98 protein-coding genes (2 of these 98 only partly in view) are annotated in these 115,343 nt (G+C 71.9%); 64 read left to right on the forward strand and 34 right to left on the reverse strand.

Going from position 1 to position 115,343, the window contains the following annotated elements:
* Positions 1-66 carry the 3' end of a helix-turn-helix domain-containing protein gene (locus O7623_RS02245; RefSeq protein ID WP_282226900.1) on the forward strand. Its footprint begins 1,110 nt before the window's first position, so the window shows 66 of its 1,176 coding nt (coding positions 1,111-1,176); its start codon lies beyond the left edge, outside the window; the stop codon is at positions 64-66.
* A 27-nt stretch (positions 67-93) separates the two neighbouring features.
* Here O7623_RS02245 and O7623_RS02250 read toward each other — a convergent pair whose 3' ends face one another.
* From O7623_RS02250 to O7623_RS02260, 3 genes are all read right to left on the reverse strand, one after another.
* Positions 94-1,398, reverse strand: a complete 1,305-nt coding sequence (locus O7623_RS02250; protein ID WP_282226901.1) for a low temperature requirement protein A — start codon at positions 1,396-1,398, stop codon at positions 94-96.
* Positions 1,399-1,524: 126 nt separating this feature from the next.
* Positions 1,525-2,358, reverse strand: coding sequence for a redoxin domain-containing protein (locus O7623_RS02255; protein ID WP_282226902.1), 834 nt, complete (start codon positions 2,356-2,358; stop codon positions 1,525-1,527).
* A 203-nt stretch (positions 2,359-2,561) separates the two neighbouring features.
* On the reverse strand, positions 2,562-3,152 hold the full coding sequence (locus tag O7623_RS02260; RefSeq protein ID WP_282226903.1) for a TetR/AcrR family transcriptional regulator: 591 nt from the start codon (positions 3,150-3,152) through the stop codon (positions 2,562-2,564).
* Between the two features lie 157 nt (positions 3,153-3,309).
* Here O7623_RS02260 and O7623_RS02265 point away from each other — a divergent pair, with 157 nt between their 5' ends.
* From O7623_RS02265 to O7623_RS02300, 8 genes are all read left to right on the forward strand, one after another.
* Positions 3,310-3,735: an SCP2 sterol-binding domain-containing protein gene (locus O7623_RS02265; protein ID WP_282226904.1), complete on the forward strand. Its 426-nt coding sequence runs from the start codon at positions 3,310-3,312 to the stop codon at positions 3,733-3,735.
* A 20-nt stretch (positions 3,736-3,755) separates the two neighbouring features.
* The gene (locus O7623_RS02270; RefSeq protein WP_282226905.1) at positions 3,756-5,810 is read left to right on the forward strand and encodes a glycogen debranching N-terminal domain-containing protein; all 2,055 of its coding nucleotides are present in this window, start codon (positions 3,756-3,758) and stop codon (positions 5,808-5,810) included.
* Positions 5,811-5,861: 51 nt separating this feature from the next.
* On the forward strand, positions 5,862-6,599 hold the full coding sequence (locus O7623_RS02275; protein WP_282226906.1) for a response regulator transcription factor: 738 nt from the start codon (positions 5,862-5,864) through the stop codon (positions 6,597-6,599).
* A gap of 118 nt (positions 6,600-6,717) precedes the next feature.
* A complete protein-coding gene (locus O7623_RS02280) occupies positions 6,718-8,184 on the forward strand; it encodes a HAMP domain-containing sensor histidine kinase (protein ID WP_282229291.1) in 1,467 nt (488 codons plus the stop codon).
* Positions 8,185-8,284: 100 nt separating this feature from the next.
* Positions 8,285-9,055, forward strand: a complete 771-nt coding sequence (locus O7623_RS02285; RefSeq protein ID WP_282226907.1) for a DJ-1/PfpI family protein — start codon at positions 8,285-8,287, stop codon at positions 9,053-9,055.
* 214 nt (positions 9,056-9,269) lie between these two features.
* On the forward strand, positions 9,270-10,622 hold the full coding sequence (locus O7623_RS02290) for a choice-of-anchor B family protein (RefSeq protein ID WP_282226908.1): 1,353 nt from the start codon (positions 9,270-9,272) through the stop codon (positions 10,620-10,622).
* Positions 10,622-11,614, forward strand: a complete 993-nt coding sequence (locus tag O7623_RS02295) for a hypothetical protein (protein WP_282226909.1) — start codon at positions 10,622-10,624, stop codon at positions 11,612-11,614. The genes O7623_RS02290 and O7623_RS02295 overlap by 1 nt, the downstream gene beginning before the upstream one ends.
* 68 nt (positions 11,615-11,682) lie before the next feature.
* The gene (locus O7623_RS02300) at positions 11,683-11,937 is read left to right on the forward strand and encodes a hypothetical protein (protein ID WP_282226910.1); all 255 of its coding nucleotides are present in this window, start codon (positions 11,683-11,685) and stop codon (positions 11,935-11,937) included.
* Positions 11,938-11,986: 49 nt separating this feature from the next.
* Here O7623_RS02300 and O7623_RS02305 read toward each other — a convergent pair whose 3' ends face one another.
* A complete protein-coding gene (locus O7623_RS02305) occupies positions 11,987-12,433 on the reverse strand; it encodes a MaoC family dehydratase (RefSeq protein WP_282226911.1) in 447 nt (148 codons plus the stop codon).
* A 113-nt stretch (positions 12,434-12,546) separates the two neighbouring features.
* Between O7623_RS02305 and pabB the strand changes: the two genes are divergently transcribed.
* The 3 genes from pabB to O7623_RS02320 all read left to right on the forward strand — a co-directional run bounded on the left by pabB (position 12,547) and on the right by O7623_RS02320 (position 16,231).
* Positions 12,547-14,664 carry an aminodeoxychorismate synthase component I gene (gene pabB / locus O7623_RS02310; RefSeq protein ID WP_282226912.1) on the forward strand — a complete coding sequence of 706 codons (2,118 nt, stop codon included), beginning with the start codon at positions 12,547-12,549 and terminating at the stop codon, positions 14,662-14,664.
* Complete coding sequence (locus O7623_RS02315; RefSeq protein ID WP_282226913.1) at positions 14,661-15,482, forward strand: aminotransferase class IV; 822 nt, start codon at positions 14,661-14,663, stop codon at positions 15,480-15,482. Before pabB ends, O7623_RS02315 begins: the two co-directional genes overlap by 4 nt.
* Positions 15,483-15,583: 101 nt before the next feature.
* Positions 15,584-16,231, forward strand: a complete 648-nt coding sequence (locus tag O7623_RS02320; RefSeq protein WP_282226914.1) for an alpha/beta family hydrolase — start codon at positions 15,584-15,586, stop codon at positions 16,229-16,231.
* A 36-nt stretch (positions 16,232-16,267) separates the two neighbouring features.
* Here the strand turns inward: O7623_RS02320 and O7623_RS02325 are convergent, their stop codons facing one another.
* Positions 16,268-17,170: a phosphotransferase gene (locus O7623_RS02325; RefSeq protein WP_282226915.1), complete on the reverse strand. Its 903-nt coding sequence runs from the start codon at positions 17,168-17,170 to the stop codon at positions 16,268-16,270.
* A 149-nt stretch (positions 17,171-17,319) separates the two neighbouring features.
* Between O7623_RS02325 and O7623_RS02330 the strand changes: the two genes are divergently transcribed.
* The 10 genes from O7623_RS02330 (at position 17,320) to O7623_RS02375 (ending at position 28,067) form a co-directional block, all read left to right on the forward strand.
* Positions 17,320-17,979, forward strand: a complete 660-nt coding sequence (locus O7623_RS02330) for a DUF4178 domain-containing protein (protein WP_282226916.1) — start codon at positions 17,320-17,322, stop codon at positions 17,977-17,979.
* 1 nt (position 17,980) lies between these two features.
* A complete protein-coding gene (locus tag O7623_RS02335) occupies positions 17,981-18,496 on the forward strand; it encodes a DUF2617 family protein (RefSeq protein WP_282226917.1) in 516 nt (171 codons plus the stop codon).
* The gene (locus tag O7623_RS02340) at positions 18,493-18,918 is read left to right on the forward strand and encodes a DUF4247 domain-containing protein (protein ID WP_282226918.1); all 426 of its coding nucleotides are present in this window, start codon (positions 18,493-18,495) and stop codon (positions 18,916-18,918) included. Before O7623_RS02335 ends, O7623_RS02340 begins: the two co-directional genes overlap by 4 nt.
* 26 nt (positions 18,919-18,944) lie before the next feature.
* Positions 18,945-19,370, forward strand: coding sequence for a DUF350 domain-containing protein (locus O7623_RS02345; protein WP_282226919.1), 426 nt, complete (start codon positions 18,945-18,947; stop codon positions 19,368-19,370).
* The gene (locus O7623_RS02350) at positions 19,370-21,037 is read left to right on the forward strand and encodes a polyamine aminopropyltransferase (protein ID WP_282226920.1); all 1,668 of its coding nucleotides are present in this window, start codon (positions 19,370-19,372) and stop codon (positions 21,035-21,037) included. The genes O7623_RS02345 and O7623_RS02350 overlap by 1 nt, the downstream gene beginning before the upstream one ends.
* Before the next feature lie 117 nt (positions 21,038-21,154).
* Complete coding sequence (locus O7623_RS02355; protein ID WP_282226921.1) at positions 21,155-22,180, forward strand: MBL fold metallo-hydrolase; 1,026 nt, start codon at positions 21,155-21,157, stop codon at positions 22,178-22,180.
* A 117-nt stretch (positions 22,181-22,297) separates the two neighbouring features.
* Positions 22,298-23,770: an aldehyde dehydrogenase family protein gene (locus O7623_RS02360; RefSeq protein ID WP_282226922.1), complete on the forward strand. Its 1,473-nt coding sequence runs from the start codon at positions 22,298-22,300 to the stop codon at positions 23,768-23,770.
* Between the two features lie 43 nt (positions 23,771-23,813).
* Entirely contained in the window at positions 23,814-24,581 is a 768-nt protein-coding gene (locus O7623_RS02365; RefSeq protein WP_282226923.1) for an SDR family oxidoreductase, read from the forward strand.
* A complete protein-coding gene (locus O7623_RS02370; RefSeq protein ID WP_282226924.1) occupies positions 24,578-26,668 on the forward strand; it encodes an FAD-dependent oxidoreductase in 2,091 nt (696 codons plus the stop codon). The genes O7623_RS02365 and O7623_RS02370 overlap by 4 nt, the downstream gene beginning before the upstream one ends.
* Positions 26,616-28,067: an FAD-dependent oxidoreductase gene (locus O7623_RS02375; RefSeq protein ID WP_282226925.1), complete on the forward strand. Its 1,452-nt coding sequence runs from the start codon at positions 26,616-26,618 to the stop codon at positions 28,065-28,067. Before O7623_RS02370 ends, O7623_RS02375 begins: the two co-directional genes overlap by 53 nt.
* Here O7623_RS02375 and O7623_RS02380 read toward each other — a convergent pair.
* The 3 genes from O7623_RS02380 to O7623_RS02390 are packed head-to-tail and all read right to left on the reverse strand — an operon-like array spanning position 28,057 to position 32,068.
* Positions 28,057-30,186 carry an ABC transporter ATP-binding protein gene (locus tag O7623_RS02380; protein ID WP_282226926.1) on the reverse strand — a complete coding sequence of 710 codons (2,130 nt, stop codon included), beginning with the start codon at positions 30,184-30,186 and terminating at the stop codon, positions 28,057-28,059. The genes O7623_RS02375 and O7623_RS02380 overlap by 11 nt on opposite strands.
* Entirely contained in the window at positions 30,183-31,127 is a 945-nt protein-coding gene (locus O7623_RS02385) for an ABC transporter permease (protein ID WP_282226927.1), read from the reverse strand. Before O7623_RS02385 ends, O7623_RS02380 begins: the two co-directional genes overlap by 4 nt.
* The gene (locus O7623_RS02390; RefSeq protein WP_282226928.1) at positions 31,124-32,068 is read right to left on the reverse strand and encodes an ABC transporter permease; all 945 of its coding nucleotides are present in this window, start codon (positions 32,066-32,068) and stop codon (positions 31,124-31,126) included. The genes O7623_RS02385 and O7623_RS02390 overlap by 4 nt, the downstream gene beginning before the upstream one ends.
* A 182-nt stretch (positions 32,069-32,250) precedes the next feature.
* Between O7623_RS02390 and O7623_RS02395 the strand changes: the two genes are divergently transcribed.
* The 3 genes from O7623_RS02395 to O7623_RS02405 are packed head-to-tail and all read left to right on the forward strand — an operon-like array spanning position 32,251 to position 35,611.
* Entirely contained in the window at positions 32,251-33,918 is a 1,668-nt protein-coding gene (locus O7623_RS02395) for an NAD(P)/FAD-dependent oxidoreductase (RefSeq protein WP_282226929.1), read from the forward strand.
* Positions 33,919-33,921: 3 nt separating this feature from the next.
* Positions 33,922-34,851 (forward strand): alpha/beta hydrolase, encoded by a 930-nt coding sequence (locus O7623_RS02400; RefSeq protein ID WP_282226930.1) that lies wholly within the window; start codon positions 33,922-33,924, stop codon positions 34,849-34,851.
* Positions 34,844-35,611, forward strand: a complete 768-nt coding sequence (locus tag O7623_RS02405) for an SDR family oxidoreductase (RefSeq protein ID WP_282226931.1) — start codon at positions 34,844-34,846, stop codon at positions 35,609-35,611. The genes O7623_RS02400 and O7623_RS02405 overlap by 8 nt, the downstream gene beginning before the upstream one ends.
* A 117-nt stretch (positions 35,612-35,728) precedes the next feature.
* Here the strand turns inward: O7623_RS02405 and O7623_RS02410 are convergent, their stop codons facing one another.
* Positions 35,729-37,369 (reverse strand): ABC transporter substrate-binding protein, encoded by a 1,641-nt coding sequence (locus O7623_RS02410; RefSeq protein ID WP_282226932.1) that lies wholly within the window; start codon positions 37,367-37,369, stop codon positions 35,729-35,731.
* 147 nt (positions 37,370-37,516) lie between these two features.
* Complete coding sequence (locus tag O7623_RS02415) at positions 37,517-38,281, reverse strand: IclR family transcriptional regulator (protein WP_282226933.1); 765 nt, start codon at positions 38,279-38,281, stop codon at positions 37,517-37,519.
* A gap of 57 nt (positions 38,282-38,338) precedes the next feature.
* On the opposite strand from O7623_RS02415, the gene O7623_RS02420 reads away from it, so the two are divergent.
* The 7 genes from O7623_RS02420 to O7623_RS02450 all read left to right on the forward strand — a co-directional run bounded on the left by O7623_RS02420 (position 38,339) and on the right by O7623_RS02450 (position 45,540).
* Positions 38,339-39,430, forward strand: a complete 1,092-nt coding sequence (locus O7623_RS02420) for a cupin domain-containing protein (protein ID WP_282226934.1) — start codon at positions 38,339-38,341, stop codon at positions 39,428-39,430.
* A complete protein-coding gene (locus tag O7623_RS02425) occupies positions 39,427-40,257 on the forward strand; it encodes a fumarylacetoacetate hydrolase family protein (RefSeq protein WP_282226935.1) in 831 nt (276 codons plus the stop codon). Before O7623_RS02420 ends, O7623_RS02425 begins: the two co-directional genes overlap by 4 nt.
* On the forward strand, positions 40,254-41,024 hold the full coding sequence (locus tag O7623_RS02430; RefSeq protein WP_282226936.1) for a maleylpyruvate isomerase family mycothiol-dependent enzyme: 771 nt from the start codon (positions 40,254-40,256) through the stop codon (positions 41,022-41,024). The genes O7623_RS02425 and O7623_RS02430 overlap by 4 nt, the downstream gene beginning before the upstream one ends.
* A 101-nt stretch (positions 41,025-41,125) precedes the next feature.
* On the forward strand, positions 41,126-42,889 hold the full coding sequence (locus O7623_RS02435; RefSeq protein ID WP_282226937.1) for an FAD-dependent oxidoreductase: 1,764 nt from the start codon (positions 41,126-41,128) through the stop codon (positions 42,887-42,889).
* A gap of 2 nt (positions 42,890-42,891) precedes the next feature.
* Positions 42,892-43,131: a 4Fe-4S binding protein gene (locus tag O7623_RS02440; protein WP_123602230.1), complete on the forward strand. Its 240-nt coding sequence runs from the start codon at positions 42,892-42,894 to the stop codon at positions 43,129-43,131.
* Positions 43,124-43,888 carry a hypothetical protein gene (locus O7623_RS02445; protein ID WP_282226938.1) on the forward strand — a complete coding sequence of 255 codons (765 nt, stop codon included), beginning with the start codon at positions 43,124-43,126 and terminating at the stop codon, positions 43,886-43,888. Before O7623_RS02440 ends, O7623_RS02445 begins: the two co-directional genes overlap by 8 nt.
* A 17-nt stretch (positions 43,889-43,905) precedes the next feature.
* Positions 43,906-45,540 (forward strand): FAD-dependent oxidoreductase, encoded by a 1,635-nt coding sequence (locus O7623_RS02450; RefSeq protein WP_282226939.1) that lies wholly within the window; start codon positions 43,906-43,908, stop codon positions 45,538-45,540.
* Here the strand turns inward: O7623_RS02450 and O7623_RS02455 are convergent.
* Positions 45,495-46,151, reverse strand: a complete 657-nt coding sequence (locus tag O7623_RS02455) for a TetR/AcrR family transcriptional regulator (protein WP_282226940.1) — start codon at positions 46,149-46,151, stop codon at positions 45,495-45,497. The two genes, O7623_RS02450 and O7623_RS02455, sit on opposite strands and share 46 nt — an antisense overlap.
* Before the next feature lie 210 nt (positions 46,152-46,361).
* Here O7623_RS02455 and O7623_RS02460 point away from each other — a divergent pair, with 210 nt between their 5' ends.
* The 6 genes from O7623_RS02460 (at position 46,362) to O7623_RS02485 (ending at position 52,775) form a co-directional block, all read left to right on the forward strand.
* Complete coding sequence (locus O7623_RS02460; protein WP_282226941.1) at positions 46,362-47,999, forward strand: ABC transporter substrate-binding protein; 1,638 nt, start codon at positions 46,362-46,364, stop codon at positions 47,997-47,999.
* Entirely contained in the window at positions 47,996-48,832 is an 837-nt protein-coding gene (locus O7623_RS02465; RefSeq protein ID WP_282226942.1) for an SDR family oxidoreductase, read from the forward strand. Before O7623_RS02460 ends, O7623_RS02465 begins: the two co-directional genes overlap by 4 nt.
* 25 nt (positions 48,833-48,857) lie before the next feature.
* Positions 48,858-49,814: an ABC transporter permease gene (locus O7623_RS02470; RefSeq protein WP_282226943.1), complete on the forward strand. Its 957-nt coding sequence runs from the start codon at positions 48,858-48,860 to the stop codon at positions 49,812-49,814.
* The gene (locus O7623_RS02475; RefSeq protein WP_282226944.1) at positions 49,807-50,682 is read left to right on the forward strand and encodes an ABC transporter permease; all 876 of its coding nucleotides are present in this window, start codon (positions 49,807-49,809) and stop codon (positions 50,680-50,682) included. Before O7623_RS02470 ends, O7623_RS02475 begins: the two co-directional genes overlap by 8 nt.
* 63 nt (positions 50,683-50,745) lie before the next feature.
* Entirely contained in the window at positions 50,746-51,549 is an 804-nt protein-coding gene (locus tag O7623_RS02480; RefSeq protein ID WP_282226945.1) for an SDR family oxidoreductase, read from the forward strand.
* Positions 51,549-52,775: a PLP-dependent aminotransferase family protein gene (locus O7623_RS02485; protein ID WP_282226946.1), complete on the forward strand. Its 1,227-nt coding sequence runs from the start codon at positions 51,549-51,551 to the stop codon at positions 52,773-52,775. The genes O7623_RS02480 and O7623_RS02485 overlap by 1 nt, the downstream gene beginning before the upstream one ends.
* A gap of 56 nt (positions 52,776-52,831) precedes the next feature.
* Here O7623_RS02485 and O7623_RS02490 read toward each other — a convergent pair whose 3' ends face one another.
* On the reverse strand, positions 52,832-53,317 hold the full coding sequence (locus tag O7623_RS02490; RefSeq protein ID WP_282226947.1) for a nuclear transport factor 2 family protein: 486 nt from the start codon (positions 53,315-53,317) through the stop codon (positions 52,832-52,834).
* 66 nt (positions 53,318-53,383) lie between these two features.
* On the opposite strand from O7623_RS02490, the gene O7623_RS02495 reads away from it, so the two are divergent.
* Positions 53,384-53,851 (forward strand): nuclear transport factor 2 family protein, encoded by a 468-nt coding sequence (locus tag O7623_RS02495; RefSeq protein WP_282226948.1) that lies wholly within the window; start codon positions 53,384-53,386, stop codon positions 53,849-53,851.
* An 8-nt stretch (positions 53,852-53,859) separates the two neighbouring features.
* Here O7623_RS02495 and O7623_RS02500 read toward each other — a convergent pair whose 3' ends face one another.
* On the reverse strand, positions 53,860-54,885 hold the full coding sequence (locus tag O7623_RS02500; RefSeq protein WP_282226949.1) for an ABC transporter ATP-binding protein: 1,026 nt from the start codon (positions 54,883-54,885) through the stop codon (positions 53,860-53,862).
* Complete coding sequence (locus O7623_RS02505; RefSeq protein WP_282226950.1) at positions 54,885-55,982, reverse strand: ABC transporter ATP-binding protein; 1,098 nt, start codon at positions 55,980-55,982, stop codon at positions 54,885-54,887. Before O7623_RS02505 ends, O7623_RS02500 begins: the two co-directional genes overlap by 1 nt.
* A 69-nt stretch (positions 55,983-56,051) precedes the next feature.
* Here O7623_RS02505 and O7623_RS02510 point away from each other — a divergent pair, with 69 nt between their 5' ends.
* The 3 genes from O7623_RS02510 (at position 56,052) to O7623_RS02520 (ending at position 59,705) form a co-directional block, all read left to right on the forward strand.
* Complete coding sequence (locus tag O7623_RS02510; protein WP_278169618.1) at positions 56,052-56,615, forward strand: nuclear transport factor 2 family protein; 564 nt, start codon at positions 56,052-56,054, stop codon at positions 56,613-56,615.
* A 4-nt stretch (positions 56,616-56,619) separates the two neighbouring features.
* Positions 56,620-57,381 carry an SDR family oxidoreductase gene (locus O7623_RS02515; RefSeq protein ID WP_282226951.1) on the forward strand — a complete coding sequence of 254 codons (762 nt, stop codon included), beginning with the start codon at positions 56,620-56,622 and terminating at the stop codon, positions 57,379-57,381.
* A 119-nt stretch (positions 57,382-57,500) separates the two neighbouring features.
* Positions 57,501-59,705: a GGDEF domain-containing phosphodiesterase gene (locus O7623_RS02520; RefSeq protein ID WP_282226952.1), complete on the forward strand. Its 2,205-nt coding sequence runs from the start codon at positions 57,501-57,503 to the stop codon at positions 59,703-59,705.
* Between the two features lie 25 nt (positions 59,706-59,730).
* On the opposite strand, the gene O7623_RS02525 is transcribed toward O7623_RS02520, so the two are convergent.
* From O7623_RS02525 to O7623_RS02545, 5 genes are read right to left on the reverse strand one after another with little or no spacing between them, the layout of a single operon-like run.
* Positions 59,731-60,732: a hypothetical protein gene (locus tag O7623_RS02525; RefSeq protein ID WP_282226953.1), complete on the reverse strand. Its 1,002-nt coding sequence runs from the start codon at positions 60,730-60,732 to the stop codon at positions 59,731-59,733.
* Between the two features lie 35 nt (positions 60,733-60,767).
* Complete coding sequence (locus O7623_RS02530) at positions 60,768-61,520, reverse strand: 3-oxoacyl-ACP reductase family protein (RefSeq protein ID WP_282226954.1); 753 nt, start codon at positions 61,518-61,520, stop codon at positions 60,768-60,770.
* Complete coding sequence (locus O7623_RS02535; protein WP_282226955.1) at positions 61,513-63,141, reverse strand: NAD(P)/FAD-dependent oxidoreductase; 1,629 nt, start codon at positions 63,139-63,141, stop codon at positions 61,513-61,515. Before O7623_RS02535 ends, O7623_RS02530 begins: the two co-directional genes overlap by 8 nt.
* Positions 63,128-64,615 (reverse strand): aldehyde dehydrogenase family protein, encoded by a 1,488-nt coding sequence (locus O7623_RS02540; protein WP_282226956.1) that lies wholly within the window; start codon positions 64,613-64,615, stop codon positions 63,128-63,130. The genes O7623_RS02535 and O7623_RS02540 overlap by 14 nt, the downstream gene beginning before the upstream one ends.
* Positions 64,615-65,913, reverse strand: coding sequence for an FAD-dependent monooxygenase (locus O7623_RS02545; RefSeq protein WP_282226957.1), 1,299 nt, complete (start codon positions 65,911-65,913; stop codon positions 64,615-64,617). The genes O7623_RS02540 and O7623_RS02545 overlap by 1 nt, the downstream gene beginning before the upstream one ends.
* 197 nt (positions 65,914-66,110) lie before the next feature.
* Between O7623_RS02545 and O7623_RS02550 the strand changes: the two genes are divergently transcribed.
* From O7623_RS02550 to O7623_RS02600, 11 genes are all read left to right on the forward strand, one after another.
* On the forward strand, positions 66,111-67,352 hold the full coding sequence (locus tag O7623_RS02550; protein ID WP_282226958.1) for an acetyl-CoA C-acetyltransferase: 1,242 nt from the start codon (positions 66,111-66,113) through the stop codon (positions 67,350-67,352).
* A 97-nt stretch (positions 67,353-67,449) separates the two neighbouring features.
* Positions 67,450-68,307: a CoA-transferase gene (locus O7623_RS02555; protein WP_282229292.1), complete on the forward strand. Its 858-nt coding sequence runs from the start codon at positions 67,450-67,452 to the stop codon at positions 68,305-68,307.
* Positions 68,304-69,065 carry a CoA-transferase gene (locus O7623_RS02560; protein WP_282226959.1) on the forward strand — a complete coding sequence of 254 codons (762 nt, stop codon included), beginning with the start codon at positions 68,304-68,306 and terminating at the stop codon, positions 69,063-69,065. The genes O7623_RS02555 and O7623_RS02560 overlap by 4 nt, the downstream gene beginning before the upstream one ends.
* Positions 69,062-70,198, forward strand: a complete 1,137-nt coding sequence (locus tag O7623_RS02565) for a nitronate monooxygenase (protein WP_282226960.1) — start codon at positions 69,062-69,064, stop codon at positions 70,196-70,198. The genes O7623_RS02560 and O7623_RS02565 overlap by 4 nt, the downstream gene beginning before the upstream one ends.
* Complete coding sequence (locus O7623_RS02570; protein ID WP_282226961.1) at positions 70,185-70,988, forward strand: SDR family oxidoreductase; 804 nt, start codon at positions 70,185-70,187, stop codon at positions 70,986-70,988. Before O7623_RS02565 ends, O7623_RS02570 begins: the two co-directional genes overlap by 14 nt.
* Before the next feature lie 34 nt (positions 70,989-71,022).
* Entirely contained in the window at positions 71,023-71,820 is a 798-nt protein-coding gene (locus O7623_RS02575) for an enoyl-CoA hydratase family protein (protein ID WP_282226962.1), read from the forward strand.
* A gap of 3 nt (positions 71,821-71,823) precedes the next feature.
* Positions 71,824-72,963, forward strand: coding sequence for an acyl-CoA dehydrogenase family protein (locus O7623_RS02580; RefSeq protein ID WP_282226963.1), 1,140 nt, complete (start codon positions 71,824-71,826; stop codon positions 72,961-72,963).
* Positions 72,964-72,975: 12 nt separating this feature from the next.
* A complete protein-coding gene (locus O7623_RS02585) occupies positions 72,976-74,022 on the forward strand; it encodes an acyl-CoA dehydrogenase family protein (RefSeq protein ID WP_282226964.1) in 1,047 nt (348 codons plus the stop codon).
* An 80-nt stretch (positions 74,023-74,102) separates the two neighbouring features.
* A complete protein-coding gene (locus tag O7623_RS02590) occupies positions 74,103-74,939 on the forward strand; it encodes an enoyl-CoA hydratase (RefSeq protein ID WP_282229293.1) in 837 nt (278 codons plus the stop codon).
* On the forward strand, positions 74,939-75,841 hold the full coding sequence (locus O7623_RS02595) for a TIGR03619 family F420-dependent LLM class oxidoreductase (RefSeq protein ID WP_282226965.1): 903 nt from the start codon (positions 74,939-74,941) through the stop codon (positions 75,839-75,841). The genes O7623_RS02590 and O7623_RS02595 overlap by 1 nt, the downstream gene beginning before the upstream one ends.
* Positions 75,838-77,505: a class I adenylate-forming enzyme family protein gene (locus O7623_RS02600; protein WP_282226966.1), complete on the forward strand. Its 1,668-nt coding sequence runs from the start codon at positions 75,838-75,840 to the stop codon at positions 77,503-77,505. Before O7623_RS02595 ends, O7623_RS02600 begins: the two co-directional genes overlap by 4 nt.
* Here the strand turns inward: O7623_RS02600 and O7623_RS02605 are convergent.
* The 3 genes from O7623_RS02605 to O7623_RS02615 all read right to left on the reverse strand — a co-directional run bounded on the left by O7623_RS02605 (position 77,490) and on the right by O7623_RS02615 (position 83,029).
* Positions 77,490-78,191, reverse strand: a complete 702-nt coding sequence (locus O7623_RS02605; RefSeq protein ID WP_282226967.1) for an isochorismatase family cysteine hydrolase — start codon at positions 78,189-78,191, stop codon at positions 77,490-77,492. The two genes, O7623_RS02600 and O7623_RS02605, sit on opposite strands and share 16 nt — an antisense overlap.
* 209 nt (positions 78,192-78,400) lie before the next feature.
* Entirely contained in the window at positions 78,401-82,204 is a 3,804-nt protein-coding gene (locus O7623_RS02610; protein ID WP_282226968.1) for an endo-1,4-beta-xylanase, read from the reverse strand.
* Positions 82,205-82,381: 177 nt separating this feature from the next.
* Positions 82,382-83,029 carry a M23 family metallopeptidase gene (locus tag O7623_RS02615; RefSeq protein ID WP_282226969.1) on the reverse strand — a complete coding sequence of 216 codons (648 nt, stop codon included), beginning with the start codon at positions 83,027-83,029 and terminating at the stop codon, positions 82,382-82,384.
* A gap of 137 nt (positions 83,030-83,166) precedes the next feature.
* Here O7623_RS02615 and O7623_RS02620 point away from each other — a divergent pair, with 137 nt between their 5' ends.
* A complete protein-coding gene (locus O7623_RS02620; RefSeq protein WP_282226970.1) occupies positions 83,167-83,397 on the forward strand; it encodes a hypothetical protein in 231 nt (76 codons plus the stop codon).
* A 57-nt stretch (positions 83,398-83,454) separates the two neighbouring features.
* On the opposite strand, the gene O7623_RS02625 is transcribed toward O7623_RS02620, so the two are convergent.
* Both O7623_RS02625 and O7623_RS02630 read right to left on the reverse strand, forming a co-directional pair.
* The gene (locus O7623_RS02625; RefSeq protein ID WP_282226971.1) at positions 83,455-85,914 is read right to left on the reverse strand and encodes a M14 family metallopeptidase; all 2,460 of its coding nucleotides are present in this window, start codon (positions 85,912-85,914) and stop codon (positions 83,455-83,457) included.
* A gap of 326 nt (positions 85,915-86,240) precedes the next feature.
* Positions 86,241-87,377: a hypothetical protein gene (locus O7623_RS02630; protein WP_282226972.1), complete on the reverse strand. Its 1,137-nt coding sequence runs from the start codon at positions 87,375-87,377 to the stop codon at positions 86,241-86,243.
* Between O7623_RS02630 and O7623_RS02635 the strand changes: the two genes are divergently transcribed.
* Both O7623_RS02635 and O7623_RS02640 read left to right on the forward strand, forming a co-directional pair.
* Positions 87,376-89,766: a glycoside hydrolase domain-containing protein gene (locus tag O7623_RS02635; protein WP_282226973.1), complete on the forward strand. Its 2,391-nt coding sequence runs from the start codon at positions 87,376-87,378 to the stop codon at positions 89,764-89,766. The two genes, O7623_RS02630 and O7623_RS02635, sit on opposite strands and share 2 nt — an antisense overlap.
* A complete protein-coding gene (locus O7623_RS02640; RefSeq protein WP_282226974.1) occupies positions 89,763-91,037 on the forward strand; it encodes a glycosyltransferase in 1,275 nt (424 codons plus the stop codon). The genes O7623_RS02635 and O7623_RS02640 overlap by 4 nt, the downstream gene beginning before the upstream one ends.
* 77 nt (positions 91,038-91,114) lie before the next feature.
* Here O7623_RS02640 and O7623_RS02645 read toward each other — a convergent pair whose 3' ends face one another.
* The 9 genes from O7623_RS02645 to O7623_RS02685 all read right to left on the reverse strand — a co-directional run bounded on the left by O7623_RS02645 (position 91,115) and on the right by O7623_RS02685 (position 104,546).
* On the reverse strand, positions 91,115-95,125 hold the full coding sequence (locus O7623_RS02645; protein WP_282226975.1) for a ThuA domain-containing protein: 4,011 nt from the start codon (positions 95,123-95,125) through the stop codon (positions 91,115-91,117).
* A gap of 49 nt (positions 95,126-95,174) precedes the next feature.
* Positions 95,175-96,434 (reverse strand): multicopper oxidase domain-containing protein, encoded by a 1,260-nt coding sequence (locus O7623_RS02650; RefSeq protein ID WP_282226976.1) that lies wholly within the window; start codon positions 96,432-96,434, stop codon positions 95,175-95,177.
* 65 nt (positions 96,435-96,499) lie between these two features.
* Positions 96,500-98,404: a family 16 glycoside hydrolase gene (locus O7623_RS02655; protein ID WP_282226977.1), complete on the reverse strand. Its 1,905-nt coding sequence runs from the start codon at positions 98,402-98,404 to the stop codon at positions 96,500-96,502.
* Between the two features lie 658 nt (positions 98,405-99,062).
* Entirely contained in the window at positions 99,063-100,241 is a 1,179-nt protein-coding gene (gene aroC, locus O7623_RS02660; RefSeq protein ID WP_282226978.1) for a chorismate synthase, read from the reverse strand.
* 1 nt (position 100,242) lies between these two features.
* Entirely contained in the window at positions 100,243-100,518 is a 276-nt protein-coding gene (locus O7623_RS02665) for a Dabb family protein (RefSeq protein WP_282226979.1), read from the reverse strand.
* A gap of 1 nt (position 100,519) precedes the next feature.
* Positions 100,520-101,449, reverse strand: a complete 930-nt coding sequence (locus O7623_RS02670; protein ID WP_282226980.1) for a pyridoxamine 5'-phosphate oxidase family protein — start codon at positions 101,447-101,449, stop codon at positions 100,520-100,522.
* 80 nt (positions 101,450-101,529) lie between these two features.
* Positions 101,530-102,534 (reverse strand): type I glyceraldehyde-3-phosphate dehydrogenase, encoded by a 1,005-nt coding sequence (gap, locus tag O7623_RS02675; RefSeq protein WP_282226981.1) that lies wholly within the window; start codon positions 102,532-102,534, stop codon positions 101,530-101,532.
* A gap of 79 nt (positions 102,535-102,613) precedes the next feature.
* A complete protein-coding gene (locus tag O7623_RS02680; protein ID WP_282226982.1) occupies positions 102,614-103,870 on the reverse strand; it encodes a multidrug effflux MFS transporter in 1,257 nt (418 codons plus the stop codon).
* Positions 103,871-103,901: 31 nt separating this feature from the next.
* Positions 103,902-104,546: an NAD(P)H-binding protein gene (locus O7623_RS02685; protein WP_282226983.1), complete on the reverse strand. Its 645-nt coding sequence runs from the start codon at positions 104,544-104,546 to the stop codon at positions 103,902-103,904.
* Positions 104,547-104,682: 136 nt separating this feature from the next.
* Between O7623_RS02685 and O7623_RS02690 the strand changes: the two genes are divergently transcribed.
* From O7623_RS02690 to O7623_RS02710, 5 genes are all read left to right on the forward strand, one after another.
* Entirely contained in the window at positions 104,683-105,291 is a 609-nt protein-coding gene (locus O7623_RS02690; protein WP_282226984.1) for a TetR family transcriptional regulator, read from the forward strand.
* A 164-nt stretch (positions 105,292-105,455) separates the two neighbouring features.
* Entirely contained in the window at positions 105,456-106,472 is a 1,017-nt protein-coding gene (locus O7623_RS02695; protein WP_282226985.1) for a helix-turn-helix domain-containing protein, read from the forward strand.
* Between the two features lie 280 nt (positions 106,473-106,752).
* On the forward strand, positions 106,753-108,309 hold the full coding sequence (locus O7623_RS02700) for a 4-hydroxyphenylacetate 3-hydroxylase N-terminal domain-containing protein (protein ID WP_282226986.1): 1,557 nt from the start codon (positions 106,753-106,755) through the stop codon (positions 108,307-108,309).
* Positions 108,310-108,364: 55 nt separating this feature from the next.
* Positions 108,365-108,862, forward strand: coding sequence for a flavin reductase family protein (locus tag O7623_RS02705; RefSeq protein ID WP_282226987.1), 498 nt, complete (start codon positions 108,365-108,367; stop codon positions 108,860-108,862).
* Positions 108,859-109,863: a hypothetical protein gene (locus O7623_RS02710; protein ID WP_282226988.1), complete on the forward strand. Its 1,005-nt coding sequence runs from the start codon at positions 108,859-108,861 to the stop codon at positions 109,861-109,863. The genes O7623_RS02705 and O7623_RS02710 overlap by 4 nt, the downstream gene beginning before the upstream one ends.
* 68 nt (positions 109,864-109,931) lie before the next feature.
* Here O7623_RS02710 and O7623_RS02715 read toward each other — a convergent pair whose 3' ends face one another.
* On the reverse strand, positions 109,932-111,662 hold the full coding sequence (locus O7623_RS02715) for an AMP-binding protein (protein ID WP_348775121.1): 1,731 nt from the start codon (positions 111,660-111,662) through the stop codon (positions 109,932-109,934).
* Between the two features lie 177 nt (positions 111,663-111,839).
* On the opposite strand from O7623_RS02715, the gene O7623_RS02720 reads away from it, so the two are divergent.
* From O7623_RS02720 to O7623_RS02730, 3 genes are all read left to right on the forward strand, one after another.
* Complete coding sequence (locus O7623_RS02720; protein WP_282226990.1) at positions 111,840-113,360, forward strand: FAD/NAD(P)-binding protein; 1,521 nt, start codon at positions 111,840-111,842, stop codon at positions 113,358-113,360.
* Positions 113,361-113,447: 87 nt separating this feature from the next.
* Entirely contained in the window at positions 113,448-114,278 is an 831-nt protein-coding gene (locus O7623_RS02725; RefSeq protein WP_282226991.1) for a class II aldolase/adducin family protein, read from the forward strand.
* 31 nt (positions 114,279-114,309) lie between these two features.
* Positions 114,310-115,343: the 5' portion of a 3-deoxy-7-phosphoheptulonate synthase class II gene (locus O7623_RS02730; protein WP_282226992.1), read on the forward strand. The gene runs 367 nt beyond the window's last position; only the first 1,034 of its 1,401 coding nucleotides appear in the window; the start codon lies at positions 114,310-114,312; the stop codon falls past the right edge of the window.

Genomic DNA, 115,343 nt, shown 5'->3' on the forward strand with positions numbered 1-115,343 from the left:
GACCTCGACGACCCGGACCGCCGGTTCGAGTGGCTGCTGGTGATGGCCGCCGGCGAGGTGGCCTGAGCCGCCGCCAGCGAGCTGGCCCGGCCGTCACTGGTACCGCCGGCGACGCCAGGCGGATTCCCGTGCCTCGTGGGTCATCCGTTCGCGCAGCGACGCCTCCCGCAGCTGCCGCCGGGAGCCGCGCAGCAGCACGAACTCGACGCCGACCAGCGCGACGCAGACCGCACCGAGCAGACCCAGCCCCAGCAGGGCGGGAACCCGGACCGCGACCGCGACCAGGGCGCCCAGGGCGGCGATCGCGGCGACGCGGGTGAGGGCCACCGTGCCCAGGATCCGCAACTGGAAGCCAAGGTGCGCGAGGAGGAACACCACGACCCCGCCGTACGCCAGCGGCATCGCCGGGCCAGCCAGCGGCGCGCCGAGGTCGACCTCGGTGGTGCCGAGGTGGTGCAGCACCTCCTCCAGCCCCAGCGCGGTCAGGATCAGCCCGGCGATCATCGGCAGGTGCAGGTAGACGTAGGCGTCGCGGGCCAGGGCGGTACGGTGCAGCCCGCGTCCGGCGGCGTGGAAGGCCTGCAGCGCGGCCGGTGCCACCAGGTCGAAGTACGCCCACCACAGGGCGGCGGTGATCGCCACCGCGATACCGGCACCGACCACCGCCGGCCAGGTGACCGGCCGGTCGATCAGGTCGCTGCCGACGCCGACCGAGACGATCAGTTCACCGAGCGCGATCATCAGGATCAGTTCGAAACGTTCCACCCAGTGGTTCGCCGACAGCACCGCCCATCCGGAGCTCGCCAGGGTGTAGCCGGCGGCGTACTCGACGCCCAGCGCGGCCACCCAGCAGCCGACCTGCCAGCCGAACGTGACCCTTGCCGGCTGGCCCAGGTACGGTACGAGACCCGCACCGACCAGCAGGACCGTGGCGACCGCCGGCGGTACGGCCAGGGAGCTCAGCCGGGGGTGACCGGCCGGTTCGGCGGCCGACGCCACCCGGTAGAGCGCCACGTGCAGTCCCCGGATCACCAAGTAGCACCCGGCGATGAGTAGCGGTCCGGGCAGCCCGCCGGGCTGGTCGCTGAAGGCCTGGGGGATGGTCAGCGCGGCGGTGAAGACCGCCGCCATCGCCACGAACATCACCGGTGGCGCGACGCCCTCGCCGAGCCGGATCCGGTTCGCCAGCACCATGTGCGAGCACCAGGCCCACCACAGCAACGCCAGCAGGAGCAGCCCCGCGACGAGACCGTGCCCGGTGAGCTCACCGGCGGTCACCCGGGTGATGTTGTAGAACGCGAACACGAAGACCAGGTCGAAGAAGATCTCCAACCGGTCGACGCGGGTACCGGGCCGGATCAGGTGCAGGCCGCCCCGTACCGCCTGGATCTGTTTCATGCCGCCTCCGCCGGCATCCGCGCCGTCGCGACGGCGGCCCGCGCCGACGCGGTCCCGGTCGGTCTGGTCCGTGCGCGCCGAGCCTAGTCCGGTGCCCGACCCGGTGGTCGGGTTTTCGCCGCTGGTTCAGCCCAGTACGGCGGCGGCGCCGGCGGCGGCCAGGCCCACCGAGGCCACCAGCAGCGCCGCTGCCGGCCCCCGGGCGTCGGGCGGTAGCGCGCCGAACAGCCGGGACAACCGGCCCAGGACGGCCAGCGGCGGGGCGGCGAGCCACACGTCCCGCTCGACCCGGCCACCGGCGAACCGGACGATGCCGGGCAGGTGTCCGACCGCGCGCAGCAGGGGGCCGACCATCCGGTTGCCGTACGGCGTCGGTGGTGCGTCGCCGACGGCGACGGCGGTGAGGGCGGTACGCAGCCCCCGCTCGTCGTTGGCCCAGTGTGCCCGGTACCGGATCGCCGCGTCGGAGCCGATCAGGTAGGCCGAGTTCGGTTTGGGAGTGAGCGCCCGGTGCAGGCTGCCGTCGATGTCGTCAACCGCCACCTCGAACGGCAGTTCATGGTGGCGGCGCAGTTCCTCGGCGTGCGCCCACTTGGCCTCGAAGGTCTGCGGCTGGGGACACCGCTGCCCGGGATGGGCCTCCCTGGTGTTGACCAGGACGAAGCGCACCTGGGCGCCGAACTCGGCGTGCAGCCGCCGCAGCGTCGGCGCGGCGCTCTCGGTGACCGGGCAGGTACGGGATCCGAAGATCAACAGGACCGGTCGGTTGCCGAGTGTGTCGCTGCGGAACCGGCCGCCGTCGAGCGTGGCCAGGTCGAAGTCGGGCAGCCGGTCACCGGGCCCGGGCGCGGCACGGCCGAAGGTCAGATCGTCGAGCAGGAGCGGTAGCCGGAACCGGTCGAAGCGGTACGCGGTGCCGTGGGCCGTCGCCGTGCGGTGCCGTGGGTCGGTGGTCGACACAGTGGTTCTCCTTGAGTAGTTGACTGATCGGTCAAATCTGTGGGCATGGTGCTGCGCCGGCCGGGCCGGGAAGCGGACACCCCGGTGGCCGTCTCGGCGCGGTCCGAGGGTCGGGCGGCTCGGGAGTCGGGTGGTGCGAGAGCCGGGTGGTGCGAGAGCCGGTGGTGCGAGAGCCGGGTGGTGCGAGAGCCGGGTGGTGCGGCTCAGGCTGGCGGGTCGAGCAGCATCCGCACCCCCGACCGCATCTGGTCCACCAGTCCTGGCCGGTCGTACGCCTTGGCCAGCAGGGCCACCCCCTGCAGGTAGGCCAGCACCCGCAGGGCGGCCTCGCCCGGATCCGTCGCCCGGGACAGGTCGCCGTGTCGGCGTGCCTCGTCGATGGCGGCGGTGAAGTACCGGGTCCAGGCGTCGAGGATGCCGGTCAGTCGCTGCCCCGCCTCGCCGTGGCCGGCGAGTTCGGCGGCGAGGTTGCCCAACGGGCAACCCGGCGTGGCGCCCATCTGCTCGCGGGTCGTCGCGAGCAGGCTGCCGAAGGCGTGCACGAACCGGTCGATGCGCGCCAACGGGGCGACGTCGTCGCGGAAGGCCTCCGCCAGCATCGCGTCCATCAGCACCCAGTTGGCGTCCACGACCGCCAGGCCGAGCGCCTCCTTGGACGGGAAGAAGTGGTAGAGACTGCCCCGGTGCACGCCCGCCGTACTGCAGACGTCCTCGATGCTGACCGCCGCATACGACGACCGGTGCACCAGTTCGCGGGCGACCGTGACGAGCCGCTGTCGGGTGTCCGATGCCATCGCCGGTCCTCTCCTCTCCTCTTGACCTTCCGGTCAAGACACTAGAGCAGAGTTGACCGAATGGTCAACAGCGGGATCGCCGCCTCCGGGTGATGCGTCCTCACACCGGCCGGTGCGACCGTCGACCAGTTGTGAGCTTCCGCCACCGGGAGGTCAGATGAGCGAGGACCCCACCGCCGACTTCTTCTCAGGTCCGGCGCAGCAGCGGACCCACCTGCTGCCGGTAGGCCTGACCGGGACGCTCCGATTCGACCTGCGGCGCGGCGACCGGACCGACCACTGGTACGTCACCTTCGTCGACAGTCAACTGCAGGTGGAGCGGATCGACCGGGAGCGCGACGCCGAGTGCGTCGTGTGTGCCGAAGGGGAGGCATTCGACCGGCTGGTCGCCGGCGCGAACCCGGCCGCCGCCGTACTGCGCAACGAGGTGTCGTTCCGCGGCCGGCTGCAGATCTTCGTCCTGTTCCAGCGGTTGTTGCCCGGCCCGCCCGGCGACACCGGGCCGGACCGGGCGACGACCGGCGGCGCCGTGACCGGGCGTGGTGTCGCCGCCCAGACGGCAGTCGGGAGGGCCGGACGGTGAGACCGCCAAGGATCAGTGTGATGGACGGGGTCTGCTTCGTCGTCAGTGACCGCTCCGGCGACATGGACGCCTCCCCGTCGGACCTGGTGGGCCTGTTCTCCTTCGACACCCGGTTCCTGTCCCGCTGGGTGCTCACCATCGACGGGCAACGGCTGAGTCCGCTGTCCGTCGACGATCTACGCCACTTCGAAACCCGCTACTTCCTTGTGCCCGGAGAGCCGACGCACTACGTCAGCTCGACCATGACGGTCATCCGGCACCGCACCGTCGGACTCAGCTTCGGAGAGCAGGTCACCCTGCTCAACCATCGGCGCGAGCCGGTCGACGTCACCGTCCGGATCGATGTGGCGAGTGACTTCGCCGACCTGTACGAAATCGGCACACCTGATCTGATCAAGAAGGGGGAGCTGAGCCGGAGCGCCGGAGACGATTTCCTGTTCCTGCTCTACCAGCGGGAGCGGTTCCGTCGCGGCACCGTGGTCAAGACCAGCGAACCAGCCGACATCGACCTCGACGGGCTCTGCTACCGGGTCCGCATACCGCCACACGGTTCGTGGACCACCGAACTGCGGGTGGAAACCGCGGTCGAGACGCCCAGCGGTACCGACCTGCGCGGGGAGGTCCGTCACCAGATCCGCGCGGCCAAGGAGAGCAACGAGCAGGACCTCAACGATTTCCTGGCCGAGCGGCCGGTGCTCAACTGCGAACACGCGCCGCTGGGGCAGACGTACCGCCGAAGCCTGCTCGACCTGGCGGCGCTGCGCCACCCGGACCTCACCACCGGCCGCAGGATGCCCTCCGCCGGGCTGCCCTGGTTCATGACTCTCGTCGGCCGGCAGGCGCTGATCACCTGCCTGCAGACGCTGCCGTTCGTACCGGAACTCGCCGCCACCACCCTGGAGGTGCTGGCCCTGCTGCAGGGTGCAAAGGTCGACGACTACCGCGACGAGCAACCTGGCAAGATCCTTCATCAGATCCGGTACGGGGAGACCGCGGCCTTCGAGGAAACCCCGCACTCGCAGTACTACGGCTCAGTCGACGCGACCCCGCTGTTCGTGGTCCTGCTCGACGAGTACGAGCGCTGGACCGGCGACGCCGCACTGGTGCACCAACTGGAACGGGAGGCCCGGGCCGCCCTGAAGTGGCTCGACCAGTCCGCCGACCTGCTCGGCGACGGTTACGTCCGCTATCCGCCACCGACCAGCCCGTTCGAGGCTGTCAACCAGGTCTGGAAGGACAGCCGGCCCGGCATCTGCTACGCCGACGGCCGGCTGCCGGGCAGTCCGCTCGCGGTCTGTGAGGTGCAGGGGTACGCCTACGACGCGCGGCGGCGCGGTGCCCGGCTGGCCCGCGAGTTCTGGGGTGACCCGGCGTACGCGCAGTTGCTGGACCAGCAGGCCGACCAGCTGCGGGAACGTTTCAACCGAGACTTCTGGATCGCCGGGCGCGAATGTTACGCGCTGGCTCTCGACGCCGACGGCGCGCAGGTCGACGCGCTCGCCTCGAACCAGGGGCACCTGATGTGGAGCGGAATACTCGATCCGGACCGGGCCGGCGCGGTAGTGGACCGGCTGATGGGCGAGGAGATGTTCTCCGGTTGGGGAATTCGGACCCTGGGCACCCGCGAGGCCCTGTTCAATCCGGTCGGCGTACACGTCGGCGCGGTCTGGCCGTACGACAATTCGATCATCGCCGCTGGCATGCAACGGTACGGCTTCCGTGCGGAAGCCGGACGGATCGCAATGGCCATCGTGGACACCGCCGGATACTTCGGGGGGCGGCTGCCGGAGGCGTTCGCCGGATACGATCGGGCCTCGACCGCGCACCCGGTCTGGTACCCGACCGGCAACAGCCCACAGGGCTGGTCCGCCGGGGCACCGCTGCTGCTGCTGCGGTCCCTGCTGGGCCTGGAACCGTACGGCGACGATCTGGTGGTGGACCCGGCCATCCCTCCTGGACTCGGGCAGATCGAGCTGCTCGACATCCCCGGCCGTTGGGGCACCACCGACGCGTTCGGCCGGTCCCGCCCACCGGCAGGCCGGGCTGCGGCCAGGTCGCGTGGGTCACACAGCTGATGCACAGACATCGGAAAGCACCGGCACAGCCGGCAGTTGGATGATCGGACCATGACGATGGCGAGAGCACAGGGCCGTACCGCCTTGCGGCGGGCCGACGGCGGCCCGGTCCGGGTGCTGGTGGTCGACGACGAGCCGACCCTGGCCGAGCTGCTGTCGATGGCACTGCGGTACGAGGGCTGGGAGGTGCGTACCGCCGGTGACGGCACCGGTGCGGTCCGGACCGCCCGCGAGTTCCGCCCCGACGCCGTCGTGCTCGACGTCATGCTGCCCGACATCGACGGACTGGAAGTGCTGCGACGACTGCGCGCCGACGCCCCCGAGGTGCCCGTGCTGTTCCTCACCGCCAAGGACGCCGTCGAGGACCGGATCACCGGCCTGACCGCCGGCGGCGACGACTACGTCACCAAACCGTTCAGCCTGGAAGAGGTCGTCGCGCGGCTGCGCGGGCTGATGCGCCGTACCGCCGGGGTGGGATCGCGCCCGGACGCCCTCCTCGCCGTCGGTGACCTCACCCTCGACGAGGACAGCCACGAGGTACGCCGGGCCGGCGAGTCGATCACGCTGACCGCTACCGAGTTCGAGCTGCTGCGGTACCTGATGCGTAACCCACGGCGGGTGCTGAGCAAGGCGCAGATTCTCGACCGGGTGTGGAACTACGACTTCGGTGGCCAGGCCAACGTCGTCGAGCTGTACATCTCGTACCTGCGGAAGAAGATCGACGCCGGCCGTGCGCCGATGATCCACACCATGCGCGGCGCGGGGTATGTCCTCAAGCCCGCCGACTGACCGCCCGACGGCCGGTGGCCCGCCGACCGACCGCGCCGCAGCTGATCCGCCGCCGACCGGCCGGCGGGGGTGGTGGTCCGCGCGCCGCTGGTCGCTGCGGACCCGGCTGGTCGTCACCATGCTGACGCTGCTCGCGGTCGCCTGCCTGATCGTCGGGGTGACCACGGCGGTGACCCTGCGTCGCAGTGTGTACGGCAGCATCGACGAACAGTTGAGCGCGGCCGCCAGTCGGGCGCCGCGCGGGCTCGCTCCGCCCAGTGGGACGAACTACCCGTCGCCCCAGCAGCCCGACAGCGCCACCGGGTGCGACCCGGACCGCGCCCCCGACTTCCCCGCCGGCCAGGTCATCGGCACCCTGGTCGCACGCGTCTGCGACGGGCGGACCGCCGCCGAGATCCTGGTCGAGCAGGGCCAGGACCGACCGGACCTGAGCGGATACGCGCAGGCACTGCGTGACGTGCCGGTCGACGGATCACCGCGCACGATCTCGTTGGGGCCGTGGGGCGACTACCGGGTGCGCGCGCAACGACTGCCCGACGGTGCCGTCCTGGTGACCGGACTGCCGCTGGCCGACGCGCAGGCCACCATCTACCTCGTCGTCGGCACCGTCGCCGGGGTCACCGCGCTGGTCCTGGTGTTCGTCGGCGTCACCGGGATGATCATCGTCCGGCGGTCGTTGCGACCGCTGTCGCGGATGGCGGCCACCGCCGGCCGCGTGTCACGGCTGCGGCTGGACCGGGGCGAGGTGACGCTGCCGGACCGGGTCGACCCGGCCGACACCGATCCCCACACCGAGGTCGGGCAGGTCGGTGCGGCGCTCAACCGGATGCTGGAGCACGTCGGCCAGGCGCTCGCCGTCCGGCACGCCAGTGAGACCCGGGTACGTCAGTTCGTCGCCGACGCCAGCCACGAACTGCGTACCCCACTGGCGGCGATCCGGGGATACGCCGAGTTGAGCCGTCGCGGTGCCGAGGCACCGCCACCGGAGACCGCCCACGTGCTGCGCCGGATCGAGTCCGAGGCCAGCCGGATGACCCTGCTGGTGGAGGACCTGCTGCTGCTGGCCCGGCTGGACACCGGCCGGCCACTGGCCGCCGAGCCGGTCGACCTGACCAGGCTGGTCGTCGACGCGGTCAGCGACGCGCACGTCACCAGCCCGGCCCACGACTGGCAGCTCGACCTGCCACCCGAGCCGGTCACCGTGACCGGCGACCCGGCCCGGTTGCAGCAGGTGCTGGTCAACCTGCTGGCCAACGCCCGTACCCACACCCCGGACGGCACCACGGTCACCGTGTCGGTCACCGGGCGGGACCAGGCGGGCGACCCCACCGGCCCGGCCATGGTGTTGCTGCGGGTGGTCGACACCGGACCGGGAATTCCGGACGCACTGGCGCCGCACGTGTTCGAGCGGTTCGCGCGAGGGGACACGTCCCGGTCCCGGGCCGCCGGCAGCACCGGGCTCGGGCTGGCCATCGTGCACGCCGTGGTGACCGCGCACGGCGGCACCGTGGCGCTGACCAGCGCGCCGGGGCACACCGAGTTCACCGTCCGGCTGCCCCCGGCCACGACCGGGCCGATCTCCTAGACATCGTCGGGAACCAATGTAGTCGCTTCGCCGACCAACTGGGTGGTGCGGCGGTCGTCGTGCCCCCGGCAGCGATGCGGCAACCGCCGACGACGAGCCGGTGAGAGCCAGTGGAGAGTGGTCGCAGATGGACCGTCGGGAACTGCTGGCGGTGGCGGGCGCCGCCGGCGCCGGACTGCTCGCCGGGGCCGCCGCCACGCCGGGGGCGACGTCCGCGGCGGCCCCGGCCGGCGCCGACCGTCGGCACACGCCGTCGCCGGAGCACCCGCTGCGGGTGCACGTCGTGATGTTCGACGGAGCCGAGGAGCAGGATTTCGTCGGCCCGTACGAGGTGTTCTCCCTCGCGGGCGGGCTCAGTGGCGGCGCCGTCCAGGCCCGGTACGTCCACGTCGACGGGCCGCGTACGGTGACCGCCGCCTTCGGCACCAGGGTCGTCGTCGAACACGGCTGGTCCCCTCGGTCCGCCGACGTCATCGTCGTACCCGGTGGCGGTTTCCGTCGCCCGGACGGCCCGGGCATCTGGCCGGAGATCAACCAGGGGGTGCTGCCGCGCGCCCTCGCCGACGCCCGGCGACCTGGCCTGATCATCTCGTCGCTGTGCACCGGAGCGATCATCCTGGCCGCCGCCGGACTGACCAGCGGCCGGCCCTGCACCACCCACAACGGTGCCAAGGCGGAGCTGACCGCCCGAGGGGGAGTGGTCAAGAACGCCCGGGTGGTCGATGACGGCGACCTGGTGACCGCGGCCGGGATCACCTCCGGATTGGAACTCGCACTGCACCTGGTCCGGCGCCGGGTCGGCGCCGATCTGGCGGTGCGCGCCGAGGAGGTGCTCGAGTACCAGGCGCGAGGTACGGTCTGGACCCCGTGACGTTCCGCGCTCGGGCCGCCCGTCAGCGGCCGCGGTACGTCCTTAACGTTGGTTCGGTATGAGCAAAACGGTATATCGCGCTGCTCTTGACCGGATACTTCGGACGATGCACTCTCATGTCCAAGAGTCGATGCCTTGGTGCGGGTTGGGCTGTCGGTCGTGACGCCGTGCCCCGGCCGTCGGGTGTCGTCACCCCGACAGCGGGAGGCCCTGCATGCGTACCCGATGGACAACAGCGGCGATCACCCTCGCCATGGCCGGCGGGTTGCTCGCCGGCCTTCCCGGCGCCTCGGTGGCGCACGACCCGGACACCCCCGCCGGCCGGTCGTCGGCCGTGGCCTTCATGGCCCAGCGGGAGCCGACCCAGGATCTCGCCGCGATGGCGCAGGTGAGCTGCAGCAACGGCACGGCCAACGGGTACCCCTGCCGCAACGTCGACCTGCTGTCCTTCCTGCCGCTGAGCCAGATGGGCGGCAGCCAGGCCAACGACATCTGGGGCTGGACCGACCCGTCGACCGGCAAGGAGTACGCCATCGTCGGGCGCCGCAACGGGACCTCCTTCGTGGACATCTCCGACCCGACCGCGCCGGTGTACCTCGGCAACCTGCCGGCCTACCAGAACCGGACCGCGATCTGGCGCGACATCAAGGTCCACCGTGACCACGCCTTCATCGTCGCCGACGTGCGAGGGCACGGCATGCAGGTGTTCGACCTGACCCGGCTGCGCAACCGCACCACTCCGCAGACCTTCACCGCTGACGCGCACTACAGCCGGTTCGGCAACTCGCACAACATCGCGATCAACGAAGAGACCGGGTACGCGTACGCGGTCGGCTCGAACACCTGCAGCGGCGGTCTGCACATGGTCGACATCTCGACCCCGACCTCGCCCGCGTACGCCGGCTGCGTCAGCTCCGACGGCTACACCCACGACACCCAATGTGTTGTCTATCGTGGACCAGACGGCGCCTACGCCGGCCGGGAGATCTGCGTCAGCTCCAACGAGGACACCGTCACCATCGTCGACGTCACCAACAAGACCAGCCCCCGGCAGATCGTCCGGGCCGCGTACTCCGGTCGGCAGTACACCCATCAGGGCTGGCTCACCGACAACCACCGCTACTTCGTCCTCGACGACGAGCTCGACGAGAGCCGCGCCGGAGGAGGGACGAAGACGTTCGTCTTCGACCTGTACGACCTGGACGCGCCCCGGCACATCGGCACCTACACCTCGTCGGCGGCCGCCACCGACCACAACCAGTACGTCAAGGGCAACTACAGCTACCAGGCCAACTACCGGGCCGGTCTGCGGATCCTCGACCTGCGCGGCATCGCCAGCGGCACGCTGACCGAAGCCGGCTACTTCGACATCTACCCGTCGAGCAACACCGCGTCGATGAACGGCGCGTGGAGCGTCTACCCGTACTTCGCCAGCGGCGTCGTCGTGGTCAGCGGCATCGAGCAGGGCCTGTTCGTTCTGCGGCCGAACCTGCCGTCGACGCTGAGCGGATCGGCGTCATCGGACGCGGTACGCGCCACGACCGTCGACCGTCGGGTACCCGCCTGATGGCGGTCTCCCCCCTGCGGCACACCACCCCGCCGGCCGCCGCGCCGGCGGGGTCCGCCGTGGCCGCGTCATCAGGGTCCGTCGGCGCGCCGCCACCGCAGTCCCCGGCCGGCCCGTCGGCGGAGTCCGGCCCGCAGCCCACCCGGCCCCGGTCCGCCGGCCGGCTCACCCTGCTGATCACCCTGACCGTGCTCGTCGCCGCCACCGGTTTCGTCGCCGGTCGGGCGACCACCACCGGCGGCGGGCCGGCGTCGCGCGCCGCGACCGGCACGGACCCGCATGCCGGGCACGACGTCGGCGGACTCGGCGTCACTCAGGACGGCTACGCCCTCACCCTGCTGTCCGCCCCGTCCGCCGCCGGCGTCCCCGGTGAGCTGGCGTTCGCGATCCTCGGCCCGGACGGTGCGCCGGTCACCGCATACCGGACCAACCACGAACGGGACCTGCATCTCGTGCTGGTCGGTCGGGATCTGCGCGGATACCAGCACCTGCACCCCGAGCCCGACGCCGACGGCACCTGGCGGGTCGCGGTGACCCTGCCCGCCGCCGGCGCCTACCGGATGATCGCCGACTTCGTGCCCGCCGCCGCGACCACACCGGTCACCCTCGGCACGGACCTGCTGGTGCCCGGAGAGTGGGCACCCGGCCCGCCCACCCCGGTCGACGAGGCGACCGTCGTCGTCGACGGCTACACGGTCACCCTCGACGGCGGACTGCGCCCGGGCCAGGCCAGCCAGGTACTGGTCTGGTTGGGGCACGACGGCGCACCCGTACCCGACCTGGAGCGATACCTCGGTGCGTACGGCCACCTCGTCGCGTTGCGTCACGGTGACCTCGGTTACCTGCACGTGCACCCGGCACCGGCGGCCAGTCCCAGCTCCGTGGTGGCCTTCGCCGTGCAGGTCCCCTCGGCGGGCAGCTACGAACTGTTCTTCGAGTTCCAGCATGCGGGCATCGTCCGGACCGCCCAGTTCAGCCTCACCGCGTACTGACGCGCCAGGTCAACCGGCGGGCCGGCTGGCGCGTCACCCGTGGCACCCACCCTGAGCTGGAGGTCGCCATGACTGTCACACCCCGTCCGGACAGTTCCGAGCCGCTGTGGTCGGTCGGCGGTGTCACCGCCGTCGTCACCGCCGTGCTCGCCGTCGTCACCGCGTTCGGGCTGCCGCTCACCGACGCCCAGCAGGCCGCGATCCTCGGTCTGGTCGCCGTCGTCGCCCCGCTGGTCGTCGCTCTGATCGGTCGGACCCGGGTGTACGCACCGGCCACCGTCGAACGGCTGGTCCGCGACGCCGCGGCGGGTACCGACCGGTGAGCGGGGCAGACCGGCGTCGCCGCCGGACACCGCCACCGACCGACGCCGGTCACAAATAGACGCGGGTGACCGCCTCGGCCAGGCAGACCGGCTCGTCACCGCCGTCACGTTCGACCGTGACCAGGTAACGCACCTGGACGCCGCCGGTGACCTCGGCGACGTCGTTGATGTCGACCGACGCTCGGACCCGGGACCCGACCGGTACCGGTGCCGGGAACCGTACCCGGTCGAGCCCGTAGTTGACTGACATCCGTGCCCCGGAGACCGAGACCCGTCCGGCGACCAGCGCCGGCAGCAACGACAGGACGAGCGATCCGTGGGCGATGCCGCCCCCGGTGGGCCCACCGGCCGTCGGTGCGTCGAGGTGGGCCCATGACCGGTCGCCGGTGGCGGCGGCGAACCGGTCGATCCGGCCCCGGTCGACCTCGATCCAGTGCCCCGGTCCGAGACGCCGGCCGACCGCGTGGCGCAGGTCGTCGACCGAGTCGAAGGCCATGACGCTATCTCCTCCCAGCGGCGCAGTGCCGGCGGACGACCGGCCACAGCGGGCATGCTAGTGGCGGATCGTGGACAATCCGACGGTGGCCGAGGTGCGGGGGAGGTGACGGGGTGCGCATCCTGCTGGTCGACAACTACGACTCCTACACCTACAACCTCTTCCAGCTGCTCGCGACGGTCGCCGGCAGCGAGCCGACCGTGCTGGCCAACGACGACCCCCGGCTCGCCGCGGTCGACCGGCTCGACACGCAGTGCGTGGTGATCTCACCCGGCCCCGGCCGACCCCACCGGGTCACCGACCTCGGCTGGGGTTGGGAACTGCTCGACCGCCGGCCCGAGCTGCCGGTGCTCGGCGTCTGCCTCGGTCACCAGGCGATCGCGTTGCACGCGGGGGCACGAGTCGACCAGCGTCAGCCCCGGCACGGCCAGATCGACCGGATTCGGCACACCGGCGACGGGCTGTTCACCGGCGTACCGCAGGGGTTCGCGGCGGTCCGGTACCACTCGTTGCAGGTCAGCGAGCCGTTGCCGGCTGACCTCGCCGCGACGGCCTGGGCCGCCGACGGCACCGTGATGGCGCTGGCGCACCGGAGGTTGCCCCGGTGGGGCGTGCAGTTCCATCCCGAGTCGATCGGCACCGAGCACGGCGCCCGGCTGATCGCCAACTTCCTGGCCATGGCCCTGCCGGCGGCACCGCCACCGCCACCGGTGCCGGCGCCGCCGCCGGGTACGCGGCGGGTGGTCACCGGCGGGCCGCGCTGGCGGCGCGACGTCACGGTCGTCGACGCCGAGATCGACACCGAAGCGGCCTTCCTGGAGTTGTACGCGGACGCCCGCTACGCGTACTGGCTCGACGGTGCCGACGTGGCCGCCGGACGGTCCCGGTTCTCCTTCCTCGGCGACGCCACCGGGCCACTGGCCGAGGTGCTGCGCTACCGGGTCGGTAGCGGCCGGATCGAGGTGCACCGCGCCGGCCGGCCGGCGCGCCAGGAGCCCGGCGGCCTGCTCGACCTGCTCGACCAGCGGTTGGCCCGGCGTCGGCTGCCCGCTGCCGACCTGCCGTTCGACTTCGCCGGCGGCTACGTCGGCTACCTGGGCTACGAGATGAAGGCCGACTGCGGACCCACCACCGCCCGCCCGGCCGACACCCCCGACGCTGTCTGGATCTTCGCCGACCGGTTGGTGGCCGTCGACCACCTGCGTCGGCGCACCTACCTGGTGGCGCTCAGCGTCGACGACGCCGGCCGCCGCGCCGCCCGGGACTGGTTGGCGGGTACGGCTGCCCGGCTGCGACAGCTCACGCCGCCGGACCCTGGCCCGGGCCGACTTCCGTCGGGTGCCGTCCCGTCCCACCCGCCGCCGGTACCGGGCAGCGGGTCCGATCCGCAGCGCTGGGTGACGCCGGCCCGCGAACGTGGCCGCTACCTCACCGACGTCGAGGCGGCCCTGACCGAGCTGCGCCGTGGCGAAAGCTACGAGATCTGCCTGACCAACCAGTTGCGGTTGCCGCCGGTGCCCGATGCACTGCGGTACTTCCGGACGCTGCGCCGGATCAACCCCGCCCCGTACGCCGCCTACCTGCGCCTCGACGAGGTCGCCGTGGCCAGTACCTCCCCGGAACGGTTCCTGCGGATCCGCCCCGACGGTCGGGTCGACGCCAGCCCGGTCAAGGGCACCGCGGCGCGCGGCGGCGACCCCGGCCACGACGAGCAGCTGCGCCGGTCGTTGACCACCTCGGCCAAGACCCGCGCCGAGAACCTGATGATCGTCGACCTGCTCCGCAACGACCTCGGGCGGGTCTGCGAGGTCGGCTCGGTACACGTTCCCCGCTTCCTGGCCACCGAGACCTATCCCACCGTGCATCAGCTGGTCTCCACCGTCGAAGGACGGCTGCGCCCGTCGGCCAGCGCGGTCGACTGCGTACGGTCGTGCTTCCCCGGCGGATCGATGACCGGGGCGCCGAAGCTGCGCACCATGGAGATCATCGACCGGCTGGAGCAGCAGGCGCGGGGAATCTACTCCGGTGCCCTCGGCTATCTCGGCGTCGACGGCGGCGCCGACCTCAGCATCGTGATCCGTACCGCCGTGCTGACCGGGGACGCGGTCACCATCGGCACCGGCGGCGCCGTCGTGCTCGACTCCGACCCGGCCGACGAGTACGACGAGACGATGCTCAAGGCGCAGGCGCTGCTCGTCGCCTACCAGTTGGCCACCAGGTCGGTCCGGTGACCGGGCCGCTGTCTGATCCGGTGTGGTCGGACGGTCGGCCGGCCACACCGGACGAGCTGTCCGCGTTGGGGCTGGCCAACTTCGGACACTTCACCACGATGACCGTGGCGTCCGGCCGGGTCCGTGGCCTGCGACTGCACCTGCGCCGGCTGGTCGACGACTGCCGGGCCGTGTTCGACACCGAGCTGGACCCCGGCCAGGCACTCGCGGGCGTCCGGCGGGCCGTCGGGCGCGCTGCCGCGACGGCGGTCACCGTACGGGTCACGGTCTTCGACCCGGCGCTGAACGTCCTCGGCCCGGTCGACTCCCGACCGCGACCACGTGTCCTGATCGCCACCCGTCCCGCCGTCGCCACGCCGCTGCCGCCGTTGCGCCTACGGACGTACCCGTACCAGCGGGACCTGCCGGCGGTGAAGCACACCGGACTCTTCGGCGCGGTCCGGCTGCGCCGCGCCGCCCGCGCCGACGGCGCCGACGACGCGCTGTTCGTCGCCGACGGCCAGGTTCTGGAAGGACCCACCTGGAACCTGGGGCTCGTCGTCGACGGCGAGGTCCGCTGGCCGGCCGGCCCCTGCCTGCCCGGCGTCACCATGCGCCTGGTGTCGGCCGCCGCCGGTGCCGCCGGGATGCGATGCCGCACCGCCCCGCTGACGCTGGCGGACCTGGCCCGCGCCGATGGCGTCTTCGTCACCAACGCCTCGGTCGGCGTCCGGGCGGTGGCGACGGTCGACGGGGCACCGATCGCCGGGACGCCCCTGGTCCGGCGGCTGGCCCGGTGGTACGCCGAGTACCCCGCCGACCAGCTGGAGCACAGCTGAGCCGTACCGGCACACCTGAGCCACACCGGCCGTCCGGAACCCACCGGACGCGGCAGCGCCCCCGCAGGCATGACCGCCCGCCCAGCGGGTACGCGAGCCGGGTGGATCAGGCAACCGTGGTACGCGTACCCGCCGCCGACGTCGTCCTCGACGCGGACGTGGTGCTGCCCACCCGGACCCGCGCGGTGGTGCTGTTCGCCCATGGCAGCGGAAGTTCCCGACTCAGCCCACGCAACCGCGCGGTGGCCGGCCGGCTGCACGCCGCCGGTCTCGCGACCGTTCTGGCGGACCTGCTGACCAAGGAGGAGGAGCAGGTCGACGCGACCACCGCGCAGCTGCGTTTCGACATCGCCCTGCTGAGCCGGCGGCTGACCGCGGTCGTCGACTGGGCCGTCGAGCAGCCGGAGCTGCACGGCCTGCCGGTCGGGCTCTTCGGCGCCAGCACCGGTGCGGCAGCTGCCCTGTGCGCCGCCGCCGCCCGGCCCGACCAGATCGGTGCCGTGGTGTCCCGGGGCGGGCGGCCCGACCTGGCCGGAGACCATCTGGCCGAGGTACGGGCACCGACCCTGCTGCTCGTCGGGGAACTCGACCCGCAGGTCGCTCAGCTCAACGCGACGGCGGCGACGGCGCTGCGGGCACCGTACGACCTGCGGCTGGTGCCCGGTGCCGGCCACCTGTTCGCCGAGCCGGGCACGTTGGACCGGGTCGCCGACGAGGCCGCCGGCTGGTTCGACACCCACCTGAGCTGACCGCAGCCCGGGTGGTGCCCCGGTCATGACCCGACGTCACTCCGGGAACAACCAGGCCAGGGCGGTCAGGGACGTGCCGACGTACCGGTCCCGCCCGGTGCTCACGCCGTACGCGAGGTCTTCGAAGACCCGACAGCGGCCGTGGAACTCGGCCCGTCGGCGCAGCCCGGCACCGGCACCGGCACCGGCACTGCTGGCACCGGCGGCCCGGTAGCTCTCCATCGCGGCATCGAGCGCGTCCGGCCCGAGGTCCCGGTAGATCAGCCCGAAGTCGGCCGCCGGATCGACCAGCGCGGCGTCACTCCAGTCGATGACCCCGGTGACCGCGCCGGTGTCCGGATCGACCAGGACGTGTTCGATGCCGAGGTCGTTGTGGCTGAACACCAGTCGGTACGACCCGGACGGCGGCGTCTCCGCCAGGAAGGCCCCGATCGCGGCGCGCCGGGCGGGCGGGATCACCTCGGCCAGCGTGGCGACGTACCCGGCGGCCTCCTGCCGCCACCGATCGAGCGGCTGGTCGTCGGGCTCGACCAGCCCGACCCAGGTGCGTGCCGGGGCGGTGTGCAGCCGGGCGAGCAGCGTGCCGAGGGTGGCGCCGACCGTGGTCGCGTGCCGGTCCCGTACCGGCTCCGGCAGGTCCGACAGCGCGGTGCCGGCGAGTCTGCGGTAACCGAGCCAGCCGTCGTCGGTACGCAGCACCGGACGGGGCACCGGCACCGGAGCGAGCCCGGCGACGGTGTCGAGCAGGCGTGCCTCACGGTCGGCGGCCGCCGGGTCCGGCCGCCTCGGCACCCGCACGATCAGGTCACCGTCGACGTCGTAGCAGTCGTGGTCGAGTCCGTTGCCGATCAGAGTCACGGTCCGGGCCGGCCGGCCGCCGAGGGCGGCGGCGGTCACGGCGGCGCGGACGGCGTCGACCCGGTGGTCCGCCGTAGTCACCGACCCACCGTAATCGGTCTGCCGACGTTGCGGCGCGACGGTCTCCACCGCGCACCGTGATGCCCAGGTCACCGGATTGATGTCTCGCAGGTGGGGGTGCACGCACTTGTTACGGTCGTCGACCGGTGGACCGACTGGAGGACGGCAGGATGAACGGGACAGTGGCGTACCTGGTGACCGGGCTGGGATGTCTGATCGCGGTCGCCGGGATCACGGCCGTGGCGGTCGGCGTCTGGCGGGCGAAGGTCCGCTCCGGCGGTGCCGGTGCGGCCAAGGGTCGACCCGTCGACCCGTTCCACACCGGTGACACCGACGCGGTGCGCGGGGACCCTCGCCGGCTCGGGCCGGGCGACATCGTCGAGTTCCGGGGCCAGTCGTACGCCGTACGGGGCAGCGTGCACTTCACCGAGGGCAGCTGGACCTGGAGCGAACACTTCCTCGACGACGCGCGCGGCGACAAGCTGTGGCTCTCGGTGGAGTCGGATCCGGACCTGGAGCTGGTGCTCTGGCGGTCGGCCCCCGATGACCTGGCGCCGACGCCGGGTGCCCGGTCGCTCGACGTGGCCGGTCGCCGCTACCGGCTCGACGAGTCCGGCCAGGCGAGGTTCACCAGCGTCGGGGCCACCGGGCTGGCACCGAGCGGGACCGTGCGCTACCACGACTACGTCGCGCCGGACGACGCCCGGTTGTCCTTCGAGGGCTACGGCGACTCGCCTCGGTGGGAGGTCGGGCTCGGTGAGGTGCTGCACCGCGCCGAGGTGATGATCTATCCCGCCGGCGGTCCGGCGTCGACCGGTCGGACGGTGTGAGGTGCTGGTCACCCTCGACACGCCGTACGTCGACACCACGGCCGCCGATCTGTGCTTCGCGCTCGGCCTGCCGGAGCAGCCGGCCCTGCACGTGCTCGACCTGCCGCTGCCGGCGAGCGCCGGGGGACCGGCCGGTGCCGTCCTGCGGCTGCGCCTGCTCGGCGCGTCACACCAGGCCGTTCTGCGTACCGGTGACAGCGTGCTGGTCGAGACGGTGGCCTGCCTGCCCGGCCTGCCCCGTGACCTGCCGTCGGCGCTCGACGACGCCGACCGTTACCGGTTCGCCGCGCGGGTACGGCGGCTGTCGTCGGTCGAGGTCGCCGCCGAGGTCGGCGGGCTGCGTCGCGGGCTGACCGACGATCCGCAGGCGTTGGTCGGCGTCTTTCCCGGCAGCCCCGACGCGCTCACCGCGTTGCGGGCCGACTTCGACGACCGCCGGATCCGGTGGTCCACCTGGCACGCGTATCCACAGACAGGCGAGTTGGTCGAGACCGAGACGGTGGTGAGGCTACGGTGACTTCCCGTAAGTGGATCGTGAGCGGCGTGGTGCTCGCCCTGGTCGGCGTGATCGTGTCCTGCTGCGGCCTGGCGGCCGGGACCTTCTCGGCGCGTGGCTACGTCGAACGCACCTACGCCCGTTCGGTCAGTGACGACATCGGATCCGCCGCCAAGGGGTTCCGGTCCGACCGGCCGCCGGCGCAGGTCGCCGAGGAACTGCGCCGCAGCTTCCGACCGGAGGACCAGCACCGCGACGGCGATCGGTTCTACCTGCGTTACGGCGACGACTCGGTGGTGATCCTGCCGGCCGCCGTCGGCTCCCTGATCCTCGTCGAGCGGATGGTGACCGCCTATCCACGCTACCGCTCCACCGTGGGCAACTCGTGGAACTGGCAGCGCGGCAGCACCACCCGTGGCGGCGGCCCGGGCACCGGCAAGTAACCCCTTACCCCCTCAGGAGTTCGCACATGTTTCGCACCCTTGTCGTCGACCTGCTGCTGACCCTCGCCTACGGCGGTGTCGGGCTGGCGCTGATGGCTCTCGGATACCTGCTGGTCGACGTGGTCACCCCGGGCAAGCTGCACCAGCTGATCTGGGTCGAACGCAACCGCAACGCCACCATCCTGCTCGCGTCGAACCTGGTGGCGGTGGGCATCATCGTGGTAGCCGCGATCGCCGCCGGGGAGAACAGCTTCGTCACCGGGCTGGTCGGCACCACGGCGTACGGCCTGCTCGGGCTGGCCGTCATGGCGGTCTCCTTCGTCCTGCTCGACGCCGTGACCCCGGGACGCCTCGGGGACATCCTCGTCGACCGTGAACCGCACCCCGCGGTGTGGGTCAGCGCCGTCGTGCACCTGGCCACCGGCGCCATCGTGGCCGCGGCGATCAGTTGATGGGCGCCGCCGCCACGGCGGCGGCACCGGACGACGCAGCCGGGCCGCCGGTGACCGTACCGGACGACGCAGCCGGGCCGTCGGCGGCCGCACCGGGGGCCACCGGCACCGGCCGCCGCTACGCCAGGATCGCCCGGCCGGCGGTGCTCGCCGCGGTCTTCGTCTGTGCGGCCTGCGGCCTGGTGTACGAACTCGCCCTGGTCGCGCTGGGCAGCTACCTGATCGGCGACACGGTCGGGCAGGCGTCGATCGTGCTGGGGGTGATGGTCTTCGCGATGGGCGTCGGCGCGCTGGCCGCCAAGCCACTGCAGCGGTACGCCGTCGTCGCCTTCGCCGCCGTCGAACTTGTCCTGGCGCTGCTCGGTGGCCTGTCGGTGCTGCTGCTCTACGCGGCCTTCGCCTGGCTCGACCTGTACGCGCCGGCGCTGGTCGTCACCGCGTTCGTCCTGGGGCTGCTGATCGGGGCGGAGATTCCGCTGCTGATGGTGCTGCTGCAGCGGATCCGGGCGCAGTCGGCGGGCAGCGCGGTCGCCGACCTGTTCGCCGCCGACTACGTCGGTGCCCTGCTGGGCGGCCTGGCCTTCCCGTTCCTGCTGATCCCGTTCTTCGGTCAGCTCCGGGGGGCGCTGCTGGTCGGGGTGGTGAACGCCCTGGCCGGCGTCCTGCTGGTCGGCACCGTGTTCCGGTCCGATCTGGGCCGGCGTGCCCGGGCGGCGGTTGCCGTAGCGGCGACGCTGGTCGGGGTCGTGCTCGTCGGTGCCTTCACCGTCGCCGAGGACTTCGAGGTCACGGCCCGCCAGCAGCTCTACCGGGATCCAGTGGTCCACGCCGAGCGCAGCCGGTACCAGGAGATCGTCCTCACCCGGGCGCTCTCACCCGTCGCCGGTGACCCCGACCTACGGCTCTTCCTCGACGGCGACCTGCAGTTCAGCTCGGTCGACGAGTACCGCTACCACGAGGCCCTGGTCCATCCGGCGATGGCCGGCCCGCGGGGCGCGGTGCTGCTGCTCGGCGGCGGTGACGGGCTCGGTCTGCGGGAGGTGCTGCGCTACCCGGACGTCACCTCGGTGACGGTCGTCGAGTTGGACCCGGCGGTGGTGGCGCTGGCCCGCAGCGAGCCGCAGATCCGTACGCTCAACGCCGCTGCGTTCGACGACCCGCGGGTACGTCTGGTGCACGCCGACGCGTTCGCCTGGCTGCGTACGACACCGGACGCCTTCGACGTGGTGATCGTCGACCTGCCCGATCCGGATCAGACCGCCACGGCGAAGTTGTACTCGGTGGAGTTCTACGGCCTGGTGCGCGGGGTGCTCGGCCCGGAGTCCAGGCTCGTCGTACAGGCCGGCTCGCCGTACTTCGCCCAGCACGCGTACTGGTGCATCGAGGCGTCGGTGCGCGCCGCCGGCCTGGTGACCCGCCCCTACCACGTGGACGTGCCGTCGTTCGGTGACTGGGGGTTCGTGCTGGCGAGCGTGCCGTCGCCGACCGCCACCGCGCCGTCGTTGCGGGTGCCGGCCGACGCCCCGTCGTTGCGGTTCCTGCATCCGCAGGTCCTGGCGGCGGCGCAGGTGTTTCCGCCGGACCGGGGGCCGGTGCAGGTGCCACCGTCGACGTTGCTGGAGCCTCGCGTGCTGGAGTACAGCCGTCAGGCGTGGCGCGGCTACTGACCGCCGTGCCCGCGTCAAGTGGGCACGATCACCGGAGACGGGCGAGCGGCGCCATCCGCTACCAAGCAAGCGACCGGTATGGTCGGTGGCTGGTTGGCCAGCGCGAGGGGGTGCCCGATGACGACGGTGTCGGACTGGATGACGCCGGGGGCGCACCCGGTCGCGGACGGGGTGTACCGGATTCCGCTGCCGATGCCCGACGACGCGCTGCGGGCGGTCAACGTCTACGCGATCGAGGACGACGCCGGGCTGGTCCTGGTCGATGCCGGCTGGGCGGTGCCGGCTGCCCGCACGGCTCTCGAGGCGGCGCTCGGTGACCGTGGGCACGACCTCGCCGCGATCCGCCGGTTCCTCGTCACCCACATCCACCAGGACCACTATTCGCAGGCGGTCGCGATCCGGCGGGAGACCGGGGCACCGATCGCGCTCGGGGCGGGCGAGCGGCCCAGTCTGGAGTTCATGGCGGCCGGCACCGACGAGCCGTACGCCGCCCCGCTGGCCCAGCTGCGCGCCGCCGGTGCCGCCGACCTCGCCGCCGAGGTGAAGCGGCTGACCGCCGACGTGGCGCAGCCGGAACTCGACTGGCAACCGCCGGACGAGTGGCTCTCCGGCGAGCGCGAGGTGGCGTTGGTCGGCCGCCGGCTGCGGGCGTTGCCGACCCCGGGCCACACCGCCGGTCACTACGTCTTCCGTGACCCGCGGGCCGGACTGCTCTTCGCCGGTGACCACGTGCTGCCGGGCATCACCCCGTCGGTCGGCTTCGAGGCGGTGGCGGCGCACCGCCCGCTGGGCCGGTACCTGGAGTCGCTGCGGGCGGTACGCGCGTTGCCGGACGCGCTGCTGCTGCCGGCGCACGGGCCGGTGGGCGACAGCGTCCACCGGCGGGTGGACGAGCTGCTGGCCCACCACCGGGACCGGTTGGCCGAGATGGCAGTTGCGGTCGGTGCCGGCGCACGGACCGCGTACCAGGTGGCGCGGACTCTGCCCTGGACCCGACGTCGCCGTACGCTCGGCGATCTGCCGCCGTACCACCGGATGCTGGCGGTCAACGAGACGGCGTTGCATCTCGACCTGCTGGCCGAGCAGGGCCGGGTGGTGTCGTACCGGGCGGGCGGCGTGACGGCGTACCGGCCGCCGGACTGACCACGGGTTTCGCGACGGTGTGGGATGCGGTAGTGTCGGCTACCAAGCAAGCGCTTGTGAGGTGATCGTGATGCTGTCAGTCGACCCGACACCGATCCCGGCCCCCGGTGGCCGTCGATGACGGTGATCAACCGACCGGCGGACCCGACCGGCCTGCTACGCCCCGGCATTCTGATCGACGGACAGTGGCGCGACACCGGCACCGGCGGTCGGCGCGACCACGTCGACCCGGGCACCGGCCGCGTCCAGCAGAGCTTCGCCCTGGCCGGGGCAGCCGAGGTGGACGAGGCGGTCGCCGCCGCCCGGGCCGCCGCCCCCGGCTGGCGCAGCTGGCCCATCGACCGCCGCCGCCAGGTGCTGTCCCGACTCGGCGACCTGATCCGGGCCAACGCCGCCGACCTCGCCGCGATCAACGCGCTCGAGGTCGGCACCCCGGCGGCCCTGTCGTACGGCCGCTACACCACCGGCCAGACCTTCTTCGACTATTACGCCGGTTGGCTGGACAAGGCCGCCGGTGACGTGCTGCGGATGCCCGGAGCGGTGGACCTGACCCTGCTGGAACCGGTCGGCGTGGTCGGCGCGATCCTCACCTGGAACCATCCGCTGGCCAACATCCAGACCACCGTCGCCCCGGCGTTGGCCGCCGGATGCACGGTCGTCGTCAAACCACCGGAGCAGGCCCCGTTCGCGGCGGTGCGCTTCGGTCGACTCTGCGCCGAGGCCGGACTGCCGCCCGGCGTGGTCAACGTCCTGCCCGGCGGCCCGGCGGTCGGCGACGCCCTGGTCCGCCACCCCGAGGTCGACAAGATCGGATTCGTCGGCGGTCCGGCGACGGCGAGCCGGATCCAGGCGGCGGCCGCCCCGACGCTCAAGCCGCTGTTGCTGGAGCTCGGCGGCAAGAGCGCGTCGCTGGTCTTCCCGGACGCCGATCTCGACCGGGCCTGCCGGTTCGCGCTGCTGATCACCGCCAACAGCGGCCAGGGCTGCACCATCCCGACCCGAATGCTCGTCCACGACGACGTGTACGACGAAGTGCTCGGCCGGCTGCTGGACGGCCTGCGGGCGGTCACCGTCGGCGACCCGTTCGACCCGGACGTCCAGATGGGACCGCTGATCGACGCGGCCGCCTGCGAGCGGGTCCTCGAGACCATCGACCGGGCCCGGCAGAACAACACCGGTGACCTGGTGCTCGGCGGGCACCGGCTCGGCGGCGAGCTGGCCGACGGATACTACGTCGCCCCGACCGTCTTCTCCGACGTCGACCCGCACAGCGAACTCGCCACCGAGGAGATCTTCGGCCCGGTGCTGTCGGTCTGCCGGTTCGCCAGCGAGGCGGAGGCCGTCGAGACGGCCAACGCCAGCCGGTACGGACTCGCCGGCTACGTCCACACCCGCGACGTCGACCGGGCGATGCGGGTCGCCTCGGCGCTGACCGTCGGCAACGTCGGGGTCAACGGGGCCGGCGCGCCTGCCGGGCCGTTCGCGCCGTTCGGCGGGGTCAGACAGAGCGGCTACGGCAAGGTCGGCGGGCTCGCCGGGCTGCTGGAGTTCAGCCGGGTCAAGAACGTACTGCTGGCGATCGACGAATGAGCGTGCCCGACCGACGATCGGGCGGCGGAGAAGAGGGGTCGGGATGACGACACTGGCGGACGGAGCGGTGCTGGTCACCGGAGCCGGATCGGGGATCGGGGCGGCGACCGCACGGCAGGTCGCGGCGGCCGGCGCGGCGGTCGCCGTCAACGACCTCGACCCGGCCGCCGCCCGGGCCACCGCCGACACGGTCGTCGCCGCCGGCGGCACCGCCTACCCCGTCGCCGGGGACGTGGCCGACCCCCGGTCCGCCGCCGCCGTCGTGGCCGCCGCCGTCGACCGGCTCGGCCGGCTCACCGGTCTGGTCAACAACGTCGGCGTGGTACGCGGTGGAGCACTGCGGTCGGTCGGCCCGGACGACTGGGACGCGATCATGCGGATCGACTGTGCCAGCGCGCTCTACTGCAGCCAGGCCGCCCTGCCCGCGATGACGTCGGGCGGCGCGATCGTCAACATCTCGTCGCTGTGCGGCATCCACGTCGCGCCCGGTGCCGGTGCCTACAACGCGGCCAAGGCCGCGGTGATCGCACTGACCCGGCAGATGGCGCTGGAATGGGGTCCGGACGGGATCCGGGCGAACGCGGTCGCGCCGGGCATCGTCAGTGGCACCAACTTCTCGGCCAGCAGCCGCGACCCGCAGGCCGCGCAGCGCCGTGGTGCCGCCGTACCGCTGGGTCGCACCGGGTCCGCGGCGGACATCGCCCCGGTCGTGGTCTTCCTGCTCGGCGACGCCGCCCGGTACGTCACCGGTCAGGTGATCGCCGTCGACGGCGGGCTGGGCGTCGCGCTGCAGACCCTGCTGCCGGCATGACCGGCGGGCCGGGCGGTGACCCGCTGGCCGCACCGCTGACCGTCGGCCGGCACCGGCTGCGCAACCGGATGGTGATGACCCCGCACCTCGGCCGGCTGCCGCCCCGACGGCTGCGGCGGTACGTGGCCGAGCGCGCCGCCGGCGGGGTGGCGATGATCGTGCTACCCGCCGGTCAGGGGGTGTACGCCAACCCGGTCTACCCGCTGGAGGCCTGCCCCGGTGACCCGGACGGCTACGCCGACCCCGACGCGGTCTCGTTCCACGTGCGTGACCCCCGGCACCGCCAGGTGCTGCTCGCGGCGGCACACGAGCAACTGGTGGGACTGGCGGACGCGGCGCACGGCGGCGGGGCGCTCGCCGTCGGCCAGATCCACCACCCCGGCGCCGAACGCGGCTGGGACGACTTCCAACCGGCCCTCGCCCCGTCGCAGGTACGGGGCGACGACACCGGAACCGTCCCGCACGCGCTCACCGCCGCCGAGATCGACGACCTGGTGACCGGCTACCTCGCCACCGCCACGGCGATCGCCGACGCCGGGTTCGACGGCGTCGAGCTGCACGCCGGCCACGGGTACCTGCTGAACCGGTTCCTGTCCCCGCGCTACAACCGGCGCACCGACCGGTACGGCGGCTCCCCGGCCGGCCGGCTGCGCCTGATCCGCCAGATCCTGCGCGGGGTGCGCGCCGAGCTGGGGGACCGGTCGCTGCTCGGCGTCCGGCTCACCGCTGGCGAGGAGGTGCCGGGCGGGATCGACGCCGCCGGAGTGACCGGGATCGCCGCCGGCATCGCCGATCTCGTCGACTACGTCAACCTGTCGCTCGGCAACCACGACGGGCTGCGCGACGGCCGGCCGGCTACCGCGTACACCGGATCCTGGCTGGTGCCGCCGGCGCCGGCGGCGGAGATCGCTCGGCAGGTCCGCGCCGTGGTCGACGTGCCGGTCCTGCTCTCCGGCCGGATCACCGATCCGGCGATCGCCCGCAGCCTGGTCGCCGACGGCGCTGCCGACCTGGTGGGACTGGCCCGGGCGTTGATCGCGGACCCCACCTTTCCCCGGCGCGCGGTCAGCGGGGACGACGCCGGCATCGTCCGCTGCGTCGCCTGCAACGAGTGCGTACGGGTGCCGTTCTCCTGCCCGGCGAACCCGGCCGCCGGCCGGGAAGCCGAGTTCGACCCGCTGCCCGCCGAACCACCGGCCGGGCCGGCCCTGGTCCGACACCGTCGTACCCACCGACGGATCGCCGTCGTCGGTGCCGGGCCGGCCGGGGTGGAGGTGGCGGTCGGCACCGCGGCTGCCGGAGCCGAGGTGACGCTGATCGAGGCCGCCGACGCGGTCGGCGGGGCACTGCGTCACCTGGTCGGTACGCCACTGCTCGCCGACTGGGCACCGCTGCTGCACCGGCTCGAGCGACGGCTGGCCCCGCTGCTGGACCGGCCGTCTCCCGCCGGCGGGCGAGTGGTCCTGCGTACCGGCACCACCGCCACCGCCGACCACCCCGACCTGCTCGACGCGGACCTGGTGGTGCTGGCGACCGGCGGCCGGCCGGGCCCGGCCGGTTTCCCTGCCGACCAACCGGTACTGACCACGATGGATCTGCTGGCCGGCCGCCGACCGCCGTCGGGCGTGCCGGTGCTGGTGGTCGGCGGCGCCGAACGGCACCTCGAGCCGCTGCTCGCCGCCGACCTGCTGGCCGGGGAGGGCTGGCCGGTCCAGGTGTGCACCGAATGCGTCGACGTCGGATCCGATCTGGATCAGCGGACCCGGCCGGCGGTGTTGCGTCGGCTGTACGGCCGGGCGGTGGGGTTCGCCCCGATGAGCCGGGTGCACCGGTGGTCCGGCGGGGCCGTCGAGGTGGAGCAGTTGTTCACCGGGCACCGGTCGATCCTCGACGCCGGTGCGGTGATTCTCGCGCACGGCCGTACCGCCAACGACGGGCTGCGCGCCGCGCTGCCGGCGGACCTCGAATGTCAGGTGGTCGGCGACGCGTTGGCGCCACGTCGGCTGACGCACGCCGTGCTGGAAGGAGCCCGGTTTGGACACGCACTGTCCGCCGCCGACCGGCGATGGCCCCGAACCTTCAGTTGACGTGCTGGTGGTCGGCGCCGGCCTGGCCGGCTGGTGCGCTGCGGTCCGCGCCCAGCAGGCCGGGGCGTCGGTGGTCGTCGTCGAACGGTCCCGCCGCCGCCCCGGCTGGGGCAACTCGGTGCTGTCCGGCGGTGCCCTGCACGCCGCGCTGCGCGATCCGGAGACCTCGCCGGACCGGCTGCGGGCGCTGGTGCGGGAGCTGACCGACGGTCGGGCCGACGAGGCGGTGCTGCGCACCTGGAGCGAACGCCTGCGGCCCACGCTGGACTGGCTCGTCGAGCATGGTGCCCAACTGGTCACCGACGGTGAGGCCGCACACCGGGCGCGGGTGTTCGCCCCGGTGCGCCGCACCGAGCCGGGCCGGCGGTACGCCAGCTTCGGCGTCTGGGCCTTCCTGCGCGGGCTCGCCGACGAGTTCACCGCCGCCGGCGGCACACTGCGGCAGCCGGCCCGGGCCCGACGGCTGCGGCCCGCGCCCGGTGCGGCCTGGCAGGTCGGGCTGGATCTGCCGGGCGGTGCCACCGAGTGGATCACCAGCCGGGCCGTGGTCCTCGCTGACGGCGGGTTCCAGGCCGACCCGGGCCTGCGCCGTGACCTGCTGGACACCGACCGGGTGCTGCTGCGCGGGGCCGGCACCGCGACCGGCGACGGACTGCGGATGGGCCGCTCGGCCGGCGCGGCGCTGGTCCCGGATACCGGTTTCTACGGCCACCTGCTGGTCCGTGAGGCGCGCCAGGACAGTCGACTGTGGCCGTATCCGATCCTGGACCCGCTGGCGGCGGTCGGGATCGTCGTCGGCGGAGACGGTCGGCGGCTGGTCGACGAGAGCCACCACGGAGTGACCACGACCAACGCGGTGGCCCACGGCCCGGCACCGGACGGATGCTGGCTGATCGTCGACGACGACGGGTGGCGCACCGAGGGGCGGATCGGCGACCCGGCCCCCAACCCGTACCTGCTCGACTGCGGTGCGACCGTGCTGACCGGAACCGGTCCGGCGGACCTGGCGGCGCGAGCCGGCATCGACCCGGCGGGGTTGTCCGCCACGGTGGCGCAGCTGCGGGCGGCGCCGGAGAACGCGTCGCCGCCGCGTACCGGCCGACTGCGGCTGGCCGTACCGCCGCTGCGGGCGGTGCCGCTGGTGGCCGGGGTCACGTTCGCTCTCGGCGGGCTGCGGGTCGACGGCCGGGCCCGGCTGCGCGACGCCGCCGGCCAGCCGATCACCGGGCTGTACGCGGCCGGCGCGACCATGGGCGGGCTGCACGGCGGCCCGCGGGCCGGCTACGCGGGCGGGCTGCTCGAGGCGGCGGTCTTCGGCCTGGTCGCCGGTGCGGAAGCGGCCCGGCAGCCACGGTTGTTGCCGGCGGCGGGCCGGCCCGGCAGCCGGCTCAGCCGGTGAGGTGACAGGCGGACCAGCCGCCGCCGGCGACCGGCGCCGGCCGTGGGGTCTCCTCGGCGCACACCGGCATCGCGTGCGGGCAGCGGGTGCGGAACCGGCAACCCGACGGTGGGTCGATCGGGCTGGGGATCTCTCCGGTCGGGGTGCGCCGGTCGGCGAGCCCGTGACTGGCCGGGGTCAGCATCGAGGCCAGCAGCGCCTGGGTGTACGGGTGGGCAGGGCTGGCGTACACCCGACTGGCCGGACCGCTCTCCACCACCCGCCCCAGGTACATCACCGCCAGCTCGTGGCTGACATGGTGGACCAGCGCGAGGTCGTGGGCGATGAACAGGAAGGCGATGCCCTCGGCCTCCTGGATGTCCTGGACCAGGTTGACGATCTGCGACCGGGTGGAGACGTCCAGCGCGCTCACCGGCTCGTCACAGATGATCAGCTGGGGTTCGAGCGCCAGCGCCCGGGCGAACGAGATCCGCTGTCGTTGGCCGCCGGACAGGGCTCGCGGCGACCGGCGGGCCAGTGCCGGGTCCAGACCGACCCGTTCCAGCAGCTGGCCGATCCGGCGGCGGCGCTCGGCCGGGGTCAGCCGGGAGTGCACCACCAGCGGTTCGGCGATGCTCTGCCCGACCGTCATCGACGGGTCCAGCGAGGCGTACGGGTCCTGGAACACCATCTGCATGCCGCGTCGGTGTGACCGCAGCTCGCCCCGGCGCATCGCGGCGAGGTCCCGCCCGAGGAAGGAGACCTCCCCGCTGCTGGGTTCGATCAACCGCAGGGCGAGCCGGCCGACGGTCGACTTACCGGATCCGCTCTCGCCCACCAGGCCGAGGGTCCGGCCACGGGCCACCGTCAGGTCGACGCCGTCGACCGCGTGCACCACCACCCGGCGCAGGCCGAGCACCCCGCGCCGGACCGGGAACTGCTTGCTGAGGCCGCGCAGTCGCAGCACGGCCCCGTCGTCGGCGTCGCCGATGTCCCCGGCATCGGTCGGATCGCCGTCGTCGATCGGATCACCGGTGCCGGCATCCTCGACGGTCGCCTCGGTCACCGCGTCGGTCGCCGCCGGAGGGTCGGATTCGGTGGCGGGCGCCGGGCCGGTGGCCGGTGCCGGGCCGGTGCCGGGCAGTTCGAGTTCGGCGTGCCGGCCGCACCGGGTGCCCCGGTCGCCGCCGTCCAGCACCGTCCACGGCGGGTCGGTCCGAGTCCACTGCGGCTGCGCGTGGGCGCACCGGTTGGCGAACCGGCAGCCGGCGGCGGGGAAGTGGCCCGGGCGCGGTACCTGGCCGGGGATGACCGGCAGCCGGGTGGCCTTCTCGGCAACCTCCGCGCTGGACGAGATCAGCGCCGAGGTGTACGGATGCCGTGGTGCGGCGAACACGTCGCGGACCGGACCGGACTCGACGACCTGACCGGCATACATGACGCTGAGCCGTTGCGCCATCGTGGCGATGACGCCGAGATCGTGCGACACCAGCAGCAACGACATCCCCAGCGCGTCACGCAAATCGCCGAGCAGCTGCAGGATCTGCAGCTGGACCGTCACGTCCAGGGCGGTCGTCGGTTCGTCGGCGATCAGCAGCTCCGGTTCGCCGGCGATGGCCATCGCGATCAGCGCCCGTTGGGCCATCCCGCCGGACAGCTCGTGCGGATAGCTGGCCACCCGCTGCTGCGGATCCGGGATCCGGACCAGGTCGAGCAGTTCCACCGCGCGGGCCCGGGCCTGCCGGCGGTTCATACTGGTGTGTCGCAGCAGGCTCTCGACGATCTGGTTGCCGACGGTGAACGCTGGGTTCAGGCTGCTCAGCGCCTCCTGAAAGACCATGCCGACCCGGTTGCCGCGGAACCGGGTCAGCTCGGCGGGCGAGCGGCCGGTGAGCTCCTGGCCGGCGAATCGGATCGAACCGCCGGTGATCCGGGCCCCGGGCGGCAGCAGGCCGGCCAGGGCGAGACAGGTGATGCTCTTACCTGAGCCGCTCTCGCCGACCAGGCCGAGGGTCTCGCCGGCGGCGACGGTCAGATCGACCTGCTCGACCAGGTGCACCGTGTCACGTCCGGACCCGACACTCACGGTCAGGCCGTCGACCTCCAGCAGCGGTCCGGTCGTGGTGCTCGCGGCAGTCAACGGTTGCCTGCTTTCTGCTGGTGCCCACCGGACAGGGCCTGGCTGAGTCCGTCGCCGAGCACCTGGAAGGCGACGACCGTCAGGGTGATGGTCAGGCCGGGGATGAAGATCAACCAGGGGGCCGAGGCGACCGACGAGAACGCCCGCTGCAGCAGGTTGCCCCAGCTCGCTTCCGGCGGCTGGATGCTGAGCCCGAGGTAGCTCATCGCGCCTTCGGCGACGATCGCCACGGCCATCGTGATGAAGACCTGGACGACCAGCGGACCGGCGATGTTGGGCAGCACGTGCCGCAGCACCGACCGCAGGTGGGAGACCCCGATCGAGCGGGCCGCCTCGAGGTAGGTCTCCTCGCGTACCGCCAGCGCCTGGATGCGGCTCAACCGGGCGAAGATCGGCACGAAGATGACCGCGAGGGCGAACATGGCGTTGCGCAGCCCGGGCCCGAGCACGCCGACGATGGACATCGCCAGCAGCAGGCCGGGGACGCTGAGCACGGCGTCGATCAGCGTCATCACCATCCGGTCCACCCAGCCGCCGAAGTAGCCGGCGGTCACCCCGAGCAGGACTCCGCCGAGCAGGCCGAGCCCGACCGCCTGCAGACAGGCCAGTAGGGAGGAGCGGGAGGCGTACAGCAGCCGGCTGAGCATGTCCCGACCGAGGTCGTCGGTGCCGAGCCAGTGCGCGGCCGACGGCGGGTCGAGGATCGCCCGGAAGTCGGTGGCGTACGGGTCGTACGGGCTGACCAGCGGCGCGGCGACCGCCAACAGGCTGAGCAGCACCAGGTAGCCGAGGGCGACCACGGTCATCGGCTGGCTGCGGATCCGGGCGACGAGGGTGTCGCCGCGGTCGCGGCGGTCGAGCCCGCCCGGTTCCGGCCCGGTGCCGGGCTCGGCGGGGTTGGCGGTGGCCGCGGTGTCGTCGGTGCTCACTGGTCGGCTCAAGAGATCCGCACCTTCGGGTTGAGGAGTCCGTAGGCGATGTCGACGAGCAGGTTCGCGGTGAGCACGACCACCGCGGAGACCAGGACGACAGCCTGTACGACGGTGAAGTCCCGGTTGAGGATGGCGTCGATGGCGAACTTGCCGAGCCCTGGCATGCCGAAGATGGACTCGACGATCACCGCGCCGGACAGCAGGTGCCCGAGCCGGATGCCGAGCACGGTGATCGCCGGCGCCGCCGCGTTCTTGAGTGCGTGTTTGCCGATCACGGTGCGCGCCGGCAACCCCTTGGACCAGGCGGTCCGGATGTAGGGCTGGGCGTACGCGTGGAGGAAGCCGGTGCGCAGTTGGCGGGCCATCTCGGCGGCGGTGAACACGCCGAGGGTGATCGACGGCATGATCAGGTGCTGCGCCCAGGGCAGCACGCCCTCGCTGAGCGGGCTGTAGCCGGTGGCCGGTAGCCAGCGCAACTGCACCGCGAAGATGGTGATCAGCATGGTCGCCAGCCAGAAGTTCGGTACGGCCAGGCCGGCGGCGCTACCGAGCAGGCCGAGCCGGTCGACGACGCGGCCGGCGTAGACGCCCTGCAGGATGCCGGTCGGTACGCCGATCAGTAGCACCACGACGAGGGTGCCCAGGGCGATGCTCGCGGTCAGCGGTGCGCGGCGCAGGATCTCGTCGCTGATCGCCCGGCCGGTCACCAGGGAGTCGCCGAGGTCGCCCTGCAGGACGCCGCCGAGCCAGTGCGCGTAGCGGACCAGAAAGGGGTCGTCGAGGCGTAGCTGCTGGCGTAGCGCGGCCAGCTGTTCCGGGGTGGCGTGTTCGCCGGCGATCGCCATCGCCTGGTCGCCGGGGAGCAGCGCGACCAGTGAGAACGCGCCCAGCGAGACGATCAGCAGGAGCGGGATCGCTGACAGGAGGCGCCGGAGGACGAGGGTGACCATTCGTGGGTGATCCTTTGGCCGCCGGAACGCTGGCTGACCAGCGTCTGACTGTCCGGGCAACCTACCTAACGAGCGCTTGTTCGTCAATGCTCGTCGGTCCCGGTGATCCGGCATGCCCCCGTCCGTCGTCCCCCGGCAGCCACGTTGACGAACAAGCGCTCGGTTGGCTAGCGTCGGTCGGGATGACGACGGACACCACGGTCGACGACCCCGCCGGTCCGGCGGACCGGCACGACGTGCTGGTCGTCGGGGCCGGGTTCGCCGGGATGTACCTGATCCACAAGCTGCGCGCGCTCGGCTTCACCGTGCACGCGGTCGAGGCGGCTGGCGGCGTCGGCGGCACCTGGTACTGGAACCGGTACCCCGGTGCCCGCTGCGACGTGGCGAGTCTGGAGTACTCCTACTCGTTCTCCGAGCCGCTGCAGCAGGAGTGGGAGTGGACCGAGCGGTTCGCCGCCCAGCCGGAGATCCTGCGGTACGCCGAACACGTCGCCGACCGGTTCGACCTGCGCCGTGACATCACCTTCGACACCCGGATCCGGACCGCCGACTTCGACGAACAGGCCCGGCTGTGGCGGCTGCGCGCAGATGGCGGGCGTACCTTCGTCGGCCGGTTCCTGATCACCGCCGTCGGATGCCTGTCCGCCGCCCGGACCCCGGACTGGCCCGGCCAGCGTGACTTCACCGGCCCGATCTACCATACTGGACAGTGGCCGCACCGCGAGGTCGACTTCACCGGCCAGCGGGTCGCTGTCGTCGGCACCGGGTCGTCCGGCATCCAGGTGATCCCGCCGATCGCCGAGCAGGCGGCACACCTGACGGTCTTCCAACGGACCGCCAACTTCAGCCTGCCGGCCCGCAACCGGCCGCTGCTGCCCGGCGAACAGGCCGACGTCAAGGCCAGGTACCCGCAGATCCGGGCGATGATGCGGGAGAACCCACGGGCGCTGCACCGGCGGACGGGCAAGGGGGTGCTGCAGGTCCCCGAGCAGGTCCGCCGGGCCGAGCTGGAGCAGCGCTGGCGTGACGGCGAGGTGTCCTTCCTGACCGCGTTCACCGACGTGCTGACCGACGCCGACGCCAACCGCGCGGTCGCCGACTTCGTCCGGGAGAAGATCCGGGCCACGGTGACCGACCCGGCCACCGCCGAACTGCTCTGCCCGCAGGGCCACCCGATCGGGACGAAGCGGATCTGCCGCGACACCGGATACTTCGAGACCTTCAACCGCGCCGACGTCGACCTGGTCGACGTACGGACCGAGCCGATCGTGGAACTGACCCCGGGCGGCGTGCGGACCAGCCGCCGGGAGTACCCGGTCGACGCGGTCGTCTTCGCCACCGGCTACGACGCGATGACCGGAGCGCTGACCCGCATCGACATCCGGGGCTGCGGTGGGCGGTCGCTGCGCCAGGTGTGGGCCGACGGGCCGCGCAGCTACCTCGGACTGGCCGTCGCCGGCTTTCCGAACATGTTCACCGTCACCGGGCCGGGCAGCCCGTCGGTGCTGGTCAACGTGATCATGGCGATCGAGCAGCACGTCGAATGGCTCGCCGACCTGCTCGGGTACCTGCGCGACCGGGAAGTGACCCGGGTGGAGGCCGACCCCGACCACCAGGACGCGTGGGTGGCGCACGTCGCCGGTCTCGCCGCGGCCACCCTCTACCCGCAGGCCGACTCGTGGTTCATCGGCGCGAACGTACCCGGCAAACCCCGGGTCTTCCTGCCGTACGTCGGCGGGCTGGACCGCTACCGGCGGCGGTGCGACGAGATCGCCGCGGCCGGCTACCCGGGTCTGCGCCTCGACGACCCGGCACCCGATCCGTACCCGGCGAACGATCCGGTGGTCTGACCCATGGCACTCGATCCGCAGTCCGCCGCCGCGGTGGCAGCGGCCGCCCGGCGGATGCCGGCGCTCGGCACCGAGGTGCACGACGCCGCCGAGGCACGGCGGATCCTCGCCACCCGGCCGGGCAACCCGCCGGCCGGCCCGCCGGTGTACCGGGTCGCCGAACACCGCGCCGGTCCGGCCGGTCTGCGGGTGCGGGTCTACCACCCGGCGCCGACCGGGCGGCCGCAGCCGGCGGTCGTGTTCTGCCACGGCGGCGGCTTCACGTTCTGCTCGCTGGACACCCACGACGGGCTGTGCCGACTGATGGCCCGCGACAGCGGTGCGGTGGTGGTGTCGGTCGACTACCGGCTCGCCCCCGAGCACCGGTTCCCGGCCGCCGCCGAGGACGCCTACGCCGCGACCGCTTGGACCGCCGGCAACGCCGCCGCGCTGGGTGTCGACCCGGCGCGGATCGCGGTGGCCGGCGACAGCGCCGGCGGCAACCTCGCCGCGGTCGCCGCCCAACTCGCCGCCGCGCGCGGCGGCCCGGCCCTGGCGTACCAGCTGCTGGTCTACCCGATGCTCGACCACCGGTTCGACACCGACTCCTACCGCAGCAACGGCCACGGGTACGCGGTCACCGTCGACCATCTGCGCTGGTACTGGCACCAGTATCTGGGCGACGCCGACCCGGACCAGCCGGCGGCCTGCCCGCTGCGCGCCGGCGATCTGGCCGGCCTGCCGCCGACCTACCTGGTCACCGCCGAACACTGCCCGCTGCGCAGCGAGAACGAGGCGTACGCGGCCCGGCTGCGCGCCGCCGGGGTCGCGGTGACCCTGGCCAGCCATCCCGGTGTGGCGCACGGCTTCTTCACCCAGTGGCACCAGTTGGACACCGGCCGGACCGCGACCGCGCAGGCGTTCGCCGTGCTGCGGGCGGTGCTGGATGGCTGAGCCACGGGTCGCGGTGGTCACCGGGGCAGCCGCCGGCATCGGCCGGGCCACCGCCGAGCACCTCGCCGCGTGCGGCGACACCGTACTCGGGGTGGACGTCGACCCCGTCGGTCTCGCCGCGCTGCGCGAGCAGGTGGGAGCCGCCGGTGGCCGGGTCGGGACGCTCACCGCCGACCTGGCCGGGCCTGCGGCGGCGGCCACCGTCGTCGAGACCTGTCTACGCCGGTACGGCCGGATCGACGTGCTCGCCCTGGTCGCCGGGGTGGGTCAGGCCGGACCGTCCGACGCGGTCACCGTCGCCGAGTGGGACCGGGTGCTCGACGTCAACCTGCGGGCACCGTTCCTGTTGGCCCAGGCCGCGATGCCGCACCTGGTGGCCACCGGTGGCACCGTCGTGGCGGTCTCCTCGGTGGCCGGGCTGCGCGGCTGGTCCGGCAGCGCGGTGTACGCGGCGTCCAAGGGCGGGCTGATCGCGCTGATGCGCTCGCTGGCGGCCGAGTACGGCCCGGCCGGCGTACGGATCAACGTGCTCTGCCCCGGCGCGGTGCGGACCCTGCTGGCCGACGGGATGCGGGCCGCGCTGAGCGGCGGCGATGCCGCGTCGACCGGCGGTGCGGCCGCCGGCCCGGCCCCGGTGCGGCCGACCGGCCGGCGGGCGGAACCGGCCGAGATCGCCCGCACCATCGCGTTCCTGGCCTCGCCGGACGCGTCGTTCGTCGCCGGCAGCGTGCTGCGCGCCGACGGCGGCGCGCTGGCCTGACCCACCACCGTCCCGGCCTCGCGGACATCCGTGCCGCCGGCACACCTCGGCGTCGCGGGATCCGTCCGACGGATCCCGCGACGCCGCTGCGACCGCCCGCGAAGGCGGTCCGGGTGGTCAGCCCACCGGTACCCGGCCCTCGGTGATGTACAGCCCGTCGAAGATCATGTTCGACCGGGTGGAGCCGCGCTGTACCCCGCCGACGTGGGCCCCCATCGCGGTGTGGCCGGCGACGAAGAACAGCGGCACTCCGGCGGCGGCCTCCTCGGAGACCAGGGTGGCCGCCTGGCGCAGCAGGTCGGCCCGCTCGTCGGGGTCGACCGCGGCGTCCGCTTGGACGACCAGGTCCCGCAGGCCGGGGATGGTTTCGCCGGACGGGTTGTACCGGCCGTCCTCGAAGAACCGTTCCCGGAACCGGCTGGACGGTGACCGGGCCGGTGCCATGGCCAGCGGTGCGGCCGCGATCTGCGGCGGCGAGTCGGCGGTGCCGTACAGCCGGGCCAGCATCTGCGCCGGGTCGATCAGCTGCAGGTCCATGGTGAACCCGGCCTGCTCCAGTTGCGCCTGCACCAGCTCACCCATCCGGACGTACGCGGTGAAGGTGCCGCCGATCTCGGCGGTGAAGGTCACCCCGTCCGGGTAGCCTGCCTCGGCCAGCAGCTCCCGGGCCCGTTGCGGATCGTACGGGTAGGCGTCGGCCAGTTCGGGCGAGTAGGGCACCGAGCCCTCCGGGAACCACTGGGTGGCCGCCTCGGACCGACCGTCGGTCAGCGCCTCGGTGATCGCCTCGCGGTCCAGGGCGTACTGCAGGGCCTGGCGGACCCGGACGTCGTCGAACGGCTCCATCGCCTGGTTGATCAGCAACGCCCGGACCTCGTTGGTCGACGAGGACATCACCCGCAGCCGGTCGTCGGCGCAGGCCGCGGCGACCTTGTCGTCCTCGATGTACTGCACGTCCAGGTCGCCGGCCTGCAGTGCGCCGAGACTGGCGTCGGTGGAGGTCTCGACGAAGTCGATCCCGCCGAGCAGCCGCTCCTCGGCGTTCCAGTAGCCGTCCCAGGCCCGGACACTGACCTTCTCCCGGGCGTACCAGGGGCCTTCGACGGCGTACGGACCGGCGCCGACCGGCGCGTCGCTGAACGCGGTGGAGGAGCCGGCGGCCCGCACCGCGGTGGGCGAGGCCATCAGCCCGGGCCGGTCGGACAGGACGATCGGGAAGGCGGCCGGGTTCGGCGGATCCAGCTCGAACCGTACGGTGTACTCGTCGACCACCTCGACGGCCTGGACGTTGGCCAGGTCGCCCTTGATGTTCGACTCCTCGTCGTTCATCGCCCGGTCGATGTTGAAGCGCACCGCCTCGGCGTCGAACGGGGTGCCGTCGGAGAAGACGACACCTTCGCGGAGGGTGAACTCCATGACGTTGTCGTCGACGACGCTCCACCCGGTGGCCAGGCCGGGTATCGGTTGGTCGGCGGCGTCGAGCTTGACCAGCGGGTCGAAGATCGTCTGCAGCACGGTGATCTCGTTGGCTTCGACCATCCGGATCGGATCGAGCGAGCTGGCCGGCACGCTGCCGTACTTGAGGATCGCGGTCGGGTCGTGGGCCACCGAGCCGGACGTCGCCGGCGGACAGCCGGGCGCGGCGGCGGCGTTGTCGTCGGTGGTGTCGGAGTCGGTGTCGGCACTGGTGCTGCAAGCGGCGAGCGGCAGCAGGGACAACGCCAGTAACGGCGCGAGTGTGCGGTGTACGGATCTCACTTTTCGGTCCCACCTTCGGTAGGCGGCAGTTGCTCTACCAGCGGTGCGGCACGGCACGGCGCCGGCGAGAGTAGGCGAGGAAGCTACCAACAAAGCGCTTGCTTCGTCAACGGGGTGTTGCGCCGGTGTTGCAGCTTGGTGCCGGGGTCAGCTCCCGCCCAGTTCGGTGGCGATCAGCCCGGCGGCGCTGCGCAGTGCCGCCGCGACCTCGGGAATCCGAGTGTTGGGGCAACGCGCGGTGGGCATCCCGGCCGCCAGCGCGCCGTGGACCCGGCCCGTCGTGTCGCGCAGGCAGACCCCGATCCCGGTGATGCCCCGCTCGCTCTCCTCGCGGTTGACCGCGTAGCCGAGCCGGCGGGCGGTAGTCAACTGGCGCCGCAGGGTCGCCAGATCCTCGACCGCGGGCCCGTACACCGCCGGCAGGCCCCGGGGATAGAGCACCTCCAGCTCCGCCGGGCTCAGCTGGGCAAGCAGGACCTTGCCGCCGGAGGTGCAATGCGCCGGCATCGACATCCCGGCCCGGGAGCCGACGCGCAGGCCGTGGGTGGCCTCCACGCCGTCGAGGAACCTGACGGCGGTCCCCTGCAGGACCGCCAGATGCACGGTCTCCTGCAGTTCACCGCTGAGCCGCTCCAGATGCGGCCGGACCACGGTACGCAGATCGGGGCCGGGCCGCCCGGCGACCAGCCCCAGGTCGGCGAAGACCGGTCCGGGCAGGTACGCCCGACGGCCGTCCTGGACGGCGAAGCCGTGGTGCTTCAACATGCCGAGCAGCCGGTGGGCGGTGGACGGGGCCACCCCGAGGTGGCGGGCGGCTTCGGCCACGCCGAGCCGGGACCGCTCCCGCAACAGCAGGATCAGCCGCAGGGCGTTGTCGACGGACTCGATGGGGTACGGCACGGCGTTCTGCACCAGAGAATTATCACCACGCGATCATTCCGTCGTAAAGAAGGTTCCTAACCTGGCGACATGGTTGACCTGGACTCCGAGGCCGCTGCCGGCACGGTGCAGGACCGCGCTCTGCAGCAGCTCTACACCGATTTCGACGCCGCCGGACTCGCCCCGTTGTGGACCGTACGGGACGGTCTGATGCCGGTGGTCCCGACGCCCCGGGCGGCGCCGCACGTCTGGCCCTGGACCCGACTGCTGCCGCTCGCCACCCGCGCCGGTGACCTCGTCCCGGTCGGGCGCGGCGGCGAACGTCGGGCCATCGCCCTGGCCAACCCCGGCCTGCCCGGCGAGCCGTTCGCCACCGCGACCCTCTGGGCGGCCGTGCAGTACCTCGGGCCGCGCGAGGTCGCCCCGGCGCACCGGCACAGTCAGAACGCGTTCCGCTTCGTGCTCGACGGGGAGGGCGTCTGGACGGTCGTCGACGGCGATCCGGTCGCAATGCGCCGTGGCGACCTGCTACTGACCCCGGGCTGGGCGTGGCACGAACACCACAACACCGCCGACACCGCGATGGTCTGGCTGGACGGACTCGACATCCCACTCAACTCCCAACTCGACGCCGGGTTCTTCGAGTTCGGGCCGGACGACCTCACCGACACGTCGACCCCGGCGGTGTCCCGGGGCGAGCGGCTCTGGGCCCACCCTGGGCTCCGTCCACTCGCCGTCGACCGGGACACCGTCCACTCGCCACTGCCGGCGTACCGCTGGGCGCACACCGACGCGGCGCTCACCGCGCAGCTGGAACTCGCCGACGAAGGCCATCCGGCGCTCGTCGAACCCGGCCACGCCGCCGTGCGTTTCGTCAATCCGACCACCGGGCGGGACGCGCTGACCACGCTGCGCCTGGAGATGCACCGGCTGGCCGCCGGGGCGGCCACGGCGACCCGCCGGGAGGTCGGCTCGTCGGTGTGGCAGGTCTTCAGTGGGCAGGCCACCGTCGAGCTCGACGGCCGGGAACATCAGGTCCGCACCGGCGACCTGTTCGCCGTACCATCCTGGTGCCCGGTGCGGCTGCGGACCGGATCCGGCGCCGATTTGTTCCGGTTCAGTGACGCGCCCGTCTACCAGGCGTTGCACCTGCACCACCAGCCGGCGGGTGATCCGGCATGAGACTGGCCACCATCCGTACCGGCGACCGGACCGCCGCGGTCCGGGTCGACGCCGACGCGGCGGTCGAGGTCGGCGCCGCCGACCTCGGCGAACTGCTCACCGACCCCGCCTGGGCGCAGCGCGCCGCCACCGCCGACGGCACCCGGCACCCGATCGATGGACTCGACCACGCGCCGCTGGTCAGCCGGCCGGAGAAGATCATCTGCGTCGGGCTGAACTACCGCCGGCACATCCTGGAAATGGGCCGCCAGCTGCCCGAACATCCGACGATCTTCGCCAAGTACCCACCGGCGCTGATCGGAGCCACCGACCCGGTCGTACTGCCGGCCGCCTCGACCGCGATGGACTGGGAGGCCGAACTCGCGGTCGTCGTCGGCAGCACGGTCCGGCACGCCGACCCCGAGCAGGCCGCCGCCGCGATCGCCGGCTACACCGTGCTCAACGATGTCACCGCCCGTGACTGGCAGTACCGCACCCCGCAGTGGCTGGCCGGCAAGACCTTCGAGGCGACCACCCCGCTCGGACCCTGCCTGGTCACCCCGGACGAACTCGACCTCGACGCCGGGCTCAGCGTCGAATGCCTGGTCAACGGCGAGGTGGTGCAGAGCTCCGACAGCACCGAGCTGGTTTTCGACCCGCCACGGCTGGTGGCGTACCTCTCCACCATCTGCACCCTGCGGCCCGGCGACGTGATCGCCACCGGGACGCCCGGCGGCGTGGGTCATGCCCGTAAACCACCCCGGTACCTGGCCGACGGTGACGTTCTGGTCACCCGGATCGGTGGGGTCGGCGAGTGCCGCAACACCTGCCGGGCGGAGCGGCCGTGACCGGCGAGGAGGCCGCCGCCACCATGGGCTGGCTGACCGCCGGGGAACAGCGGTGCCGGGAACTGGTCGACCAGCTCACCGACGCCGACGCGGCGGCACCGAGCCGGCTGCCCGGCTGGACCCGGGCGCACCTGGTCACCCACCTGGCCCGTAACGCCGACGCGCTGGTGAACCTGCTGACCTGGGCGCGGACCGGGTCGGTCAGCCCGATGTACGCCAGCGCCGCCCAGCGCGGCGCGGACATCGACGCCGGTGCCGGGCGCGGTGCCGACGCACTGCGCGCCGACCTGGCCGGCGCGGCGGGTCGGCTCGCCGACGCGGTCCGGTCGATGCCCGACGACGCCTGGTCGGCCACCGTCCGTACCGGTCAGGGCCGCGAGGTGCCCGCCGACCAGGTGCTCTGGCTGCGGGTCCGGGAAGTCTGGGTGCACCAGGCCGACCTCGACCTCGGCGGGACCCTGGCCGACCTGCCCGGTCCGCTCACCGACGCGCTGCTGAACGAGGTGACCGCCACCTACAGCCACCGTGGCACGGGCCCGGCCGTGCGACTGCGGGCCACCGATCGGCGGCGGAGCTGGCGGGTGGAGACGGGGCCGGGGTCGCCCTCCGGTGCCGTCGGGGCCGGTGGTACCGACCCCGACCGCCCGGTGGAACTGTCCGGGACCGCCGGAGACCTGCTCGGTTGGCTGATCGGCCGGGTGCCGACCAGCCGTTTGACGGTGCGGCCGGTCGGGGCCGCAGTCGCGGCACCGCCACCGTGGATATGACCCGGTCCGCTCGACCGACCCCGCTGACCAGGCGCGATGACATGATCGACTTTCGGTGTCCGTCGACTACGGCGAGTCACCGGCGATAGGAGGAGGCACCGGTGGACGGCAACGTGATCGAATCCGACGTACTCGTCATCGGTGGGGGAATCGCCGGCTGTGTGGCGGCCGTCCGGGCCGCCGAATCCGGGGCCTCGGTGGTCCTGGTCGACAAGACCAGATCGGTACGCCGTTCCGGCGACGCCGGTCGGGGCCTGGCCTTCCTCACCACCTACCTTGATCTCGGCGAGCCCTGGGACACCCCGGAGGTCTTCGCCGAGTGGTACTGCGACATCGCCCTCGGACTGGTCGACATGGCGGTCGCCCGGCCGCTGGGCATCGAACCGTTGCCGGCCGTCTGCCGGTTCCTGGAGGAGTCCGGCGTGCCGCTGCGCAACGCCGACGGCGACTACGAGCGGGTCGGCCGGATGTGGACGCCCGGGCCGATCGTGCTCAAGTTCGACGGCGCCGACATCAAGCCCCGGCTGGCGCAGCGGGCGGCGGCCACCGACGGGGTCCGGATCATCGGCGGGGTGCACGCCACCAGCGTGCAGCTCGACGACACCGGCCGCGCGGTCGGCGCGACCGGCTTCGACATCCGGTCCTGCGAATTCCTGACCTTCCGCGCCGGCGCGGTGATCGTCGCCACCGGCAACGCCGAACGGGTCATCTTCAACTCGCCCCGGCGCGACGCCTTCCACACCTACCACCGGCCGTATCACGCCACCACCGGGTTCGCCCTCGCCGCGCGGGCCGGTGCGGTGGCCGCCAACATCGAGTTCCTCGGGACCTTCCTCTTCCCGCGTGGCTTCGCCACCGGCGCGATGGGCAACCTACTGGAGGCCGGTGGCCGGCTGGTCAACGGCAACGGTCAGCTCATCGCCGACCTGCCGGACGTCGAGGGGGAGCGGCGGTTCGGGTTCGGCATCGTCGGCAAGGCGGCCGGTGAGGTGCTCGCCGGCCGTGGCCCGGTGTACATCGACTGCACCCACCTGCCGCCCGCCGAGATCGCCGCGATCAGCGACTACATCTCCTACGACGCGCCGCTGTTCCTGGAGTTCCTGGAGCAGTCCGGCATCGACCTGGCCCGGCACCCGGTCGAGTTCGAGCTGTTCAACGGCGCATGGTCGGCCACCGGGTCGCCCAAGGGGGTGGTGGTCGGCGCGGACGGGCAGACCCGGGTCCCCGGGCTGTTCGCCGCCGGCGACCTGGCCACCCCGGCGTACGCCCTGGCCGGCTCGCTGGCCAGCGGGTACGTCATCGGCCGGACCGCCGCCGAGTTCGCCCGGTCCGCCGCCGCGCCGGTGCTGGACGCCTCGGCGGTGGCCGCCGAGCGACGGCGGACCCTGGCACCGCTGAACCGGACCAGCGGGATCGGCTGGCGTGAGTACGAGCACCAGCTGCAGGACCTGATGACCAAGTACGTCGGGATGGACCGCAACGAGATCGGACTGCGGCAGGCCGCCGAGTACCTGCGTGGGTACGCGGCCGCCGCCGGCGAGGTCCACGCCGGCAACGGCCACGAGCTGATGCGCGCTCATGAGGCGTTCGACCTGCGGCTGTTCGACGAGATGATGACCGCCGTCGCGCTGGAGCGCGACGAGAGCCGGTTCAGCTTCCTGATGGGCCACTACCGCACCGACCGGCCCGGCGCCGACGACCAGCGGTGGCTCGGCGTGTCGATCCTGGCTGGACACGACGGCGAGCAGCCGGTCCTGGAGCACACCGTGCCGACCCCGTCCTGGCGTGCGGCGCAACTGGAGAACCGGTCGGTCGTGGAACTGGTCGGTGAGCGGGGAGCACGGCTCGCCGGGAAGGTGGGATAGCCATGGCACCACGGATCAATGAGAACCTCTGTACGCTCTGCGGGATCTGTCAGGACGTCTGTCCGGGCGACATTCTGCACATCGACCGGGGCGTGGCGGAGATGGTCCGCTACCCGGACGAGTGCAGCTACTGCGACGTCTGCCGGGTGGAGTGCCCGGCCGGCGCGATCGACATCGAGTTCACCTGGAGCATGCGGCAGCAGCCGATCTCCATCCTGCCGGGCCGGCCCGACCATGATTGAGGCCAGCTACACCCTCGACATCGACGTCGGCGTCGACGAGGTGTGGTCGTTCGTCGAGGTGATCCCGAACTGGGCGCACTTCCTGGTCGGTTTCCAGAAGCTGGACCTGGTCGACGATCGGCGGTCGATCTGGACGCTGCGCGGTGACGTCGGGGTCCTCGCCCGTGAGGTGGACCTGCAGGCCGACATCACCGTCTGGGAGCCGGGCCGGCGGGCCGAGTTCACCATCACCGGGCTGACCGAACGGATCACCGGGCAGGGCAGCTTCGACATCGAGCCGATCGACGCGCCGCCGGTGGCCGGTGACGCCACCGCGGCCGACTCGGGCGACGGTCTCTCGGCCTCGGGAGACCAGCGACGGCCCGAGCCGGAGGAACAGAACCGCCCCGGACTGCTGCGCCGGATCAGGTTCGCCCTGGCCGGCCGTCTACTGCGCTGGTTGAACCGCCGCCGGGCGACCCGCCCGCCAACCGGATCGGCGACCGACCCTCCGGCGGCGACCGACCCTCCGGCGGCGACCGACTCCCCGGCGGCGACCGACCCTCTGGCGGCGGCCGACCTGGAGCCGGGCATGCCCGTACCGTCCGGGCCGCCCCGGACGGGCCGGTCCCGGCTGCGCTTCCACCTGCAGCTCACTCCGGGCGGGCCGATGGCCCCGATGGTCGAGCTGCTGATGGGACCGATGGTGGAGCCGACCGCCGAGGACTTCCTGCGCAACATCCGCCAGGCTCTCGAAGCCCGGCGGGCCAGCGCCTGACGAGGCAGGAGACGAGCATGCACGAGTTGCCACGACGTACCGACGTGGTGGTGGTCGGGACCGGGGCCGCCGGCCTGACCGCGGCCCTGACCGCCGCGGCCGCCGGCCTGCGGGTCACCATCGTGGAGAAGGCCCCGGTGATCGGCGGCACCACCGTCGTCTCCGGTGGCTCCATCTGGGCCCCGGCGAACCGTTGGCTGGCCGAGGCGGGGGTGCCGGACAGCCGCGACGACGCAGTGACCTACCTGCGCAGACTCGCCCTGGGCCGGGTTCCCGACCAGCTCATCGAGACCTTCGTCGATCAGGTCAACCCGATGCTGGACCTGGTGGTGGCGCACACCGGGCTGCGGTTCACCCCGAACCTGGAGCATCCCGACTACCAGCCGGACCTGCCCGGCGCCCACCCCGGCGGACGCACCCTGCAGAGTGACCTGTTCGACGCGAATCTCCTCGGCGATCTGCGTGGCAGGTTGCGCCCGACCCACTCGACCGTGCCGGTCACCAAGCTCGAACTGGACCAGTGGGGGATGGACACGCTCGACCGGTGGGACTGGGCGCTGATCGCCGAACGCACCGCGAAGGGCGTCGTCGGGATGGGCGCCGCGCTGGTGGGTGAGCTCCTGCACGGCTGTCTGCGGCTCGGTGCCTCGGTGCATCCGCAGACCCGGGCGGTCCGGCTGCGGCGTACCGGTGGTCAGGTCGACGGGATCACCGTGGCCACCGGTGACGGCGAGGTGGAGATCGCCGTGGAGCGGGGCGTGGTCCTCGCCTCCGGTGGGTTCGAATGGGACCAGGAGATGGTCGGGCGCTTTCTCGGCGTACCGATGGACGCGCCGGCCAGCCCACCGGCGAACGCCGGGGACGGGCTGCGCATGGTGATGGAGGTCGGTGCCGCGCTCGGCAACATGAGCGAGGCCTGGTGGGGTCCGATGGTGTACGCGGTCGGTGACACCTACGACGGGGCGCCGCTGTTCCGGCCCACCTCGGGCCTGCGGGCGCTACCGGGCGGGATCATCGTCAACCGGCAGGGCCGGCGCTTCTCGAACGAGGCGATGAACTACAACGACCTGGGTAAGGCGATGGCCACCTTCGACCCGATCCGCTACGAGTACGCCAACCTGCCCTGCTGGCTGGTGTTCGACGACCGGTTCCGGTCGTCGTACTCGGTGGCCACGGCCACCCCGGACGCGCCGACTCCGGGGTGGATGGCGACGGCACCGAGCCTGACCGAGCTGGCTGACGCCGTCGGCATCGACCCGGACGGACTGACCGCGCAGGTCGCCGAGTTCAACCGGCATGCCGAGCACGGACGGGATCCGCAGTTCGGCCGCGGGACGACCGTCTACGACCGGTACCGGGGCGATCCGACGGTGACGCCGCACCGCAACCTGCGTCCGCTCGGCGCCGGTCCCTACTACGCGGTCCGGCTGCACCTGGGCTGTCTGGGCACCAAGGGTGGTCCGCTCTGCGACGGCAACGGGCAGGTGCGCGGCGTCGACGGAGAGCTGATCGGTGGGCTGTATGCCTGCGGCAACGTCGCGGCGAGCCCGTTCGGGCCGGGTTATCCGGGTGCCGGGGCGACCCTGTCCGCCGGGATGACGTACGGCTACCTCAGCGGACGCTCGCTCGCGGCGAGACTCGCCGCAGGGTGAGCGGGTCCGGGCCGGTCGTTCTCGGTCGGGCGGGCGGCGAGGCCGTCGAGGAAGATCGCGGTGCACTGGTCGGCGAGTCGGCTGGTGGGGTAGTCCGGGGTGGGGTGGAACCACCGGACCGAGAGCCAGACGGCGTCGCGGATGAAGCGGTAGAAGACCCGGGTGTCGATGTCGGCGCGGAACGCTCCGCTGGCGACCCCGGCGTCGATCACTCCGAGCCAGGCGCTCTGCACCTCGCGGGCGACGTCCTTGAGGTAGTGGAACCGGGCCAGACCGCGCAGGTAGTTGACGTCGTTCTGGTAGATCTCGGTGGCGTGCGGGTGGGCCGCGGCAGTGTCCAGCGAAGCGCGCACCAGCTCGCGCAGCCGGGTCGCCGGATCGTTCTCCCCGGCCAGTACCTCGGCGTACCGCCGGCGCAGGTCCTCCAGGTAGGGGCCGAGGATCGCCTCGACGATCGCTTCCTTCGAGTCGAAGTGGTGGTACAGGCTGCCGGACAGGATGCCGACCTCGTCGGCGATCTGCCGGACCGTGGTGGCGGCCACGCCACGACTGGCGAAGAAGGCCGCCGCGCAGGCGATGATCTGCTGTCGTCGATCCAGCGACTCTGCCACGGTGCCTCTTTCGGGTCTGCGATGCGACGGGCGGGCGTCAGCATAGCAGTGTCAATCAAGCGCTTGGTGCGCCGCCTGGCCGGATGACCTGCTCGGTCAGGTGGAGCTCGGGTAACAATATCCAAGCGAGCGCTTGATTGGTGGCCGGGACGCGGCTAGTTTACATGGCATTCACAAAGCCTCGGGCTTCACGGCTACCAGGAGAAGCAGATGGCAACTGGTCGGAAACACAAGTGGAACGGGGCGTCCGCCCGCGTCGCGGTGGCCGGGCTGCTGCTCGCCAGCGTCGCCGCGTGCGGCGACGACAGCGATAGCAGCGAGACCGGCGGCATCCTCACCATGGCCACCTGGTCCGCCACCCAGTCACTCGACCCGGTCCAGGTCGCTGGCACCGGCAACTCCGGCGGCGCGGAACTCGCGGCGCTCTACGACACGATCATGCGGTACGACCCGGCCGGCGGCACCTTCGAGCCGCAGACCGCCGAGTCGCTGACCCCTAACGACGACTTCACCCAGTGGACGCTCACCCTGCGCTCCGGGATCACCTTCAGCGACGGCGCGCCGTACGACGCGGCGGCGGTCGTGGCGAATCTGCAGCGGCACACCGAGGCACGGTCCAACGCCAGTTCGCTGGTCGCACCGATCACCGACTACGCCACCCCGGACGACCGCACGGTGGTGTTCACCCTGGCCTTCCCGTGGAACAACTTTCCGTTCGCCCTCGCCGGAACGCCCGGCATGGTGGTCAACCCGGCGGCCGTGGCCGCCCAGGGCGACGCCTTCGGCACCGACCCGCAGGGCGGCGGCGCGGGCCCCTTCACCATCGACGAGTTCCGCCCTGGAGAGTCGCTCACCCTGACCCGCAACCCTGAGTACTGGGGCGGCGACGTCCCGCTCGACGGGCTACGGTTCATCCACGCGGGCGACGGACCGCAGACCTACGAGGCATTCCGGGCGGGCACGGTCGATCTGGCCTTCCTGCGCGACGCCGGGGCGATCGCGGACGCCGAGGCCGACGGCGCCGAAGGCATCCGGGTTCCGTACTCCGCCAACGACACGTTGATCATGAACAACGGGTTCCCGATCACCTGCCAGCAGGGCGAGCCGGCGCCGCGCTGCGAAGGCCAGCCCGACGGTACGCAGTTGGAGTCCACCGCTCCGACCGCCGACAAACGGGTCCGGCAGGCGGTCGCCGCGGCCATCGACCCCGAGACGCTCAAACAACGGGTGTACGGCGGATCCGGCACCATGTCCACCGCGCTGATCTCCGCGGAGTCCCGGTGGTACGACGGCGTCGACGGACCCGCGTACGACATCGACCGGGCCCGCCAGTTGGTCGAGCAGGCCAAGGCCGACGGCTGGGACGGACGCATCCGGGTCAGCTGCCACACGGGTCTGCCGACCTGGGGGACCGCCGTACAGGGCATGTTGGAGGCGGCCGGCATGCAGGTCGAGCTCACCGACCAGCAGGAGATCGCCGCGAACACCTCGGCGGTCATCGTGCGCAAGGACTTCGACCTGGCCTGCTTCGGATCGTCGATCTCCGATGCCGAGCCGTTCTTCGCCCTCAACCGGGACTTCAACTCGACCTACGTCACCGCCGGCGGCGGGAACTTCTCCGGCTACGTCAACCCCGCCGTCGACGAGGCGATCGCCGCAGGCCGGGCGTCCGGCAGCGAGGCCGAGGTCAAGGCCGCGATCACCACGATCGCCCGGGCGTACGCCGAGGACGTGCCGTTCCTCGCGCTGACCGCCCAGCCGGAAGTGGTGCTGGTCTCCGACGAGATCAGCGGCGTGCTGCAGAGCGTCAACACCGTGGTGCTGCTCGGTGAGGCGACGCGGGGATGACCAGCCGATCCGCGACCGACGCCGCTGACCCGTCGGCGCGGGTCAGCGGGCGGGGTGGTGCCGGCGCCGCCGGCACCACCCCGGCACCCCCGGTGGCCCTGATCACCGCAGCCGCCCACGGCATCGGGGCGGCCACCGCCCGGGTCTTCGCCGAGGCGGGACACCGGGTGGTCCTGGCCGATGTCGACGCCGACGGGCTGGCAGCCACCGCCGCCGACCTCGCCGGCAGCGGCCTGGACCCGGCGACGACGGTCGCGGTGGTCGCCGACGCGACCACCGAGGCCGGGGCCACCGCGGCGGTCGACGCGGCCGTCACCCGGTACGGGCGGCTCGACACGCTGGTGAACGTGGTGGGCGGCAGCCGGCCCGGCCGGACCGTGCTCGACATCGACCTCGCCGAGTGGGACCGCTGGGTGGCGCTCAACCTCACCTCGGTCTACCTGATGTGCCGGGCCGCGCTGCCGCAGCTGACGGCGGTCGGCGGGTCGATCGTCAACGTCTCGTCCGGGGCCGGCCTGCGGGGCATGCGGGCCAACCCGGCGTACTGCGCGGCCAAGGCCGGAGTCGTCGGACTGACCCGCGCACTGGCCATCGACCACGGTCCCGCCGGGGTCCGGGTCAACTGTGTCGCGCCCGGGCCGGTCCGGACCCCGTTGATGGAACGTAACCGCACCGCGGCCGAGATCGACGCGATGGGGCGGATCGCGGTCCTCGGCCGGATCGGCAGGCCTGCCGAGATCGCCGCGGCGATCCGCTGGCTGGCCAGCGACGCCGCGTCCTACCTGACCGGTCAGACCATCGAGGTCGACGGCGGTCCGGCTCCGTTGGTGTGACCCACGACGAGGGGAGGCAACGCTGATGTTGCGGACCGTGGCGATCAAACTGGCCCTGCTCGTCCCAGTGTTGTTCCTGGTCAGTGTGGGCACGTTCGGGCTGCTCCAGCTGGGGCCGGGTGACCCCGCCGCCCAGGTGCTCGGCAACACCGGGACGGCCGCCGACTACCAGCGGATCCGTACCGAGATGGGGTTGGACCAGCCGCCGGTGCAGCGCTACCTCGAATGGCTCGGCGGCGTACTGCGCGGCGATCTCGGGCAGAACCTCGTCCCGCCGATCGAGAACGTCTCCGACCGGCTGCTGCGCGCGTTCCCGGTGAACCTGCAGCTCGCCGCGATGGCCATCGTGCTGGCCCTGCTGATCGCCGTCCCGCTGGCGATGTGGTCGGCCTACCGGGCCGGCGGGCTGGTCGACCGGTGGATCTCCGCCGGCACCATCGGCGTCATCTCGGTCCCGCCGTTCCTGGTCGGCCTGCTCCTGCTGCTGGTGTTCGCCATCCAGCTCGGCTGGTTCCCGCTGGGGCAGTGGGCCCGGCCGTCCGACGCCGGGTGGGGGCAGAACCTGTGGCACGCGTTCCTGCCCGCGTTGACCCTGGCGCTGGCCGAGGCGCCGGTCTTCGCCCGCCTGCTGCGCGGCGACCTGGTCGCCACCCTGCAGGAGGACTTCATCCTGGCCGCGAAGGCCAAGGGCATGCCCGGCTGGCACATCATGCTCCGGGAAGCGCTGCGTCCCTCGTCGTTCTCGTTGATCACCCTCGCCGGGGTCAGCGCCGGCCGACTGCTGGGCGGCACCATCATCGTCGAAGCGGTCTTCGTGCTGCCCGGGGTGGGCAACGTCATCATCACCGCCGCCCAGAACAACGACTACAAGCTGGTCCAGGGCGGTGTGCTGCTGATCGCGGTCATCTACCTGCTGCTGAATCTCGCCGTGGACGTGCTGTACGGCTACCTCGACCCTCGGATCCGGAGACGGCATGCCTGAACTCAGCCGTACCCGACGGCGTCGGGCCGACCTCGCCTTCTGGCTCAGCGTCTGCTGGCTGGTCGTCCTCACCGGCTGCGCCCTGCTCGCCGATCTGCTGCCGCTGGGCAACGCCGACGACACCACCCTGACGATCGGCGTCGCCGGCTACGCGCGGCCGGACCTGTTCTCGGCCAACCCGCTCGGCACGAACGGGTTCGGGCTCGACCTGCTGGCCCGGTCCATCCACGGAGCGCGGGTGAGCCTGCTGACGGTCGGCTGCACCGTCGTGGTGAGCCTGCTGATCGGCGGTACGGTCGGGATGCTCGCCGGCTACTTCCGGGGCTGGGTCGACGTGGTCATCGGGATCTTCGCCGACGCCGCCCTGGTGATTCCCGCGCTCGTCCTGCTGATCGCCTTCGCCGCGGTGCTCGGTCCACCCCGCACCGTGCCGGAGGCGGTGCTCAAGAGCGGCCTGGCCCTGGCCGTGGTCGGCATCCCGACGATGATCCGGCTGGCCCGCGCCAACACGTTGCTCTTCGCGCAGCGGGAGTTCGTCACCGCCAGCCGGGCGATGGGTGCCCGGCACCGCCGGATCCTGTTCCGGGAGCTGCTGCCGAACGTGGCGTTGCCATTGGTCTCCTACGCCTTCATCGTCGCGGCGGTGCTGATCGTCGCGGAGGGCTCGTTGGCCTTCCTCGGCCTCGGCCTGCAACAACCCGCACCGTCCTGGGGCAACATGATCGCCGAAGGCGGCCTGCGGGAGTTGCGTCGCCATCCGCACGTACCGCTGATTCCCGGCGTGTTCATGTTCCTCACCGTCTTCAGCCTGAACATCGTCGGAGAGCGCGCCCGGGCCCGGTGGGATCCCCGGGACTCCCAGGTCTGACCGCAGTGTCCGGGGTCGGTCAGCCCTCGACCGCCCGTCGACCCGAGCAGCAGGAGGTACGTCATGCGGATGGACGAGTCGGCGTTCCGGCTGGACGGCCGCGTCGCCGCGGTCACCGGCGCCGGCAGCGGAATCGGCCAGGCGGTCGCGCAGACCCTGGCCCGGGTCGGCGCGGCGGTGGTCGTCGCCGACGTCGACGCCGAGCGTGGCGCGGCGACCGTCGCCACCATCACCGACGCCGGCGGGCGGGCCAGCTTCCAGCACACCGACGTCACCCGGCGGGCCGACCTGGACGACCTGGCCGCCGTCGCCGTCGACCGGTACGGCGGTCTCGACGTGCAGTGCAACATCGCTGGCGTGCCGTCGCTGGTCCGCGACCTGACCGAGGTCACCGCCGCGGACCTCGACGCCGAGTTCGCGATCAGCGTCAAGGGCGTGCTGTACGGCTGCCAGGCCGCCGCCACGGTGATGTCCCGGCGCGGCGGGGGCGCGATCGTGAACATCTCGTCGACCGCCGCCGACCTGCCCGCCGCCGGCTACGGGCTCTACCACCTCGGCAAGCTCGCCGTCGTCGGGATGACCCGGACCCTCGCCCTGGAGCTCGGACCGAAGGGGATCCGGGTCAACGCGATCGCCCCCGGTGCCACCCTGACCAACTTCAGTGCCCGCAACTTCACCGATCCGGACGGCACCGTCGACGCCGAGCGTAAGCGCCAGTGGTTGGCCGGCATGGCGGCCCGGTCACCGCTGAACATGGTCGGCGACCCGCAGGATCAGGCGCTGCTGGTGCTCTACCTGGTCTCCGACGCCGCCCGGTTCGTCACCGGGCAGCTGATCCGGGCCAACGGCGGATGGTCGATGGGCTGATGACGTCCCGACCCGAGTTCGCCGCCCGTACCGTCGGAATGCGCCCGTCGAAGCTGCGGGAGCTGGTCGCGGCGGCGGCCGCGCCGCACGCGGACGCCGCGTCCGGGCCCGAGCCGCTCTCGCTCGGCGGCGGGCTGCCGCCTGCCGAGGCGTTCCCGGCGCAGGCGCTCGCCCGGGCGGCCGAGCGGGTGCTGACCGGCGCGGCCACCACCGCCCTGCAGTACTCGGCCACCGACGGCGACCCGGACCTGCTCGACCTGGTCGGCGCAGATCTGGCCGGGCGGTTGCGGCTGCCCGAACCGGCCGGGCGGCTGCTGGTCACCACCGGCTCGCAGCAGGCCCTCGACCTGATCGCCAAGGTGCTACTGGACCCCGGTGACGTGGCGGTGGTCGAGTCGCCGGCCTACGTCGGGGCGCTGCGGGCGCTGGCCGGCTACCAGCCGAGGATCGTCGAGGTGCCGGTCGACGGCGACGGGATGGACACCGAGGAGCTGGCCAGGCTGCTGCGGACCGGGCTGCGGCCGAAGCTGTGCTACCTGGTGCCGAACTTCTCCAACCCGAGCGGACGTACCCTGACCGCGCGGCGGCGTGTCCGACTGGCGGCTCTCGCCGCCCGGTACGGCTTCCTCATCGTCGAGGACGACCCGTACGGCCAGCTGCGGTTCGCCGGAGCGGACCTGCCGCCGATCGCCGCCGACGACGCCGAGCAGGTGGTCTATCTCGGCAGCTTCTCGAAGCTGGTGGCACCCGGGCTGCGGGTCGGCTACCTGGCCGCGCCCAGGTGGCTGCACCGCACGCTGACGGTCGCCAAGCAGGCGACCGACCTGAACTCGGCCGCGGTCAGCCAGCGGCTGCTCGTCGCGCTGCTGGCCGACCCGGACTGGTTCGCCGGTCACCTGGCCGGGCTGCGGGAGTTGTACCGCCGTCGGGCGGAGGCTCTGACCGGTGCGGTGGCCGACCGGCTGGCCGGTCGGCTGGCCACCCCGACGCCGGACGGCGGGATGTTCGTCTGGGCCAGCGTCCAGACCCCGGGGCCCGACGCGCTGGAGCTGGCCCGCGCGGCGATGCGCCGCGCCGTGTCGGTGGTGCCGGGCAACGAGTTCTCGCTGGCCGACGCCTTTCCCCGGCACCTGCGCCTGTCGTTCAGCATGCTGGACCCGGCGCGTCTGGTGAGTGCCGTCGACCGCCTCGGGGACGCCTTCGACGACCTGACGGCGTGCGGGTGAGTCCGGCAGCGCCGGACCCACCCGGGCCTGTCCGCGTCGACCGCTCAGCCGGCAGCTCAGCCTGCGGGTCGGGCGTCCGGCTGAGCGGCCGGCTGAGCTGCCGTGGTGAACCGGGGCACCGGCCAGACGGTCGGCGAGCTGGTGCTCCAGAGCACCCGGTGCACCCGTTCACTGATCCGCCACCCGGCGTCGGTACGGACCAACCGGTCGGCGTAGTGCAGTCCCCGGTGCACCACCTCGTGGCCGTCGGTGACCGGGCGGACCAGATGGGCCACCGTGTACGAGCTGGCGACCGCCGAGTCGCCGTCGACCTCGACGGTGGCCGAGCCGACCACGTGCTGGCTGGCGGCGAGTCGGGCCAGCGGCGCCATGTGCGCGACGATGTGGCGCACCCCTGGCTCCAGCCGTCGACCGGAGTACTCCGCCCGGGCGTCGTCGGTGAAGCAGTCGCCGACCGCCTCGAACTCACGCCGGTCGCAGCACTGGGCGTACCGGTTCAGCAATTCGACGATGGCCGCGCGGTCATCGGCGTATCCGGGCATCGTGCACACCTTTCGACGGGGCGCCGCCGCCACGGCGGCACCACTGCAGGGACGGGAGATCGAGTCATGGACACACACACCGCCGACCGGTTGGCCATCGCCGATGTGGTGAACCGGTACTTCATGGCGATCGACAGCCGGGACTGGGACCGGCTGCGCAGCTGCTTCACCCCTGACGTGGAAGGGATCTACGAGGGGGTACGGGTGGCGGGTGGGATCGAGCAGATCATGGCGTTCTTCACCGGCCGCTCGCCGGTACGCTTTCCGTTGGAGATCGTCGACCTGCGGGCGTCGATGCACTTCATCGGCAACCACTACGCCGAGGTGACCGGCGACCGCGCGGTGGCACAGACCTACGCCCAGGCCCACCTGATCGACCGGCCGGCCACCGGCCCCCGGATGCGCACCCGGGGTCTGCGTTACCTCGACGAACTGGTCCGGGTCGACGGCCGCTGGCTGATCAGCCGTCGGGAACATGTGCTGGACTGGATGCGCCGCGACGAACTGCTGGTCGCGCCGGCCGCTGCGGACTGACCCGCCCGTCACGGCCGTGGCCGGCCGGCGGTGGGTCCGTCGGCCGGCGCGTCCTGCGGGAAGTGACAGGCGACGTACTGGTCCGGACCGGTCCGGCGCAGCTGCGGCTCGGACCGGGCGCAGATCTGCGCCGCCCGGGGGCACCGGGTGCGGAACCGGCAGCCGCTCGGCGGATCGAGCGCAGACGGCAGTTCAGCTGCGGTGCGAGCCGGTGCCGGGGAGCCGTCGTCCAGCTCCGGGATCGAGCGCAGCAACAGCGCCGTGTACGGGTGGGCGGGCCGGGCGAACAGCACGTCCGGCGAGGCGACCTCGCAGATCTTGCCGAGGTACATCACCACGATCCGGTCGCTGACCCGCTTCACCACCGCCAGGTCATGGGCGACGAACAGCAACGTCAGGCCGTATCGGCGTTTCATCTCCTCGAGCAGGTTGAGGATCTGTGCCTGGACCGAGACGTCCAGCGCGCTGACCGGTTCGTCGCAGAGCAGCACAGCCGGTTCCAGCACCAGCGCACGCGCGATGCAGACCCGCTGGCACTGCCCGCCGGACAACTCGTGCGGTCGCCGGTCGCCGACCAGCCGGGGGTCCAGCCCGACGGCGTCGAGGACCTCGTCGACCCGACGCCGGGCGGCGGCACCGCTGTCGCGGTGCCAGATCCGCAGACCTTCGGCGACGATGTCCCGGACGGTGCGGCGGGGGTTGAGCGACGAGATCGGGTCCTGGAAGATCATCTGCAGTCGGGTGCGGGTGCGGCGCAGTCGCTCGCCGCGCAGCGCGGTCAGCTCCGTGCCGTCGAACCGGACGGATCCGCCGGTCGGTGGAGGCAGCTGCAGGATCGCCCGGCCGGTAGTGGACTTTCCGCAGCCCGACTCGCCGACGAGGCCGACGGTCTCCCGGACCCGGGCGTCGAGGCTTATCCCGGCGACCGCTTGGACGGTGCGGCCCCGCCCGGCGGGGAATTCCACGGTCAGGTCCTCGACCCGCAGCACCACATCGTCGGTGTCGCGCAGATGCGCCTTGCCGGTGCCGGCCATCAGCTCACCGCCCCGTCGAGGGCGGACCGGTCGCTGCTGACCGCGGCGAGGTTCAGCCCGGCGCCGGTCCGGCCGTCGGCGAGGTTCTCGGCGAGGGCCCGGTCACCCGCCTCGGTGCCAACCGGGTAGAGGCAGGCGTACCGGTGCCCGGGGGCGTCGACCAGACGCGGGTCCTCCTGCTGACACCGGGGCCGAGCATGCCGGCAGCGGGGGGCGAATCGGCAGCCGGGCGGTGGATGCACCAGGTCGGGGGCGGTGCCGGCGATCACTTCCAGTGGGGTGTGGCTCGGCTGGTCGATCCGGGGGGTGGAGCGCAGCAGCGCTGCGGTGTACGGGTGCCGGGTGCGTCGGAACAGTTCCTCGGTGGGACCGATCTCGGCCACCCGGCCGGCGTACATGACCATGGTCCGGTCGGTGCGGCCGGACACCACGGTCAGGTCGTGACTGATCAGGATCATTGCCATCCGCAGTTCGGTGCGCAGCCGGGCGAGCAGGTCGAGGATCTCCTTCTGCACGGTCACGTCCAGCGCGGTGGTGGGCTCGTCGGCGATGAGCAGCTTGGGGGAGCAGGAGAGAGCGATCGCGATCATGACTCGTTGCCGCATGCCGCCGGACAGTTCGTGCGGGTACTGGGTCAACCGTCGAGTCGGTTCGTTGATGCCGACCTCGGCGAGCAGTTCGGCGGCGCGGGCGGCGGCGGCCCGTCGGTTCAGCCCGAGGTGGTGACGCATCGGGTCGGTGAGCTGCCGTCCGATGGTGCGGACCGGGTTGAGCGAGGTCATCGGGTCCTGGAACACCATGGCGACCTCGGCACCCCAGAAGTGCCGGGCGGCGGCGCCCCGGCGGTCGCGTACCTCGTGGCCCTCGAACAGGATCCGACTGTCCGCCGCGACCTGCGCCTGCCGGGGCAGGATGTTCATGACGGTCCGGACCAGCACCGACTTGCCGGATCCGGATTCGCCGACGACGCCGAGTGCCTCGCTGGGCGCGAGGGTGAAGGAGATCCCGTCGACGGCGCGCAGCACACCGCGTGGCGTCGAGAAGCTCGTGGCGAGGTTCTCGACGGCGAGCAACGGAGCCGGTTCATCGGATCGCACGTTGCCAGCCTAACAAGCGCTTGGTACTTTGAGCGAGACCCCGTTACCTGCCTGAAACGTGGAGACCCGATGACTGACGACGAACTCGACGAGCTGATCGCCGTGGTCCAACTGCCCGAGCGGACCCCGGAAACGGTCGAGCAGCGGGTGGCCCTCGCCGAGGACCACCGGCGGATCGCCGACTTGGTGATGCTCTACGGCTGGCTGTGCGACCGCCGCCGCTGGGACGATCTGCTGGAGTACTACACCGAGGACTTCGAACGGCAGCTGCGCGGCACCCTGAACGAGACCGTCAAGGGCAAGGAGAAGCTGCGCGAGCTGTACTTCCGTCCGGTCCTGCCCCGCTCCGGCGACGCCGACGGACCGCCGTCCGCCGACGTGATCAACTCCTACGAACTGCGTCACCTCATCCACCCTCCGGTGATCCGGGTCGCCGACGACGGCCGGACCGCGTCGGTCGCCGCCGTCTACAGCCTGGTCGCGACCAGCGGCGACGGCCCGCAGTTTCGTCGAGGTGAGCACGAAGGTGCCTACCTGTTCGGCATGCGCCGGGAGCCCGACGTCGGCTGGCGCTTCGCCACCATGGTCGTGATCAGCGAAAACGCCCGCAACCCCCTGTTCCAGAAGGGCTGACCCGATGCCCGGAAGGTTCTCGGGGAAGGTCGCTCTGGTCACCGGCGCCGGTCGGGGGATCGGCCGGGCCACCGCACTACGGCTCGCCGCCGAATCAGCGACGGTGGTCGTCAACGACATCAACCCCGACGGCATCGCCGAGACGCTGGCGGCCGCCGACGGACTCACCGGCCACGCTGTCGCCGGCCGGGCCGACGTCACCTCGGCCGAGCAGGTGAGTGACCTGGTGGCCGAGGTGGCCGACCGGCACGGCCCGGTCGACATCCTGGTCAACAACGCCGGTGGCGCGCTGCCCGGCGCGGCCTGGGCGGCGGTGGCCGACGCCAGCCTCGACGACTGGTCCGGTTTTCTCGCGCTGAACCTCACCTCGGCCTTCCTCTGCGCCCGGGCCGTGCTGCCAGGGATGCTCGCCACCGGGCGCGGGCACATCGTCGGGGTCGGCTCGATCTCCGGTACCAACGGTCAGGTCAACGGCGCGGCGTACGCTGCCGCCAAGGCCGGGATGAGCGCTCTGGTCGCCTCGATCGCCAAGGAGTACGGGCCCCGTGGCGTCTCCTCCAACGGGATCGTCGTGGGCAACGCACCCTTCCCGAACCGGACCCCGGACCGGCAGCGGCATCTCGACCGGGCGGTCCACCTGGGCCGGGTCGGCGGGTACGACGAGTTCGCCGCGGCCATCGCCTTCCTGTGCGCGGAGGACTCCTCCTACCTGTCCGGGGCGATGATCCCGGTCGACGGTGGATTCCATCGGTCCAATCTGCTGTGACGCGTCGACCGATACCATCCGGGAACCGCTCCGCGACATCAACCGAACAGTCCACCAGGGACACCGAACGCTGGAGTGTCGGCCAGCGGGTCCATGACCCTGCGCCGTAGTCTTTCGGCATGGCCCCTGGACGCCACCGGCAGTGGCTGACCGCGCTGCGATCCTGGATGAGGGTCGGGGCGGACCAGCCGCTGCTGCCGGTGGTACGCCGGGCCTTCCTGGCCTTCCTCCTCGTCTGCCTGGCCATCATCGTCGCGCAGTGGGTGGTCGCACCGGTGGTGCCCGCTGGACGGTCGTGGCCGGTGCTGATCGCCGTCGTCGTGCTGGCGGTGCTCGCCGTACGGCTGTACCGGCGGGAACGGCCGACCATCGGCCACGACCTGCTCGCCGCCGTCGCCGTCGGTGTGGTGATCTGGTCGGTCGGGGCGCTGCCGGCCGGCGGGGTGCTGTTCGTGGGCACCGCCCTGCGGGCACTCTACGGTGGACTGCCCGGGGCGCTGCTGTCGGTCCTGTTCACCCTCACGGCGATGACCACCGGGGTGCTCGCCGCCGGTGGCTCGCCAGCCGACGTGCAGTTGGCCCAGTACGGGCCGGGCCTGCTGCTGTCGTCGTTGGCGTTGCGTCTGGTGCTGATGGCGGTGCGTCGGTACGAGGCCGGTACGGCGGCCCGGTTCGAGGCGGTCGTCCGGTCCTCGCGCGACGTGATCGTGCTGACCGACCGGGACACCACGGTCAGTTACCTGAGCCCGGCGGCGGCCGACGTCTTCGGCCTGCCCGCCGGCCTGCCCGGTGACCGGCTGCTGTCCTGGATCGTCGCGCCGGACCGGCCGGCCGCCGACGCGTGGCTGACCCGGCTGCTCGCCGAGCCCGGTGCCGCCGCCACCCTGCAGTGCCGGGTCCCCGGCCCGGGAGCCGGCCCGCCGACCACGGTCGAGATCAGCGGCCAGAACCTGCTGCACGATCCGAACGTACGGGGGCTGTCGTTCGCCGTACGGGACGTCACCGAGCGGGTGCTGCTCACCGAGCGGCTGCGCCACCAGGCGTACCACGATCCGCTGACCGGGCTGGCCAACCGGGCCCTGCTGCGGGAGCGAGTGACCACGGCGCTCGGCGCGGGCAGCGACGTCGCGTTGCTGCTGCTCGACATCGACTCGTTCAAGGTGGTCAACGACGCGCTCGGCCACCATGCCGGGGACGCCCTGCTGGTCGAGGTCGCGCAACTGTTGACCGCGCGACTGGCCGGGACCGACCTGCTGGCCAGCCTCGGCGGCGACGAGTTCGCCGTACTGCTGACGGCCGACCGGGCGGCCGCGCGCGACACCGAGCAGATCGCCGACGACCTGCTCGCGGTCTTCGACCGGCCGATCCAGGTCGCCGGTGAGCTGCGACTGGTCTCGGCCCGGGTCGGCATCGCGGTCAGCCTCGACGGTGCCACCGATGTCGACCGACTCATGAGCGAGGCCGACATCGCCCTGCAGATCGCCAAGGGATCGGCGCGGACCCGTCGGGTGCGCTACCGCACCGAGCTGCACCAGCACGCGATCGACCGGATCCGGCTGCAGATGGAGGCGCAGGACGCGCTGTCGCGTCGCGAGTTCGTCCTCAACTATCAGCCGATCCACGCGTTGGCCGACGGTGCCGTACGCGGGGTGGAGGCGCTGGTCCGGTGGCGCCACCCGCAGCGGGGGGTCGTGCGACCGGACCAGTTCATCCCGTTGGTCGAGGCCAGTGGACTGATCGTGCCGCTGGGTCGCTGGATCCTGAGTCAGGCGTGCGTCAGCGGAGCCGGCTGGCAACGGCTCACCGGCCGTGCGCTGCAGATCAACGTCAACGTCAGCGTCCGCCAGTTCATGCTGGGTGACGTGGTCGCGGACGTGCTGGCCGCGTTGGAACGCTCCGGCCTGCCGCCGACGACGCTGACCCTGGAGATGACCGAGAGCGTCCTGGCCACCGAGCACGACGCGATCGAGTCGCAGCTGTCCGCGCTGCGCCGCCTCGGCGTCCGGATCGCCCTCGACGACTTCGGCACGGGGTTCAGCTCCCTCGGTCACCTGCACCGGTACCCGATCGACGAGCTGAAGATCGACAAGATGTTCGTGGCCCGGATCGGTGCCGACGACCCCACCTGCCTGCCGGTGGTCCGGGCGATCATGGCGATGAGTCACGGGCTGCGGTTGAGCACGGTGGCCGAGGGCATCGAGAACAACGACCAACGTACCGAGTTGACCGCGATGGGATGCGAGTTCGGTCAGGGCTTCGGCCTGTCCCGACCGGTGGAGGAGCCCGCCCTGCGGGCGCTGCTGCAGCGCTGCGCCGTGTCCTGAGCGGTCCGTCTGCGCAGAGGCGGGCTCAGACCAGTGTGTCGGCGAGGGTCTCCGGGGCGAACAGCTCCGTCGGCTCCAGCAACCGCCGGGCGAGTCCCTGTTCGTACGAGTACCGCAGGAAGGTCTCCAGCACCCTGCGGTTGGGCTCGACGCCGTACGGCCAGAAGTCGTCACCCAGCAGCGCCGCCGCCTCCTCTGCGGCCGGCACCACCCACGGCAGGCCGACCTTGAGCGCGGTGGCCTCCCGCAGCTCGGCGTAGACCCGGTCCTTCGCCTCGGTGAACGCGTCCAGCAGCGTCCGGGCCAGCCACCGGTGCCGGTGGTAGACGTCGCGGCGCAGCACCACGGTGTGCATGATCGGGAAGATCCCGGTGGCCTGCAGGTATGCCCGTTCGGTGGCGGCCGGGTCGGCGAACAGCCGACGGACCCGGTCCGGGCCGGCGGCCGGGTCGAACGACCGGGGTGCCCGCGCGGTGTACAGGGCGTCGATCGCGCCGGTTCGCAGCAGTCCGTCGAGGGTCTCGCCAGCTTCGATCGGTGCCACGTCGAACCGGTCCGGCAGGTCCAGACGCAGCTTCTCCTGCCGGCCGGCGTGGTGCAGGCCGCCGGTGCGGTACCTGACCGCGTCGACCGGCAGTCCGTGCTGTTCGGCCAGGATGCCGCGGATCCACACGGCGGCGGTCATCTGGTACTCGGGGATGCCGACGGTACGGCCGGCCAGGTCCGCAGGTGCACCGACCGGCGACCCGGGTGCCAGGTAGATCGAGCCGTGCCGGAACACCCGCGACGGGAAGACCGGGATCGCCACGAACGGCGGCTCGTCGGCGAACAGCGACAGCACGTACGACGACAGGGACATCTCGGCGACGTCGAACTCCTGCCAGCGCAACATCCGGAAGAAGGTCTCCTCCGGCGGCAGTGGCAGGTAGGTCAGGTCCACGCCGGCGGGCCGGACGGTGCCCTCCCGCAGCGCCCGGGTGCGGTCGTAGTCCCAGCAGGCCAGGCTGATCGGTAGGCGGTGCGTCATGGTGCCTCCAGTGTTCGCGCCGATGTCGGAGATCCTCAGTGGAAGGCGGCACCACCGTCGACGTTGACCGTCTGTCCGGTGATGAAGTCGCTGTCCGGTCCGGCCAGGAAGGCGACCACGCCGACCAGGTCGGCCGGCACCTGCCGCCGTCTGATCGCCTGACCGGCGACGATCGCGTGCTCCTGTTCCGGGGTGACGGTGGCCCGCGGGATCTCGGTCCGGGTGGCACCGGGGGTGATCGCGTTGACCCGCACCCCGGCCGGGCCCAGCTCGGTGGCCAGTGCCCTGGTCATCCCGATCAGAGCCGCCTTCGAGGTGACGTAGTGCAGGTAGTGCGGCCGGCCGATCCACACCGTGGCCGACGAGATGTTGACCACCTTGCCGTAGCCGGCCCGCCGCATCACCGGTGCGACCGCCCGGGTGCACAGGAACGGTCCGCGGACGTTGACCGCCATCACCAGATCCCATTCGGCCGGGTCGATGTCCTCGAACGGGCGCATCGCCAGGGTGGAGAAGATCGCTGCGTTGTTGACCAGCACGTCGATTCCGCCGAACACGTCGGTACCGCGGCGGACCAGCGCGGCGACACTGTCGGGGTCGGCCACGTCGACCTCGACGGCGAGCGCGTCGGCGCCGATCTCGGTAGCGACGGCGGTGGCTGCGGCCATGTTGCGGTCCGCCACCACCACGCGCGCGCCGTCGGCCGCGAGCCGCTGCGCGAAGGCCCGGCCGAGTCCCTGTCCGCCGCCGGTGACAATGGCCACCCGGCCGGCCAGCCGGTCAGCCATCGCCGAGCCGGGACAGTTCGGTACGGGCGTCCATCGGCTGCCACCACGGCTCGATGCCCAGGTCGCGGGCGATCACCCCGGCGGCGATGTACCCGGCGCCGCCGCTGATCGCCCCGTTGGGATGGCAGGCCGAGCCGGCCAGGTAGAGGTTCGGCAGCGGCGTGCGGTAGCCGAAGTGGTTGTGCAACACCTGGTCGGCGCTGAGCGCCCCCATGAAGATGTCGCCGTGGCGCATGTTGATCAGTTCCTGCGCGTACTCGTACGCGGTGTACGTGTACGAGCCCAGCACGGTGGCGTCGGTCAGGTTGGGCGCGTACTCCCGCCACTTGTCCATGATCGACGCGGCCATGTCGCCCTGCATACGGCGCAGGTTCTCGTGGTCGCCGTCGGGCGCCCACGGCACCACGTGCCAGGCGTACGCGGTGTGCTTGCCCGGCGGTGCCTGGCTCGGGTCGAGCACGCTCAGCGCCCCGGCGCCGAACTGCACGTTGGTCGGCACCCGGCCGCTGTCCACGTCGTCGTGCGCGGCCATCAGGCTGGCGATGGTCTCCGAGCCGATGTTGTACTTCAGCGCCCCGTTCACGTGCGGGTCGAAGGCCGCCGAGGTGTACGCCGGGGCCTCGTCGAGGGCCAGGTGCAGGCCGAACAACGTCCAGCCGGTGTAGTGGAACGTGTCCAGCCGGGCCAGGTAGTCGGCGGGCAGTTGGTCCCGGCCGATCAGCGTCTCCAGGGTCTGGTGCAGGTCCAGCGTGCTGGCCACGAACTGGCGGGCCCGCATCGAGCGCCCGTCGGCGAGCGTGATGCCGGTGGCCCGGCCGCCCTCGACGACGATCCGCTCGACGTGCGCCTGGTTGACGAAGTGTCCGCCGGCGGCGATGAACTCCTCCATCAGCCCGCGGGCCAGGTTCCAGCTGCCGCCGGCGCAGAGTTCGTAGCCGGTGGTCAGGTCGAAGGCGCGGATCAGTGAGCCGAGCGGGCTGTGCGTGCCGAGCGTCTCGTGCAGCACGGTGCCGAACAGTGACAGCTTGAACAGGAACAGCACCTTGACCCGTTCGTCGGTGAACAGCTCCTCGACCACCTCGCCGGGTTGGCGCCGGGTCAGCTCCAGGAAGTCACGGCCCAACGCGGTACGGCCGAGCAGTTCGTCGCGGTCGTCCGGGCTCAGCGGCTCGCTGAACCGTTCCCGAAGGAAGATCCGCTGGGTCATCTCCTCGGCTTTGGCGTTCCACTCCCGGAAGGTGTCGGCATCGGCTTTGCTGAATCGGCCGATGCTGGCCAGCGTCTCGTCGAGGTCGCGGGAGAAGACCAGCGCGCTGCCGTCACGGTGCGGCTGTGCGAACTCGTACCGAGGGGTCAGGTAGCGCACCCGGGCGGACAGCCCCAGGTCGCGGAACCACGGAGTCGACGTGATGCTGAAGTGGTTGATCGAGTGCAGGTTGTGCTGGAAACCGGGCAGGGTCCGTTCCTCGGTGCTCAGCCCGCCGCCGTGGCGCAGCCGCCGCTCGACCAGGAGCACCCGTAGCCCGGCCCGGGCCAGGTAGGTGCCGAGGATCAGGCCGTGCTGGCCCGCCCCGATGATGATGCCGTCGTAGGTGTCGGCCGGGTGGTCAGTGGTCGCCACGGTCGCCTCCTCGTGGGTGCTCGGTCGGCCCAAGGTGGATGGTGACCGACTTGGGCTGGGTGAACGAATGCAGTTCCTCGACGCTCTCCTCGCTGCCGAGGCCGGAGTCCTTGACCCCGCCGAACGGCAGGCCGGCGAAGTGCCGGGACGCGGTGTTGATCCACACGTAGCCGGCGTCGACCGACCGGGCCCAGCGGTGCGCCCGACCGACGTCGCCGGTCCACACGCTGGCGGTCAGGCCGTACGGGGAGTCGTTGACCAGGCGCAGCGCCTCCCGCTCGTCGTCGAACGGGGTGACACAGAGCACCGGCCCGAATATCTCCTCGCGGGCCAACGGGCTGTCCGGCGGCACGTCGACGAAGACGGTGGGTTCGACGTACGCGCCGGGACCGGGCGGCAGGCCGCCGCCGGTGGCCAGGGTCAGCCCGGCATCGCGGCCCTGCCGCAGGAATCCGGCGATCCGGTCCCGGTGGGCGGCGGAAACCATGGTGCCCATCTCCGTGTCCGGGTCGAGCGGATCCCCGACCCGGACGGCGCGGGTGCCGGCCACCACCCGCTCGACCACCTCGTCGACGAGCGAGCGGTGCACCAGCAGCCGGGAGGTGGAGCCGCACGACTGCCCGCCGGTCCAGTGGAAGTTCATCCCGGCGACCGCGCCGGCGCTGGCGGCGGCCACGTCGGCGTCGTCCAGGATCACCATCGGGTTCTTGCCGCCGAGCTCCAGCGACACCTGTTTGACGCCGTGCGCGGCGGCGGTGCGCAGCACCGCCTGGCCGGTACCGGTGCTGCCGGTGAACGCGATCCGCCGCACCAGCGGGTGGCCGACCAGTGCCGGTCCGACGGTGGCCCCGTCCCCGGTCAGCACCGCCAGCACTCCGGCCGGCAGCAGGTCGGCGACCAGTTCACCGAAGCGCAGCGCGGACAGCGGTGTCTGGTCGGGGGCCTTGAGCACCACCGAGTTGCCGGCCAGCAGCGGTGCCGCGACCCGGGAGGCGGCGAACATGACCGGGTGGTTGTACGGCACGATCCGGGCGACGACGCCGTACGGTCGCCGGGTGGTGTAGTGCAGGTGGTCATCGCTGCCGGGCAGGGTCCGGCCACCCAGCTGATCGGCCCAGTCCGCGAAGCGCTCCAGCAGGTCGGCGGCGAGGTCGACGTCGGCGGTCATCGCGGTCACCGGGTTGCCGCCGTCGGCCGCGTCGAGGTGGCCGAGTTCGGCGCGGTGCGCACGCAGCACGTCGGCCATCGCCCGTAGTACGGCGGCCCGTTGCCGGGGCGGGGTGGCCGCCCACCGGGGCTGCGCGGCGTGTCCGGCCCGTACGGCCCGGTCGACGTCGGCGACGGTGGCGGCGGGCGCCCGGCCCAGCACCGCGCCGGTGGCCGGTGACCGGGTCGGGGTCACCCCGCCGTCGCCGGCCGGGACGAGCTGCCCGTCGATCAGCAGTCGCCAGTCGCGTCCGGGGTCGGGAATCATCACGTCTCGTCTCGGCTCGTCGTCGGGGTGGCGGTCGGCGCGTCCGGCGGCATGGTCGCGACGGGACTCGCGGCGGGGGAGGAGCCGCGCTGGGCGGCGGTGTGGCCGAAGAGCCAGTCGGTGGCCCGGTAGTCGGTGGGTCCACGGTGGGCCAGGGCGTCGTCGCGCAGCGCCGCGGCGATGCCGTCGACATGCCAGATGTCGCCCCAGGTCCGGGCGTTGCGCTGCACCCGTGCCGTACGGGGTGCGCGTTCCCGGGCGAACTCGTGCAGCGCGACGCCGACCGGGGCGTCCGGGCCGAGCGGGCCGGCGGGCAGATGCCTCTCGACCGCCCCGGCGAGCGCGGCGGCGTCCTCCAACGCCTGGCAGGCACCCTGTGCCAGGTACTGCAGCATCGGATGGGCGGCGTCGCCGAGCAGGGTGACCCGGTCACCGATCACCCAGTTGTCGATCGGCGTCCGGTCGTACATCGGCCACCGCTGGTCGGTCCGGATCGCCTGTACGGCGGTCCGCACGTGCGGACAGGCCCGGGAGAACGCCTCCCGGAGCTCCGCAGGGCCACCCCAGTCGGGGTCGCCCTGCCGGTACCGCTCGCTGCGGAACACCGCGACCTGGTTGTAGTAGCTGCCGCCGCGCAGGGCGTACTGCACGAAGTGCATGCCGGGGCCGATGAAGGCGACCACGTCGGACAGATCGGCGGTCCGACTGGCCTGCTCGATCGGGATGGCCCCCCGGTAGGCGACGTAACCGCTGCATTCCGGCTCGTCGTCGCTGACCATGGCCCGGAACCGGGAGTGCAGGCCGTCGGCGGCGACGACGGCCCGGGCCCGGTAGCGCTGCCCGCTGGCGCAGTCGATCTCGACGGCGTCCGGGCCCGGCCGGATCGCTGTCACCTCACGGCCGGGTTCGAGTACCGCGCCGGCCCCGGCTGCCCCGGCCAGCAGCAGGTCGAGCAGGTCGCGACGGTGCGCGACGACGTACGGGGCCAGGTAGCGGTCGGTGAACGGCCCGGTGAGGTCGAGCCGGTTCAGCTCCCGGCCGGTGCGGGCGTCGGCGAGGACCAGGTGTCGGGGGACCAGCCCGGCGGTGATCAACCGGTCGAGCAGGCCCCACTCGCGTAGCAGCCGGGTGGCGTTGGGGGCGAGTTGGATACCGGCCCCGACCTCGCCGAAGGCGCCGGCTCGCTCGAGCACCCGGACCTGTCGGCCGGCGCGGGCCAGGGCAAGTGCGGTGCCGAGCCCGCCGATGCCGCCACCGATCACGATGAACTCGTCGGGCTGCGTCTCGCTGGCCGTCAACGTGCCTCCTGAGGGCTGTGGGGCCGGGTCGGTCCCGGACGCGGGGCCGGCCGAGGTTGCCCGACGCTAACCCCGCTTCTGTTCAGAAGAATCTGTGTCGACCAGCCTTTCTGGTGAGCAGAACGGCAACTGGTTGCCGGGTTGTCGGCCGCGCCGACCATGGCGTACCAAGCGCTTGTTAGGGTACGCTGCCCGCCATGTCGCCCCGAGACTCCGCCGCTCCGCAGGCCGTGATCGTCGCCGCCGCCCGCTCGCCGATCGGCCGGGCGCGCAAGGGTTCGCTGACCACGCTGCGTCCTGACGACCTCGCCGTGGACATCACCCGGGCCGCGCTGGCGCAGGTGCCCGCCCTGGACCCGGCGCAGGTGCAGGACGTCCTGCTCGGTTGCGCCCAGCCGGCCGGCGAGCACGGCCACAACCTGGCCCGGATGGTCGCCGTCGGGTTGGGTCTGGACGACACCCCCGGCACCACCGTCCACCGGTACTGCGCCTCGTCGGTGCAGACCACCCGGATGGCCTTCCACGCGATCCGGGCCGGGGAGGGCGACGTCTTCGTATCCGCCGGGGTGGAGATGGTCTCCCGGTACGACGCCGGAAAGTCGGACAATTTGCCGGGCACCCGCAATCCGCGCTACGCGGCGGCCGGTGCCCGCAGCGCGGCGCGCGCCGCCGGTGGTGGTGGGCTGTGGCGGGACCCACGCGAGTCCGGGTCGCCGCCGGATCCGTACATCGCGATGGGGGAGACCGCCGAGAACGTCGCGCAGCGGTACGGGGTGAGCCGGGCCGACCAGGACGAGTTCGCGGTGCGCAGCCAGAATCTGGCGGAGAAGGCGATCGCCGCCGGCTTCGCCGCACGCGACATCACCCCGGTGACGTTGCCGGACGGCACCGTCGTCGACCGCGACGACAGCCCGCGTCCCGGCGTCCGGCTGACGTCGGTGGCCGCGCTCACGCCGGTGTTCCGGCCGGACGGCACGGTGACCGCCGGAAACTGCTGTCCGCTCAACGACGGTGCCGCCGCGTTGGTGGTGATGAGTGCCGCCCGCGCCGCCGAACTCGACATCACCCCCCTGGCCCGGATCGTGGCTACCGGGGTCTCCGCGCTCAGCCCGGAGATCATGGGGCTCGGCCCGGTCGAGGCGACGCGGCAGGCGTTGCGCCATGCCGGGCTGACCATCGACGACATCGATCTGGTGGAGATCAACGAAGCCTTCGCGGCCCAGGTGCTGCCCTGTGTGCGGCTGCTCGGCATCGACCTCGACCGGGTGAACGTCAACGGTGGAGCGATCGCGCTGGGCCATCCGTTCGGGATGACCGGTGCCCGGATCACCACCAGCCTGATCCGGGCGCTGCGGGAGCGCGACCGGCAGTTCGGGCTGGTCACCATGTGCGCGGCCGGAGGACAGGGGATGGCGATGGTGATCGAGCGGGTTGGCTGAACCCGGGCTGGCCAGCCAATCAAGCGCTTGGTACATTGCGAAGGCGTCGGTTCCGGCGTACCCGCACCCGCGACCAGCAAGGATCGAGTAGGTGGCGATGACCGACAAACGGATGACCGCCGAGCAGGTCGTCGGCGAGCTGCGCTCCGGCATGACCATCGGCATCGGCGGCTGGGGTTCGCGCCGCAAGCCGATGTCCCTGGTCCGGGCGATCCTGCGGTCGGACCTCGACGACCTGACCGTCGTCACCTACGGCGGCCCCGACGTCGGCCTGCTGCTCGCCGCCGGCAAGGTCCGTCGCCTGGTGTACGGCTTCGTCTCGCTCGACTCGATCCCGTTGGAGCCACACTTCCGGGCCGCCCGCCAGTCAGGCGCCGTCGAGGCCGTCGAGTACGACGAGGGCATGCTCTACCTCGGCCTGTACGCCGCCGCCTGCCGCCTGCCGTTCCTGCCCACCCGGGTCGGACTCGGCTCCGACCTGATGCGCATCAACCCGGACCTGCGGACCGTGCGGTCGCCGTACGACGACGAGGAACTGCTTGCCGTCCCGGCGCTGCGGCTGGACGCCGCCCTGGTCCACCTGCACCGGGCCGACATCCACGGCAACGCCCTCTGCCTGGGCCCCGACCCGTACTTCGACGACCTGTACTGCGCGGCCGCCGACCGCGCGTACGTCTCCTGCGAGCAGATCGTGCCGACCGCGCAGCTCACCCCGGCCGCCTCGGTGCTGGTCCGCCGCCACCAGGTACGTGGGGTGGTTCCGGCCGCCAACGGTGCCCACTTCACCTCGTGCGACCCGGACTACCCCCGTGACGAGCAGTTCCAACGTGAGTACGCCGACGCGGCCGGCACCGACCGGTGGGCCGCGTTCCGCCAGCGCTACCTCGACACCGACGAGGCCGGCTACCAGCAGGCCGTCGCCGCCCGGGGACCGCAGATGGAGGTGATCCGGTGACCGCCACCGCGCCGACACGCGCCGAGGTGTGCGTCGTCGCCTGCGCCGAGGCATGGCGTGGCGACGGCGAGATCCTGGCCAGCCCGATCGGGCTGATCCCGACGATCGGCGCCCGGCTGGCCCGGGCCACCTTCTCCCCGGAACTGCTGCTCACCGACGGCGAAGCCGCCCTCGGCGTCGGCACCTGGCCGGTCGGTGGATCCCCGGCGCAGACCGAGGGAGCGTTGCCGTTCCGGCAGATCTTCGAGCTGATCTGGTCCGGCCGCCGGCACGTCATGATGGGGCCGGGCCAGATCGACCGGTACGGCAACGTCAACATCTCGGCGATCGGCGACTTCCACCGGCCGAAGGTGGCCCTGCTCGGAGTACGGGGCGCACCCGGCAACACGGTGAGCCACCCGTGCAGCTACTGGGTGCCCCGGCACAGCCGCCGGACCTTCGTCGCACAGGTCGACCTGGTCTGCGGCGTCGGCTACGACCGGGCGGCGGCGGCCGGGCCGTCCGCGTCGCGCTTCCATCAGCTGCGCCGGGTGGTGAGCGATCTCGGGGTCTTCGACTTCTCCGGCCCGGACCACCGGATGCGGCTCGTGTCGACCCACCCCGGAGTCAGCGTCGAACAGATCCGCGAGGCGACCGGGTTCGACCTGCTGATCGGCGAGGACGTGCCGCAGACCCGGCAGCCGACGGCGCAGGAGCTGGCCCTGATCCGTACCGCCATCGACCCGGCCGGCCACCGCGACACGGAGGTACGGCGATGACCGACCGCCCGGCGCGGCCGGTCGACGGAGCGCGGCCGGTCGACGGAACGCCCCGGTCCCACCCGGCCCTGCGTACCCCGATCTGCGAACTGTTCGGGGTGCGTTACCCGATCGTGCAGACCGCCATGGGCTTCGTCTCCGGCCCTCGGCTGGTCGCGGCCACCGCCAACGCCGGAGGGTTGGGCATCCTCGCCGGCGCCACCCTCGACCTGCCCGAACTGGCCACCGCGATAGCCGAGATCCGCCGCCGCACCAGCGCGCCGTTCGGGGTCAACCTGCGGGCCGACGCCACCGACGCCGCCGCGCGGGTCGATCTGCTGATCCGGGAGCACGTCCGGGTCGTCTCGTTCGCCCTGGCCCCGAAGCCCGAGCTGATCGCCCGGCTGCGCGACGCCGGGGTACGGGTGGTGCCGTCGGTCGGCGCGCGCCGGCACGCCGAGAAGGTGGCCGGCTGGGGCGCCGACGCGGTCATCGTGCAGGGTGCCGAGGGCGGCGGCCACACCGGCGCGGTTCCGACCAGTCTGCTGCTGCCGCAGGTGGCCGACGCCGTCGACATCCCGGTGATCGGGGCCGGCGGGTTCTTCGACGGCCGGGGTCTGGTCGCCGCCCTCGCCTACGGCGCCGCCGGGGTGGCGATGGGCACCCGGTTCCTGCTCACCAGCGACACCACGGTCAGCCCGCAGGTGCAGCGGCGCTACCTCGACGCCGGGTTGGACGGCACCGTGGTCACCCGGGCGCTCGACGGCGTACCGCAGCGGGTGCTGCGGACCGATCTCATCGACCGGCTGGAACACGCCGGACCGCTCCGCCGGCTGGTCCGTTCGGCCCGCAGCGCCGCCCGGTTCCGGCGACTCACCGGCACCCCGTGGCGGCACCTGCTCGCCGAGGGTCTGGCGATGCGCCGCAGCCGGGAACTGACCTGGAGCCAGGTGCTGCTCGCCGCGAACACCCCGATGCTGCTGCGTGCCGCGATGGTCGACGGGCGCGTCGACCTCGGCGTGATGGCGACCGGACAGGTCACCGGGCTGATCGACGACCTGCCGAGCTGCGCCGAGCTGATCGACCGGATCGTCGCCGAGGCGGTGGCGGTGCTGGACACCTTGCAGGAAGGACGATCCGATGGCGACCGCTGAACCGCCGGCCGGGCTGCGGCCGCCGGCCGGGCCGACCGGCCATGGCCTGCTCGCCGGCCGGACCGTGCTGGTCACCGCTGCGGCCGGCACCGGCATCGGCGCGGCGACCGCGCGACGCTGCGCCGAGGAGGGTGCCCGGGTGGCGATCAGCGACCGGCACGAAGCGCGCCTACGGACGACGGCCGCTGAGCTCGCCGCCGCGACCGGTGTGGAACCTCTCGCGGTCGTCTGCGACGTCACCGTCGAGTCGCAGGTGCAGGCGATGATCGACCAGGTCGTCACCGGCTACGGCCAGCTCGACGTGCTGGTCAACAACGCCGGCCTGGGCGGCACCGCCCGGATCACCGAGATGACCGACGAGCAGTGGCACCGGGTGCTGGACGTCACCCTCACCGGCACCTTCCGGTGCACCCGCGCCGCGCTGCGGCACATGATGCCGCGCGGCAGCGGCGTGATCGTCAACAACGCCTCGGTGCTGGGCTGGCGGGCCCAGCAGGGCCAGGCGCACTATGCCGCCGCCAAGGCCGGGGTGATGGCGTTGACCCGGTGCAGCGCCGTCGAGGCCGCCGAGGCCGGGGTCCGGGTGAACGCAGTCGCGCCGAGCCTCGCCATGCACGCCAACCTGGCCAAGGTCACCGATGACGCCCTGCTGGCCGCGCTGGCCGACCGGGAGGCGTTCGGCCGGGCCGCCGAACCCTGGGAGGTGGCGAACGTGATCGTCTTCCTGGCCAGCGACTACGCCTCGTACCTGGTGGGCGAGGTGCTCTCGGTCAGCAGCCAACACCCGTGAGGACCCGACGATGACATCCACAAAGGACAGTACGATGGTCGTCGCGACCACCGGCGCCGACGGAGTGACCGAGATCGTGGTCGACCGGCCGCCGGTCAACGCGCTGCCGGTCGCCGGCTGGCACCGCCTCGCCGAGGTGGTCACCGCCGCCGGTGCCGACCCGGCGACCCGCGTGGTGGTGCTGCGGGCGCAGGGCCGCGGCTTCAACGCCGGGGTCGACATCAAACAGATCCAGGCCGATCCCGGCAACGACGCGCTGATCGGCGCGAACCGGGGCTGCTTCGCGGCGTTCGCCGCCGTCTACGACTGCCCGGTGCCGGTCGTCGCCGCCGTTCACGGCTTCTGCCTCGGCGGCGGCATCGGCCTGGTCGGCAACGCCGACATCATCGTGGCCAGCGACGACGCCACGTTCGGACTGCCCGAGGTGGACCGGGGCGCGCTCGGTGCCGCCACCCACCTGTCCCGGCTGGTGCCACAGCACCGGGCCCGGGCGATGCTCTACACGGCCGCGACCGCCACCGCCGCCGAACTGCACGCCTACGGGTCGGTGCTGCGCGTGGTTCCGGCCGCCGACCTGCGGGCCGCCGCGCTGGACGTCGCCCAGCAGATCGCCGCCAAGGATCCGGCGGTGATCCGGGCGGCGAAGGAGTCGCTCAACGGCATCGACCCGTGGGACGTCAAGCGCAGCTACCGCTACGAGCAGGGCTTCACCTTCGAGTTGAACCTGTCCGGTGTCGCCCACCGGGTCCGCGACGGCTTCGGTGACCGGCCCGCCGGGCCGGCGCGGCGACGCGGTGCCGGCCGGGCCGCCGACCCGGAGCGGGAGGGCTGACCGATGGACCTGCGTCCGAATCCGGGCGACGAACAGTTCCGCGCCGAGGCCCGCGACTGGCTGCGTGCCCACCGGCCGACCCGGCCGTTGCCCTCCGGGGACACCCGGACCGGGTTCGCCGCCCATCTGGAATGGGAGCGGACGCTGCACGACGGCGGCTGGTCGGTGGTCTCCTGGCCCCGCCGCTACGGCGGCCGGGACGCCTCGCTGTGGCAGTGGCTGATCTTCGAGGAGGAGTACGCCGCCGCTGGCGCGCCGCAGCGGGTCACTCAGAACGGCATCTTCCTGCTCGCGCCGACCCTGTTCGAGTTCGGTACCGACGAGCAGCGGGACCGGATCCTTCCGGCGATGGCCGCCGCCGAGCAGCTGTGGTGTCAGGGCTGGTCCGAACCGGACGCCGGCAGTGACCTGGCCGCGCTGACCAGCCGGGCGGTCCGCGACGACGCGGCCGGTGGCTGGCGGCTGACCGGACACAAGACGTGGACCACCCGGGCGGCGTTCTGCACCCATCTGTTCGGCCTGTTCCGTACCGATCCGCAGCAGCAGCGGCACCGGGGGCTGACCTACTTCCTGGTGCCGCTGGACGCCCCCGGGGTGACCGTACGGGGATTCGGCCGGTTCGACGGCGACGAAGGGTTCGCCGACGTCCACCTCGACGACGTCTTCGTCCCGGACACCGACGTGATCGGCGAGGTCGGGGCCGGCTGGCGGGTGGCGATGGCCACCACCGGCTCCGAACGCGGCCTCACCCTGCGCCCGCCGGGCCGGTTCACCGCGGCCGCCGCCCGGCTGGTCGAGCTGGCCGGCGACCGGCCGGACCAGCTCACCGGCCGGCTGCGCGAGCAGGTGGTCCGCGCCTGGCTCGGTGCCCGCGCCTACCACCTGTTCACCCTGGCCCAGGTGACCCGGATGCTCGACGGCGACCCGCCGGGCGCGGCGGCCAGCCTCAACAAGATCCACTGGTCCGAGCTGGACATCGCGCTGCACCGTACCGCCCTCGACCTGCTCGGCCCGGACGCCGAGGTCGACGCCGAGTGGACCCGTGGCTTCCAGTTCTCCCTGGCCGGCCCGATCTACGCCGGCACCAACGAGATCCAACGCGGCATCGTCGCCGAGCGGCTGCTCGGCCTGCCCCGACGCTGAGGAGGAGACGGCATGCGGTTCGCCCTCACCGACGAGCAGGCCACGCTCCGCGACGCGGTCGACGACCTGCTCACCGCCGAATGCCCACCGTCGGTGGTCCGCGCCGCCTGGCCCGGTGGTGACCCGGCCCCGCTGGACCGGCTCTGGACCGCGCTCGCCGAGATGGGCGTGCTCGCCGCAGCTGTGCCGGAGTCCGCCGGTGGCCTCGGGCTGACCGAGGTGGACCTGGTGCCGCTGCTCACCGCCGCCGGGTACGCGGCGGTGCCGCTGCCGGTGGCCGAGACCGCCGTCGTCGCCGGACCGCTGCTGGCCGCCGCCGGCGACCCTGGTGGGCAGCTCGCCGCGCTCGTCGAGGGCCGCTGCCGGATCGCCGTCGCCGGGCCGGGCGGCCTGGTCCCGTACGGGCAGCGGGCCGACCTGCTGCTGCTCCTGACCCCGCCGGACGGACCCCGACTCGTCCGGCCGGACGAGGTCGCGACCACGCCGGTGCCGACCATGGACGGCAGCCGGGCCGCGGTGCGACTCACCGGCGAGCCCGCCGCCGGGCCGTCCGTCGGCATCCGGCTCGACGTGCCGGCCGACCTGCTGTCGCTGACCGTCGACCGGGCCACCCTGGCCGCATCGGCGCAGCTGGTCGGGCTCGGCCGCCGGATGCTCGACCTCACCATCGCGCACGTCGGCACCCGCCGCCAGTTCGGCGCCCCGGTCGGCAGCTTCCAGGCGGTCCAGCACCAGCTCGCCGACGTCCTGCTCGGGCTGGAACTCGCCGCCCCGGCCGTGCTCGCCGCCGGCTGGGCGGCCGCCACCGGGGCCGACAGCCGTCCGGCCGACGTCTCGGCCGGCTACCTGCTCGCCGCCGACGCCGCCGAACGGACCGCCCGCGCCGCGCTGCAGTGCCACGGCGCGATCGGCTACACGACCGAGTACGACCTGCACCTGTACGCCAAGCGAGCGTGGGCGCTCGTGGCCGCGACCGCCGGCACCGACCACCACCTCGACCGGCTCGGCACCGCGATCGGACTGCCCGCCGCCACCGCCGAGCAAGGAGGACGACCGTGACCGACGCCGCCGCGAGCCCGTCACCACCCGCCGAGGACCGGCCGGGCGAGGCCGCCGACGCCCCCGTCGCCGACGAGGCGGTGGTCCGGTACGCCACCGACGGGCCGGTGGCGGTGGTCACCATGAACCGCCCCCGGTACGCCAACGCCCAGAATTCCGCGATGACCTACGCACTCGACGACGCCTTCGCCCGGGCCGCCGCCGACGACGACGTACGGGTGGTGGTGCTCGCCGGCGCTGGTAGGCACTTCTCCGCTGGCCACGACATCGGCACCCCCGGGCGCGACGCCGACCGCAGCTTCCCGCGCCGGGCCGGGCTGTGGTGGGACCACGTCGGCAAGGCCGGCGCGGAGAGCCGGTTCGCCCGCGAGTCCGAGGTCTACCTCGGCATGTGCCGGCGCTGGCGGGAGCTGCCCAAGCCGACCATCGCCATGGTGCAGGGTGCCTGCATCGCCGGCGGGCTGATGCTCGCCTGGTGCTGCGACCTGATCGTCGCCGCCGACGACGCCCGGTTCGCCGATCCGGTCGTTCGGATGGGCATCCCGGGTGTCGAGTACTTCGCCCACCCGTGGGTGATGGGGCCCCGCTTCGCCAAGGAGTTCCTCTTCCTCGGTGAACGGGTCGACGCCGACCGGGCGCTGACTCTCGGCATGGTCAACCGGGTGGTACCCCGCGCCGAGCTGGAGCCGTACACGATGGAGCTCGCCGGGCGGATCGCCACCATGCCCCGGCTCGGTCTGGCCCTGACCAAGAAGGCTGTCAACCAGGCCGAGGACCTGATGGGTCTGCGGGCCGGGATGGATTCGGTGTTCGGCCTGCACCACGTGGCGCACGCGCACAACGCCGAGGTCGGCGACGATCCGCTGGCCGGGCACGACGCCCGCAGCATGCGCCAACGCACCGACGGTGCCGGCTGATGCGCGTCGACGTCCAACTGTTCGGCCTGCCGGCCACCGAGTACGCGCCGCTCGCGGTGCACGCCGAGCGGCTCGGCTTCGACACCGTGTGGCTGGCCGATCACGTGATCACCCCGGCCCGGTACGCGCCGACCTACCCGTACCGGTCCTCCGGCGACCCCGGTATCCGGCCGGACACCCCGCTGTCCGACGTGACGGTGACGCTCGGGCACCTGGCCGCCCGGACCAGCCGGATCCGGCTCGGTACCGGCGTGCTGATCGCCCCGCTGCGGGACCCGTTCCACCTCGCCCGCGCCTGGGCGAGCCTGCAGCAGCTCTCCGCCGGCCGGGCGGTGCTCGGCGTCGGGGTCGGCTGGATGGCCGAGGAGTTCGCCGCACTCGGCGTCGACTTCGGCACCCGGGGCGCCCGGACCGACGAGATGCTGCGGGTCCTCGACCTGCTCTGGTCCGGCGAGCCGGTGGCACACCAGGGTCGGTTCTTCGACTTTCCGACCGTACACTTCGGTCCCTCGCCGCAGCCGCCGGTGCCGGTGGTGGTCGGTGGTCACAGCCCGGCCGCGCTGCGTCGGGCCGCCCGGCACGGTGCCGGCTGGTTCGGGCCCGACGTGGATCTGGCGACCTCGGCCCGGCTGTGCGGGCGGATAGCGCAGCTGCGGGAGCAGGTCGGCCGCGACGACGACTTCACCTACCACGTCCGACTGCACGGTGCGATCAGCGTCGCCACGGTGCGGGCGTACCGCGACGCCGGGCTGGACCACCTGGTCGTCGCTCCGTTCACCCGGCTGCCACCGGCGGCCACCCGGGCGGACCGGCTGGCCGCCCTGGACTCCGTCGCCGAGCGACTCGCGTCGCTGTGGCCCGACCCGGCATCGACCGGCCACCCCGCAGGAGAGACCCGATGACCACTGTCGACCCACCGGCCGCCTTCGACCAGGAGACCATCGACGAGTACACCCGGGCCGGGCACTGGACCGGTGACACCATCGCGTCGATGGTGGCCGGGCACGCCGCCGCCCGGCCCGACGATCCGGCGTTGCTCGCCACCGACGCCACGCTGACCTGGTCGCAGTACGACACACTGAGCACCCGGCTGGCCGGTGGCTACGTCCTGGCCGGCCTGCAACCAGGGGAGCGGATCGCCACCCTGCTCACCAACGGAGCGTTGGTGCACGTCGCGTACCTGGCCGCGCAGAAGGCCGGCCTGGTGACGGTCGGCATCGGACCGCGTGCCGGAACCGCCGAGGTACGGCACCTGATCCGGCGTACCGGGGCGAGCGCCCTGCTCACCCGGCCGGTGCACCGGGGCCGCGCCGCTGGCGACCTGGCCGCCGACCTGTGGGCCGTCGGCGTCCCGGTCGACCGGCCGACGCACCTGACCGCGCAGCTCACCGCAGCCGGTGAGCTGCACCTGCTTCGCGACGGCGAGCCACTGGACCTGCCCGACCTGGTGACCGCCGAGACCGCGATCGCCGGTCGCGGGCTCGGCGCCGACGACCTGTTCTTCCTCAACTCCACCTCGGGCACGACCGGGCTGCCCAAGTGCGTGATGCAGACGATGAACACGCGCAAGTACTTCGGGCCGCTCGCGGCCGAGGCGGCCCGGTTCGGTCCGGACGAGGTCTTCGCCAGCGTGCTGCCCGCTCCGTACGGCTTCGGCCAGTGGAGCGGTCACGTGGTGCCGGCCATGTACGGCTATCCGACGGTGCTGGCCGAGGAGTTCGACGCGGAACAGACCTGGCAGCTGATCGAACTGCACCGGGTCACCGTTCTCGCCGCTGTGACCAGCCAGTTCGTGATGATGCTCAACGCCCAGGGGCGCGCCGCCCGGGACGTGTCGTCGCTGCGCGTGCTGTTCACCGGCGGGGAGCGGGTGCCGGCGGACCGGGCCGCCCGGTTCGAGGAGGAGACCGGCTGCGCCGTGCTGCAGTTCTACGGTTCCAACGAGGCGGGTCCGATCAGCGTGACCCGGGTCGACGACTCCCGGGAGCAGCGGCTGGGCACCGCCGGACGGGTGATCCCGCAGATGCGGGTACGGCTGTTCGACGCCGAGGGTGCCGACGTGACCGCAACCGGTGGCCCTGGTCAGTGCGCCGCGCGGGGACCGGGACTGACCCCCGGTTACTACGACGACCCGCAGGCCAACCAGCAGCTGTTCCACCAACAGGGCTGGATGCTCACCGGTGATCTGGTCCGGATCGACCCGGCCGGTTACCTCACGGTGACCGGCCGGGTGGCGGATTTCCTGATCCGGGGTGGGCACAACGTCAGCGTGTTGGCGGTCGAGGAAGCGGTCGGCGGCTGCGAGCGGGTCGCCCAGGTCGCCGTGGTACCGGCCGCCGACGAGGTGCTCGGGGAGCGGGCCTGCGCCTACGTGGTGACCACCGACGGGACCGACCTGACCCTCGACGAACTCCGGGCCGACCTGGCCGCGCGGGGGATCTCCAAGTACGAGTGGCCGGAGCGGCTGGTCACCCTGGCGGAGCTGCCGTTGAGCGCGGGCGGCAAGGCGGACAAGGCGTGGCTGCGGGCCGATGCCGCGACCCGGTTCGGTCAGCCGACGCGGTGATCGGGGGCCGGGTCGTCGGTCGACCCGGCCCATACCGCGACGATCTGCTCGCTCGTGGTCCAGTCCTCCGGGGCGAGCAGCGCCCGGAAGGCCGGTTCGCAGGCCGCGGTGAGCTCCGCGGTGTTGTTGGCGACGCAGTCGGCCGGTACGACGGTGAAGTAGTCCCGTTCGATCGCGTCGCGGACGGTGGACTCGACACATCCGGTGCCGGCTACCCCGGTCACGACCAGGCTGCGGATGTCCCTGCTGCGGAGCAGGTTCTCCAGCTGGGTGCCGACGAAGGCGCTGCGCCGCAGTTTCGCGAACACCACGTCCCCTGCCTGCGGGGCGAGCTCGTCCACGATCTCCCAGCCCCAGGTCCCGCGCATGCAGTGCATCGGCTCGAATCCGTGTCGGAGGTTGTCGGCCAGCCAGACCGGCGAGGCCAGCGACCCGTCCGGATGCTGCACCACCCGGCAGTACAGCACCGCCGCGCCGGCGGCCCGCGCGGCGGCGGCGAGCCGACGGATCGGCGGGACCACGCCCTGGAAACCGGCGACCATCGGCCGGCCGAAGGACCTGGCGCAGTAGCCGTCGTCGTGTACGAAGTCGTTCTGCATGTCGACGATGAGCAGCGCCGTGCGGGCAGGATCGATCTTGAGGTCGAGGCGGTCGGGCAGGACGTGACCGAGGTAGGTGCGGGGCATCGGGAACTCCCGGGGATCGACGGGGCGCGGGCACCGGGTGGTGCGCGGGTGCGGCTGCCAATCAAATGCTTGGTTGATCTGTTGATCGTAGGCCGCACCGACCGGCCCGGCAATCCCGCCGTCGGTTCCCGGGCCGCACCCGGTCCTCAGCACAGCGACCGGGGGCGGTACGGCGACGCCGTACCGCCCCCGACCGGGGCTCACCCGTGCTAGTTGGTGGCGCAGTAGCCCACGCTGAACGTGCTGGCACCGGCCTTCAACGTCCGGTTCCAGTCCACCCCGTTGATCCGGTACGTCTGACCGTCGATCTGCCGCCGCTCGAAGTTCCAGGCGGTGTAGATGTCACCGGCGAGATCCACCACCCCCGACCACTCGACCGCAGCGGCGGAGGAGTTGGTCGCGACGATCTCCGCGCAGTAACCACCGCCGCTGTCCGAGTCCCACGAGGTGAACCGCCGTACCGTGATGTCGACGTTGGAGTCGGCGACCAGCCGGCCGACGCCCCAGCGGGCGGTCGTCTGATAGCCGATGCCTTCCTGCTCGGCCCAGTTGCGGATCGCCGTACGGGCACCGTCGGAGGCGTCGTTGACCTGGAAGTCCAGGCCGTGGAACGTACCGAGCCCGCCGTACTCGAGCAGGCTGACCGCCGCCTCGACGGTGTAGCCGCCGTCGGTGCGGGCCGTGGCGCTGCGGACCCGGGCCGCCTGGAAGCCCTCGTCGCCGGTGCCGAAGGAGACGACATTGTCGGCGTTGATCCGCACCTGCATGTCGTCGTAGCGGTAGGCACCGTTCTTGACGTTGCCCGCGTCGACGTAGATCTCGACCGAGTCCTGGGTCCACGGGTCGGAACCGGAGACGTCCACCACCGGATCCGCCACTTCGGCCAGCACGTACAGCGTCTGGTCCCGCCACAAGGTCCGTACGGTGGCGACCGCGCCGCCCGTACCGGAGACCTCCTTGTCGGTGGTGACCACCCCGGCCTCGGCCCAGCCGGCGTCCACCGCACCGTCGACGACCGGGGCCACCGCGGCCTGCTTCACCTCCAGATAGGACAGCTCCTCGACCAGGGTGAGCGTGCCGACCGCGCCCGGGGTGTTCCACCCGGCGGTGGACCCGTCGACACCGACCTGCACGTCGAGAGTGAGCGTGTCGCCCTCGACGACCGCGTCCAGCGGCAGTTGCGCGACGAGGTCGTAACCGCCGGCCCGTTCGGTCACCACGGCGGGCACGTCGCCCGAGCCGTCCCGGGCCACCCGGTACGTCTGGCCCGCCAGCACGAAGTCGACCCCGTCGCCGGCGTCGGCCGCGTCGTCGGTGACCGTCACGAACGCGGTCAACTGCTCGGCCGTCCACCGCAGCTGGAACCCGGCGACGTCCTCCACCGGGTGCAGCGGGAGTTTGCTCCACTCCAACGCCGAGGTCACGCCGGGGGTCAGCGCGACCTCACCGGCGAAGACGTTCGCGGTCCGCAGCCGGGCCGGCAGGTCGGCGTCGACCGCGCCGTAGTACGCCGGCTTGGCCTGGAAGCCGTCGTTGAAGATCAGCGGCGCGCCGTTGCCGGACCGCCACGACCGCCCGTCGTTGAGCCCCCAGACCGTGACGACGAACAGGTCGTCGGTGTACGCCCGGAAGATCCGGAACGCGTCGCGGTAAAAGTAGCCCTGGTCGATCAGCCGTGCCTCGGTCACCGGCGTGCCGGTGGTGACGTCGAGTTCCGTGACCGCCTGGACCAGCGGCAGCTCGGCGAAGGTCGCCAACGCCGTCTCCAGACTGGCGACCGGCGTGGCCAGCGACACGTGGAACTGGTGGCCCACCCCGTCGATCGGCACGTCCCGCTCCAGCAGCCGCTGCACGAGCGCCTTGTACCGGGCCTGCTTGCCACTCTGCTCGGTGTTGTAGTCGTTGATGAACAGGGTGACCGGGTCGGTGCCGGGTACGGCGTACACGTCGTTGAACGCCTCCTCGGCGTACTGGAACGACAGGTCGATGAACTCCTCACCGAGGATCCGGTACCACTCGCTGCGGCGCAGCCCGTCGGCGAACTCGCCGCTGTCGCTGACCACCTCGTTGACCACGTCGAAGGCGTTCATCGGATTGGTGTCCGAGCCGAACGGCCCGTACCGGTCGTGCAGCGACCCGGCCACGGCGAAGATGTGCTGGCGCATCCGGTCGCGCAGTACCTGCTGGTCGGCTTCGGAGGTGGTCAGCGGCTCACCGGCCGCGTCCTGGAACATCCACGCCGGGGTCTGGCTGTGCCACACCAGGACGTGTCCGTACACGCCGAGGTCGTTGGCGGCGGCGAAGTCCATCATGGCGATCGCCTGGTCGTGCGGCCGGAAGGTGCGCTCGTCGTCGTACCACGCCTCCGGCTTCATGTGGTTCTCCGGCGTGATGTTGTTGAAGTGCCGGGTCAGCAGCTGCGCGGCGACCCCGACGGTCTCCCGGCTGTCGATCGCGACACCCACCGGGAACTCGGTGGTCTGGTGGATCCCGGTCAGATCCTCGACCACCGGCGGGTCCGGCACCCGGACCACGACGTCGTCGAGGAGGAAGTCGCTGGTGTTGCCGGTGACGTCCGCGCCCTGCCAGCTGGTCTCGAAGTAGAGGAACGCGGTGTCGAAGGCCGGCGCGGTGAAGCTCGCGGTGACCTCGGTCCAGCCGCTGTTGGTGACCGATCCGAACTGGGCGAGGGTGCTGAACGACTCGCTGTCGCCGGTGGTGGTGGCGAGGCTCAACCAGATCTCGTCGGCCGGCTGCCCCTCGGCGAAGCGCAGCCACGCGGAGATCTCGTAGCCGACGCCGGCCTCGAACGCGGTGGTGACGTCCCGGCCGATGCCGGCGCCCTGGTTGACCCGGTCGGTGACGAGTGCGGCCGCCGCGCCGCCGTGGGCGATGTCGGTGAGTGCGACGGTCGGCGCACCCGGGCCGCCGTCACGCGGTTGCCAGCCGTCCAGACCGTCTTCGAAGTCGGTGTCGACGACGATGGTGCCCGGCGGCGGACCACCCGGGCCGGTGCGCGGTGCGGTGACGAGGATGTCGTCGACCAGGTAGGTCGCGGTCGCCTCGGCGGCCTCCAGGTAGACCTGGTACGCGGCCGGGTCGGCGTCGGCCGGCACGGTGAACTCACCACGGACCGTGGTCCAGTCGCCGGCGGTGACGGTGGTGTCGCCGATCCAGGTGTAGTCCGGCTTCATCACGAACCGGAAACCCGACGACTCCGGCCCGTCGGGCGCCAGCCGGGCCCGCGCCGAGAAGGTGTACGTGACGCCGGGGGCGAAGATGCCGGTCGGGCTCTGCAGCCCGTCGAAGCCCTCGGTACGGTCGCTGACCCGCAGCGCCCGGCCCGGATCGGCGTCCACCACGGTGAGCGTGGGGTTGCCGCTGGCCGTCCAGGTGCCGGTGGTGCCGTCCTCGAAGTCGACCGCGCTGACCGTCACCACGCCCGGTGCGTCGTCGGGGCCGGTGACGGCGACGTCGTCGACCAGGAACGGGGTGGTCCCGGCCGCCTCGATGTAGACGGTGGCGGCGCTCAGATCCGCCGGCATCGTGTAGCTGCCGCCGATGCGGACCCATTCGTCGGCGGTGGTCTCGGTGGCGTCGCCGATCCAGGTGTACGTGTTGTCGCCACCGCCGGCCGGGGTGGCCTCGACGGTGAAGTGGATGCCGGCGGCGCCCTCGGTGCCCGCCGGCAGCTTCACCCAGGCGGTGACCGAGTACGCCGTGCCGGGGGTGAACAGCGCGGTCGCGTCGGTCGACGGGCCCTGCCAGTCGGCGGTCCGGCCGGTCACCGACAGGCTGCTCGAGCTGTCGCGGCCCTCGTCGACGATCGCCAGGGTCACCTCGCCGCGCGGACTCCAGGGCGCGTACGAACCGGATTCGAAGTCGTTGGCGAGAACGGTGGTGTCCGCCGTGGCGGACGGGGCGAGCGCGACCGAGGCGGCGAGCGCGCTCGCGCAGACCGCCGCGAGGACGGCGGTACGCAAAGGTGGACGGAACGGATATCTGCGGCGCATGAAGGCTCCTGCACGGACGGACGTACGTGTGGTCGGTGCCTGGTGAATCGCGCCAGCAGATCCAGACGGCGGAAATGCTATCCGGGTCCGGCGGGTACGTCGAGCCCCTGGCCCGGCCGATCAGTGGCGACAGAGCGGTCGTTTCCGCCGCACGACACCTCGACTACGGCTGGACCGTCAGCAGTTGTTGCTGGTGACCGTGACGGTGTACTCGAAGTCGTCGTGGGTGATGCCCGACGGTACGCCGTCGAAGTAGGCCTCCACCTTCTGCCAGCCCCGGCGCTGCTCGTAGTGCAGGTGCGGGGCGCCGGAATTGCCGGTGCTGCCCACCAGCCCGATCTGCTGCCCCTGGGCGACCCGGTCCCCGGCGGCGACCAGGGGTGGTTCGAGCAGGTGCAGGTACTGGGTCTCCCAACGGCCACCGTGATCGATCTTCACCCAGTACCCGCCGCCCCGGCCCCGGGGACCCTGCGGGTTCTGCTCGGTCCGTCCGCCCAGCGAGCCGTTGATCCCGGCGACGGTCACGGTGCCGGCGTACGAGGCGAGCACCGGCCGACCCCACGACTGCCCGTCGGTCGGGTACAGATCGACGTCGTAGTCGTCGTGGCCGGGGTAGGTGCCGAGCTGCCAGGTCTCCCCGCAGGCGACAGGCAACTGGAACAACGGTCGGGGACCCGGCTCACGAAGCAGCGGTACGACGAACGTCACGGCAGCGCCGACCGCCGCGATCGCGACGACGGCCAGCGCGAACCGCAGGGTGTGGCGGCGCCGCCGGGTGCGGGCGGGACGGTGGTACGAGGGGGCGGTACTCACTCTTCCCAGCATGGCAGACCGCTACCGCCGGGACCGGTCGGTGCTGTCCGCCCCACGAGATCCACAGCTGATCGGCAGCTCACGCACAGCTGGTGGTGGACGGGGCGACGTACCGTGGAATGCGTCGCGATGGCCTGGAGGAGCCCACGGTGAGTAGCTTCGTCAAACGTTTCCTGCTGTCGATGGTCATGTCGAAGCTGAGCCGGTACACCCGGCGACGCGGCCACAATCGGGCGGTCACCGGCCTGCTGCGTGAGGTCGAGCGTCGGCTCGGCCGCCGCCACGGCCACGGCGGCCCGTACGGTCATGGCGGCCCGTACGGTCACTACGGTCACGGCCACCACGGCTACCACGGTCACTACCGGCGCAAGCGGTGGTGAGCGCCGGCACCGGTCAGCCGGCGACGGTGCCGCGCGGGCACCGTCGCCGACCGGCGATCAGGTGTCGGAGATGATGGCGAATCCTCGGTTCCAGTTCTTCGCGTCGGTGTCCGGCCGGTAGTTGTTCTCGATGTTGCCGGCGGCGTCCACCGAGAACCAGAAGACCTTCGTTCCGTACGGCACGGTGAGTGTCTCGGCGCCCTCCCGGATGCCGGCCGAGGCGTAGAGGGTGGACTCGTACGTCGGTTTGCTGCCGTCGAGCGTGTAGAACACTGCCGCGGGCTCGCTGACTTCGAACCGGATGTCGACCGTGCCGTCGGTGGCGCCCGGCGCGGTGACCAGCGTGCTGGTCGGGCGTTTGCGGTCGGTGTCGAAGTCTCGGGCGACCCGCATCAACTCGGTCAGCCCGTTGGCGTACTCCATGGTCTGCTGGTGCGCCTCGTCCCAGGCCGGCTGGAACGACGTGCCCACCTCGAAGTTCCAGGCGTAGATGCCGTACTTGTACCAGAGCATGTCGCCCGAGTTGCCGGCCGCCGAGTACAGCACGTCGGAGATCGGGCCGGTCCGGGCCGGCGTGACCGCCAGGTTGCGGTGCCGCTTGATGGCGGTGAGAATCCGCGCCGACGCACCCCAGAAGAAGGACTCCTCGGCCAGGGTCGGCCGGGGCGCGGAGACCCGGCCCGGCGTGGCGTACGAGCCCGGTGACCACATGAAGTAGTTGCCGGACGAGTGCAGGTTCATCGAGAACTTCATGTTCGGCCGGCTGGCCAGCCAGTCCAGGTTCCGGTTCTCCGGCTCCGACAACTCGCTGGGCCCGGCGAAGACGTCGCTGGTGCAGCTGGTCGACGCCCCCGAGTAGCCGTCGAACAGGCTGTACTCGGTGTAGTTGCGGTTGTTGTCCACACCCCAGGAGTTGCGGGCCAGGGCGTCGGTGGCACCGCCGGCCGCGCAGTGGTTGGTCATGTTGCGCCGTTGCGAGGCGAAATCGTAGAACGAGTAGTGCCCTCCGTCGGGGTTGATCGACGGTGCGATCCAGATGTCCAGCGTCCGCAGCAACTGCTTGGTGTTCTCGTCGGTACGGTGGTTGCGCAGCAGCCGCTCGGCGGTCTCGATGGCGACCAGCGGCGGCACCCATTCCCGGGCGTGCTCCTGCGCGTAGGCGAGCACCCCGGTCCGGGAACCGTCCCGGTACTTGCCGATCCGCAGCGCGTACACCGGGTGCGGCTCGCGGGAGACGCTCGCCGGGGCCGACAGGTTGTCGGACAGGGGTGTCGCCGCGACCGGCGCGACCACCCCGTCGCCGACGCTGCCGCGATAGGTGTACGCCGTGACCAGGTCGCCCGCCGCGGCGTTGATCGCGGCCGCGACCTGGGCTGCGGTACTGACGATGGCCCCGGTGCCGTCGGTGGCCAGCGAGACGCGGATGGCGCTGCCGGAGACCGTGACGGCGAGGGCGCTGTCGGCGGTGCCGGGGTCGACCAGCTCGACGGTGAGGTCGTTGCCGCCCTCGTGACCCCAGGCGTGCGAGTCGACGGCGACCCGGTTCGCGGTGCTGGTGCCGATCACCACCTGCGCCTTGCGGCGGTACCCGTTGGTCCGGTACGGCAGCTCCACGACCTCGGCGAGGTGCGGGAACTCCTGGGCCAGCCGGTTGATCCGGTCGTACAGCTCGGTCGGGGTGAGGTAGCTGGTGACGAAGTCCTTCTGGTAGCCCGGGCCTTCCGGGGACTCCCCGGGGATCGGCAGCCACTCCTTGACCTGGGCGACGGCGATGTCCCCGGTCGGGCTGACGATCTGGATCCGGTCCGGCCGGGTGGCGACCGTGGCGGCCCCGCGGTGGTAGAGGTAGACCCCGGCGTCGACGAACCGGGAGATCGTCTGGGTGCCGCCGGAGCCGAGTTCGGTGCCCGGCCCACTGTCGCGGGTGACCGTCAGGGTGTCGCCCGAGGTCTGTCCGTCGGCCCACTTGGCCTCCACCGACAGCACCTGGTTGGCGCCGGAGGTGTAGTAGTCGGCGCGGATGATCCGGACGTCGGCGACGTCGGCGTCCTGCTGGATGTCGGCGGTGAACGCCTGGTTGTTCGCCCGGTGCCCGGCGATCGTCGCCGCCCGCTCGGCGATGCGGGCCTCGGTGTCGTCGGCGTCGTGCAGGGTGGCACCGATGCGGTAGCCGAGTTCGCGCAGCCCGGCGAGCTCGCTGGGGGTCACCACGGCGTGCACCACGATGCCCGCCGAGGTCTGGGAGACGTGGTGGTCCAGGTCGACCCCGGTGGCGACCAGCCTGTCCAGCTCGTCGCGGTCGGCGACCATGACCTCCACGACATCGGCCTGCTCGCCGGCGAAGCGTTCGAGGACGGCGGGCCTGCTGTCGGTGCGGGCGTCGGTCGCCGACGGGTGGGTGTCGGTGGTGGTGGCGGGCACGGCGGTGGCCGGTCCGGCCAACAGGACGACGGCGGCAGCGGCGGCGGTGACCGCTGCTGTCCGCCGCCGCCACTGGGGCGGGTGCGACGGGTACATGGGCGAACCTTTCACTGACGGATGCCACTGACCGGGTGGGATACCGGGCGGTACCGGACCGTGGGGATGGCCCGACGGTCCGGCGTCGACAGGTCACGTCGTCACCGTTGCCCGCGAGCTGGCTCCTGCTGACGACCGGGAGCTGCGGCCGGCATCGACGTGACAGGGCGGGAAAGATCGACAGGTACGGTTGGCCCATCCTGGACGGTGGCACCGGACCGTGTCAATGTCACCTGTGGGTGTCGCCCGATGCCCGCCCACCTGCCGCCTACCACCGGCCCACCTGCCGTCTACCGCCACCTGCCGCCGGACCGCCCCGCCGCCTGTCAGCCGGGGCCGGTGCCACCGGCCATCGCCGAGCGCAGCTGCGCGCACGCCTGGTCGGCGGCCTGCCGGAGCCGATCCGTGGCATCCTCGGGAAGTCCACGCTGCACGGCCGTCCAGTCGATCCAGGCCGCCGCGACGGTCGGCATCAGCTCCCCGACGGCCGGGTCGGCGCCGGCCCGCGTGGCGAAGGCGGGCAGGCCCAGGACCGCGACGACCCGCCGGGGGCCCAACTGCAGTGGGTCGCAGGCGGCCTGCTCCACGAACTCGTCGACGAGCAGGTCGACCGCGCGCCTCGTCGCGTCTCCGCCGGGCAGTGCCGACATCTGGGACGAGGCGAGGAAGGAGCGCTTCAGCAGCTCGATTTCCACGCTGGTGGGGAAGGGCTCCTCCGCGGCGGGGGCCGCGCTCAGCCGCCGGGCACGGGCCAGGGTCAGCGCCCGCATCTTCCGGTACGCCACCGGCAGCGGGCTCAGTTCGTACTCCGGCCGTTCGGCCAGCTCGTCGGTGGTGGCGATCGCGTCCTCGAACAGTCGACGCGCCACCGCCGGATCCAGCTGCTCACTCACCAGGCCGTCGGCGGTGCCGTGGGCCCCGTCGACGATGGCGCGCAGCCGGTCCACCCGCGGACCGAGGGTGAGTTCGCGGAACCGGCCACCGCCGATGGCCCGGTCGATCACCGCGAGGATGCCGTGCTCGTCGTCACCGTCGTAGGAGAACCCGCAGAGCACCACGGCGACCTCGCCGTAGTGGTCGTGGGCCCACCAGCAGCCGTCCACCCGGACCCGGCCGATGGTCGACACCCAGGGCGGGTCCGGCAGGCCCTGCGCGACCAGCCGGTCGGCCTGCAGTCGGGCGAGGTCGCGTTGGGTGTCGACCGTACTCATCGCGGCGAAGCCGCGCAGCGCCGCGAGCGCGGTCGGGGTCACCCGCCGCCCCAGCTCCTGGATGATCCTCGCGTCGTCCTGCGCCGCGTCGGACAGCCGCGGGCCGAATCCCTCGGCGCTCTCGTGGGCGAGCAGCTGGGTCATACCCTGCTCCACCGACCACGGTGAGTCCTCGGACATCAGCGAGAAGTTCCACTCGAGGAAGTCCGCCCCGGAGGCGGCACGGTGCAGCTGGCGCTCACTGTCATCCATGGCCGCGATTGTCGCAGCCGACATCGACCGATGCGACAATGTGCGGCTGGCGCGCCGCCCCCCCGGCCGGGGTCGAGCAGCGACGCCGGCCAGCCGGAATTCATCTCGCGGAAACCCGTCGGGGCCGGCGCGTTGGTACCGTCCGGTCATTCTCGACGACATCGACCCGTTCATCGGCACCGGCGCGACCGACCTGCCCCGGTCGTACGGCCCGGCCGCCACGTGGTGGTGGCCGAAGCCCCAGGTGGGCAACACCCATCCGGGCGCGACCTCGCCGCTGGGCATGGTGTCGGCCTGTGCCTACTCCGGTGCCTACCCGACCGGGTACGGCCGGTACTCGAAGAACACCGAGGGCGTGCCCGAGGAGATGTTCGACCGGCTGCAGGCATCCGGGTTCACCCACTTTCAGCAGTCCGGCACCGGAGCGATCCGCAAGTACTACAACTACGTCCGGGTGACCCCGATGATCGAGCCGCTGGACGGGCTCGGCCAGGCCTGGGCGCTGCACGACGAGACCGCCGAGGCGGGCTACTACGCCGCGACGCTGGACACCGGGGTGCGCTGCGAGATCACCGTCGGCGCGAAGGTCGCCGTGCACCGGTACACGTTCCCCGCGCACCGCAGCGCCCGCGTGGTGGTCGACCTGTCCTGCGGTGGCCTGGACATCGAGCTCGGTCGCACGGTGCCGCTGCGGGCCCAGGTCGAAAGCATGGGCCACGGCCGGGCCCAGGCGACCGTGGTGATGGAGGGCGTGCCGCTGTCGGTCTACCTGGAGGTGGACAGCCCCGGCTGGCGCCAGATGCTCTGGTACGACCGGCGGCTCATCGACGGCGGTACCCGGCTGGACTTCGACAGCATCCGACACACCACGCTGCGGCCGTTCGGGATGCTGATGATGGGTCCGGCCGCCGCCGGGCAGACCGTCGAGGTGCGGCTCGGCTTCTCGCTGCGCGGTTGCGAGCAGGCCCGGCGCAACCTGGAGCGGGAATGCTGGCCGGCGCAGCCGGGGTTCGACCAGGTCCGGGTGGCGACCCGGACCCGGTGGGCCGAGCACCTGGACCGCATCCAGGTCGACGGCGGTACGCCGGCCCGCCGCACCGTCCTGGCCACCGCCGTCTACCACTCCCTGATCAAACCCTGCTTCGCCGACGACGAGAGCCCGTTCTGGCCGACCTCGGGGCCGTACGCCTTCGACATCTGCACGATGTGGGACATCTACAAGACGCAGCTGCCGCTGCTCGCCGCGATCGTGCCGCAGCGGGCCACCGATCTGCTGGAGTCGCTCATCCGGGTGTGCGAGGAGGAGGGCAACTTCCCGATCGGCTACCGGATGGCCCGTGGCGCCGACCGGTTCTTCCGCCAGGCGAGCGCGCTGGCGCACACCGCCCTGGCCGACGCCCACGCCCTCGGCTCGCCCGGGCTGGACTGGAACTGGGCGCTGGTACACATGGTCGACGACCTGCGCCGGCTCTACGGCGAGGACTTCTTCGAGCACGGCCTCGTGCATCCGATCACCCACACCCTCGATCTCGCCTACGCCCACCACTGCACCGCGCAGGTCGCCCGGGCGCTCAACGACCGGCGGCTCGCCGACGACCTGGAACGGCGCAGCCGGCAGTGGGTGAACGCGTTCGACCCGGCGACCGGGCTGCTGCGGGACTCGGAGTTCTACGAAGGCGGCAAGTGGAACTACTCGTTCCGGCTGCTGCACGACATGGCCGCGCGGATCGCGCTCGCCGGCGGCGACGAGGCGTTCGTCGGCAAACTCGACCGGTTCTTCGGCTTCGGTGCCGACCCGGTGACCCAGCCCGGCCGGCGACCGTCGCCAGCGGAGATGGCCGCCGGGTACGCGCTGAACCGGTTCGAGGGGCTCAACAACGAACCGGACATGGAAGCACCCTGGGCGTACCACTACGCGGGCCGGCCCGATCGGACCGCGCAGGTCGTCCAGGCGGCACTGACCTGGCAGTTCGGCACGGGAGCGGGAGGGCTGCCGGGCAATGACGACTCCGGGGCGCTCAGCTCCTGGTACGTATGGGCCTCGCTGGGGCTGTTCCCGGTCGCCGGACAGAGCCTGTTCCTGGTCAACACGCCGGCGTTCGCCCGGGCCGCGCTGCGGGTCGGCGACGCGGAGTTCGTGGTCGAGACCAGCGGGCACCGGGACACGCCGATCGGATCCGACGGCCTGGACCACGACCCGGCACCGCAGTACGTCCAGTCGGCGACCCTCAACGGCGAGCCGCTGCACACCACCTGTCTCACCGCCGCCGACGTGCACCGGGGTGGCCGGTTGCACCTGCGGCTGGGCCCGCAACCGTCCACCTGGGGATGCGAGAGCCGCCCACCGTCGCTGTCCGCGTTCCACCGTGCCGTAGAGGAAGCCCGTTGACCAGACCCTCCCGCCGCCTCGTCATCGTGGTCCGCGCCGACCCGGTGATCTGCGGCCATTCCGGTGAGGCACGCAACCTCGCCGAGGTCGCGCTGACCCGTGGGTTCACCGACGTCCGCCTGTTGACCTGGCCGATCCCGACGCTGCAGGCGGCCGGGTTGCCACTCAAGCCACTGGATCGGCTGCTGCCGTACAGCCCGGGGATCACGGTGGAACGTCCGGAGGCGGTGGGCGACTACCGGGTGCCGGACGGGCGTCACCTCGCCGGGCTCACCGGCCGTCTGGTCGAGCTGCTCTCCGACGGGGTGCCCACCACCTGCCTGTCGATGTACCTGGTCCCGCACACCACCGTGGTACGGGACGCGGTGGCGGCGGCCCGCGCGGCGGGCTTCGCCCCGCAGGTGCACACGATCGCCAAGGCGGTCGGCTCGGACGTCACCAACGTGATCAGGTCGTGTCTGCGCGACGGGCAGTTCGGCGCGGCCACCGTGCTGTTCACGACGTTCCTCGCCAACGACGAGGTCGTCGCGGTGTCGCAGTACACCCGCGACGAGATCGTGGCCGCCGCCGAACAGGTCGACGCGCACTGCGGCACCGGCTTCGCCGAGCAGTGCCGACGCCGGGTGACGGTCAGCTACCCGCCGATCGACACGTCGGCGTACCTTGGCGTCGACCCGGCGGCGGTCGACGCAGCCCTGGCCCGGCGTGGCCTGGAGCGCGGCGGCTACCTGCTGTTCCTGTCCCGCGTCGCACGGGCCAAGGGCATCTACGACCTGGTCGTGGCGTACGGCCAGATGCGCTGCCGCGACCAGGTCCGGCTGGTGGTCGCCGGTACCGGTCCGGCCCTGGAGCACGTCCAGGCGATGTCCAAGGAGGACGAGCGGATCACTTTCCTCACCGACGTCGACGACACCGAGAAGCCGTTGCTGATGGCCGGTTGTGCGGCGTACGTCCTGCCGACCAAACCGGAACCGGACTTCGTCGAGACGTTCGGGATCGCCCTGGCCGAGAAGGCGCTCGCCGGTGGCGGCCCGATCGTGACCACCCTGACCGGTGGCACCGGCGAGGCGGTCGGCGACACCGCCGTCATCGTCGAGTCCGGTGACATCGCCGCGCTGGTCGCGACGGTGGACCGGGTGGTGCTGGAGATGTCCGCGGCCGAGAAACTCGACCGCGAGGTGCGGGCCAGGGCGTACGCGATGTCGTTCGACCGGGCTGCGGTCTTCGACCAGCTGCTCCCCACGGTGGCGCCGCCGGCGCCGGTGGGCTGACCCTCCGCCGCCCCAGGACGGCCACCCGTCGCCGGGCCGGGCAGGGGCGCAAGGCCCGTGCCCGGCCCGGCGACCGGTCACAGCGTGCGCAGCCGGACGTTGCGGAACTGCATCACGTCGCTGCCGCCATGGTTCTGCAGTCCGATGAAGCCGCTGACGAATTGCCGCAGATCGGTCGGCGGGTCACCGGCGCGGGACGACTGCTTGCCGGGGACGTTGTCGAACTCGCTGATCGTCACGCCGTTGCGGATGATCGTGTAGCGCTGGCCGACCACTCTGATCTCGTAGTCGTTCCATTCGTCCTTCGGCGTCGGCCGGGCCTGTTCCAGGTTGGTGGGTTGGAAGTTGTAGACCGACCCGGTCTTCTGCGGTTCGCCGGTGGCACCGTCGTAGAGCTGGATCTCGTGACCGCAGTAGATCGCCACCCAGGCCTGCGAGCTGCGGGCCGAGCCGACGGTGCCGCAGCTGCCCGCCGGTCGGTCGTCCACCGGCACCGTCGGGTCGGGGAACCGGACGAACACCCCGCTGTTGGCCCGCACGTCCCCGGGCGAGACGTCCTTGAACTGCAGCCGCAGCGAGTAGTCGGCGAACTCCTCGGCACCGTACCAGAGCATCCCGAGCCCGCCCGAGGTGCTGATCCCACCGTCGGGCAGCAGCCGGAACGTGCCCCCAGGTGCCTGCCGCCAGGCGGCCAACGAATGACCGGTCCCGTCGAACAGCGGACGGTATCCGGTCGTGCGCCCGATCGGGGACGCGTCTCCAGCTGCCCGCAGGGTCGCCACCTCGGCGGTGTCGAGCACCTCGTCGTCGTGCAGCTGCGCGAGCACCTCGTCGAGGTGGCTGGTGAACGAGCCCTGGTTCGGCCACTGCCGTTCGTCGTCGATGAGGTCGTTGACGGTGCAGCCGGCCGCCGCGTCACGGTTCGGTACGCCGGTGTCGGTGTCGAGCAACCAGACCGTCTCCCGGGCGTCCGGGGCGTCGCAGCCGGTGTCGACCACGATGGTGTGCGTGGCCGCCTCACCGTCGGCGTAGGTGACCTTCACCGTCGCCTCGAACCGTCCGTGGGTGCGGTAGGTGTGCGTCGGGTGCGGCTGGTTCGACACCCGGTTGCCCTCGCCGAAGGTCCACTCCCAGGCGACGCCACCCACCCGGTGGCTGGAGAAGGCCACCGTCCGTGGGTCGCTCGGGTCCGGCACCCGCGCCGAGGCGAGCTGCGGGCCGGGCGTCGGCGCGCCACCGTCGTAGACGATCCGGATCAGCTTCTGGTTGCCGTGCAGGGTGAAGAACCCGCCGCCGTAGTCCAGCAGGTACAGCGCCCCGTCCGGGCCGAACTTGGCGTCCATCCAGGACTGCAGCTGGTTACCGCCGCTGCCGCCCGGAATGATCGCCCGCAGATCCTCACCGAAGGCGGGCGCCCCCTGCTCGGGCACCACTGCCGGGTCGACGGTGACCGCTACCCGGTTGGTGGAGTTCGACTGATCACCGATGAACCACTTGCCGTCCCAGTGCGCCGGCCAGGCCACTCCGCTGTCGGTGTCCACCTGTGACCGGTGGTACGTCGGTCCGTTCATCACGGCCTGGCCACCACCACGCAGGTACGGCCGGGTGAAGGTCTCCTCGCCGGGCACGTACGTCGGCAGCCCGCTGCCGTCGGTACGGGTCGGGAAGACCGGCCCGCCGCCCTGCGGGGAGTACCAGATCATGCTGTCGCGGACCGGCGGCAGCTCCACCAGCCCGGTGTTGCGTGGCGAGGTGTTGCGCGGGTTGGCGCAGTCGTACCAGCCGGTCAGCACCGTCGCGTCGGTGTTGCTGCGGTCCCGGTACGGCTGGCGGTTCCCCATGCAGTACGGCCAGCCCTGGTTACCGGCCGACGTGATGATCGTGGCGTGCTCGTACTTCGCCGGCCCCAGCTCAGGGTCCGGGTTGGTGGCGTCCGGGCCGACCCAGGCGGCGGTCAGCCAGTCGTTGACCGGGTCCCAGGCGATCCGCGACGGGTTGCGGACCCCCATCACGTAGATCTCCGGTCGGGTCTTGCCGCCCCCGGCCTCCTCACCGGTGAACAGGTTGCCCTCCGGGATGCTGTACGTACCGTCCGGTCGCGGTGTGATCCGCAGGATCTTGCCGTCGAGGCTGTTGGTGTTGCCGGCGGTACGGCGGGCATCCTGGAACGAGATCCCGGCGTACTCCTGGGTCCAGTTGTTGCCGGAGTAGCCGCTGGAGCCGCCGGAGGAGTTGGCGTCGCCGGTGCTGACGTACAGGTTGCCCGCCTCGTCGAAGGTCATTCCGCCGCCGGCGTGGCAGCAGCTGTGGATCTGGGTCTCCCAACTCAGCAGGTCCACCCGGGTGGCCTGGTCGATGCTGGACTCGTCGTGGTCGTAGGTGAACCGGGAGACGGTCCGCCGGCCGACGCGCTTGTCGCGGTCGATCGAGGCGTGCGGCATCCAGTACACGTAGAACCAGCCGTTGTCGGTGAACGCCGGGTCCAGGGTGATCCCGAGCAGGCCTTCCTCACTTTTGACCAGCTCGCTGCCGCTGCCCCGGTTGCCCATCACCTCCAGCGTGGTGAGCAGCGTGACCTGCTTGGTCCGGGGATCCCACTGATGGATGGTGCCGCAGCCCTTGCCGACGTTCGGGTTCGACCAGTCCGGGACGGCGCCGGTGGCGCAGGCGGCACGCCCGAGGTAGAACACGGTGCCGTCCGGGGCGATCGTCAACCCGTGCGGCTCGCCGATCTGGTCCATCTGCCCCTGCTGGTTGGTGCCGGTGAGCCGCTCCACCCGGTAGTTGGCGGCGATCGTCGCCTGGCAGTCACCGCGTACCGTCCCGGCGGTCCACCGGATCGCGCCGAGGATGTGGTCCCGGAACTGCTCGTCCTGCGCCCAGCTGGCCTCGGTGCGGCCCATGCCGGTGTAGAAGGACCGACCACCGTCGTAGTCGTGGCACCAGGCGACCGGGTGGAAGGGCCCGTTGCCGCTGAGCCCCGCGTCGTAGCTGGCCTCGTCGACCTGGGCGACGGTGTGCACCCGGCCGACCGGGCTCGGGTCCCAGTTGATCCACTGGTCGGACCGGGTCCAGTTCAGCGGCAGGTCCGTGGTCGCCGGGTGGTGGCGGTCGGTGACGTCGACCTTCGCCTGCTGCACCTGGGTCTCCGGTGCGGGGCCGGCGTCGGCACCGATCAGCCACAGCTCGGCGAGCTGGGTGAGCGGTTCACCGCTGTTCGCGGTGATGTTCAGCCGGTAGTGCTGGTAGGGCACGGTGTTGTCGACCGTGAACTGTCGGGTCAGGAAGCGTTGCGGGAAGCTCTGTCCGGTCCGCCGGTCCAGGTCGGTCCAGTTCTCGCCGTCGGTGGAGCCCTGCAGCGTCCAGTCCCGGGGGTCGCGGCCGGCGAAGTCGTTGGCCGAGGTCAGGGCGTACCGGGTGACCACGGTCGGGGCTGCCAGCCGCCCGGCGAGCCAGCCGGTGGGGGTACGGGTCAGCCACTTGGTGCCGGTCGCGCCGTCGAAAGCGTGCGCGGCGGTCTCGTTGGGCGGGTTGTTGCCGCTGGCGCTCGCCTCGACGACATCCTCCGACGGGGGCAGGGTCGGTGCCGGACGGGTGCCGATCAGCCCGGTGAACCACTCCGAACTCGGCTGGGCGTACGCGGCGTCGTGCACGCCGAGGAACCCGCCGCCACCCTTGACGTACGCCTGCAGTGCCGCCTCCTGTGCGGCGTCGAGGGTGATCCCGTGGGCGGACAGGAAGACGACGCTGCGGTAGCGGGCCAGGTTGTCGGCGTTGAACACCGCCGGGTCGTCGGCGGAGTGCACGTAGAAGCCGTGTTCGGTGCCGAGCCGGCGGATGACGTTGGTGGCGCGGCGCACCGGATCGTCCTGCTCGGCCTCGGGGCCGTGGAAGACCAGGACGTTGACCACCCGGTTACCCCAGGTCGGGGGCGCGGTGTACGCCTGGGCGGGGGAGACCGGGGCGGTCAGTAGCCCGGCCAGCAGGGTCACGGTCGCCGCCAGCGCGGTGCCGCGCCGGCGGGCGGCACCCGATCGGGCGGGTCGGTGACGGAGTCGGGGGAAGGTGAAATGGCGTCGGTGTGCCATTCCTGCTCCTTATGGCGGCCCGGCGGGGTGCGCCGGGGTGGGGGAGGGATCAGCGGTGTGCGGCGTGCGCCGCCGCGGCGTCGGCCGGTACGTCGGCGGCGTCGGCCGGTACGTCGGCGGCGTCGGCCGGCACCTGCGCGGCGTCGTCGGCCGCTGCGGGGGAGAGGAGCTGGCGGTGGTGGTGGCCGCCGGGTGGCATCTGCCCGTTCTCGTCGAGCACGTGCAGCGTGGTCGCCATGCCCAGATCGGAGTGGAACTGCATGTGGCAGTGCAGCATCCAGTGACCTGGTCCGACGGAGTCGCCGGCGACGATCGTGACGCCGAACGAGTCGCCCGGCCCGAGGGTCTTGTTGTCGATCACCGGGATCGAGTCGACGATGGCCTTGTTGTCGCCGGCCACCACTCCGGTGCGGGTGTCGGCCCACGAATGGCCGTGGACGTGCCAGGTGTGCATGTCGTCGCCGAGGCCGATGACGATGAACTCGACCCGTTCGCCGACCTGGGCGACGAAGCAGGCCGGGCCGGGCACCGGGTCGACCAGGTCGCAGTCGTCGGCCGCCGCGCCGCGCCGCAGGTTGATCGACTGCCGGTCACCGAAGGCGGTGACGTAGGTGCGGTCCGGTCGGGGGTCGCCCTGGCGGCGGACCACCAGTCCGCCGAAGAGACCCGAGTTGAGGCCCTGGGTGCCGTGCGGTCCGCCGACGACGTGGTCGTGGTACCACCAGTAGCCGGCGGTACCCGGGGATCCGGTGCGTGAGCTGCGCGGCTTCGCGTACCAGGTGTAGGTCCGTGACTCGCCCGGTGCCACGTACGACCCGCTGTGCACGGTGCCGTCGGAGTCCTGGGTGTACTTCACGCCGTGCACGTGCAGCGACACGCCCAGCGGATGCGCCGGGTTGGTGCGCAACTGCGCCAGCGTCTCGGCGGTCACCTGGTTGTGCAGCGTGATCGCGAGACATTCGCCTTCGATCATCTCCATCGTCGGCCCCGGGTAGGAGGCCGTCTGCGGGGTCAGGCCGTAACCCAGTCGGATCTGGTTGGTGACCGGGTCGCGGGGCAGCTCCACCGCGTACAGCTGCAGTTCGCGGTCGGGCGCGACGCAGCCGTCGGGTGCCGCGCCGCCCGCCGGCGCGGTCACATCCTGGGCGAGGGCTTCGGTGCGTACGGCGTACGCGGCACCGGCGCTGGCGAAGGTGGCCGCCAGTACCGCCAGGACCAGCAGTGCCCGGCCGGTGCCGGCGCGCAGTCGGGCGGTGGGTGTAGCCGGTTCGCCGACCGGGCCGGTGAGGGTGTCTGTCGTGTGGTTCAACGTCTGTTCCTGTTCGCAGAGCCGGTGGGGGTCAGGGCAGGCGGGCACGTCCCGCCGGTCGCTGGTCACGGGACCAGCGGGGCGACGCGGACGTTGCGGAAGCTGACGATGTCGTCGACGCCGTGCACCTGCAGGCCGAGGTAGCCTTCGGCCCGGTGGCGGCCCGCACCACCCGGGTCGCCGTCCCGGGGCGGATCGAAGACGAGGTCGGGCGTGTTGACGAAGTCGTTGATCAGCTCGCCGTTGCGGAAGATCGAGTAGTGCTGCCCGACGACCCGGATCTCGTAGTCGTTCCAGGTGCCCTTCGCGGTGACGCCGGCGGTGCCGAGGTCGACGCCGTCGAAGCCGTACACCGAACCGGTCTTGTAGCGGTCACCGGCCGGGTCGTCGAGAATCTGCACCTCGTGGCCGTACTCGATCGCCACCCACTCCGGCCGGGGCTGGGTCGGGTGCTGGTGCACGGCGGGGAAGCGGACGAAGACGCCGCTGTTGGCCCGGGCGTCGCCCGGAGCGTCGTCGCGCCACTGCAGTTTCAGCGAGAAGTCACCGTAGGCGCGGATCGGGAACCAGAGCAGCCCGAGCCCGTCGACGGGCCTGCTGGTGATCGACCCGTCGGCGTTGCGGGTGAAGCCGCCCGCCCCGACCTGTTCCCACTGGGCGAAGGAGGCCCCGGACCGACCGAGGATCGACTGGTAGCCGGTCTGCGCGTCGGACTTGCCGACGGCCGACGCCGTGGCCGCCTCGATCAGCGTGGCCCGTTCGGCCGGGCTCACGACGCCGCGTGCCAGCAGATCCTTCGCCACCGCGCGGACGTGCCGCATGAACTCGTTGTGATTGAACCAGTTGCGTTCGCTGGCGATCAGGTTGTTGATCGTGCAGCCGGTGACGACCTGCCGGTTCGGCACCCGGCTGTTCACCGTGCCCAGCCACACCGTCGCCCGGGTGTCGAGCACCGGGCACTGCGGATCGCCGCCGCCGGTGACGATGGTGAAGGCGACCGACGCGGGGTCGGAGACGTTGCCGGCGACGTCGGTGGCCCGGTAGCTCACCAGGTGATCGCCGGGGCGGTTGAGGGTCACCGGCGCCGTGTAGGTGGTGTACGGACCCTCGTCGAGGGCGTACTCCACACTGGCCACCCCGGAGTCGTCGTCGACGGCGGCCAGGGCGACTGTCGCCGTACCGAGGTAGGCGCCGTTGCCGTCGCGGGCGCCGGACACGGTGGCGGTCACTGACGGTGCGGTGGTGTCCGGGTCCGGGGGTGCGACCACCGTGAAGGTCACCGACGCGGGGTCGGAGACGTTGCCGGCGACGTCGGTGGCCCGGTAGCGAATCGTGTGCGGGCCGGGTTCGTTCACGGTGACCGGTGCGTCGTACGGCTCGAATCCACCGTCGTCGAGGGCGTACTCGATGGTGTCGACGCCGGAGCCGCTGTCGGTCGCGGTCAGGCTGACGGTGGCGGCACCGAGGTAGGCGCCGTCGTCGTCGCGTGGCCCGGACAACGCCGCGGTCACCGTCGGCGCGGTGGTGTCCTCGGTGGTGCCGTCGCTGACGACCAGGATGCCGTTCATCAGGCCGTGTCCCGGGATGGCGCAGAAGTAGCGGTAGGTGCCGGCGGTCAGCACCACGTCGACGCTCCACCGACCACCGTTGGTGTCGAACGGGTCGGCCAGGATGTTGACGGCGACGTCCTGGTTGTACGTCGGATCCCCGGTCTCGAACGTGAGGGTGTGCTGCATGCCGCTGGTGTTGCCGGTCGCGGCGCTGTTTTCGAAGATCAGCGTCGCCGGGCCGGGGACCGCGGTCGCCGGGGCCTCGGTGTAGGCGGTGACGTCGTTGCCGGCGGTCCAGGTGAGCACCTGGGTGTCGCGGGCCGGGGCGGGTCCACCGTCGGTGGGCCGGGCGCTGACCGGCAGCGCGGCCAGCGTCGAGGTGAGCACCATGCCGACCAGGGCGATCAGCGCGGTGCTCACCCGCCTGCCGCTGATGGGTGGTCGGATGTGACGATCGGGTTCGCCGTACCTGGCGTGGGCAGCTGACATGGCCGGCACACCTTTCACAAGTGTCCGTCGTGGTGTGTGGGATGGGTTCCGCCCGTGGGGTGCCGAAGGCGGATCAGGGCATGCGGTGGCCGCCCGCCGTCGACGACGGATGGCCGTGCTGCTTCCAGCCGCTGGCGGCGGGTGGTCGCGGGAGATCACGGAGCCGTCGACGTGGTCGGGGCAGGATTCGGTGGCGCGGGATGGACGGTGGCGGGACCTGGCTTGCCGTGGTGAAGGGGCGGGTGGGCGACGTGAGGGTGCTGGCGCGCGCCGCCGCGCCGATCAGATGTGCCATGTCCCGGGGGTGCCACGGCCCCGGCGGGGCGGTCTCGACAGGAGACCGACCCTTCCAGAGTGTCCGGTCGAGTGGGCCTCGCCGTTGGTTTCCCCGCCGTCGCACGCTGGTGAGGTCAGACACTAGCCGACTTGATGTCGATGTGTCTATGTCTTTCGGTCGACCGCACTAGACTTTCATTCAAATTGACAGAAGCTGTTGCTGGGGGCTCGATACTTCTGTCGGTGGGGCCGGCGACCCGGGGCGCCGCGCCACCCTGCATCATGGACCCGATCGGCCGACATGGGCGGTGGATCAGCTGATGATCAGGCTCTCGAGGTAGCCGGCCAGGTTCCGGCGGATCTCCGCCACCGAGTCGCCACCGAACTTCTCGGTGGCCGCCTCGGCCAGGACGAGCGCCACCATGGCCTCGCCGACCACCCCGCCGGCCGGCACCGCGCACACATCGGAACGCTGATTGATCGCGGTGGCCGGCGCGCCGCTGACGACGTCGACGGTCCGTAGCGCCCGGTTCAGCGACGAGATCGGCTTGAGCGCGGCCCGCACCCGCAACGGCGCACCGATGGTGATCCCGCCCTCCAACCCACCGGCGCGACCGGTCGCACGCCGTACGCCGTCCGGTGTCGCGAATATCTCGTCGTGCGCCACCGACCCCCGCGACCGGGACTGGCGGAAGCCGTCGCCGATCTCCACACCCTTGACCGAGGGGATCGACATCAGCGCGGCGGCCAGCCGTGCGTCGAGTCGACGGTCCCACTGGACGTGCGAACCCAGACCCGGTGGCACACCGTAGGCGAGCACCTCCACGACGCCACCCAGGGTGTCCGCGTCCTTCCTGGCGGCGTCGACCTCGTCGACCATCCGGGCGCTGACCTGCGGGTCGACGCATCGCATCGGGTCGGCGTCGATTCTGTCACCGTCCACCGGACGGGGTACCGGTGCCTCGTCGTCGACCCGCACGTCGCCGATCGCGACGACATGCGACACGATCCGAACTCCGAACGCCTGTTGCAGCAGCGCCCGGGCGACAGCTCCTGCGGCGACCCGGGCTGCGGTCTCCCGGGCGCTTGCCCGCTCCAGCACCGGACGCGCGTCGCCGTGTCCGTACTTCTGCATCCCCGCCAGATCCGCGTGGCCTGGTCGCGGCCGGGTCAGGGGGGCACTGCGGGCCTGCGCCGCCAGTTCCTCGGCGGGGACCGGGTCGGCCGCCATCACGGTGCGCCACTTCGGCCACTCCGAGTTGCCCACCCGGATCGCCACCGGAGAACCCAATGTCACCCCGTGCCGGACGCCACCGAGGATCTCGACCTCGTCCCGCTCGAACGTCATTCGGGCACCCCGGCCGTGGCCCAGTCGGCGGCGGGCGAGGTCGCGGGCAACGTCCTGGCCGGTCACCGTAACGCCGGCGGGCACGCCGTCGATCACCGACACCAGGGCCGGGCCGTGTGACTCGCCGGCGGTGAGCCAGCGCATCTCAGAAGTCCACGATCGCGCGCTCGGCGAGGCGGGGGCCGAGCCAGCCGACCACCTCCAGGTGGCGGGGGTGTGCCTGGTAGGCGGCCAGACCGGCGGCGTCGTCGTGGGTGCTGATCAGAGCCAGATCCCAGGAGTACGGGCCATGGCCGACATCGGCTCCCACGACGAGCGACCGGCACTGCGGTACGTCGGCGGCGAGCCCGGCCAGCAGTTGCCGGGCCCGGGGCGCGTCCGCCGCGTCGGTGAGTCGCATCAGGACCACATGGGTCAGCATGTCAGCCAGCCTCCAGAACGGCGCCGTCGGTGGCACTCGGCGGGTTGTGACGGGAATAGCCGTGCAGTCGCCAACGCAGCGGGTGCGCCCGGTCGATCTGGACGACCTGGTCGATCTCGAATTCGACCAGTCGCAACGCACCCGGCACGGCCGCGGCGCGACCCGGCTCCCAGTCGATCGTGCCGCGCCCGGTGAGCTGCAGGGTGTCGCCGGTCTCCCAGTCGATGAACAACAGCCCGCACCGGGAATCGAGGACCATGTTGCCCAGCGTCATGTAGAACGAATTGCCGAAGTAGTCCGGCCAGGCGAGGCGCCGGGCGTCACGCACCTGGACGAAGCCGGGCATCCCACCGCGATGGGAGGCGTCGCCACCGTGTCCCGGGCCGTGACTGGCGATGAAGAACGTGTCGGCGGCCCGGATCAGCCGCTGCTGGGCGTCACTGAGCGCGGTGCCGCGCCGTACGGTGGCCTCGGCCTCGGTCGGGCACGGCTGCACCTCGACGATCTCTCGGGTCTGGATGTACTTGGGGCAGTTGCCGAGAACCTGATCGGTGACCACGCTCAGACCGCCGTCGCGGCGGGTCGCTCGCCCGTTGATCCGGATCCGGCGGCGGGTCTGCGGTTCGATCGCCAGGATGCCGACCTCGCGCGTCGAGCCGAATGCGTCGCGGAGCGGGTCGCCGTGTGCCGGTAGCGCGTCGATCTCGACCGTGCGGTCGCTGGTCGGCCTCGCGAAGCCCGATGGGCCGGCGAGCACCGTCGCCCACAGCGCGTCGTCGTCGTCGCGGGCACCGACCACCAGCATCCGCTGGGCCAGGATGAAGCCATGGAAACCGATGGGTATCTCCGCGCTGAACATCGGTGAGCCCCAGCCGGGGTGTCCCTCCCCGGCCCGCCGCTGCACCGCCTGCTCGCCGTCGTGACGGATCATCACCGTGCCTCCTGTCGTACGGGGAACGCCGCGGGCGGGCCACGAACGGGGGCCCTCGTGGCCGCCCACGGCTGCTGGGTTCAGGACCTGGCACCCAGGAGGGCGACGACGTCCACCACCCGGTTGGAGAAGCCCCATTCGTTGTCGTACCAGCCGACCACCTTCACCTGGTTACCGATGACCTTGGTGAGGCCCGCGTCGAAGATGCACGACGCCGGATCGGTGACGATGTCGGCGGAGACGATCGGGTCCTGCGTGTAGCTCAGTACGCCGGCCAGCGGGCCGTTGGCCGCCGCCGCGAACAGCGCGTTGACCTCGTCCACTGTCGTCTCGCGGCTGACGGTGACGCTGAGGTCCGTGCAGGAGCCGGTGGGCACCGGTACCCGCAGCGCGTACCCGTCGAGGCGACCCTGCAGCTCGGGCAGGACCAGACCGATCGCCTTGGCGGCACCCGTCGTGGTCGGCACGATGTTCTGCGCGGCCCCGCGGGCCCGGCGCAGGTCGCGGTGCGGCCCGTCCTGCAGGTTCTGGTCCTGAGTGTAGGCGTGCACCGTGGTCATCAGCCCTCGCTCGATGCCCAGGCCGTCGTGCAGCACCTGGGCCAGCGGAGCCAGGCAGTTGGTCGTGCACGAGGCATTCGACACCACGTCGTGACGGGTAGCGTCGTAGCGGTCGTGGTTGATGCCGTAGGCGATGGTGATGTCCTCGTGCTTCGCCGGCGCCGAGATGAGTACCTTGCGGGCGCCGGCGGTCAGGTGGGCGCGGGCCTTCGTGGCGTCGGTGAACGCACCGGTCGACTCGACCACGACGTCGACACCCAGGTCGGCCCAGGGCAGCTTGGCGGGATCGCGCTCGGCGAAGACCCGGGTGGTGGTGCCGGCGACGGTGAGCTCGTCGGCGGTCACCTTCACCTCGTGACCGAGCCGCCCGAGGATGCTGTCGTAGCGCAGCAGGTGACCGAGGGTGGCCGCGTCGGCCAGATCGTTGACGGCGACGATCCGCAGATCGGCCCTGCGGGCCAGCGCGGCGCGGAAGAAGCTGCGACCGATGCGGCCGAATCCGTTGATGGCGACCGTGGTGGTCATGGCGATGTCTCCTTGTCTCGTTCCGTCGTGCCGACCGGCGCGGGATCCGGCCGGTCGGCACGGCACACGCCCGGGGCGGTCACGTCGCCGCCGGAGCCTTCAGCCCGTCGCGGTCATCGGCGGCGCCCGTCGGGTCGGACCCGCTCTGGCGACGGGTGAGCATGAGATAGACGACCAGCGACAGGCAGCCCAGCGACGCCATCACGAGGCCCATCGGAACCGCGGTCCCGGTGCCGCCCGCTCCGGCCAGGGGTGCGAGCGCACCACCGACCAGAAACTGCGAGAAGCCGAGCAGCGCCGCGGCGGAACCGGCGTGTTCGCCGTGCTCCTGCAGGGCGAGCGCGGCGGCGTTGGGCATTACCAGACCCACGCTCGCGACCGCCACGAACAGCGCGATGAGCAGGGGGGTCAGCCCCGCGTCGCTGACGGCGGCCACCAACACGCCGAGGCCACCGAGCGCGCTGCCGGAGAGTCCGGTGGCGAGCAACGCGCGAGCGCCGGTGCGTTGCACCAGGCGGCCGCTGAGCTGTGCCGCGACGACCAGGCCCAGCGCGTTGACCGCGAACACCGCGCTGTACGCCTGTGGGGAAAGCCCGTGGATGTCCTGCAGCACGTAGGGCGACCCGGAGATGTACGCGAACATGGCCGCGAAGGCGAAGCCGTTGGCCAGCACGTACCCGGTGAAGACCCGGTCAGCCAGCAACTGTCGGAACACCGGCCCCATCGCCCGCAGCCCGCCGCGGTGGCGCCGCTGCGCCGGTAGGGTCTCCGGCAGGCCCAGCAGGCTGGCGAGCAGCATGACGCCGCTGAGTGCCGCCAGCGCCACGAAGATGCCTTCCCAGGTGGTCACCCGCAGCAGTTGTCCGCCGGCGATCGGGGAGAAGACCGGGGCCAGCCCGGTGACGAGCATCAGCAGGGCGAAGAAGCGGGCCGCGGCCGCGCCGGAGGTCCGGTCCCGGACGACCGCGTAGGCGATCACGATGCCGAAGGCACCACCGATCCCCTGGACCAGTCGCAGCGCGACCAGGACCCAGACGTCGGTCGCCAGTGCGCAGAGCAGCCCGGCGACGGTGTAGAGGGTCAGCCCGACGATCAGCGGGCGACGTCGGCCGAGCGCATCGCTGAGCGGGCCGGCCAGCAGCTGTCCGATCGCCAGGCCGACCAGGCACGACGTGATGGTGAGCTGGGCGCCGGACGCACTCGCGCCGAGGTCCTTCGTCAGCTCCGGCAGGCCCGGCACGTAGGCGTCGGTCGAGAGCGGACCGAGCGCGACCAGGGCGCCGAGGATGACGATGAGCCGAGCGTTGCCGGCCCCGTCGGACGATGTGGGACGCATGTCGTTTGTGCCTTTCGTTGCCCGGTCGGGGTCAGTAGGCGACGGTTATCCGGCGGCGGACGGCCGTGGAACGCTCCAGTTCGTCGACGAAGGCCACCGCGTAGTCGGCGTACGAGATGTCGCTCTTGCCGTTGTCATCGGTGAGCAACTGGTCGCCGCCGACCCGGAAGGCGCCGGTGCGGGGGCCTTCGCCGATGTGCGCGGCCGGCGAGATGTACGTCCAGTCCAGGTCCGTCACGTCGCGGTAGAGACCGAGTGCCTCGCTCTGGGCCTCGGCGTTCGCGCGCCACATGGCCGGGAAGTTCGGGTCGTCGAGGACCCGCTTGCCGGGGGCGACCTCGAGGCTGCCGGCACCGCCGATGGTGACCAGCCGCCGGACGCCCGCCTTGCGCAGTCCTTCGATCAACGATCGGGCGGTGCCCACGATGATCTCCCGGTCGTCCTCCCGACCGACCGCCGGGCCGACCGCGCAGGCGACGGCGTCGTGCCCGTCGGCCAGGGACGCAACAGTCGTCGGGTCGGTGGCGTCGCCGGCGGTGCTGGTGAACTGATCGTGGTCGACGCCGTCGACCGTGCCGCGGCGGGTGACCCCGGTGACGGTGTGTCCCCGCGTGAGCAGCTCCTGTGCGATGGCGCGGCCGATGTTGCCGCTCGCGCCGAACAGCAGAACCTTCACGTCGTACTCCTTAGCTCAGGTGGGTGCCGCGCACCCGGCAGCACCACGGACCGTCGTCGGGTCGTGGCGGATCGCGGTCATGCTAACAAACGTACTAGTTGGTTGGAAGGACTGGGGGAAGAGTTAGGATTCGTTCATGGCACGAGACCCAGAGGCGACGCAGGCATCGATCCTGGCTGCGGCCCGTGTGGAGTTCGCCGCGTACGGGCTTGCGGGTGCCCGGGTGGACCGCATCGCCGCACGTTCGGGCTACAACAAGGAGCGCATCTACGCCCGGTTCGGCGACAAGGAGGGTCTGTACCAGCGCGTGCTCGCCGAGATGCTGGAGGAGATGCGGCTGGCCACGGTGGTCGAGGTGGGCGAGGACGTCGGTGACTACGTGCGGAAGTCGTTCGACTTCCACCAGTCCCGCCCCGAGCTGCTGCGGATGCTGCTGTGGGAGGCCCTCGAGTGCGGCGGGGACTTCGTTCCGGACGAGGCGGAGCGGCGCCGCTGCTACGCGCGCAGTGGTGCGGCACTCGCCGAGCACATCGGACGTCCGGCCGGGCCTGAGGCCGCGCGGCTGCTGTTCACCTTGATCGGGATCTCGGCCTGGCCGCATGCGTTCGCCACGCTGGGCCGGCTGGTCACTGGGGACGACACCGCTACCGAAGGCGGTCAGCAGGCGTTGCGGGAATTTCTGACCGAATTTTCCCGACGTGGCACCGAAAGTCTCAATGAATTTATAGGTGCCAATAGGGAGTAATATTTTCTCCTAGCTGGTGATTCTTCCATTTGATGGCTCTATTCCTGTCGGTTTTGATACCGACCATCCATCTCGACTAATCGGGCCTGAGTCGCTTATGCTCCGCTGCGGCAGACGACGACGTCTCTGGCCGTAGGCGGCAGGTCTGGTTGCGGGGGAGCGGGATGAGTGCTGAGGAAGAGTGCGATTCACTGCATCCACGTAGTTTCGCCGAGTGGCGTGAAATGGTGCAGTTCAGCTGTGGCAGACTCCAGGTGACCGGCAAGAACGAGGGCGATTTCCACGGCGAGATGGTACTGGCGCAGTTGGGCCACGTGCGGAGTTCACTGATCGCGGCCGACCCACATACTGTGGCGCGTACCCGGTGGTCGAGGCGGAACGAGGAAGAGGAATTCGTCTACCTCTGCGGGGTGCTGGCCGGTCAGGCCGAAGTGGTCCAGGACGACCGGTCCGGCATAGCCCGAGCCGGCAACATGGTCGCCTTCGACAACGCTCGACCGTTCACCCTGTCGATGGCCACCCGTTTCCGGATGATGGTGCTGAAGATACCGCACCGCGTCATTGGAGTGGCGCCGCCGGCCACCGCGCAGCTGACCGCTCGCTGCTGGTCCGGGGCGCAGGGGGTGGCGGCGTTGCTTTCGCCGTTGCTGCTCGGTCTGGCCGGTCACATGCACGAATTCGACGCAGCCACCGCTCAGCAGGTGGGGTGCAGCATCACCAGCCTGATCACCACCCTGTTCGGCGAACACCTACGGCGCAATCCGGATGATCCGCAGGCGGGCCGGCAGGCATTGCTGCTGCGAGTGCAGGCGTATGTGCGGGATAACTTGGGCGATTCGCAACTCACGCCACGCGCGCTGGCAAAACGCCACCACGTATCCGTGCGCCACCTGCAGAAACTCTTTCAGGAACAGGGGCTGAGCCCGGCGAGCTTCATCCGTGACCAGCGACTCGACCGGTGTGCCGCGGACCTGCGCGATCCACGACTGGCGCACGTGCCGGTGGCGTTGATCGGGGAACGGTGGGGCCTTTCCGCCGCCTCGCACTTCAGTCGCCTGTTCCGGGAGCGCTTCGGCGTCTCGCCCCAGGAGTACCGCAAGCTCGAACGGCTCCCCGCGCATCTGAGTCCAGCGGCGGTCGATGGCGCGGAGACCGCCACGTCGGACGCGCTAATCGCCTGAGCAGGCGGCGACCGGCGCGCGCCACGCATGGCATCCTCGACGGCCACGCATGGCGCAGCGGCGGCCACGGATGTCGGGTCGCGCGGGCCCGGGTGTGCGCGATCGCGCCAGTACCGGTTCGCTTTGGTGAAACCGGCGACCCGATGTGCTCAGTACCGTCGGATTCGGCCGTGACGCAGATGGCGATCTTCGATGTGTGGCCAGCACGGGCAACTCGAAGCACGTCGCGAGCGCTGTCGGCACCGGTCGTCCCACCCATCGATCCGGAGGTTCTCCTGCCATGGTTCAGATCCCCACCCTCGCGCCCGGCACGAACGGTGCCGCCACGACGGCCGAGGCGCCGAACGACCTGCTCACCGGTGACGGCTATCTGGACAGCCTGCGCGACGGTCGTCAGATCTTCATCGACGGCGAGCTCGTCAAGGACGTCACCGTCCATCCGGCCTTCCGACACGCGGCCCGGTCGACCGCGCAGCTCTACGACGCTCTGCACCACCCGGACACCCGGGACATCATGACCACCGTCGACCGGTACACCGGTGCCCGTACGCACCGGTTCTTCACGCCGGCGCATTCCGTCGACGACCTGCTGCGGGCGCGTGACGCGATCGAGTGCTGGGCCAGGCTCAGCTACGGGTTCATGAACCGCACCCCGGACTACAAGGCGTCGTTCATGGCCGGCCTGGCCGTCACCCACGACTTCTACAAGCCGTTCGAGGACAGCGCCCGCACGTGGTACGAGCGGTACGTGCGGCAAGGGCTGTCGATCAGCCACGTCATCGTCAATCCGCCGGTGGACCGCAACAAGCCGGCCCACGACATCCCGGACGTCTACCTGCGGGTCGTGGAGGAGCGCGACGGCGGGATCGTGGTGGAGGGCGCGAAGCTGATGGGGACCGCCTCGGCGCTCACCCATGCCGCGTTCGTCGGCCAGATCCACCTGGCGAACCTCGAAGCGGGCAAGGCCGACGACATGGCGCTGGCGTTCATGGCCCCCCTGGACACCCCTGGCCTGAAGGTCATCTGTCGGACGTCGTACGAGCAGAAGGCGACGAGCCCGTACGACAACCCGCTGTCCAGCAGGTTCGACGAGAACGACTCGGTCCTGATCTTCGACCGTGCCTTCATCCCGTGGGAGAACGTGCTGATCTACCGCGACACGGAGAAGATCCACCAGTACTTCCCCCGGTCCGGCCTGCTCAGCCGAGGCTTCTTCCAGGGCGCGATCCGGATGGCGGTCAAGCTCGAGTTCATGGCCGGGCTCCTGGACCGGGGCACCCAGCTGAACGGGACCGACAAGTTCCGTGGCGTGCAGGCCGGGCTCGGCGAGCTGCTCGCCTGGCGGCACATGACGTGGGCGGTGACGACGGCGATGGCGATGGACCCGGAGCCCGGACCCGGTGGGACCGTGCTCCCACGGATGGACTACTCCGCCGGCTACCGGGCGCTCGCCCCGATCAGCTGGGAACGGACGCACCGGTTCTTCGAGGAACACCTGGCCGCCGCGTTGCTCATGACGCCGTCGACCGCCACCGACATGACCAACCCGGCCCTGCGGCCGCTGATCGACCGGTACCTGCGCGGGTCGGCGGGTTCGGCCGAGGACCGGGTGAAGCTGTTCAAACTCGCCTGGGACGCGCTCGGCAGCGAGTTCGGCGGCCGGCACGAACTGTACGAACTGAACTACGCGGGCGGTCCCGACCAGGTCCGTCTCGACACGATGAACTGGTCCCGGGGCGCAGGGCTGCTCGACTCGTACGGCGCCTTCGTCCAGCAGTGCATGGACGACTACGACGTGGACGGTTGGCGGCGTGGCCGATGGAGCGCCGGTCGCTGACCCGGTCGAGATCCGTACGCGCGGCCGGTGCCGCTCGCCTGAAGGAGAGATCAGCATGCAGAGCGACCTGCGTACGACCATGCGGCACTTCGCCACCGGCGTCTGCATCGTGACGACCTACGCGGAGCAGCCGCACCAGCGACGGCACGACGCCGTGACCGTCAATTCCTTCACCTCGATGTCCCTCGACCCTCCGCTGGTGTCGGTGTGCCTCGGCGTCGGCTCCCGGTTCCTCGCCGACCTGCTGCGCAGCGGGGTGTGTGCGGTATCCATCCTGGCCGCCGGCGGGGAACATCTGGCCCGGTCGCTGGCTCGCGACCGGGACGCCCGGTACGCCGCGGTCCGGGCCCTGCCCGCGCGCCCCGGCGGTCTCACCGGTGCGCTGGTGTTGGACTCGGCCGGCTGGCTGGAGTGCAAGGTCCGAGACCACGTCGTCGTCGGTGACCACGTACTGGTGATCGGCGAGGTGCTCGCCGCCGGATCGGACGACGAACAGGAGCCATTGATCTTTCTTCGCGGAGGATTCCACACCCTGGAAGGAACACCACGATGATCCCGCTGCCACGGCGGCTGCTGGCCGCCACGTTGTCGGCGTCGTTGGTCGCGGTCGCGGCCGTCGCCACGTCGATCGCCACCGGCGGTGACGCGTCCGCCGCCCACACCACCACGATCTGCCTGGTCCCATCGGGCTACCGGGGGGTCGAGGTGACCGTCACGGTGCCGGCGGCGACGGCCGAACGGCTCCTGGCGCGGACACCGTCGTACGCCGGGGTGTGCGCTGTCTACGGCCGGCCACTTCCGCTCGGCGGCGCGACGGTACGCACGTACGCCCAGATCGAGGGCACCGTGCCGCGCGTCATCGGTATCACGTTCCCGAGTAGCGCGCTGTCGGGGTTGCCGACCGAGATGACCGACCGGCACCACTGCTTCGACGTCGACGGCGACGGTGCGATCCAGGAGATGACCGAATGCGCCGGCGGACATGAGCGGGAGTTGGAGTTGCCTGCGGCTCTTCGCCGGCTCCCAGGCGTACCGCTGACGTGGGCGCTGGTCAACTGGAACCCGCACGGTCATGGTGCCCCGGGGGTGTACGACGTGCCCCACTTCGATTTCCACTTCTACATTCAGCCGAAGGCTGAACGCGATGCCATCCGGCCCGGCCCCTGCGGCATCATCGTGCACTGCGACGACTTCGTCCGGGGTACGGTGCCAGTGCCACCGCAATATCTTCCCGCCGATTACACCGACCTGCAGATGGTGGAGGTCGCGATGGGGAACCACCTGTTGGACCAGACGTCGCCGGAGTGGAACGGCAGCCCTTTCACCAGGACCTTCATCTACGGCTCCTACGACGGCAGGATCAGTTTCCTGGAGCCGATGATCACCCATTCATGGTTGCAGGGTCTCGTCACCGGCCAGCATTCCAGTGCCTGTCTGCCGATCAAGCAGCCGGCGGCATGGCAGGTGGCGGGATGGTATCCGCAGCAGTACTGCATCCGGTACCGGGCCAACCGGGACGACCTCACCGTTTCGCTGGAGGACTTCCGGCGCTGAGAGGGACCACGGCGGGCAGGTGGGACGCCGCACCTGCCCGCCCCGTGGCCGCGGAGGACACGATGACATCAGCTGCCCCTGATCGCCCCGGCCTCGAAGCGCCGCCGCAGGTGAGCCCGGCGGAGCTTGCCGATCCCGGTCTTCGGCACCTCCTGCCGATCCACCGGGACGACATGCGCCACCTCGACCCCGAACCGGTCCCGGACCAGGGCGCGGACGTCCTGAGCGAGGACACCGAGATCCGCCGAGCCACGCGGGTGCAGGAAGACCGCGAGCTGCACCGGGTGCTCGGGCCGGGTCTGTACGGTGGACGCGACCGTGTACGAGGGCTCCACGCCGGACAGTTCCTCGACGGCCGCCTCGATCTCGTGGCCGTGCAGGTCGACGCCGTCGAGCACGATGACGTCGTCCACCCGGCCGGTCACCACGAGCACCCCGTCGTCGAGGTAGGCGAGGTCGCCGGTGCGGAACCAGCCGTCCGCGGTGAAGACGGCCTGCGTCTGGTCGGGCCGGCCGTAGTACCCGGCGAAGATGGTGGGACCAGCGGCCTGCAGGCGCCCGACCCGGCCCTGCGGCAGCAGCCGGTCGAACTCGTCGACGACGCGCAGCCGTACTCCCGGATGTGGCCGCCCCACCGGTACGTACCGGTCGGTGTCGCTGGCGTGCGCGGCGGAGAACACACAGTCCACGACACCGGCGGTCGTCTCGGACATCCCCCAGCCCGGGTACATCGCGGTGGCCGGCAGCCCGAAGCGTCCGAGCAGCTGCAGGAAGGTGCGGGCCACCCTCGGCTTCACCGGTTCGCCACCGTTCATGATGTAGCGCAGCGCGCGCAGGTCCCAGTCGCGACCGGTCATCTCCTCGGCCCGGTCGTTGACCAGGCCGAAGGCGAAGTTCGGCGCCCAGGTGACCTCGCTACGGTGTCGGGACATCATGGCCGGCCACCGCAGCGGATCGGCCAGGATCCAGGGCAACCGGGCGTGCACCTGGTGGCACCCGACGATCACGTCCCGGGCGTGGAACATGATCAGACCGCCGACGTGGTCCAGCGGCATCCAGTTGAAGGTCCGGGTGTCGGCGGTGAGGCCGTTGACCGCGGCGGTGGCGACGCTGCGACTGAGGATGTTGCCGTGCCGCAGCGTCACCGCCTTCGGCAGCCCGGTGCTTCCCGACGTGAGCAACAGTACGGCGACGTCCTCGGGGCGGGCGGCGTGCACCTCGGCGGCCGGCGGATGGTTGCTCGCCAACTCACCGATGCGGCCCACCCACCGTGAGGACCATGCCGGCGGCGCACCGTCGCTGGTCGGCGGGTGCCCGGTCAGCACCCACGGCCGGTCGAGCATCTGCCACACGTCGACCAGTGTCCGTTCGGCGTCGGAATGCTGCGCCGGTGACGTTTCGGCGGCCACCGGGACCGGTACGAATCCGCCCAGGACGCACGCCCAGAAGCCGGTGAGCAGGTCGAGTTCCTGGTGCGCCTGCAACAGCACGAGGTCTCCGCCGGTGACACCGCCCGACCGCAGCGCGGTGAGCAACTGCCGGGACCTGCGGAGGAGTTCGGCGTACGACACGCTCTCGTGGGAATCCTCGGCCGTGACGAAGTCGATTCCACCGGTTCCGGCGCTTGCCGCCGCGAGAAGGGCTGCGCCGATATTTTCGAATGGAACAACTGGTGCCGGCCCTCCGTCCACCAGTGATGCAGGCTGGTCTTCATGCATGATAATTCCCCAATCCTCCATGAAACGTAGTTCCTGCTGCGCGGATGCCCCTTGCTGGCCCGAATCGGTTGATTCTGCCATTGCGCCGACGTCCGCGTGCGCTTGCGTCAAAGGTTGGCAGAGTCTTCGACTCGAAGAAAGGGTAGTGTGACGATGGACACAGGGTGAATCAATTATTCTAGATAGTCCGATCTCGATCAATTTCTGATGCGATAAATTGACGGCGAACTTCGGAGTGACAACGCTGAGGTGGCGGAAATGACCATGGAAATCGGGGTGATCGGCGGTGGCCCGTCGGCTGTCTGCCTCATCACGGCCCTGTCCCAGACCGATCTGATCAATGGTGGCCTCACCGTCTACGAGCCGTCGCCGCACCTGTGGCGCGGTCGACCGTTCCAACCCGACCTGGAATCGGTCCGGGTCAACGCGCCGCCCGAGGAGATGTCGGTGGTCGCCGGCGACATCGGCCACTTCGGTCGGTGGCTGCGGGCACGTACCGACCGGGGCGACGCCGACCCGTACAGCGGGTCGCTGTTTCCGGCCCGGGCGCTGTACGGGGAGTACCTGGCCGACAGCGCGGACGCCGCGCTCACCGCACTGCGACACCGTGGTTGGCGGGTGGAAGTGGTCCGGTCGGCGGTCACTGCGATCGGTCGGACCCGCGAGCGGGTGGTGCTGCGCACCGCGTACGGTCGGCATCACGCCGTCGACTACGGCGTGCTGTGCGTCGGTGGTGGCCGGCCACAGGACGCCTACGGACTCAGCGGTGAAACCGGCTTCGTGCACGACCCCTACCCGCTGCACACGACGTTGCCGTCGATCGACCCCGACGCGCACGTCACCGTCGTCGGCTGCGGCCTGACCGCGGTGGACGTGGTCCTCGGCCTGGCCAGATCCCGCCACCGCGGCCCGATCAGCATGGTGTCCCGCAAGGGACTGCTCCCCGGGGTGCGGCAGCGGACGGTCGACTACCAGTTGCGGCACTTCACGCCCCAGCTGCTGCGGCGATGGGCCGCCGACCGGGTGCACGTCGAGTTGGCGGACCTGGTGCCACTGATGCGCCGGGAACTCGCGGAGGCCGGCCCGGGGGCCGAAGCGCAGGTCAGATCGGAGCTCGCCGCGACCCGTACCGAGGCGGCGCCCGTCCGGCTGCGCCGGCAACTGTCCGAGGTCGACTCGCCGGACATCGGCCTGCGGATTCTGCAACGTGCGGTGCCGGACACCGGACCGGACCTGTGGCCGCTGCTCACCGCGCAGGACCGGGCGTTCATCCTTCGCGAGCACTACCGCACGATGATGAGCCTGTGCTGCCCGATGCCGCCGGCGAGCGCGGCGGCCCTGATCCAGCTCCTGGACAGCGGTCAGCTCACCGTCAGCGCCGGACTTCGCGACATCCGGCCGAGAGCGGTCGGCGGCTTCGACGTGGCTGTCGAATCCGCCACGTTCGTCACCCGGCACGCGATCAGCGCGACGAGCGCCGCGGCGCACCGCATCCCGCCAAGTGCCGAGTCGCTCGTGCGCTCGATGGAGACCAACGGGATCGCGCTGCGGCACCCCCGTGGTGGGCTGCGCCTGCAGCGCGCCACGAGCCGGCTGGTCACCGGCCGTGGTGCCGACCCGCGGCTGTACGGCATCGGAGACATCGCCGCCGGCGAGCTGTTCTTCACCTTCGGGGTCCCGTCCCTGGTCGACCGGGCCGTCGACGTGGCCACCGCGATCGCCGACGCGGAGTTCGTCGGCCCGGACCACACCGCTCCGCTCCCCGCCGGGGTCGCCTGAGCCACTCACCGTCAGCGTTCCGCCGGCGTCGCCTCAGTGACCGTGTCTACCCGTCGGTTACCGCATTCACCGCAACGAGGAGGAATCGTGACCATCACCCAATCGACACCACCGCTGCGCACCACCGACCGGCCCAGCTACCTGGCCGACACCCACACGGGGTTGCCGATCCCCACCGAGCCCAGGTTCAGCTCGGCCGACGACGAACGCCGCCACCGCAAGCAGCGACTCGCCGCCGCGCTGCGCATCTTCGGCAAACTCGGCTACGGCGAAGGCATCTCCGGCCACATCTCGGTCCGCGACCCCGAGGACCCGGAGACGTTCTGGGTCAACCCGTTCGGCGTGTCGTTCAACCGGGTCACCGTCGGCGACCTGATCCTCGTGGACGGTACCGGCCGGGTGGTCGCCGGTCGGCACCGGGTGAACCCGAGCGCCTTCGCCATCCACTCCCAGATCCACCAGATCCGCCCGGACGCCACCGCCGCCGCACACGGGCACACCGTGCACTCGCGCGCGTTGGGCGCGCTCGGTCGGCTGCTCGAGCCGATCGACCAGGAGTCCGCCGCCTTCTACCACAACCAGGTGCTGTACGACCGCTACGACGGCCCGTCGGTCGCCATCGACCAGGGCCGCGCGATGGCCGAGGCGCTCGGTGACAAGCGGGCCATCCTGCTACGCCACCACGGACTCATCACCGTCGGCGGGTCGGTGGACGAGGCCGTGCACTGGTTCGTCACCTACGACGGATGCGCGCAGGTGCAACTGCTCGCCGCCGCCGCCGGCCAGCTGGGACGGCTCACCCCCGCGCAGGCCGAGGCTGCCCGGGACGGGTTCGGCGACCCGCAACTGGGCTGGTTCAGTTTCCAGGTGCTCTGGGACGACATCGTTCACGAACAGCCCGATCTCCTCGACGAATGACGACCGCAACGACGAACCTGGAGTTTCTCCGATGACCCAGTCCCAGTCTTTTCTCTCGACCGCCCCGGACCAGGCGCCACCACCACCCGGTCCACCCGGGCCGGCCGGCCCGGGCGACGACGGCGGCCTGGACGCGTGGCGGCACCTGCCCCGGGCTCAACGGCCGCCCTGGCCCGATCAGGCCGAGGTCGACGCCGTCGCGGACCTGCTCCGCGAGGTGCCGCCGATCGTCGCCCCGAACGAGGTCGACGATCTGCGCCGCCAACTCGCGGTGGTGGGCGAAGGCCGTGCCTTCCTGCTGCAGGGCGGCGACTGCGCCGAGACCTTCGTCGCCAACACCGAGGAACACCTGCAGGTCAACCTCCGCACGCTGTTGCAGATGGCGGTGGTGCTCACGTACGGCGCGAGCCTGCCGGTGGTGAAGGTGGCCCGCGTCGCCGGGCAGTACACCAAGCCCCGTACGCAGGACGTCGACGCCCACGGCCTGCCGGTCTACCGGGGCGACATGATCAACTCGCTGGAGGCCACCGCCGAGGCGCGGCGGCCGGATCCGCAGCGCCTCGTCCGGGCGTACGCCAACGCCTCCAGCGCGATGAACATGCTCCGGGCCTATCTCGGCGGCGGTTTCGGCGACCTGCACCGGGTGCACGACTGGAACCGGGACTTCGTCCGGAACTCCCCGGCCGGCCAGCGATACGAATCGCTGGCCCGGGAGATCGACCGGGCGATCGCGTTCATCTCCGCGTGCGGGCTGACCGAGGTGGACGCTCTGCGCACCACCTCGGTCAGCTGTTCGCACGAGGCACTGGCCCTGGAGTACGACCGGGCGTTGACCCGCTGGTCGAACGGCCGGGCATACTGCCTGTCCGGTCACTTCCTGTGGGTCGGTGAACGCACCCGGCAGTTGGACGGGGCGCACGTGGACTTCCTGTCCCGGGTCGCGAACCCGATCGGCGTCAAACTCGGCCCGGGTGCCACGCCCGAGATCGCCCTGGAGCTCTGCGAGAAGCTCAATCCGGAGAACATCCCGGGCCGGCTCACCCTGGTGAGCCGGATGGGCAGCCA

Origin of the sequence: Solwaraspora sp. WMMD791, assembly GCF_029581195.1 — a bacterium.
Lineage (GTDB): Bacteria > Actinomycetota > Actinomycetes > Mycobacteriales > Micromonosporaceae > Micromonospora_E.

Coding starts and splice junctions, on each gene's coding strand:
- O7623_RS02250 (WP_282226901.1), bottom strand. CDS start 1,398: ATGAAACAGATCCAGGCGGTACGGGGCGGCCTGCACCTGATCCGGCCC.
- O7623_RS02260 (WP_282226903.1), bottom strand. CDS start 3,152: ATGGCATCGGACACCCGACAGCGGCTCGTCACGGTCGCCCGCGAACTG.
- O7623_RS02265 (WP_282226904.1), top strand. CDS start 3,310: ATGAGCGAGGACCCCACCGCCGACTTCTTCTCAGGTCCGGCGCAGCAG.
- O7623_RS02270 (WP_282226905.1), top strand. CDS start 3,756: ATGGACGGGGTCTGCTTCGTCGTCAGTGACCGCTCCGGCGACATGGAC.
- O7623_RS02275 (WP_282226906.1), top strand. CDS start 5,862: ATGACGATGGCGAGAGCACAGGGCCGTACCGCCTTGCGGCGGGCCGAC.
- O7623_RS02280 (WP_282229291.1), top strand. CDS start 6,718: ATGCTGACGCTGCTCGCGGTCGCCTGCCTGATCGTCGGGGTGACCACG.
- O7623_RS02290 (WP_282226908.1), top strand. CDS start 9,270: ATGCGTACCCGATGGACAACAGCGGCGATCACCCTCGCCATGGCCGGC.
- O7623_RS02295 (WP_282226909.1), top strand. CDS start 10,622: ATGGCGGTCTCCCCCCTGCGGCACACCACCCCGCCGGCCGCCGCGCCG.
- O7623_RS02300 (WP_282226910.1), top strand. CDS start 11,683: ATGACTGTCACACCCCGTCCGGACAGTTCCGAGCCGCTGTGGTCGGTC.
- O7623_RS02305 (WP_282226911.1), bottom strand. CDS start 12,433: ATGGCCTTCGACTCGGTCGACGACCTGCGCCACGCGGTCGGCCGGCGT.
- O7623_RS02330 (WP_282226916.1), top strand. CDS start 17,320: ATGAACGGGACAGTGGCGTACCTGGTGACCGGGCTGGGATGTCTGATC.
- O7623_RS02345 (WP_282226919.1), top strand. CDS start 18,945: ATGTTTCGCACCCTTGTCGTCGACCTGCTGCTGACCCTCGCCTACGGC.
- O7623_RS02350 (WP_282226920.1), top strand. CDS start 19,370: ATGGGCGCCGCCGCCACGGCGGCGGCACCGGACGACGCAGCCGGGCCG.
- O7623_RS02355 (WP_282226921.1), top strand. CDS start 21,155: ATGACGACGGTGTCGGACTGGATGACGCCGGGGGCGCACCCGGTCGCG.
- O7623_RS02360 (WP_282226922.1), top strand. CDS start 22,298: ATGACGGTGATCAACCGACCGGCGGACCCGACCGGCCTGCTACGCCCC.
- O7623_RS02365 (WP_282226923.1), top strand. CDS start 23,814: ATGACGACACTGGCGGACGGAGCGGTGCTGGTCACCGGAGCCGGATCG.
- O7623_RS02370 (WP_282226924.1), top strand. CDS start 24,578: ATGACCGGCGGGCCGGGCGGTGACCCGCTGGCCGCACCGCTGACCGTC.
- O7623_RS02390 (WP_282226928.1), bottom strand. CDS start 32,068: ATGGTCACCCTCGTCCTCCGGCGCCTCCTGTCAGCGATCCCGCTCCTG.
- O7623_RS02395 (WP_282226929.1), top strand. CDS start 32,251: ATGACGACGGACACCACGGTCGACGACCCCGCCGGTCCGGCGGACCGG.
- O7623_RS02400 (WP_282226930.1), top strand. CDS start 33,922: ATGGCACTCGATCCGCAGTCCGCCGCCGCGGTGGCAGCGGCCGCCCGG.
- O7623_RS02405 (WP_282226931.1), top strand. CDS start 34,844: ATGGCTGAGCCACGGGTCGCGGTGGTCACCGGGGCAGCCGCCGGCATC.
- O7623_RS02420 (WP_282226934.1), top strand. CDS start 38,339: ATGGTTGACCTGGACTCCGAGGCCGCTGCCGGCACGGTGCAGGACCGC.
- O7623_RS02425 (WP_282226935.1), top strand. CDS start 39,427: ATGAGACTGGCCACCATCCGTACCGGCGACCGGACCGCCGCGGTCCGG.
- O7623_RS02440 (WP_123602230.1), top strand. CDS start 42,892: ATGGCACCACGGATCAATGAGAACCTCTGTACGCTCTGCGGGATCTGT.
- O7623_RS02445 (WP_282226938.1), top strand. CDS start 43,124: ATGATTGAGGCCAGCTACACCCTCGACATCGACGTCGGCGTCGACGAG.
- O7623_RS02450 (WP_282226939.1), top strand. CDS start 43,906: ATGCACGAGTTGCCACGACGTACCGACGTGGTGGTGGTCGGGACCGGG.
- O7623_RS02460 (WP_282226941.1), top strand. CDS start 46,362: ATGGCAACTGGTCGGAAACACAAGTGGAACGGGGCGTCCGCCCGCGTC.
- O7623_RS02465 (WP_282226942.1), top strand. CDS start 47,996: ATGACCAGCCGATCCGCGACCGACGCCGCTGACCCGTCGGCGCGGGTC.
- O7623_RS02470 (WP_282226943.1), top strand. CDS start 48,858: ATGTTGCGGACCGTGGCGATCAAACTGGCCCTGCTCGTCCCAGTGTTG.
- O7623_RS02475 (WP_282226944.1), top strand. CDS start 49,807: ATGCCTGAACTCAGCCGTACCCGACGGCGTCGGGCCGACCTCGCCTTC.
- O7623_RS02480 (WP_282226945.1), top strand. CDS start 50,746: ATGCGGATGGACGAGTCGGCGTTCCGGCTGGACGGCCGCGTCGCCGCG.
- O7623_RS02485 (WP_282226946.1), top strand. CDS start 51,549: ATGACGTCCCGACCCGAGTTCGCCGCCCGTACCGTCGGAATGCGCCCG.
- O7623_RS02490 (WP_282226947.1), bottom strand. CDS start 53,317: ATGCCCGGATACGCCGATGACCGCGCGGCCATCGTCGAATTGCTGAAC.
- O7623_RS02495 (WP_282226948.1), top strand. CDS start 53,384: ATGGACACACACACCGCCGACCGGTTGGCCATCGCCGATGTGGTGAAC.
- O7623_RS02500 (WP_282226949.1), bottom strand. CDS start 54,885: ATGGCCGGCACCGGCAAGGCGCATCTGCGCGACACCGACGATGTGGTG.
- O7623_RS02510 (WP_278169618.1), top strand. CDS start 56,052: ATGACTGACGACGAACTCGACGAGCTGATCGCCGTGGTCCAACTGCCC.
- O7623_RS02515 (WP_282226951.1), top strand. CDS start 56,620: ATGCCCGGAAGGTTCTCGGGGAAGGTCGCTCTGGTCACCGGCGCCGGT.
- O7623_RS02520 (WP_282226952.1), top strand. CDS start 57,501: ATGGCCCCTGGACGCCACCGGCAGTGGCTGACCGCGCTGCGATCCTGG.
- O7623_RS02525 (WP_282226953.1), bottom strand. CDS start 60,732: ATGACGCACCGCCTACCGATCAGCCTGGCCTGCTGGGACTACGACCGC.
- O7623_RS02530 (WP_282226954.1), bottom strand. CDS start 61,520: ATGGCTGACCGGCTGGCCGGCCGGGTGGCCATTGTCACCGGCGGCGGA.
- O7623_RS02540 (WP_282226956.1), bottom strand. CDS start 64,615: ATGATTCCCGACCCCGGACGCGACTGGCGACTGCTGATCGACGGGCAG.
- O7623_RS02550 (WP_282226958.1), top strand. CDS start 66,111: ATGTCGCCCCGAGACTCCGCCGCTCCGCAGGCCGTGATCGTCGCCGCC.
- O7623_RS02555 (WP_282229292.1), top strand. CDS start 67,450: ATGACCGACAAACGGATGACCGCCGAGCAGGTCGTCGGCGAGCTGCGC.
- O7623_RS02565 (WP_282226960.1), top strand. CDS start 69,062: ATGACCGACCGCCCGGCGCGGCCGGTCGACGGAGCGCGGCCGGTCGAC.
- O7623_RS02570 (WP_282226961.1), top strand. CDS start 70,185: ATGGCGACCGCTGAACCGCCGGCCGGGCTGCGGCCGCCGGCCGGGCCG.
- O7623_RS02575 (WP_282226962.1), top strand. CDS start 71,023: ATGGTCGTCGCGACCACCGGCGCCGACGGAGTGACCGAGATCGTGGTC.
- O7623_RS02580 (WP_282226963.1), top strand. CDS start 71,824: ATGGACCTGCGTCCGAATCCGGGCGACGAACAGTTCCGCGCCGAGGCC.
- O7623_RS02585 (WP_282226964.1), top strand. CDS start 72,976: ATGCGGTTCGCCCTCACCGACGAGCAGGCCACGCTCCGCGACGCGGTC.
- O7623_RS02595 (WP_282226965.1), top strand. CDS start 74,939: ATGCGCGTCGACGTCCAACTGTTCGGCCTGCCGGCCACCGAGTACGCG.
- O7623_RS02600 (WP_282226966.1), top strand. CDS start 75,838: ATGACCACTGTCGACCCACCGGCCGCCTTCGACCAGGAGACCATCGAC.
- O7623_RS02605 (WP_282226967.1), bottom strand. CDS start 78,191: ATGCCCCGCACCTACCTCGGTCACGTCCTGCCCGACCGCCTCGACCTC.
- O7623_RS02610 (WP_282226968.1), bottom strand. CDS start 82,204: ATGCGCCGCAGATATCCGTTCCGTCCACCTTTGCGTACCGCCGTCCTC.
- O7623_RS02615 (WP_282226969.1), bottom strand. CDS start 83,029: ATGCTGGGAAGAGTGAGTACCGCCCCCTCGTACCACCGTCCCGCCCGC.
- O7623_RS02625 (WP_282226971.1), bottom strand. CDS start 85,914: ATGTACCCGTCGCACCCGCCCCAGTGGCGGCGGCGGACAGCAGCGGTC.
- O7623_RS02635 (WP_282226973.1), top strand. CDS start 87,376: ATGGCCGCGATTGTCGCAGCCGACATCGACCGATGCGACAATGTGCGG.
- O7623_RS02630 (WP_282226972.1), bottom strand. CDS start 87,377: ATGGATGACAGTGAGCGCCAGCTGCACCGTGCCGCCTCCGGGGCGGAC.
- O7623_RS02645 (WP_282226975.1), bottom strand. CDS start 95,125: ATGGCACACCGACGCCATTTCACCTTCCCCCGACTCCGTCACCGACCC.
- aroC (WP_282226978.1), bottom strand. CDS start 100,241: ATGCGCTGGCTCACCGCCGGCGAGTCACACGGCCCGGCCCTGGTGTCG.
- O7623_RS02665 (WP_282226979.1), bottom strand. CDS start 100,518: ATGCTGACCCATGTGGTCCTGATGCGACTCACCGACGCGGCGGACGCG.
- O7623_RS02670 (WP_282226980.1), bottom strand. CDS start 101,449: ATGATCCGTCACGACGGCGAGCAGGCGGTGCAGCGGCGGGCCGGGGAG.
- gap (WP_282226981.1), bottom strand. CDS start 102,534: ATGACCACCACGGTCGCCATCAACGGATTCGGCCGCATCGGTCGCAGC.
- O7623_RS02680 (WP_282226982.1), bottom strand. CDS start 103,870: ATGCGTCCCACATCGTCCGACGGGGCCGGCAACGCTCGGCTCATCGTC.
- O7623_RS02690 (WP_282226984.1), top strand. CDS start 104,683: ATGGCACGAGACCCAGAGGCGACGCAGGCATCGATCCTGGCTGCGGCC.
- O7623_RS02695 (WP_282226985.1), top strand. CDS start 105,456: ATGAGTGCTGAGGAAGAGTGCGATTCACTGCATCCACGTAGTTTCGCC.
- O7623_RS02700 (WP_282226986.1), top strand. CDS start 106,753: ATGGTTCAGATCCCCACCCTCGCGCCCGGCACGAACGGTGCCGCCACG.
- O7623_RS02705 (WP_282226987.1), top strand. CDS start 108,365: ATGCAGAGCGACCTGCGTACGACCATGCGGCACTTCGCCACCGGCGTC.
- O7623_RS02710 (WP_282226988.1), top strand. CDS start 108,859: ATGATCCCGCTGCCACGGCGGCTGCTGGCCGCCACGTTGTCGGCGTCG.
- O7623_RS02715 (WP_348775121.1), bottom strand. CDS start 111,662: ATGGCAGAATCAACCGATTCGGGCCAGCAAGGGGCATCCGCGCAGCAG.
- O7623_RS02720 (WP_282226990.1), top strand. CDS start 111,840: ATGACCATGGAAATCGGGGTGATCGGCGGTGGCCCGTCGGCTGTCTGC.